Source organism: Streptomyces sp. NPDC026301 (assembly GCF_055567935.1).
In genome coordinates, this window is sequence record NZ_JBVHPN010000009.1 from 170553 (window position 1) to 283232 (window position 112680).

Here is a 112680-nt window from a genome sequence, read left to right on the forward strand (position 1 = left end):
TGCAGAGCAACAGGCCGGGCTTCCAGCTGATGTTCCGGAACGGCCTGTACGCGTTGCCCAGCATGTCCTGGAGCATGAAGCGGCCCACCCGCGTGCCCGCGTCCAGCGCCGTGAGGATGAACAGCGCCTCGAACATGATCGCGAAGTGGTACCAGAACGCCTTCATCCCGGCGCCGCCGACCACCTGCGAGAAGATCTCCGACACCCCGATGGCCAGTGTCGGCGCGCCGCCCGTGCGGGACAGCAGCGTCTGTTCCTCCACGGCCTTGGCCGCGGCGGCCAGTTGGTCGGGCGAGATCGAGTAACCGAGGTGCGCGACCGCTTGGGACGCGGACTGGACGGAGTCGCCGATGACGCCGGCCGGTGCGTTCATCGCGAAGTACAGCCCCGGGTCGATGATGGAGGCGGCCACCAGCGCCATCACCGCGACGAACGACTCCATGAGCATCGAGCCGTACCCGATCATCCGGATCTGGGTCTCCTTCTGCACCATCTTCGGCGTGGTGCCCGAGGAGATCAGCGCGTGGAAGCCCGACAGCGCGCCGCAGGCGATCGTGATGAACGCGAAGGGGAAGAGGGAGCCGGCGAAGACCGGGCCGTCGCCGCGGCTCGCGAAGTCCGTCACCGCGTCCATCTTCAGCGTCGGGAGCGCGATCACCACGCCCACCGCCAGCAGCCCGATCGTGCCGATCTTCATGAAGGTGGAGAGGTAGTCGCGCGGTGCGAGCAGGGTCCAGACGGGGAGCGCCGAGGCGATGAAGCCGTATGCCACCAGCCAGATGACCAGGGTCTTCGGCTGGAGCGTGAAGGCGTCGGCCCAGGAGGACTCCGCGACCCAGCGGCCGCCGACGAGGGCGAGGAGCAGCAGCGCGATGCCGATGAGGGAGACCTCGGTGATCCGGCCGGGCCGGAGGAAGCGCAGGTAGCCGCCCATGATGAGGGCGATGGGGATCGTCATGCCGATGGAGAACGTGCCCCAGGGGGACGCGGCCAGCGCGTTGACGATCACCAGGGCCAGTACGCCCAGCAGGATGATCATGATGGCGAAGGCGGCGAGCAGCGCGGCGGCCCCGCCGAACGGGCCGATCTCCTCGCGCGCCATCTGGCCCAGCGACTTCCCGTCCCGCCGGGTGGAGAAGAAGAGGACCACCATGTCCTGCACGGCGCCCGCGAACACCACCCCGGCGATGATCCAGATCGTGCCCGGGAGGTAGCCCATCTGCGCCGCGAGCACCGGGCCGACCAGGGGGCCCGCGCCCGCGATGGCCGCGAAGTGGTGGCCGAGCAGGACGCGGCGGTCGGTGGGGTGGAAGTCGATGCCGTTGTTCAGCCGCTCGGCGGGGGTGGCGCGGGTCTTGTCCACCCGCAGCACGCGCGTCGCGATGAAGCGCGAGTAGAAGCGGTAGGCGATGGCGTACGTGCCGAGGGCTGCGGCCACCATCCAGGCCGCCGACACCTGCTCGCCGCGGCCCAGTGCGAGCAGGGTCCAGCCGGTGGCGCCGATCAGCGCAACGGCTGTCCAGATGGCGATCGTTCGCGGTGATGTGGTGCGCACTGGCCGTCCTCCCGTCCGACGGTGACGGAAGGACCGTAGAGCAGGAATTGTGACGTGCGCTACACCCTGTGGATAACCCGGGTGACGGGGATGTGTGCTTCCGCTTCTCCCGCCCCGTACGACGGCTTTCGCCCGCCGCCCGTACGGCCGCGCCCGGCTCCGTGCCGCTAGTCGTTCGGCCGCTGCAGGCGCGCCACGAACTTGTACCGGTCGCCGCGGTACACCGAGCGCACCCACTCCACCGGTTCGCCCTGGGGGTCCAGGGAGTGCCGGGAGAGCATCAGCATCGGCAGGCCCACGTCCGTGCCCAGCAGCGTGGCCTCGCGCGGGGTGGCGAGGGACGTCTCGATGGTCTCCTCGGCCTCCGCCGGGCGGACGTCGTAGACCTCGGCGAGCGCGGTGTAGAGCGAGGTGTACTTGACCAGATTGCGGCGCAGGGCGGGGAAGCGCTTGGCCGACAGGTGCGTGGTCTCGATGGCCATCGGCTCGCCGCTGGCCAGCCGCAGCCGTTCGATGCGCAGCACCCGGCCGCCCGCCGCGATGTCCAGCAGCCCGGCCAGCCGGTCGTCGGCCGTGACGTATCCGATGTCCAGCAGCTGCGAGGTGGGTTCCAGGCCCTGGGCGCGCATGTCCTCGGTGTAGGAGGTCAGTTGCAGCGCCTGGGAGACCTTGGGCTTGGCGACGAAGGTGCCCTTGCCCTGGATGCGTTCCAGCCGTCCCTCGACGACCAGTTCCTGCAGGGCCTGCCGCACGGTCGTCCGTGAGGTGTCGAACTCCGAGGCCAGCGTGCGCTCGGGCGGTACGGGGGTGCCCGGCGGCAGCGTCTCGGTGATCTCCAGCAAATGCCGCTTGAGCCGGTAGTACTTGGGCACCCGCGCGGTGCGTGCGGTTCCGCTGCCGGACTCCGCGCCGGCCCCGTCGGTCTCCATGACCCGCCCTTCCGACTCCACTCGTGCTGTCGTCACCGGCTCCTCCATGCGTAGCGGCTCACATCGTGGCACGGGTGGGGTGCCGATGCTCCCTCGCAGGTCCGCGCCTGCCGGATGTCGGTCCGGTAACGGAGCCGACTGCGACTCTTATACACCTCTTGACACCCCTAAAGGTCTAGGCCAAGCTGCGGGCACTGGTCTAAACCATTAAAGACCACACCCAGCCATTAGGGGAGTGTGCTGTGAAGCGTGGGCTGATCGCGGCGACGGCAGTCGCGGGAATGCTGGTAAGTGTCGCGGCCTGCGGGTCCGGCACGTCGGCGGGGGCGGACGACAAGAGCCTCACCATATGGGTCATGGACGGCTCCACCCCGCCGGGCTGGACGAAGGACGTCACGGCCGCCTTCGAGAAGAAGACCGGCGCGAAGCTGAACATCGAGATCCAGAAGTGGAACGGTATTCAGCAGAAGATCACCACCGCGCTCTCCGAGGAGAACCCGCCGGACGTCATCGAGGTCGGCAACACCCAGACCTCCGCCTACGCCAAGACCTCCGGCCTGGCCGAACTGGACGACCTGAAGAAGGGGATCGGCGCCGACTGGACGCCGGCCCTGAACAAGTCGGCCGTCTACCAGGGCAAGCAGTACGCCGCCCCCTGGTTCGCCGCCAACCGCGTCGTCGTCTACAACAAGAAGATCTGGGCCGAGGCCGGCATCGAGGACACGCCGAAGACCCGCACCGAGTTCTTCAAGGACCTGGACCTGATCCGGAAGAAGACCGACGCCGAGCCGCTCTACATGCCCGGCCAGAACTGGTACTTCTTCGACGGCCTGACCATCGGCACCAAGGCCGACCTGGTCAAGAAGCAGGGCGGCAAGTGGGTCTCCAACCTCGCCGACCCCAAGGTCGCCAAGGCCATGGACATCTACAAGCAGTACCAGTCCTTCAGCAAGGCCCCGAAGGACAAGGACGAGGCCACCCCGCAGCAGGGCGAGGTCTTCGCCAAGGGGAAGACCGGCGCGTTCATCGGCATGGGCTGGGAGTCCGGGATCGCCATCAAGGCCAACCCGAAGATCGAGAAGGACATCGGCTACTTCACCATCCCCGGTGAGACCGCCGGCACGCCGGAAGGCGTCTTCCTCGGGGGCTCCAACCTCGCCGTCGCCGCCGGCAGCCAGAAGCAGGACCTGGCCAAGAAGTTCCTGAAGGTCGCGCTCTCCGACAAGTACGAGGGACAGCTCGCCCGGGAAGGCGGCGTCATCCCCAACAAGGAGTCGCTGCAGAGCGCCCTGAAGGGCAACCCCGCGGCCGAGGCGGCGGCGCCCGCCGTCGCCGGCGGCGGCACCACCCCGCTCATCCCGGAATGGGGCGCCGTGGAGAACCCGCCCAACCCGATCAGGACGTACATGACCGCCGTCCTGAACGGAAAGGACGCCGCGGACGCCGCCCAGCAGGTCGAGGGCGAATTCAACAAGCGGCTCAGCCAGCAGCAGTAGGCACCGGCTCCTGCCGGGGGACCGCTCCGTCCCCCGGCAGGAGCGTCGCCGGGGAGGGCGCGAGAAGAGATGGCAGCCATGTCAGTGCAGAGCAGACGGGCCGGGAAAACGCCCGGCACCGCCGGGAACGGGGGGACCGGCGGCCCGCCCCGGCCACCGCTGCGGCCACGCGCGCGGACGGCCGGCCGCGCGCCGTACCTCCTGCTGCTGCCCGCGCTCGCCGTCACCGCGGTCTTCCTCGGCTACCCCCTGATCACCAACGGCGCGCTGTCGTTCCAGAACCTCAACATGGGGCAGCTCATCCGGCACGCCACCGAATGGAACGGCACCGACAACTACCGGCAGATCCTCGGCAACGCGGAATTCTGGCGGGTCTCCCTCCGCTCTCTCCTCTTCACCGCTGCCAACGTCGCCCTCACGATGGGCATCGGCACCCTCATCGGCCTGCTCCTGGCCCGGCTCGGCCCCCGTATGCGGCTCACCCTCATGTTCGGGCTCGTCCTGGCCTGGGCCATGCCCGTCATCGCCGCCACCACCGTCTACCAGTGGCTCTTCGCCCAGCGCTTCGGCGTCGTCAACTGGGTACTGGACCGGCTCGGGTGGCACGACATGGCGGACTTCAACTGGACCGGCAGCCAGTTCTCCACCTTCTTCGTCATCACCGTCCTGGTCGTCTGGCAGTCCGTGCCCTTCGTCGCCGTCAACCTCTACGCCGCGACGACCACCATCCCCACGGAGCTCTACGAAGCGGCCGCCCTCGACGGCGCCGGCGTGTGGAAGAGCTTCACCTCGGTCACCCTGCCCTTCATCAGGCCGTTCCTCTACGCGACGACCTTCCTCGAAGTCATCTGGGTGTTCAAAGCCTTCACCCAGGTGTTCGCCATCAACGAGGGCGGCCCGGACCGGCTCACCGAGATCCTCCCCGTCTACGCCTTCATCGAGGGCATGGGCAACCAGCACTACGGCATGGGCGCGGCCATCTCGCTGCTGACCATCCTCATCCTGCTCGTACTGACCTCGTACTACCTCCGGATCGTGCTCCGGCAAGAGAAGGACGAGCGATGAAACGCACTCTCTTCGGCCGCGTCTGGCCCAACGCCACGGCCCTGGTCCTGACCGCCGGCTTCCTCTTCCCCGTCTACTGGATGTTCAGTACGGCGCTGAAGCCGACCGGCGACATCATCAGCGAGGACCCCGTGTGGTTCCCGCTCACCCCGACCCTCGAACACTTCCGCACCGCCGTCGGCGCCCCGCACTTCTGGCGATACGTCGGCAACTCCGTCACCGTCACGGTCCTCGCCGTGGGCATGTCGCTCGTGATCGCCATGCTCGCGTCCTTCGCGATCGCACGGATGCGCTTCAAGGGCCGCCGCGGCGTGATCGTCACCTTCATGATCGCCCAGATGGCGCCCTGGGAAGTGATGGTCATCGCGATCTACATGATCGTCCGGGACGGCTCCATGCTGAACAGCCTGCTGCCCCTCACGTTCTTCTACATGGTCATGGTGCTGCCCTTTACGATCCTCACCCTCCGCGGCTACATCGCGGCCGTCCCCAAGGAGCTGGAGGAATCCGCCATGGTCGACGGCTGCTCCCGCCCCCAGGCGTTCGTCAGGATCATCCTCCCGCTGCTCGCCCCCGGGCTGATGGCCACCTCGCTCTTCGGCTTCATCACCGCCTGGAACGAATTCCCCCTCGTCCTCATCCTCAACAAGCAGACCGAGGCCCAGACCCTGCCCCTGTGGCTCTCCGGCTTCCAGACCAACTTCGGCGACGACTGGGGCGCCACCATGGCCGCCGCCTCCCTCTTCGCCCTCCCCATCCTGATCCTCTTCCTCTTCCTGCAGCGCAAAGCGGTCGGCGGCCTCACCTCGGGCGCGGTGAAGGGATGACGCGGACGCCCGCCTGCCTCCGCGCCGGCGCCGCCGGTCTGCGGTCTGATGAAGGCCGCTCCCGGTCCCGTACCGCTCGGTGCGGCCCGCCCCGGTCCCGTACCGCCGTCCGCCCGCCCGCTCGTTCACGCGCCGTGAAGGGACACGCAGCTCCATGACGACGCTCGTACGCTCCGCCGACACCCTCACCCGCGACGCGCTGGCCGTACTCCAGCCGGGATTCACCGGGACCGAAGCGCCGGACTGGCTGCTGCGCCGGCTCGGCGAGGGCCTCACCTCCGTCGGCCTGTTCGGACGCAACGTCCACACCCCCGAACAGCTCGCCGCCCTCAACGCCCGCCTCCGCGCCGAGACCGACGGCCTCCTGATCGCCATCGACGAGGAAGGCGGCGACGTCACCCGCCTCGAAGTACGCGGCGGCTCCTCCTTCCCCGGCAACCTCGCCCTCGGCGCCGTCGACGACACCGGCCTCACCCGCGCCGTCGCCCGCGAGCTGGGCCGCCGCCTCGCCGACTGCGGCATCAACCTCAACTGGGCCCCCAGCGCCGACGTCAACTCCAACCCCGGCAACCCCGTCATCGGCGTACGCTCCTTCGGCTCCGACCCGCACCTGGTCGCCCGGCACACCGCCGCCTACGTCCAGGGCATGCAGTCCGCCGGCGTCGCCGCCTGCACCAAGCACTTCCCCGGCCACGGCGACACCGCCGTCGACTCCCACCACGACCTGCCGCGCATCGACGCAGGGCGCGACACCCTGCACGCCCGCGAACTCGTGCCCTTCAAGGCGGCCGTCGCGGCCGGCACCAAGGCCGTCATGAGCGCGCACATCCTCGTGCCCGCCCTCGACGGCGACCTGCCCGCCACGCTCAGCCCGGCCGCCCTGCACGGACTGCTGCGCGCGCCCGTCGCGGCGGGCGGCCTCGGCTTCGACGGCCTGATCGTCACCGACGCCGTGGAGATGCGGGCCATCGCCGCCACGTACGGCATCGAACGCGGCAGCGTGCTCGCCGTCGCCGCCGGTGCCGACGCCATCTGCGTCGGCGGCGGACTGGCCGACGAGGCGACCGTCCTCCGCCTCCGCGACGCGCTGGTGAGCGCCGTGCGCTCCGGCGCGCTCACCGAGGAGCGCCTGGCCGAGGCGGCAGGCCGGGTCCGCGCCCTGGCCCGCTGGACGCGCGACGCCGGGCGGTCCTCGGCACGCGCACACGGGGGAGCGGAAGACCCGGACGTGGGGCTCCGGGCGGCCCGGCGGGCCCTACGGGTGACGGCGGCCGAAGGCGCGTACGAGCCGTTGCGTACGCCCGCGTATGTCGCGGCCTTCACGCCCGTCGCCAACATCGCGGTCGGCGACGAGACGCCCTGGGGCGTCGCGGCCGAGCTGGAGCGGCTGCTGCCCTCCACCGCGACCGGCAGTTACGGCCCCGCCGACGCCGAGGAGGCCGGTACCTCCGCACTGATCGCGAAGGTGCTGCGGGCCGCGGCGGATCGCAAGATCGTCGCAGTAGTACGCGACGTTCACCGGCACCCCTGGATGGCCGACGCCCTCGCCGCTCTCATCGCCGCCCGGCCCAACACCGTCGTGGTCGAGATGGGAGTACCGCAGGCGCCGCCCACCGGAGCGCTGCACATCGCGACGCACGGGGCCGCCCGCGTCTGCGGCCTCGCGGCCGCGGAGGTGATCACGGGCGGCTGAGGCCGCGGCAAACGCACAGGTGCCGAGCCCCGCGGGGCTCGGCACCTGTGCGTTCCGTACGAGCAGCCCTACAGCCCCTGCCACTCCGGCTTGGCCGCGTACGTCGCGCGGAAGTAGTCCGCGAGCTTGAGCTTGGAGGCCGCCGCTTCGTCGACGACCACCGTCGCGTGCGGGTGCAACTGCAGCGCGGAGGCCGGTACCAGCGCGGCCACCGGACCCTCCACGGTCTGGGCCACCGCGTCCGCCTTGCCCTCGCCCGTGGCCAGCAGCACCAGGTGACGGGCCTCCAGAATGGTCCCGATGCCCTGGGTGATGACGTGGTGCGGCACCTCGTCGAGGCTGTCGAAGAACCGGGCGTTGTCCTCCCGGGTCCGCTGCGTCAGCGTCTTGATACGCGTACGGGAGGCGAGCGAGGAGCACGGCTCGTTGAAGCCGATGTGCCCGTCGGTGCCGATACCCAGCAGCTGGAGGTCCACGCCGCCGGCCTCGGCCAGGGCGCGGTCGTAGGCGTCACAGGCCGCCTGGAGGTCCTCGGCGGCGCCGTCCGGGCCCATGAAGGAGTCCGCGTCCAGGCCGAGCGGCGCGACGACCTCACGCAGCACCACGGAACGGTAGGACTCGGGGTGGCCCGCGGGCAGTCCCACGTACTCGTCGAGCTGGCAGATACGGGCCCGTGAGGCGTCCACGGCCCCCGCCGCGACCTTGTGCGCGAGCGCTTCGTAGATGGGGAGCGGGGTCGAGCCGGTGGCCACGCCGAGCAGCGCGTCGGGCTTGTGCCTCAGCAGGGCGGCCATGGCCTCGGCGATCAGCTCGCCGCCTTCCTTGGCATCCGGGACGATGACAACTTCCACGCTGGGCCTGCCGTTCTGGAGAGGGGGCAAGTGGTATAGACCACTCTAGCAGCGGCGTCGCGGCCCCGTGGCGCCCTTGGCGCACAGCCGCACACGCCACCGCGATTCCATGCTCCGCGCTCCCCGCCCGACGGGCTACCGCAGACCTCGGAACCCCGCTTCACCTGCACAAACGCCGACGGCCCCCGCTCCTCGGGGGAGCGGGGGCCGTCCGTATGAGCCTCTGTACGCGCGCCTGTATACGCGCCCGGAAACACCCGCGGGCCGCGGCGCCGGGACAGGACCCTCAACCTGTCCGGCACCGCAGCCCGGAGCTGACATCGGCCGGTGTGCGCCGTGAGGTGTGCGGTTCCTCGCGGCGCCCGGTCCGGCCGATCGGAGGCCGCGGCGCAGTCAGGGCAGAGAGCGCCTCGGTCCTCTATCCGTCCTCCTGTGCGGGGAGGGCGGAAGCCTTTTACCGATTCATTGTGGACTAGACCATGCTCATCAGTCCATGCCTGTGCACGGTCAACGGATACACCGTACGCCGGTAGGCTCGCATGCGTGCCCTCCATGAACGATCTCGTCCGCCAGCACACCGCTCTGAGCGACTCCGACCTCGAGTGGCTCCACCTGCTGGTCTCCGAATGGCAGCTGCTCTCCGACCTGTCCTTCGCCGACCTCGTCCTGTGGGTGCCCACCCTGGACGGCACCCGGTACGTGTCCGTCGCGCAGATGCGCCCGAACACCGGGCCGACGTCCTACCAGGACGACATGGTCGGCCACCTGGTGCCGCGCGGCCGCCGCCCCATGCTGGACACCGCGCTGGACGAGGGCCGCATCGTGCGCGAGGGCGACCCCGAGTGGCGCGAGGAAGTGCCCGTACGGGTGGAGTCCATCCCCGTACGCCGTGAGGGCCGGGTGCTGGGCGTGATCGCCCGGAACACCAACCTGCTCACCGTACGGACGCCCAGCCGGCTGGAGCTCACCTACCTGCAGAGCGCGTCCGACCTGGCGCAGATGATCGCTGCGGGATCGTTTCCGTTCCCCGGTCAGCAGGTCGACATGGACGCCTCGCCGCGGGCCGGTGACGGGCTCATCCGGCTCGACGCGGACGGCGTCGTCCAGTACGCCAGTCCGAACGCGCTCTCCGCGTACCACCGTCTGGGGCTGGCGGCCGACCTCGTGGGCCACCACCTCGGCCGGGCCACGGCCGAACTGGCGCCGGCGCGCGGTCCCGTGGACGAGGCCCTGGTGAAACTGGCCAGCGGCTGGGCGCCGCGCGAATTCGAGGTGGAGGGCGAGGAAGGCGTCATTCAACTGCGCGCCATCCCGCTCAAACCGAAGGGCACCCACATCGGTTCACTCGTACTGCTGCGCGACGTCACCGAATTGCGACGCCGAGAGCGCGAATTGATTACGAAGGACGCGACCATCCGGGAAATCCACCACCGGGTGAAGAACAACTTGCAGACAGTTGCCGCCCTCTTGCGGCTGCAGGCCCGCCGGATGGATTCGCCCCAGGGGCGCGAGGCGCTGAACGAGGCGGTCCGCAGGGTGGGTTCCATCGCGATCGTGCACGAGACGCTCTCCCAGAACCTGGACGAGCGCGTGGAGTTCGACGAGATCGCCGACAGAGTGCTGGCCATGGTGGCGGAGATCTCGCCCGGAAAGGTGGCCGGGCGGCGCAGCGGCCGCTTCGGAATCCTGGACGCCGAGGTCGCGACCCCGCTGTCCATGGTGCTCACCGAGGTCCTCCAGAACGCGCTGGAGCACGCCTTCGCACCGGGGGAGCAGGGCACGGTCGACGTGGGCGCGGTGCGCGGCGGCAGCAGTACGGAGCCACGCCTGCGGGTCACCGTCCAGGACGACGGCCGCGGGCTGCCCGAAGGGTTCGACCCGCAGCGCGCGGGCAACCTCGGGCTGCAGATCGTCCGGACGCTGGTCGAGGGCGAGATGAGCGGCACGTTCGACATGCTGCCGGCCCCCGGGCGCGGCACCCAGGTGGTGCTGGACATCCCGGTGCGGGCGGAGAAGCACTGAGAGGCTGCGGCCGACGACCCGGACCGCGGCGTCCGGGAAGCGGCCGCGGACAGCAGTAAGCCCCGGACCGAGGTACGGTCCGGGGCTCAAAGCTCACGTTGCTTAGCGCATCGGGGGTACTGCGCGCTGCGGCTCGGATGCCACGGGGCGGCTGGTTCAGGCGCTGGCGTTGCGCGCCCGGTTACGAGCTGCACGGCGCTTCATTGCGCGGCGCTCGTCCTCGCTCAGACCACCCCAGACGCCGGAGTCCTGGCCGGACTCGAGCGCCCACTGCAGGCACTGCTCCATGACGGGGCAGCGGCGGCAGACGGCCTTGGCTTCCTCGATCTGCAGCAGCGCAGGACCGGTGTTGCCGATGGGGAAGAAGAGCTCGGGGTCTTCCTCGCGGCAAACGGCGCGGTGACGCCAGTCCATGGCTGCTCCATCTCCTCGTATTACGGGAACGTTGCTTGTGAATGTGAACGCTTTCACGAATCCCTCCGCAAGGGAAGGGCCGAACGCCCGCAAGGGGCTGGTGCGGTCCTGGAAAAGAGGAGGGGGTTCGGGCTCTCAAGGGGGCCGAAGAGCGGCCGTCCCGATCGCCATGAAGAGACTCGCAAACCTCGGCGGCGGATACAACCCCTTCCGGAAACTTTTTTTTGATTCCTTGGTGTCGCCTAGGTCACAGCCGTACTTCTAGGGGGTGGAAGTCAGCCTAAACGTTCGACTGAAAGGACTTTCGGCCCTACTGCTCACACAATCACACGCAGTGCACGGCGTACGCCTGTGAACGTCACGCTGGAACGCAGTCCCAGGTGGTCACCGTCCATCTGGAAGGGCAGTGGAACCTGTGAATGCAAGGTGAAGTCCGTCTGATCATGAAGCGATACGGCGTGCTTTCCCTGCGGGCCGCGGTCCGGGGTTGACGCCAGCAGCTGGGTGGCGTACCGGGCGACCGCCGGGGTGGAGAGCCTGGTCAGCGCGAAGACGTCCAGGGCCGTGTCGAAGGACGCCTGCGGAGACGGGTAGACCGGACGATTGCCCAGGTAGGTCCAGGGCGCGGTGTTACAGATTATGGACAGGACGAGATCCTCGATCACCTCCGTCGTGCCTGGTTCGTCACCCGGGTGGGTCAGCGTGATCGTGCCGTGCCGGCGGTGCGGGTCGCCCATGAATTGGCGCATTACCTGCCGTACGTACAGCGCGTGGGTCGAACGCTTGCCGCGTTCGCGCTGTTGTTCGACTCGCCCCACGACCCCGGCATCGAAGCCGAATCCCGCGCAGAAGGTGAACCAGCGCTTCGGGATCATTTCGTCCTGGGTGTCCGGTGTGCCGGCGGCCAAACCCAGCCCGACGGTTCTTTCGCTGCCGTCGCGCAGCGCGTCCAGGAGGGCGCCGGTGGCCTCCACGGCGTCGTTCGGCAGGCCGAGCGCCCGCGCGAAGACGTTGGTGGAGCCGCCGGGGACCACGGCGAGGCGCGGCAGCGCCTCCGGGGCCGGGCCGTGCGTCAGCAGACCGTTGACGACCTCGTTGACCGTCCCGTCGCCGCCGAGGGCGACCACCAGCTCCGTCTCGCCGCTCTCCGCGGCCCGGCGGGCGAGGTCGCGCGCGTGACCGCGGTACTCGGTCTGCGCGACCTCCAGCTTCAGGTCGCTGGCCAGCGCGTGGGCCAGTACGTCACGGGTGCGCGCACTGGTGGTGGTGGCTGCAGGGTTGACCACGAGAAGTGCACGCATGGGGAGCAGGGTACCTACCTGTCGGTACGAGGGCCCAGCCCTGTCGGTACGAGGGCCCGGCCCCTGCCCGTCGGGTGGGCCGGGCTCCGGCGCTACCCTGCTGGGGTGAGCAGCAGCAAGCAGAAGCGGACCCCAGCCGCCCCCACGCCCGCCCCCGGACCCGTCGGGCCGCGGCCGCGCCGGCTGACCGCGGCGGCGGTGCTCACGGGACTCGAAGGGCTCGCGCTGGCAGCCCTGGGCGTCTACATGCTGGTCGAGGGGCTCACCGGCTCGCCGGACAGCCCCCAGCAGGCCGAGATGGGCGGGATCACCGTGATCGTGCTGGCGCTGCTGCCGCTGATCTCCGCGCGCGGGCTGTGGCTGCGGCGGCGCTGGAGCCGCGGGCCCTCGCTGATCACCCAGATCGTGGCGCTGCCGGTGGCCTGGACGCTGATCAACGGCGGCGGCGCGCTGCTCGCGGGCGGCGTGGTCCTCGGCGTCGTCGCGCTCGTCGTCCTCGGTCTGCTGGTCAATCCGACGGCCACCGAGGCGCTGGGCATCGGGCCGCGCGAGGACGCGTAGCCGACTCCACGGGGGACGCGTGGGCGGCGTGGGCGGCGGACGCTCGCCGTGCGCCGGGGCAGCCGCGCAGCCGTACGCCGGTACTCGCGCGGGCGCGCCGCAGGGCTGTACGCCGGACTGGGGGCTTGCAGGGAGCTTGTCGGAGCGCCGCACGCCGGGCTTGCGCGGGGCGTGTCGGAAGGCCGTACGCCGACGGGCGCGGGCGCACCCGGCCCGTGAGGCTCTCTGTGGAGCCGTACAGGACTGGCGGTGCGGCCCGCGCCCGTGTCACGCGGTGGTGGTCTGGAGTGCGGCTGATCCGGCGGTCTCCCGCCCCGCCGGGGGGTCCGCTACTCCTCGACCAGCAGCTTGTCGCGGAGCTGGGCCAGGGTGCGGGCCAGCAGCCGGGAGACGTGCATCTGGGAGATGCCGACCTCCTGGGCGATCTGCGACTGGGTCATGTTGCCGAAGAAGCGCAGCAGCAGGATCTTCTTCTCGCGCGGCGGCAGGTCCTCCAGCAGCGGTTTGAGGGATTCGCGGTACTCGACACCCTCCAGCGCCTCGTCCTCGGCGCCCAGGGTGTCGGCGACCGCAGGGGACTCGTCGTCGGTGTCCGGCACGTCCAGCGAGAGGGTGCTGTAGGCGTTCGCCGACTCCAGGCCCTCCAGCACCTCCTCCTCGGAGATGCGCAGGAACTCGGCCAGCTCGTGGACCGTGGGGGCACGGCCGTGCCGCTGGGAGAGCTCCGCGGTCGCCGTGGTCAGCGACAGCCGCAGCTCCTGCAGGCGGCGCGGCACGCGGACCGCCCAGCCCTTGTCACGGAAGTGCCGCTTGATCTCGCCGACCACGGTCGGGGTGGCGTACGTGGAGAACTCCACGCCGCGTTCCGGGTCGAACCGGTCCACCGACTTGATCAGGCCGATCGTGGCGACCTGGGTGAGGTCGTCCAGCGGCTCGCCGCGGTTGCGAAAGCGCCGGGCCAGATGCTCCACCAGGGGGAGGTGCATCCGGACCAGGGTGTTCCGCAGCTCCGCGCGCTCGTCGGAGCCCTCCGGGAGCTTGCGCAGCTCGTAGAACATCGCGCGGGCACCACTGCGGTCGTGCGGATCGTGCGCATCGTGAGGGTGATGCTGCGGATCCTGCTGCTGCCGCTGCTGCTCGCTGTGGTCCATGTGGTCCGCCCGCTCTGCCTGCTCCGCCGCGTTCAACCGGCCGCTGAGGTCGTCCGTGCCCATCGGGTGCGGCCGGGCCTGCTGCTCGGGGATGGCCAGTCTCGGCTCCATCCGCGCGCCGCGCTCCAGATCCTTCACAGGGCCCCCTCTTCGGTCATGACGGTCCGGGACCGGCGCCGCGCTCCTTGTACAGACTGATGCTGACCGTCTGGTCCTCGGCGACGGTGGAGTCGACCTTGCCGGCCAGTGCGGAGAGCACCGTCCAGGCGAAGGTGTCGCGCTCCGGGGCGCGTCCGTCGGTGGTGGGGGCCGATACGGTCACCTGCAGCGCGTCGTCGATCAGCCGGAAGACGCAGCTCAGCACACTGCCGGGGACGGCCTGCTGCAGGAGGATCGCGCACGCCTCGTCGACGGCGATGCGCAGATCCTCGATCTCGTCGAGGGTGAAGTCCAACCGGGCTGCCAGTCCGGCCGTGGCCGTACGCAGCACCGAAAGGTAGGCACCCGCAGCGGGCAGCCGGACTTCCACGAAGTCCTGATTCCCGGGCTCGCCTGCGATCTGGGACACCCTCACCTCCAAGGTGACACAAGCTGTTTGAGCTGATATTCATGCCGGACCTGATCCTCCCGGCGGAAGGAACGGCCACCCGGCACAGCGCATGCGCTGTGTGACGCTATCGCGATCTGCGGTGCAATGTCGCCCGGGATCGGCGTGGCTGCCGGCCTGGCACGACGGTGGGACTCGCAGTGTCCCGCAAACCCACGAGTGTCACTCATTGTAAGCCTACGGGTACGGACAGTGGCTAGGGGTCTGCACTGCCAAATCGGCGCTGGTTACGCTGCGTTGGCATCTGCAGTTGCCGCGAGCTCGTGCAGTGCCTCTCCAGTGAGCCGGAAGACGGTCCATTCGTCCATGGGCTGAGCACCGATCGACTTGTATATACCGATGGACGGTTCATTCCAATCCAGGACTGACCATTCAAAACGTCCGTATCCGCGGCGGACGCATATCTGCGCCAGTGCGGCGAGCAGTGACTTGCCGTGTCCGCCGCCGCGATGGGCGGGGCGGACGTACAGGTCTTCCAGATAGACACCGTGCGTGCCCGTCCACGTGGAGAAGTTGCGGAACCACAGGGCAAAGCCCACCGGGGTGCCGGACTCCTCGGCGATCAGCCCGAAGACGGCCGGGTGCGCGCCGAACAGGGCGTCGCGCAACTGCTCTTCGGTGGCCTTCGCCGACTCCAGGGCCCGTTCGTACTCCGCGAGCTCGCGGATCATGGCGTGAATCGCCGGGACGTCGGCGGGTGTCGCAGTGCGGATCATGCTGAGCAGGCTAGCGGGCGCCACTGACAACCGGCGTCGGGCGCCGTGCGGCCCGCGCGCCCCGGAGGGCGCTCACACCAGGGCCTTGTCGACGAAGCACCAGCGCCAGTCCTCGCCCGCCCCGAAGGAGCGCATCACCGGGTGTCCGGTCGCCTCGAAGTGTGCCGTGGCGTGCCGGTGCGGCGAGGAGTCGCAGCAGCCGACGTGGCCGCAGACCAGGCAGAGCCGCAGCTGCACAGGGTGGCTGCCGACGGCGAGGCACTCGGGACAGGTGTCGCTCAGTGCGGCCGGTTCGGGGCGCGGCAGTTCGAGAACGTGCGGGCACTCGCTCATGATTGCCAGATTAGCCGGAACGCGCGGGGACGGGTCGTGCCATGGATGTGATGCCACTGCTGTTGCTGGTCGCCGGGAGCGCGGCGGTCGCGGGACTGGCGCGGCGCACCCCGGTGCCCGCGCCCCTGCTGCTCGTCGCGGCCGGGCTCGGCGCGGGCTACCTGCCCGGTGTCCCCGACTACCCCCTCGACCCGCACATCGTGCTGCCCCTGCTGCTGCCGCCCCTGCTGCACACGGCCGCCCTGGACAGCTCGTACCTGGACCTGCGGGCCAACCTGCGCCCGGTGGCGCTGCTGTCGGTCGGCTACGTGCTCTTCGCGACGCTCGCCGTCGGGTATGCCGCGTACCTCGTCATCCCGGACCTGCCGCTGACCGCGGCCCTCGTGCTGGGCGCGGTGATCGCGCCCCCGGACGCCGTGGCGGCCACCGCCATCGCCCGCAGGCTGCGGCTGCCCGGCCGGATCACGACCATCCTGCAGGGCGAGTCGCTGGTCAACGACGCCACCGCCATCACCGCGTACAAGGTGGCGCTGGCCGCGGCCGTCGGGGAGGGCGCGACCTGGGCCGGCGGCCTGAAGGAGTTCGGCATCGCGGCGGTCGGCGGCATCGGGATCGGGCTGGTCCTCATGGGGCCGCTGCACTGGCTGCGCTGCAAGTTGCGGGACTCCGCGGTGCTGGAGAACACGCTGTCGCTGCTCATCCCGTTCCTGGCGTACTCGGTGGCCGAGCACGTCGGCGCCTCCGGGGTGCTCGCCGTCGTGGTGGTCGCGCTGTACCTGGGGCACCGCTCGTGGCAGGTGGGCTTCGAGACGCGGCTCCAGGAGGCCGCGGTGTGGACCATGGTCTCCTTCTTGCTGGAGTCCGCGGTCTTCGCGCTCATCGGGCTGCAGCTGCCGGTCGTGGTGCGCGGGCTGGGGGAGTTCAGCGCGGTGCAGGCGCTCACGTACGCGCTGCTGGTCTTCGGGGTGGTGGTGCTGGCGCGCTTCGTATGGGTGTTCCCCGCGACGTATCTGCCCCGGTGGCTGTCGGCCCGTATCCGGGAGCGGGAGTCCGACACGACCTGGACCGCGCCGGTGATCGTCGGCTGGGCCGGGATGCGCGGCGTGGTCTCGCTGGCGATCGCCTTCTCCGTCCCGCTGACGGTGCACAGCGGCGCGCCGTTCCCGGCGCGCAATCTGGTGCTCTTCCTGACCTTCACGACCGTCATCGGCACGCTCGTCGTCCAGGGGCTGACGCTGCCGCCGCTGATCCGCCTCCTGAAGCTGCCCCGTCCGGACCCGCAGGCCGAGACGCTGGCGGAGGCGCAGGCGCAGAACGACGCGTCGGACGCGGCGGAGCGCCGGCTGCGGGAACTCCTGGAGGACTCGCGCAACGCGCTGCCGGGGCCGCTGGAGGACCGGCTGCGGACCGTACTGGAGCGGCGCCGCAACGCCGTCTGGGAGCGGCTGGGGCCGCCGAACGCGGAGACCGGGGAGTCGGTGGAGGCGACCTACCTGCGGCTGGCCCGGGAGATGATCGGCGCGGAGCGCGCGGTCTTCGTGGAGCTGCGCGACGCGCGGCGGATCGACGACGAGATGCTGCGGACGCTGCTGCGCCGGCTGGACCTGGAGGAGGCGGCGGCGTACCGGGAGACGGTGAGCCCGGAGTAGGCGGTGCGCTTCGGGGCGGGCCGCAGCCCCTCGGGGCGACCGATGCGCGCCGCCCCCTGAGACGCGCCGCGTTTCAGGGCGAGCCGGTGATCACCGCGGCCACCGTGGTGCCCGGCGCGAACGCGCCCTCCTCGGTACGCGTCGTCAGGCCCAGCAGCATCTTCGCCACGTAGACCCGCTCCAGCGGCAGGCCGTGCCGCGCCTCGAAGTCCGCCGCGAAGGCGTCCAGGGCGGGCGTGCTGCGGGCGTACCCGCCGCAGTGGAACGCGGTCTCCAGCCGCCAGTCGCCGCGCCGTCCCCCGAAGGCCGCCTCCTGGAGGCGGAGCACGTCCGCTTCCAGGAAGTGGGCGGGCCCGGGGCCGCCCTTCAGTACGGGGAAGCCGAGGGCCCGCTGCCCCGGGGCGAGGCCCGCGGCCAGCCCCGCGAGGGTGCCGCCGGTCCCGCAGGCCACGGCCACGACGTCGGCGGCCCCGGCGAGCTCATGGCCCAGGGCGGCGCAGCCGCGGGCGGCGAGGGCGTTGCTGCCGCCCTCGGGGACCAGGCGGTACGGCCCGAAGCGGGCGCGCAGCGCGTCGAGCAGCCCGGGGTCGTCCTTGCGGCGGTAGCGGGCGCGGTCCAGGAAGTGCAGCCGCATGCCGTCGGCGGCGCAGCGGGCCAGTGAGGGGTTCAGCGGCCGGTCCGCCAGCTCCTCGCCCCGTACGACGCCTATCGTGGCCAGGCCCAGGAGGCGGCCGGCGGCGGCGGTGGCGCGCAGGTGGTTGGAGTACGCGCCGCCGAACGTGAGGAGCGTGCGGTCCCCGGCCGCCGCGGCGGCGCGGAGGTTGGGCTCCAGTTTCCGCCACTTGTTGCCCGGCAGGTCGGGGTGTATCAGGTCGTCCCGCTTGAGCAGCAGGCGTACGCCGCGGCGCGCGAACCGGTCGTCCTCGATCTCCTGTACCGGGGACGGCAGGCGCGGCCGCAGCGTCATCGGGTCGGGGACAGTGCTGGTCACGCCCCCATTGTCACCGCAGGCGCTTCCCGATGCGCTCGCGCAGCGTGTCCATCGTGAAGCCGCGCGGGTCGACCTTGCCCGGCTGCCACTCCAGGTGGCCGAGCACCGAGCGTTCGTTCCAGCCGTGCACTCGGCACAGCGCGGCGGCCGCCTTCTCGACGGCCTCCAGCTGCGCGTCGGGCCACGGGTCCTCGCCGTCGCCGAGGTTCTCGCACTCGAAGCCGTAGTAGACGCGGTTGCCGTCGGTGTCGGCCTCGTTGTCCGGCGGCAGCCGCTTCTCGGCGATCACCGCCTGCAGGACGTCGCCGTCGCCGAGCCCCGCGTGGTTCGCGCGGCCGTGGCCGACCAGATGGACCGTGCCGTCCTTGGTGATCACGCCGTGGCACAGCGGGCCCGGCAGGTCCGGGTGGCCGTCGTAGCAGATCCGTACGGTCTCCTCGGCGCCCGAGGTCACGGTGTGGTGGATCATCACGCCGTGCACCCCTCCCCAGGGGCCCTTGTGGTTGCGGTTGTGCGTGCGCCAGTTGCCGACCTCGACGACGCGCAGCCCTTCGTCCCGCAGCGCTTCGAGGAATCTGTCCGCTGACATGGGTGAGGCCATGAACGGCTCCCGTTCCGGTGACACGGCGGCCGCCGACCGCGCACCGCCTCGTAAGAGCCTGTGGCCCGACCCCGGCCGGATCGGTCACAGGCCCTGAAACGCTTGTACTGGAACGGAAGGCCCGAGGTCAGCAGTTCGCGGCCAATGCGAGCCGAAGCGGCCGCTTACGGGGCATACGCTGGACATATGTCCCTACCGGGACGGTTTCGCGCCCGGGATACGAGGGAACGCGGGCGTCGCTCTAGGCGCCGTGCAGGAAGCCGTCCCCGTGCGTGGCGATGTGCGCCTCCAGTGCTTGCAGCGCCGCCGCCGTCGACTCCGGGGAGCCGCTGCCGCGCCGCTCCGCGTAGTACGCCGCGCCCAGCCGCTTCAGCAGATCGGCGCCCGCGCGCTGCTGCTGCACCTCGTCCACCTTCTGCTTGCCCTGTGCCAGGCCGCGCTGCGCCTGCTCCTTGGCACGGTCCAGAAATCCCGCCATGTGCTGCCTCCGCGTCGGTCCGTCGGTCTCGCAGGCACCGCGCCCGTCCTGCTCCGGCCCGGTGCGTGCCGTACCCGATCAACGGCCGGGACGCGGCGGCGGTTCCCGTGCCAGGCTGGAGGTGTGTACCGGGAGCGGCCCTCCGTGCTGTCCGGCGCCGCCGTGTGGACCAAGACCCCGGAAACGGCGCCGCATCCTGTGCTGCCCGACGGCTGCACCGATCTGATCTGGTACGACGGCCGCCTTCTGGTCGCGGGCCCGGACACCCGCGCCCATCTGCCGCAGGCCCCCGAGCGGGCCCCGGAGGCGCCCGTCGTCGGCCTGCGCTTCGCTCCGGGGCAGGGTCCGGCCGTCTTCGGGGTGCCCGCTGATGAACTGCGTGACCTGCGCGTTCCCCTCGCCGACCTGTGGCCCGCCGACCGGGTGCGGCGGCTGACCGACGAACTGATCGACGCCGCCGCGCCCGGCCGCACCCTGGAGGCCGCGGCCGCCGCCCGGCTGCGTACGGGTGTCGCGCCCGACCCGGCACGCGGCCTGATCGCACGGGCCGCGGCCCGGGGCACGCCGGTGCGCGAGCTGGCCGACGCGGTCGGCGTGGGCGAGCGCCAGCTGCACCGCCGCTGCCTGGCCGCCTTCGGGTACGGCCCCAAGACCCTCGGCCGGGTGCTGCGTCTGGTGCGCGCCCTGGACCTGGCCCGCTCCGGGATGCCGTACGCACAGGTCGCCGCGGTCGCCGGGTACGCCGACCAGGCACACCTGGCGCGCGAGGTGAAGGCGCTGGCGGGAGCCCCGCTCGGGGTGGTCCTCGCGCCGGGATAGCGTGTCCGCCATGGACTACCAGGCCGTTCTCGAGGAGGTGGCGGACCGCGCGCGGCCGCTCGTGCGACAGGGGAAGGTCGCCGACTACATCCCCGCGCTGGAGTGCGTCTCGCCGGACCGCTTCGGGATCGCGCTCACCGACCTCAATGGGGAGACCTACGGCGTCGGGGACTGGGAGGTCCCGTTCTCCGTGCAGTCCATCTCCAAGGCGTTCTCCCTGGCCCTCGTGCTGGCCCAGGAGGACCAGAGCATCTGGGAGCGGGTGGGGCGCGAGCCGTCGGGCACGCCCTTCAACTCCCTGGTGCAGCTGGAGTGGGAGCAGGGCATCCCGCGCAATCCTTTCCTCAACTCCGGCGCGCTGGTCGTCACCGACCGGCTGCTGACCCTCACCGGCGATGCCAGCACGGCGCTGCTGGACTTCCTGCGCGAGGAGAGCGGCAATCCGGAGCTCTCCTTCGACCAGGCGGTGGCCGGTTCCGAGGCCGAGCACGGCAACCGGAACGCGGCGCTGGCCCACTTCATGGCGAGCTTCGGCAATCTGGAGAACCCCGTCCCCAGCGTCATCGAGCACTACTTCTGGCAGTGTTCGATCGAGATGAGCTGCCGGGACCTGGCCACGGCCGGCGGTTTCCTCGCTCGCCACGGGCTGCGCGCCGACGGCACCCGGCTGCTGCACGCCCGCGACGCCAAGCGGATGAACGCGGTGATGCTGACCTGCGGTACGTACGACGCGGCGGGGGAGTTCGCCTACCGGGTGGGGCTGCCCGCCAAGAGCGGGGTGGGCGGCGGCATCGTGGCGGTCGTCCCCGGGCGCTGCACGCTGTGCGTGTGGAGCCCGGGTCTGGACGCGCGCGGCAATTCGGTCGCCGGGGCGGCGGCGCTGGACCACTTCACGACGCTCACCGGGTGGTCGGTGTTCTGAGGGCGGGCCCTCAGGAGGGCAGCGGCGCGAAGAGGTCGACGCCGTGGCCGTCCGGGTCCAGGACGACGGCGTAACGCTGGCCCCAGAAGGCGTCCCACGGTTTCTTCGTGCCGCGGTACCCGGCGTCGACCAGCTCCGCATAGAGGGCGTCGACCGCCTCCGGGGACGCGCACTCGAAGGCGAGCTCGGGCGTGCCCCCGGAGGACGGCGTCCAGTCCGGGTCGATGGAGCGCAGCGTCTCGTGGGTGTCCCACATCAGCCGCAGCCCGCCGGGCAGCGCCGCGTCCGCGTGCGGTGCGGTGTCGGCCTCCGGTGGGATGTCCAGGCCGAGGCGCCGGTAGAAGGCGAGCGAGGCCGCCATGTCGGCGGCGGCCAGGCCGATCGCGGCGAACCGGGGCGCGGGAGCGGTGCGCGCCGCCGCGGTCCCGGAGGTGGTCTGTGCGCTGTTCCTGTCAGTCATGGCTCGAGCCTACGAAGGCGCGGCCCCGCCGGTCTTGAACGAATCGGACATCACCGGGTGCGGCGCTTCGGACGTCACCGGGTGCGGCGCTCGGGTGTCCCTACGGGCAGCGCACGACCTGGCCCGCGTACGAAAGGTTTCCGCCGAACCCGAAGAGGAGTACCGGCGCCCCAGAGGGGATCTCGCGCCGTTCGACCAGCTTCGAGAAGGCCAGCGGCACGGACGCCGCCGAGGTGTTGCCCGACTCCACGACGTCCCGGGCGATCACCGCGTTCACCGCCCCGATGCGCTCGGCGACCGGTTCGATGATCCGCAGGTTGGCCTGGTGCAGTACGACGCCGGCCAGCTCTTCCGGCCGGATGCCGGAGCGCTCGCACACCTGGCGCGCGATGGCCGGCAGCTGGGTGGTGGCCCAGCGGTACACGGTCTGGCCCTCCTGGGAGAAGCGGGCCGGCTCGCCCTCGATGCGTACCGCGTCGCCCATCTCCGGTACCGAGCCCCACAGCACCGGGCCGATCTCCGGTTCCGCCGCCGCGGTCACCACGGCCGCGCCCGCGCCGTCACCCACGAGGACGCAGGTCGAGCGGTCCGTCCAGTCGACCACGTCGGTGAACTTCTCCGCGCCGATCACCAGCGCGCTGCGTGCCGCGCCGGCCCGGATCGCGTGATCGGCGGTGGCCAGCGCATGGGTGAAACCCGCGCACACCACGTTGACGTCCATCGTGGCGGCCGCCGGAATGCCGAGCCGGGCGGCCACCCGGGCGGCCGTGTTCGGGCTGCGGTCCGTGGCCGTGCAGGTGGCGACGAGCACGAGGCCGATGTCGGCCGGGGCGAGGCCGCTCGTCGCGAGCGCCTTCGCGGCGGCGGCAGCGGCCATCGCGTCCACGGTCTCGTCGGGGGCGGCGACGCGCCGGGTACGGATGCCCACCCGGCTGCTGATCCAGGCGTCGTCGGTGTCGACGAGCTCGGCCAGGTCGTCGTTGGTGAGCACCTTGGCGGGCTGGTAGTGGCCCAGCGCCAGGACGCGCGACCCGGTCATCTCTCCCCCTGCGGTGAAAGTGGAATATCGACCTCCCCAGTGTTGGCCGTACTGTCCGGTACCGAGGTGCGTGACCCTCCAATCTTCGACGCGCTGTTCTGGAGGCTTCGGACCGTCACCCCGTGGTAGGCGATTCCGCTGAGAGCGAGGCGCGGGACGCCCGTACATCCGTGCGGGCAGAGTCGGCGGTATGAGATTGCTGATGCTGGGTGGCACGGAGTTCGTCGGGCGGGCCGTGACCGAGGCGGCCCTCGCACAGGGGTGGCAGGTCACGGTGTTCCACCGGGGCCGCCACGAGGCACCGCCGGGCGCGGCCGTGCTCCACGGGGACCGCACCGCCCCGGAGGGGCTCGCGGCGCTGCGCACGGGGGAGTGGGACGCGGTGGTGGACACCTGGTCCTGGGCGCCCTCGGCGGTACGGGACACGGCCCGGCTGCTGGCCGGCCGGGCGGGGCGCTACGTGTACGTGTCGAGCTGTTCGGTGTACGCGCACCCGAAGGCGGCGGGGCTGGGCGAGGAGGCCCCTCTCGTGGCGGGCGCGCCGGACGCGGGCGACGTACCGTACGCGGAGGCCAAGCGGGGCGGTGAGCTGGCGGTCGAGGAGTCCTTCGGCGCGGGCCGGTCGGTTCTCGCGCGGGCCGGGTTGATCATCGGTCCCTACGAGAACGTCGGGCGGCTGCCCTGGTGGCTGTCCCGGATCGCCCGCGGCGGCCCCGTACTGGCCCCGGGGCCGCACGGCCTCCCGATCCAGTACATCGACCCCCGCGACCTCGCCGCCTGGGTCCTGCACGCCGTCGAGGCGGGGCTGTCGGGCCCGTACAACATGATCAGCAGGAGCGGCCACGCCACGATGGGCGAGCTGCTGGAGGCGTGCGTCCGGGTCACGGGGTCGGCCGCCGAGCTGCGCTGGACCGCCCCGGAGGAGATCCTCGCGGCCGGGATCGAGCCGTGGACGGAGCTGCCGGTCTGGCTGCCGCCGGGTTCGAAGGACCACGACACGCTGCACCGTACGGGGGTGGAGAAGGCGTACGCCGCCGGGCTGCGCTGCCGTCCGGTGGCGGAGACCGTGGCGGACACCTGGGACTGGCTGGAGTCGATCGGCGGCCGGGCGCCGCAGCGGCCGGACCGCCCGCTGGTCCGGCTGTCCCCGGAGAAGGAGGCGGAGGTGCTGGGCGCGTCGGGCTCCTGAGCGCCGCGGGCCGTGCCGGAACGCTTCGGCACGGCCCGGAACGTCCCGGCACGGCCCGCGTCCGGCGGCCGCCCCGCTACAGCCAGCCGTTCCGCTTGAACCCGCGGTGGATCACCGCGCAGGCCGCCACGATCACGCCCATGACCAGCGGGTACCCGAACACCCAGTGCTTCTCCGGCATGTGCTCGAAGTTCATGCCGTACACGCCGCACACCATCGTCGGGACGGCCAGGATCGCGACCCAGGCGCTGATCCGGCGCATGTCCTCGTTCTGCGCGATGGTGACCTGCGCGAGGTGCGCCTGGAGTATCGAGTTCAGCAGCTCGTCGAAGGCGGTGATGCGCTCGGTGACCCGGGCCAGGTGGTCGGCGACGTCCCGGAAGTACGTGCGGATGCGCGGGTCCACCTGGGCCAGCGGCTGGGTGGAGAGCTGGTGCAGCGGCCGGTCCAGCGGGGCCACGGCCCGCTTCAGCTCCAGCAGTTCGCGCTTGAGCTGGTAGATGCGTCCGGCGTCGGCGTTCCGGCCGCCCTCGGCGAAGACCGCGCTCTCCACCTCGTCCATGTCGTCCTGGACGGCCGCCGTCGCCTCCAGGTAGTCGTCGACGACCAGGTCGGCGATGGCGTGCAGGACGGCGGACGGGCCGAGCGCGAGCTGTTCCGGGTTCGCCTCCAGCGCCTCGCGCAGCGGGCCGAGCGAGCCGTGCCCGCCGTGCCGGACGGTGATGACGAAGTCCTCGCCGGTGAACACCATGATCTCGCCGGTGTCCACGACCTCGCTGGTCGCCGTGAGCCGGTCGTGGTCGACGTAGCAGGCGGTCTTGAAGACGGTGAACAGGTTGGTGTCGTACTGCTCCAGCTTGGGGCGCTGGTGGGCGAGGACCGCGTCCTCCACGGCCAGCGGGTGCAGCCCGAACAGCTCCACGATCCCCGCGAACTCCGCCTCCGACGGCTCGTGCAGCCCGATCCACACGAACCCGTCGCCCGAGGCGCGTACCCGGTGCACCGCCTCCGCCACGGGGTGGTCGCCGGTCAGCCGCACCCCGTCCTCGTACACCGCGCAGTTGACGACCGCGGTGCCCAGCGGCGAGCGCGCCGGGTGGGCGAGGTCGACGCCGCGGCTGCGCTGTTCGGGCAGGCGTACGGCCCGGCGGAGGTGGCGGATCATCGACATGGGCGGCTCCGGGGCGGCTCCTACGGGCGGGCGCCGCCCAGTATGCCGATCACGGCGCTCGGGTTCACCCCTGGCCCGCGACGTGCCGGTCCCGTGCGGCGCCCAGGCCCGCGAGGACCTGCGGGACGAGCAGGACGAGCAGGACGACGACCGGGACCGTCCAGGTGCCGGAGGCGTCGTGCACGGCGCCCAGCACCGCCGGGCCGGCCGCGGCGAGGATGTACCCGAAGCACTGGGCCATGCTGGAGAGCTGCGCGGCGTGCCGGGTGTCGGGCGCGCGCCGCACGATGAAGAGCAGCGCGAGGCTGATCGCCGCGCCCTGGCCGAGGCCGAGCAGCGTCATCCACACGTACGCGCCGGCGGCCGGCGCGGCCAGCATCCCGGCCAGGCCCAGGGCGCACAGCACCGCGCCGAGCGCCGCCAGGTGTCCCGTCCGCAGCCTGCGCCCCGCGATCACCGGGGCGAGGAAGGAGCCCGCGATGCCCAGCAGCGAGGAGAAGGACAGCATCCAGCCCGCGTCGCCCGCGCTCATCCCCGCGCCGGTCAGCATGGTCGGCAGCCAGGCGGTGGCCGCGTAGTAACTCAGCGACTGCAGGCCCATGTAGCCGGTGACCTGCCAGGCCAGCGGGGACCGCCACAGGCCGCGCACCGGATGCGCCGCCTGCCGCGCCGCGCCCTCGGAGACCCGCGTACGGGAGCGGAGCTGCGGCAGCCAGACCAGCAGCGCGAGGAGTGCGAGCGAGCCCCAGCAGGCCAGCGTGGCCTGCCAGCCGAGTCCGGTGGCGGTGCGCAGCGGTACGGTGACGCCCGCCGCGAGCGCCGCGCCGCCGAACAGCGACATGGAGTACAGGCCGGTCATCAGCCCGGTGCGCTCGGGGAAGTCGCGCTTGATCAGGCCGGGGAGCAGCACGTTGGCCACCGCGATGCCGGCGCCGATGACGACCGTGCCGGCGAACAGCGCGGCCACCTGGTCGGCCAGTCGCAGCGCCGTACCGGCACAGATCAGCACCATCGTGCCGAGCAGCGACCGCTCCAGCCCGAAGCGGCGGCCGAGCCGCGGCGCCACGGGGGCGAGCAGCCCGAAGCAGAGCAGCGGGAGCGCGGTGAGCAGGCTGGTGGCGGCCGCCGACATGCCGCTGTCGGTGCGGATGGTGTCGGCCAGCGGGGAGACCGCGACCAGCGCCGGGCGGAGGTTGAGGGCCAGCAGGACCACACCGACGGCGAGGTAGAGGGTGCCGCGTACGGGGCCGGGCCCGGCCGCGGGTACCGGGGGCGCGTCCGAGGGCGTCCGGGCGGGTATACGGGCGTCCGGCCGTTCGTCGGTGCGCACGGGGGTGGCCTCCTGGGTCGGGTGTGGCATCAGTCCTGCTCCCGCAGCGCCGTCATGGCCTCGTTGAGGTGGGCCAGCGCGGCCTGCTCCGCGGCGTCCGGGTCGCCCGCCGCGATGGCGTGCACGATGGCGGCGTGCTCGCCGAACTGGTGGCGTACGGAGTCGGGCACCGGGGCGGCGATCACGGACCGGAGCGTGGCCCGCAGCGCGTCGGTGAGGTGCCCGTAGAGGTCGGCCAGGACGCTGTTGTGCGCGGCGGCGGCGACGGTGCGGTGGAAGGCGATGTCGGCCTCGATGAAGGCCGCGGTGTCGCCGGTGTGCCAGATGTCGTCGCGGTGGGCGAGGGCGGCGCGCAGCGCGACGAGGTCCTCGTCGGTGCGGCGCAGCGCGGCGTAGCGCGCCGCGTCCCGCTCCAGGCTCGCGCGGACCTCGTACGCCTCCAGGTCGCCGGAGCGGCGCAGCCTGCGCTGCACCGCGGCGCCGAAGTCGCTGCTGGCGCGCACGTAGGTGCCGTCGCCCTGGCGGGGCTCCAGCATGCCGGTGTGCACGAGGGCGCGGACCGCCTCGCGGACGGTGTTGCGGCCGACGTCGAGCTGCTCGACGAGCACCGGCTCGGCGGGGATCTTCGCGCCCACCGGCCACTCGCCGTCGGCGATGAGGCGTTCCATCTGGTCGATGACCAGGTCCACCAGGCTGGTGCGGATCGTGCTGCGCAGCGGCATGGGCCGGCGGTCCCCTCTCCGAGTGCGCGCGCCTCGTCCGACGCCGCGATTGCTTCAGTGGATTACTCCGGTGATGGGAACATCCCATGTTTGCGGGTGTCAAATGAGCCCGGGCTTCTCGGGGCCCGGGGCGCTGCACACTGAAACGCGCGGGGGAGTGCGGTGCGCCGTGCGCGGTGGGGGGAAAGCGCGCGCGGTGGGAGTCGCAGCTCCCACCGCGCGTCTCAGCGCGGAGCGCCGGCCGGCCGTCGGCCCGTGGTCATCGGCGGGCGGCCGACGGCCGACGGTTCGGGGAGGGTCAGGACGCCTTGCCGAAGTGGGCGCCGGTCAGGCCGTTCGCCCAGAGCTGGTCGACCTCGGCGCGCTCGTTGGCGTCCGGCTGGGAGTTGGTGCAGGACGGGCCGGGGCCGCCGCCGGACATCAGCTCGCTGCACGGGCCTTCGTAGTGGTCCGGCAGGCCGAGGACGTGGCCGGTCTCGTGCGCGGTCACGCGGGTGGAGTCGTACTCCTGGTTCTGCTGGTAGTCCAGGAAGATGTAGCCGTGACCGTGGCCGTCGGTGCTGGCGTAGGAGCCGCGCGAGTCGTTGCCCTCGCGGTAGGAGAAGTCCGCGCCGCCGCTGCCGGCCTGGAGCTTGACGTTGGAGACGGCACCGTTCCAGATCTGCGCGCTGCTGGATATCTGTTGGGCGAAGCTCGGCGCGCCGCTCGCGTCGTACGTCACCGTCACCGAAGCGGCGCCGGTCTTCTTCTGCTTGGCGAGCGCGGACTTCAGCACGGCCTCGAAGAACCGCTTGGTGTCGGCCTTCTCGGCGGCCGAGCCGACGTACCGGGCCGCCGTCACCTTGTTGTCCGTGGGGGCGGCCGAGGGGCTGGCCACCGCGGGGACGGTGGCGGCCAGGCTCGCTGCCAGGCCCAGACCGAGTGCGGCCGACAGCACCGTCTTGGGAGATCTCATGTGGGGGGCTCCTTAGTGTCCGGGGGACCCGGCCGAGGTGTGGGGCAACGGCCGGGACCCGCGGATGAACTGTGGTGCCGCTGAGTCTGAGGGAGACATCCGGGGGGCGCGGAGATTCCATGTGGCGATAGGACAGTCCAATAACCCCTGAGAAATGTGTGCTTCGCGGGGTTCAGGTGGCTGGTGCGACACGTAAGGACGTCGTTATGCTCCGCGCGTGGAGCTTGAGGTGAGGCACCTACGTGCGCTGTGCGCCATCGCCGACACCGGCAGCGTACGCAAGGCCGCCCGGCAACTGGGCATGACCCAGCCCTCCCTGACCACGCAGCTGCGGCGCATCGAGAACGCGCTGGGCGGCCAGCTCTTCATCCGCGAGCGCTCCGGCAGCCGGCCGACGCCGCTCGGCCACACCGTCCTGCACCGCGCCCGGCCGATAGTGGCGGAGATGGCCGCGCTGGTCGACGAGACCAGGTCGGCGGTGGTGCGCGAGCAGGGCGCACGGCTGCGCGTGGGCAGCACCGGCAGCCGCGCGGTGGCGGGCTGGCTGCGCCGGCTGCGGGCCCGGCTGCCCGAGACCGACACCACGATACGGATCGACCTGTCGGGCAACACCCTGCTGCAGATGGTCGCCGCCGGTCAGCTCGACGCGGCCTTCGTGCACGAGGTCGAGGGCTCGCCGCTGCGCGTCCCCGACGGGCTGGAAGAACGCGAACTCCTCGCCCGGGAGCCCCAGTTCATGGCGCTCCCGGCGACGCACCCGGCGGCCGGGCTGGAGGCCGTCACGCTCGCCGACCTCGCCGAGGACCAGTGGATGGTCGACCCGTCCGTGGACGGCGAGTGGGCCGGGCTGCGGCGGATCTTCACCGCGGCCGGGATGGACCCGCGCGTGGTGCACGGCGACTACCTCGCGGCGGCCGACCTGGTCGCGGCCGGCGAGGTCGTCACGCCCTGCCAGCCGACCTCCCGCCCCCGCCACGGCATGGTCGTCCGCCCGCTGCGCGGCGACCCGCTGGCCGTACGGCTGTTCCTGGCGTACCGCGGCGGCGGGCGTGACACCGAGTGGGTCGACGCGCTCTTCGACGACTTGCGGGCCGCGTACATGGAAGTGGCCTGGGCGAGCACCGCGTACCGCAAGTGGCTGGTCCGACACGAGAGCCTGCTGGCGGTGGGGTCCTAGCCGACCGCTGCTCGAGGGGACACGCTGCCTCCGCACGCCCTGACCGCGCCCGGGCGGGATCCGGAACGGCGCGGCGCGCTTGCCCCGTATGCCGTGCGGGGGGCGGGCGCCGCGAGGAGAATTCATGGCGGAGGCTCGTACGCGGCAGGGCAGCCGGAATTCTCCGAAGATTTTTCTCCTCCTCGTGTCGAGGACCGGCCGTCGGCTCCGACGTCTCCGGTGAGAGGCGCCCGGCCGGACGCCGACAGCTCCCGAGGAGTGAGTGACATGAAGTACATGCTGATGATCCAGGCGAGCCAGGCCCACTACGACGCCATGAACGGCAAGGACTCCGGCAAGGTGCGGTGGAGCGAGGGCGACCTCAAGGCGATGTTCCAGTTCATGGAGAACCTCAACAACGACCTCGCCGAGAACGGCGAGATGATCGACGGGCAGGGGCTGAGCGAGCCCGCGCAGGCTCGCGTCGTGTCCCCCGGCAAGGACGGCGTACCGGTCGTCGCCGACGGCCCCTACGGCGAGACCAAGGAAGTGCTCTGCGGCTACTGGCTCCTGGACTGCGCGTCCCTGGACCGCGCCACCGAGATCGCGAAGCGCATCCTGCAGTGTCCGGTCCCCGAGGGCGCCGAGAACGGCCCCGTCACCATCCGGTCCATCCCCGACAACCCGCCCTGCGACGTCTGAGGCGACCGGGGGCCGTGGGCGCACCGGAACGGACCGAGGACCTGCTGCGCGCGCTCGCGCCGCAGGTCCTCGGCGCGCTCGTGCGGCGGTACGGGCACTTCGACCTCGCCGAGGACGCCGTACAGGAAGCGCTGCTGGCCGCCGCGGTCCAGTGGCCCGGGGCCGGCCGCCCGGACAACCCGCGCGGCTGGCTGATCAAGGTCGGCGCGCGCCGGCTCACGGACCTGCTGCGCGGTGAGGAGGCGCGGCGGCGGCGCGAGGAGACCGCGTACGCGCTGACGCCGCGCGACGAGTTCCACGCCCCCGCGCCGGGGGAGAGCCGCGCTCCCAGCGAGGACGACACCCTCACCCTGCTCTTCCTGTGCTGCCACCCCGCGCTGACCCCGGCCGCCCAGACCGCGCTGACGCTGCGCGCCGTCGGCGGCCTGACCACCGCCGAGATCGCCCGCGCCTACCTGGTGCCGGAGCCGACCATGGCGCAGCGGATCAGCCGCGCCAAACAGCGGATCAAGGCGGCCGGCGGGCACTTCGCGCCGCCGGCCCCCGAGGAGCGCGACGCGCGGCTCGGCGCGGTCCTGCAGATCCTCTACCTGATCTTCAACGAGGGGTACACCGCGACCTCCGGCAGCCGGCTGCAGCGCGTCGAGCTGGCCCAGGAGGCCATCCGGCTGGCCCGGTCGCTGCGCGCGCTGCTCCCGGAGGACGGCGAGGTGGCCGGGCTGCTGGCCCTGATGCTGCTGACCGACGCCCGCCGCGCGGCGCGCACGGCGCCCGACGGGTCGCTCGTCCCGCTCGCCGAACAGGACCGCGGCGCCTGGGACCGGGCGGCGATCGCCGAGGGCGTAGCGCTGGTCAGCGACGCGCTCCGCCGCACGGCCCTCGGCCCGTACCAGCTCCAGGCCGCGATCGCCGCGGTGCACGACGAGGCGGAGCGGCCCGAGGACACCGACTGGCGCGAGATCCTCGGCCTGTACCGCCTGCTGGCCAGGATCGCGCCGAGCCCGGTGGTCACCCTCAACGAGGCGGTCGCGCTCGCCATGGTCAGCGGGCCCCGGGCCGGCCTGGACCTCCTCGCCACCGTCGCCGGTGACCCGCATCTCGCGGACCACCACCGCCTCGAAGCGGTCCGCGCGCACCTGCTGGAGCAGGCCGGGGAGAGCGCCGAGGCCCGCGCGGCATACGGTCGCGCCGCCGAACGCGCGCTCAGCGTCCCGGAGAAGCGCTATCTGCAGACCCGGGCGGCGCGGCTGCGCTGAGCGGCCGCCCCGGCCGCCCCGGCCGCTCCGGAATTCGGTCAGAGGCGGCGGATCCGGGCGGAAATGCCATGACCGACAAGCAGGTAAATCACGGCAGGCAGCCCGTAATTGAGGAGCACGCGAAGTCCTTCCGTGTCCATGGTGAAAATGTCCTGCGACCACCATGCGAGTCCGTCCGCGACGCTCTCCACGAAATCGACGAACACATTCGCCTGGTTGGCGCCGAGCAGGTAAAGCAGAATCCACAGGACGAGGAACGCCGCGGCAATGTCGGCGATCGTATGGATGATCAATGCGGTGCGTGCCGTGCCGGCGCCGTCGCGCGGGCGGCGGTACCGCTCCCGGCTCGGGCCGCCGTACCCCGGCTGCCCCTGGTCGTACGGCGCTGCCGGGCCGGGGTCGTACGGGGCCTGCCCGGCGTCGTAATGGCCCTGCGGGGCGTACGGACCGTTCACCGGCACGGAGTCGTGGGGGTTGCTCACGGGATTTTCCCATCCGGCGCCAAAACGCCTCGACGAAGATGAATGGAGCACGGCCGGTGGCACGCCGGGGCGTTTCCGTCCGCATTTCTGCCGGCGCTTTCCGCACCCGCATTCCTCTCTGCGCCGCAAAGCCCCCGCAGCGTTACCGCCCGGGTTGCCTTCGGCAGCGGGCGCGCAGCGGATAGGCTGGTGGAATCGCCCACTGGGGCATGGTCTGGAGCTGTTGGTGTGGCGGGTAGGGGAGAGCAGGTGACCGCCGATGGGTACGAGCGCAGGAATGGCGGCCGTGCTGCAGACCCTGCACCCGGTCACCGGCTCCGGGGGACTGATCGGCAGCGACCCCGAGGGCTGCGCCCGGGTGCTGGGCGTCGACGGCGTCGCGCTGTCACTGTTGACCAGCGACGGCACCTCCGAGCTGGTGTGGGCGTCGGAGGGCGACAGCCGCCGGCTGGAGGACCTGCAGTTCACACTGGGCGAGGGCCCCGGCGTCGATGCGGTGGGCCACGGCTCGCTGGTGGTGGAGCCGGACCTGGGCCGGCTGCCCGCCGGGCGCTGGCCCGTGCTGCTGCCGGAGCTGGCGGCGCTCGGCGTCGGCGCGGTCTTCTGCTTCCCGCTGCTGGTCGGCCGCGTCTGCATGGGGGTACTGACCCTCCAGCGGCGGGCGAGCGGGCCGCTGACCGACGCCAGTATGGACGACGCGCTGATCCTGACCGGCGCGCTGACCGCCGTGCTCCTGGACGGCGGGGCCGCGAGCGACGCGCTCATGGCCGTGGAGCGCCCGTCCGACCTCTATCGTGCGGCCGTCCACCAGGCGACCGGCATGATCAGCGTGCAGGCAGGAATACCGCTGTCCCAGGCGCTCCTCCGGCTGCGCGCGTACGCCTACCGGCACGGCCGGCCGATCCTGGAGGTCGCCGAGGACGTGGTCGCCAGGCGCCTGGACTTTCGCAATGATGGACCCGAGCCGGACCCGTCTGGCCGGAAGAGGGGATGATGGCGGTGGCTCCGCAGGAAAGGGTGCTGCAGGCGTTCGGCGAAGCGGTCGGCACGCTGATCGACGACTTCGACCTGATCGACGCGCTGCACCGGCTGTGCGCGCGGGGCGTCGAGTTCCTCGACGTGACCGCGGTCGGCATCATGCTCGCCGATCCGCACGGTGACCTGCAGGTGCTCGCGGCCTCCGACGAACGCACCGGACTGCTGGAGCTGTTCGCCGTGCAGGGCGAGGAGGGCCCCTGCGCCGAGAGCTACCGCACCGGCGAGGCCCTGGTGAACGCCTCCCTCGCCGCGCCCGCCGACACCGCCCGCTTCCCGGTGTTCGCCGAGCGGGCCCGGCAGGCGGGGTACGCCACCGCCCACGCGCTGCCGCTGCGGCTGCGGCAGCGGAGCATCGGCGCGATAGGCATGCTCCACGCGGGACCGCACACGCTGGACCCCTCGGGGGTACGGCTGGGCCGGACGCTCGCCGACGTGGCGACCATCGCCGTCCTCCAGCAGCACACCATCGAGCAGGGCAACGTCGAACGGGTCCAGGTGCAGGCGGCGCTCGTCAGCCGTACCGTCATCGAGCAGGCCCAGGGCGTGCTCGCGGAGCGCTGGGCGACCGGCGTCGACGAGGCGTTCGAGGCGCTGCGCGGCTATGCCCGCCGGAACCGTGAGCGGCTGGCCGACGTCGCTCGCCGGGTCATCGACGGCACGCTGGACGCCGCGGCACTCCGGTAGCCGCTGCTCCTCAGAGCCGGCTGGCCTCTTCTCCTCAGGAGCCGTACGGGCCGCGGCCCTCGTCGAAGGCGCCACCGCCGTGCGTTCCGCCGTGCAGCCGGTCCAGCGTCTCCTCCGCGATCTCGGGCAGCGGCTTCCCGGTGACGAACGCGTCGGCGCGCAGCCGGGCGAGCGCCTCGGCCACGGGCACGCCCGTCTCCTGGGAGAGCATCCCGGCCGCGCGGTGCGTACGGCCCCAGTGCGCGTCCATCATCGGCGTCGGGTTCCACGGCAGGGCCGTCGGGGCCGTCAGCAGCGCCACCGTCGCGGCGCGCGTGGCCCGCGCACACTCCCGTACGGTCTCCTCGTCCGGGTCCCACGGCTCGTGCCGCAGCAGGTCGACGGAGCCCACGGGGTGCTCCTCTGAGCCGTCGCTCATCGGGAAGGCGTACACCGAGCCGATCTTCCCGAGCGCGTGGCGCGCCGCGGCGCCGAAGATCGGCCACTGCGTCAGCCGGCCGTGCAGATCGGCCACGATCACCGCCTGCCCGGTCGCCGCCGCCGTCACGCACGGCCCCTCGTCCACCTCGAACTGGACCTCCTCCAGCCGCATCGCCGACTCGCCGCACGCGTGCAGGAGCTGGCGGTCGGGGGTATCGGTGAGCAGCGAGATCGTCGCGCCGTCCACCGGAAGGGCCACACACATGGCCTCGCACAGCCGCTCGGGGAGCCTGCGCGCGTCTCCCTCGGAGGCTGCGGCCAGCACCAGCTCCGCCGCGGCGGACGAATCCGTCATACGATCACTTGCCCGGGTAGGTGGTCCTCTCGAAAAGGCCTGCCTCAACGGGTAACCCTCCGGCCCCGACGGCAAACCACTCCCGTGCCGCGCGCCTACGGCCGAGCCGACACCTGCGGGTGACCACGGAACGCCACTCCGTCACCACGACCGGCCCCACCGCCGAACCCGCCGCGGCCAAAGGCGCGTTGGGGCGGGAGCGGCCGGACGGAAAAGACCGCACCCGGTCCGCCGTGGCCGCCGTATTCGGGCGGCCTGCGGACCGGGTGCGGTCGGATGGGCCAGGAGAACCGCGCAATCGCGGGGCAACGGGCCCGGCCCAGAGTCAGGCCTTCTTGGTCTCCCAGAAGATCTTGTCGATCTGGGCGATGTAGTCCAGCGCCTTCTGGCCGGTGGCGGGGTCGTTCGAACCCTTGGCGGCCGACAGGGCCTTGAGGGTGTCGTTGACCAGCTGGTGCAGCTCCGGGTACTTCTCGAAGTGCGGGGGCTTGAAGTAGTCGCTCCACAGCACCGAAACGTGGTGCTTGGCCAGCTCCGCGCGCTGCTCCTTGATGAGGACCGCGCGGGTGCGGAAGTCCGCATCCTCGTTGGCCTGGTACTTCTCCTGCACGGCCTTGACCGACTCGGCCTCGATGCGGGCCTGGGCAGGGTCGTAGACACCGCAGGGCAGGTCGCAGTGGGCGCTGACCTTCACCTTGGGGGCGAACAGGCGGGAAAGCATGTTCAGTCCTTCCTCGTGATCGTCTTCTCAGGTGCGAGATTACTCGGTACGGGAAGGCTTTTCTCGGGTGCCCCGGGGGTCTTAGGGCAAAAGTCCAGTGTCAGGCTGGGACTGGTGGAGGAACGGACCGGGAGGTGCCGGATGCCGGAGCAGGTGCATGAGCGCTGGCCCGATCAGGGGCAGGAGCAGGGCCGGGAGGGCAGGGGACCGCTCCGGACGATCGGTCTGGCGGAGGTGTACAACCCCTCGATGGTGCCCACTTTGCGGCCCGGGGACCAGTTGGTGGTCCGGTACGGCGCGGTAGTGCGGCCGGGCGACGTGATCGTCCTGAAACACCCCTTCCGGCAGGATCTGCTCATCGTCAAACGGGCGGTGGAGCGGCGCGACGGCGGCTGGTGGGTCCAGGGGGACAACCCCTTCGTGGAGAACGACAGCCGGGAGTTCGGCACGGTGCCCGACGAGCTGGTGGTCGCCCGCGCCTGGCTGCGGGTGCGGCCGCCGCGCGAGGTGCGGCGGTCGGTCGTCGGGGTGCTGTCCTGGGCGGCGTCGGCGGTCCGGCCGGTACGGAACGTCCGGCGTTAGCCGCCCGCGCCTTCCGGCTCCTCGGGGGCCTTCTCCGGCTCGGTGCGGGCGGCGGCGGCCGACTCCTGGCGCTTGCGGGCGCGGTAGGCCGCGACGTTGGCGCGGGTGGCGCAGCGGTCGGAGCAGTAGCGCCGGGAGCGGTTGGTGGAGGTGTCGAGGTAGACGTTGCGGCACGGCGCCGCCTGGCAGCTGCCGAGGCGGTCCACGCCCAGTTCGGTGAGGTGGACGGCCAGGCCCATGCAGGCGGTGGCCGTGTAGCCGGCGGTGGCGTTGGCGGCGTGGTCGGCGATGTGCAGGTGCCAGTCGGGGCGGCCGTCGGCGTCTCGCGTCTCGTGCCCGGAGATCTGCGGGCTGACCGGGTATTCCATGAGCAGGGCGTTGAGGAGGTCGACGGCGAGGGTCTCGTCCCCGGAACCGGCCGCCTCGAAGATCGCGCGCAGCCGGGCCCGTACGGCGCGCAGGCGGGTCACGTCGGCGTCCGTGGCGCGCCGGGCGGTGTGCTGGGCGGGGCCGAAGAGGGCGCGTACGGCCTCGACCGAGGTCAGGGTGTCGGTGCCGCGCTCCGGCTGCTCGCTGTTGACCAGCCGCACGGCATAGTCCGAGTAATAGGCCAGTTCCACTTGTAGTCCTTACCGGGCGCGGGCTAGTCTGCGTACTGAGCCCGTAATGGGCGTTGTCTGTTCGAGGGTATTACAGGCGAGAGGGGTTCCGGTGACCGAGGCCGTGGCACGGGCGGACTGGCGGGCGTGGCAGGACAGTTGGGACCGGCAGCAGGAGTGGTACCTGCCGGACCGCGAGGAGCGGTTCCGGGTGATGCTGGACATGGTCGAGGCGGTGGCGGGTCCCGAGCCGCGCGTCCTGGACCTCGCGTGCGGCACCGGCAGTATCACCGACCGGCTGCTGAAGCGGCTGCCGGGTGCGCTCAGCACGGGCGTCGATCTCGACCCGGCGCTGCTGGCCATCGCGGAGGGGTACTTCGCGGGCGAGCGGCGGGTGGAGTTCGTCCGGGCCGACCTGAAGGACCCGGCGTGGCCGGCGAAGCTGCCGTACGAGACGTACGACGCGGTACTGACCGCCACCGCGCTGCACTGGCTGCACAGCGACGAGCTGAGCGTGCTGTACGGGCAGCTGGCGGGCCTGGTCCGGGAGGGCGGCGTCTTCCTGAACGCCGACCACATGCCCGACCCGGCGACGCCCCGGCTGAACGCCGCCGACCGGGCGCAGCGGCACGCCCGCATGGACGCGGCCAAGGCGGCCGGCGCGGTGGACTGGAAGGAATGGTGGGCGCTCGCGGCCGCCGACCCGGTGCTGGCAGGCCCGACCGCCGAGCGGTTCGAGATCTACGGCGAGCACGCGGACGGCGACACCCCCTCGGCGGAGTGGCACGCACAGGCCCTCCGGAACGCCGGCTTCGCCGAGGCTCGCACGGTCTGGGCCTCGCCGTCGGACGCGATGGTGCTGGGGCTGAAGTAGGGACGAATGCGGGAGGGGGCGGTACCGGGCGTGCCCGCCCCTACCGCCCCCTCCCGCGTACCGCGTGCCTCAGAGGACCTTCGACAGGAAGGACTTGGTGCGTTCGTGCTGCGGCTTGGTCAGGACGTCGCGCGGGTGGCCGGACTCGACGACCACGCCGTCGTCCATGAAGACCAGCGAGTCGCCGACCTCCCGGGCGAAGCCCATCTCGTGGGTGACGACGACCATGGTCATGCCGTCGGCGGCCAGGTCCTTCATGACGTCCAGGACGTCGCCGACCAGCTCCGGGTCGAGGGCCGAGGTCGGCTCGTCGAAGAGCATCAGCTTGGGCTCCATGGCCAGCGCGCGGGCGATCGCCACGCGCTGCTGCTGGCCGCCGGAGAGCTGCGAGGGGTAGTTGCCGGCCTTGTCCTTCAGGCCCACCCGGTCCAGCAGCTTCAGCGCGCGCTCGCGGGCCGACGCCTTGGACTCGCGCTTGACCTGGACGGGCGCCTCCATGACGTTCTCCACCGCCGTCATGTGCGGGAAGAGGTTGAAGCGCTGGAAGACCATGCCGATGTCGCGGCGGCGGGCCGCGACCTCCCGGTCGCGCAGCTCGTGCAGCTTGCCGTTGTGCTCGCGGTAGCCGACCAGCTCGCCGTCGACCGAGAGCCGGCCGGCGTTGATCTTCTCCAGGTGGTTGATGCAGCGCAGGAAGGTCGACTTGCCGGAGCCGGACGGGCCGATCAGGCAGAAGACCTCCTTGGGCGCGACCTCCAGGTCGATGCCCTTGAGGACGTGCGCGGCGCCGAAGGACTTGTGGACGCCCTCGGCCTTGACCATGGGGACGGCCTTGTTGCTGGTCTTGTCCGTCATGCGGCACCTCCGGCGGAACGGTTGAAGCCGCCGGACAGCTTGGCCTTGGCGCGCTGCAGCGGGGTGAGCGGGAGCTGGCGGCTGGAGCCGCGGGCGTAGTGGCGCTCCAGGTAGTACTGACCGACGCTGAGCACGCTGGTGGCGACGAGGTACCAGACGGCGGCGAGGATCAGCATCTCCACGACGACGCCGGAGTCCCGGCCGACGTTCTGCGCGGACTGCAGCAGGTCGTAGTACTGGACCGCGATCACCAGCGAGGAGGTCTTGAGCATGTTGATGACCTCGTTGCCGGTCGGCGGCACGATCACGCGCATCGCCTGGGGCACGACGATCCGGCGCAGCGTCCTGCCGTGGCTCATGCCGAGCGCCTGCGCGGCCTCGGTCTGGCCCTCATCGACGGCGGTCAGGCCGGCGCGGCAGATCTCCGCCATGTACGCGGCCTCGTTCAGGCCGAGGCCGAGCAGCGCGCACAGGAACGGGGTCATGAAGTCCGACCACTCGTCCTTGTAGACCGGCATGATGTCGATGTACTGGAAGACGAGGCCCAGGTTGAACCACAGGAAGAGCTGGACGTAGACCGGCGTGCCGCGGAAGAACCAGATGTAGAACCACGCGACGGTCGAGGTCACCGGGTTCTTGGACTGGCGCATCACGGCGAGGATCACGCCGAGCACCACGCCGATCACCATGGAGAGCACGGTGATCAGGAGGGTGTTGCGCAGACCGCGCAGGATGTCCGAGTTGAAGAGGTAGTCGGGGATCGCGTTCCAGTTGACGTTGCCGGTCGCGAACGCCCGGACGAGGAGCGCGAGCACGGCGATGACCACCACGGCGGCGACCCAGCGGCCGTAGTGGCGCACGGGGACGGCCTTGATGGGCTCGGGCTGCGGCGGGGGAGCGTCCTGCGGCGGCCTGGCCGCCTTGTCGACGTCGACAGACACGGATGTTGCCTTTCGGGGTTCGGCGGAGTTCAGCGGGCGGGAAGGGCGGCGCGCGGCTACGAACCGGCGTTGAGCTTCACTTCCTTGACCCCGGCGTCCTTGACCTGCCACTTCTTGAGGACCTTGGCGTAGTCCCCGTTCTTGATCGTCGCCTCCAGGGCGGCCTTGAGGGCGTCGCGCAGCTTCGCCTGGCCCTTGGGGACGGCGATGCCGTACGGGGCCGCCTCGACCTGGTCGCCGACGACCTCGAAGTCCTTGCCGCCGCCGGAGGTCTTCACGGCGTACGCGGCGACCGGGTAGTCGCTGGAGACCGCGTCCACACCGGCGGTGCGCAGCCGGGTCTGGGCCTCGGAGTCGTTGTCGAACGCCTCGATGGAGATCGTCTCCTCGCCGTCCTTCTTGCACTTCTTCGCCTGGTCCTTGGCGTAGTCGTGCGAGACGGTGCCGCGCTGGACGGCGATGGACTTGCCGCACAGGTCGGCCCAGCCCGAGACGGTGTCGCTCTTGCCCTTCTGGACGTAGAGCGAGACGCCCGCGTTGAAGTAGTCGACGAAGTCGACGCCCTCGCCGATCTTCTTGCCGGTGGTGGAGTCCAGGCCCTCCTGGCGCTCCTTGGTGTCCGTCATCGCCGACATGGCGAGGTCGTACCGCTTGGACTTCAGGCCGCCCATGAGGGTGTCGAAGGTAGCGTTGTTGAAGTTGAGCTTGACGCCCAGCTGCTTGCTCATGGCGGCGGCGAGGTCGGGGTCGATGCCGACGATCGCCCCGTTCTTCCGGAACTCCACCGGCTTGTACGTCGCGTCCGAGCCGACCTGGAGGAAACCCTTGTCCTGCACGGCCTTGGGGAGCTTCTTGAAGAGCGGGGCGTGCACGTTGCGGGTCTTCGCGGCCTCGCGCTTGGCGATGGCGGCGTCCGTCTGGTCGCCGCAGCCGCTGAGCAGGAGGGCGGCCACGACCACTGTCGCTGCGCCGGCGGCCGTGCGTGACCTGCCGGAGGCCGGGCGACGGCGGGAACTTGCGGTCATGCGTTTCCTCCTGCTGCGGAACGGATGGAGCCGGTGGGGAACCGGGGGTGGGAGCCGGCGGGAAACCGGGGTGGAAACCGGCCGGCTGGGGGCCGGGCACACACCATCGGGCATCGCGACCTCGTTCGGTCACGGAATCTTGCCATCCGGACTCCGGTATTCGGACTGCCGAACAGGTCAAAATCGCATAACGGACGTGGCAAGGCTGGTCAGCGCCGGATGACGGGCTTGCCCGGACCGCCGCGGAGGCGGTACGGGCCCGAAGTCTCGGTATGTGGACGGAAGATGATCCACGCGTCCGGCTTTTCGAGCGGTTCGCGACTATTGTCGGAATTGAGAACGCGAGGGTAACCAATCTGACTCGTCGGCGGTCGCACCCGTCGGGTACAAAGGGTCGTTACACCCCTCATCCGGGGCTCAGGGCGCGTGTGCGGCGCGCCCGGCGTCCGTACCTCCCCCCGCGCGGCGGTCATCCGTCGCTCAGGGCGCGGACGCGGTGCCCGCCCACCCCTCAACCAGGGAGTGGCCACCCTCAACTGTTTTACGAATAAAGGGGTCAGACAAGTGGCAGCGGAGATCGTCAATCCTCGCAGCGACAGCAGCACGGACGGAGAACCGTTCGATCCGGCCTTCGCCCTCCACCGGGGCGGCAAGATGGCCGTCCAGGCGACGGTGCCGGTGCGCAACCGGGACGACCTGTCCCTCGCGTACACGCCCGGCGTCGCCAAGGTGTGCAGCGCCATTGCCGAGCAGCCCGAGCTCGTCCACGAGTACACCTGGAAGTCGCAGGTCGTCGCCGTGGTCACGGACGGCACCGCGGTGCTGGGCCTGGGCGACATCGGCCCGGAGGCGTCCCTCCCGGTGATGGAGGGCAAGGCCATCCTCTTCAAGCAGTTCGGCGGAGTCGACGCGGTGCCGATCGCGCTCGGCACCACGGACACCGACGAGATCATCGACACGGTCGTGCGGCTCGCGCCCTCCTTCGGAGGCGTGAACCTGGAGGACATCTCCGCGCCGCGCTGCTTCGAGATCGAGCGCCGGCTTCAGGAGAAGCTGGACATCCCGATCTTCCATGACGACCAGCACGGCACCGCCGTGGTCACGCTGGCCGCGCTGCGCAACGCAGCCAAGCTCACCGACCGCGCGCTGGGGCAGCTGCGCGCGGTCATCTCGGGCGCCGGTGCGGCGGGCGTCGCCATCGCCAAGATCCTCATCGAGGCGGGCATCGGGGATGTCGCGGTGTGCGACCGCAAGGGCATCGTCTCTGCGGACCGCGACGACCTGACGGACGTCAAGCGCGAGCTGGCCGGCTTCACGAACAAGGGCGGCCTCACCGGCTCCCTGGAATCGGCGCTGGAAGGTGCGGACGTCTTCATCGGCGTCTCCGGCGGCACGGTCCCGGAGGAGGCGGTGGCGAAGATGGCGAAGGACTCGCTGATCTTCGCGATGGCCAACCCGAACCCGGAGATCCACCCGGACGTGGCGCACAAGTACGCCGCGGTCGTGGCCACCGGGCGCAGCGACTACCCGAACCAGATCAACAACGTGCTCGCCTTCCCGGGCATCTTCGCGGGCGCCCTCCAGGTGCGGGCCTCGCGGATCACCGAGGGCATGAAGCTCGCGGCCGCCGAGGCGCTGGCCGCCGTCGTCGCCGACGAGCTGAGCGCGGACAAGGTCATCCCCTCGCCGTTCGACGACCGGGTCGCCCCGGCCGTGACGGCCGCGGTGGCCGCCGCCGCCCGTGCGGAGGGCGTCGCCCGCCGCTGACCTCGCACACCGCGCCGCCGCCGTACGACCGGATGCGTACGGTGGCGGCGCGGTGCGTTTGCGGCGGCCGCCGGGCTGCCCGGCCAGGCGCCGTTGGGGTACGCCCTCGTTGCCGGGCGCGGCCACGCCGTGGCTGAGCGCGCAGTTCCCCGCGCCCCCGAAGGGGCGCGTGTCACACCGCGTCGTGGTTCCGCTACCGCACTCCGCGGCGTACGTTCGGATCATGTTCGCTGCCTACGCCGCCCGAATCGACCGTGACGATCCGCTCAGCGGCCTGGAGTTGGGTGAGCGCCCGGCTCCCGAGGTCCGCCCCGGCTGGACGACCGTCAACGTCAAGGCCGCCTCCCTCAACCACCACGACCTCTGGTCGCTGCGCGGTGTGGGGCTCGGCGAAGAAGCCCTCCCGATGATCCTCGGCTGCGACGCGGCCGGCGTCGACGCGGACGGCAACGAGGTCGTCCTGCACTCCGTGATCGGCCAGACCGGCCACGGCGTCGGCCCGAAGGAGCCGCGCTCCATCCTCACCGAGCGCTACCAGGGCACCTTCGCCGAGCAGGTCGCGGTCCCCGCCTGGAACGTACTCCCCAAGCCGAAGGAGCTCAGCTTCGCGGAGGCCGCCTGTCTGCCGACCGCCTGGCTGACCGCGTACCGGATGCTCTTCACCAACGCGGGCGTGCGGCCCGGGGACTCGGTACTGGTCCAGGGCGCGGGCGGCGGCGTGGCCACCGCGGCGATCGTCCTCGGCGCGGCGGCGGGCCTGCGGGTCTTCGCCACCAGCCGGGACGAGGCCAAGCGCAAGCGTGCGCTGGACCTGGGCGCCGAGGGCGCGTTCGCAACCGGCGAGCGGCTGCCGCAGCGGGTCGACGCGGTGATCGAGACCGTCGGCGCCGCGACCTGGTCGCATTCGGTCAAGTCCCTCAAGCCCGGCGGCACGCTCGTGATCTCGGGCGCCACCAGCGGCTTCAACCCCGAGAAGACCGAGCTGAACCGCATCTTCTTCCTGGAGCTGAAGGTCGTCGGCTCGACGATGGGCAGCAAGGAGGAGCTGGCCGGGCTGCTCAGCTTCTGCGCGGCCAAGGGCGTCAAGCCGGTCATCGACTCCGAACTGCCGCTGGACCGGGCCCGCGAGGGCTTCGCGAAGATGGCGGAGGGCGACCTCTTCGGCAAGGTCGTGCTGACCGTCTGATGCACCGGGTGCAACTGCTGCCGGCCGCCGGACGCGCCGCCGCCCCCTGGAGCAACGGGGGCGGCGTGACCCGGGAGATCGCCGCCGGGCCGCCCGGCGCGGGCTGGGACGCCTTCGACTGGCGGGTCAGCCTGGCGGACGTGGACCGGGACGGCCCGTACTCCCCGCTGCCCGGCGTCCGGCGCGTCCTCACGATGGTGGCCGGGGGCGGCATGGAGCTGACCGTGGACGGTGAGCGGACCGCCGTCACCGAGCCGTTCCGGCCGCTGTCCTTCCCCGGCGGCGCCGCCACGGACTGCCGGCTCGCCGCAGGCCCCGTCGTCAACTTCAACGTGATGGTGCGCGAGGGGCGGTGCGCCGCCGAGGTGGCGATGGCCCGCGGCCGGCACACGGTGCGCCCGGCGCCGGGCCCGGACGGCGCGGTACTGGTCGCCGCGGTGGCCGGTGCGGTACTGCTGACGCCCGCGGGGAGCGGGGAGCCGGTGGCGCTCGGCCGGTACGACGCCGCGCTGCTGCCCGCCGGGGCCGGCGCGGACCTCGACGCGGGCCCGGACGGCGTCGCCGCCGTCGTCACGTTCACCGCCGGCGGCTGATTTCCGCGCTCCCGCGCCGCCCGTGGGCGAACATGTGTGCAGGAATGGCGGAGGGTACGGCCGGGGGCACCACCCGCTCGCCAGCGGGACTTCGGCACAGAGGCGGACATGTTCATACGGCGGCGACGCGCGCCCTTTTTTCTTTCCGGTTCCGGAACGGCGGTCACGACGACCGGCACGGCGGGCCGGCACCGCACCGTGCGCAGGGCGGCCGGGCTGGCCGCCGTGCTGGCGCTGACGCTCACCGCGTGCGGCGGCGCGGGCCCGGAGGGTGACGCGGACGTCACGCTCGACGTGGTGGTCGCCGACTACGGTCAGCGCACCGCCCGGTCCACGACCGACTACTGGAAGCGCCTCGTCGACACCTTCGAGAAGCAGCACCCGGACATCGCGGTGCACCTCGACCCGGTGCCGTACACCCGGCTGGACAAGACGGTCGCGGCCCGGGTCGCGGCCGGTGACGCGCCCGACATCGCGCAGTCCGGCGTCTTCGCCCCGTACGCGGCCAAGGGCCAGCTCTACAGCGCGGACGAGACGCTCTCCATCGGCACCCAGGCCGACTTCGTCCCCGCGCTGGCCAAGGCGGGCGAGATCAGCCACGTGCAGTACGGGATGCCGTTCAGCTCCAGTACGCCGCGCCTCTTCTACAACAAGAAGCTCTTCGCGCGGGCCGGCATCGAGGGCCCGCCGACCTCGTGGGCCGGGATCGAGCGCGCCGCCGCCGCGCTGAAGGCCGCCGGCGTGCGGACGCCGTACGCGCTCCAGACCGGCCCCGAGGCGGCCGAGGACGAGACGCTGAGCTGGCTGCTCGGCAACAACGGCGGCTACGTCGGCATGAGCGGCGGCTACACCCTGGACTCCGCCGAGAACACCGCGGCGCTGACCGCGGTGCGGGACGGCCTGGTCGCCCCGGGCCTGACCGGCCCGAAGGGCCCCGCCCTCAACCGCACCGAGGCCTACCGCGGCTTCGTCGCCGGCAAGGTCGGCATGCTCCTCGCCCACCCGGTGCTGATCCCGATGGCCGACCGGGCCCATGTCCCGTACGGCACCGCCCCGTTCCCCCGGCGCGCGGGCGACGCGGCGACGCCCGCCGGGCTCTCGGACTGGCTGGTGGCCTTCAAGCGGCACCAGCACGTCCGGCAGATCGGCACGTTCCTGGACTTCCTCTACCGCACCGACAACGCGGTGCACTACGCGGGCGGGCAGGGCACCCTGCCGGTGACCGTGCCGGCCGCGCAGAAGATGCGCGCGGACGCCGTGTACCGCCCGCTGTGGCCGTTCGTCGACCAGCTGCCGGAGGTCCAGTTCCAGCCGATGGGCAGGACGAGCTGGCCGCGGGTGCGGGCGGCGCTCCAGGAGAAGATCGCCGGCGCGGTCTCCCGGGACGGCGACCCCGCGGCCGTCCTGTCCGGCCTGCAGAACGAGGCGGACAATCGCGGAGCCGTTGTCAACGAGGGTTGACGCGAGGTGCGCGTCAACCTACGTTGACACCATGACCGAAGCAACGGAACTTGCCGAGCGGGCGGGCGACCGGGACCCGCGCATCGGACTGCGGGCCGTCGCCGCGCTGCGCCGGCTGCTGGAGCAGCTGGAAGCGGTACAGGTGCGCAGCGCCCGCGCCAAGGGCTGGTCGTGGCAGGAGATCGCCGACGAGCTGGGAGTCAGCCGGCAGGCGGTCCACAAGAAGCACGGGAGGCGCTGATGTTCGAGAAGTTCACGGTGAGTGCCCGGGAGGTCGTGCGGGGCGCGGTCGCCCGGACGGAGCGCACGGGCAGCGGCACGGTCGGCGAGGAGGAGCTGCTGCTGACGCTGCTGGACCGGGAGGGCACGGTCGCGGCCGGTGCGCTGGCGGCGCTCGGGGTGCCCGCGCGCCGGGCGGCGCTGGAAGAGGCGCTGGCGCAGGCGCGCCGCCGCGGCGGGCTCTCGCCGGCCGACACCGAGGCGCTGGCCGGGCTCGGCATCGACGTCGGGGAGATCGTCGCGCGGGTGGAGGCCGAGCACGGCGTCGGCGCGCTGGCGCACCCCCGTCAACAGGGCCGGTTCGGGCGGCGTCCCTTCAGCCGCGAGGCGAAGGGCGTACTGGAGCGGTCGCTGCGGATCGCGCTCGGCCGCGGCGAGAAGCACATCGGCGACGAGCACCTGTTGCTCGCGCTGACCACCGGCACCGGCGTCGCCACGGGCGTCCTGGCGGACCACGGCGTGACCCATGCCGAGGTCGAGCGGGTGCTCGCCGAGCGGGCTCGGGCGGCCTGAGGCGCGCGACCCGAAGGCGCCGGGTCAGTGCGGCACCCGGATGGTGCCGATGCCGAGGGTGGTGGTCTTGGGGAGGTGGCCGGACTCGAAGACGGCGGTCAGTAGCGGGGTGATCAGCTGGGCGAGGCGGTCGGCGCGGGCCCGGCCCAGCGCCCGCCACGGGCCGGCGGCCAGCTGGTCCGTCAGCCGCTCGACCGCCTCCCGGCCCTCGTGGGCGCGGTCGGTGGCGCGGCCGTCGGGCGCGATCCAGCCGCGCGCGGCCAGCCGGTCGTGCGCCTCGTGCCACTCCTGCGGGCTCCAGCCGCGGCTGCGGAAGTGCTCCTCCGGCGCCGCGCCCACCGCGGCGAACGAGACCAGCGACTCGCACGGGTCCAGGCCCGCGGTGAGCAGCGCGGCCAGGTGCCCGTCGCCGCGGTGCTCGCGCAGGACGGTCAGCGCCTGCCACAGCTCCAGGTGCGGCTCGGAAGGCCAGGGCAGGTCCAGATTGGCGGCGGCCAGCGGCCGGGCGGCCGGTATCGCGTTCTCCGCGGCCTGGCGGGCCAGCCGGGCCGCCTCCGCGACCTGTTCCTTGGTCAGCCGGTCGCCGATCAGCCTGCGCAGTACCCGGTCCATCGCGTGCAGCCGGGCCTCCAGCACCTTGGCGGGCGCGGCCGTCGACCAGATCAGCGGCACGTACTGCTCGACCATGCGCGGGCTGAAGCTGTAGTACGTGGCGGACACCAGCTCCGGGCCGGCGGCGCCCAACGGCGCGCTGCGCCAGGCGAAGTAGCTGGGCCAACGGGTCCCGACGTCGTATCCGAGCGCCGCCGCCTCTTCGAACGTCTCGGGGGCGAAGTAGAGGGTGGAGTGCAGTGGTTCGAGGTGGTGCCACAGCCGGCGGGCAACCGCGGGGTACTCCGACATCGCATACCTCATGGCCTTCAAGTCGCGTATGGATAAGAAGAATTCATGTCCAGCGTGAGCAAGGCCAGGGGTCGGCGGAACGCCGCGGCCGGTCCGGTGCGGACGGCGGCCCTGCGAAGGGCCGGGTGCCCCGATTACCTGGGGTGAACCCGGCCCTTCGAAAATAACCGTGGGTGACTACCGTGTGGGGCGTCGCAGCAGCGCGCCGATGTGCGCCGCGGCCGTCGCGAGGTGCTGCCGGGCCGCCGCCACCTGCGCCTCGTCCACGCCGTGGTCGCGGGCGGCGTCCCGGAGGTCGTCGCGGAACCGGTCCAGCAGCCGGTCCAGATCGCGGGCCGGCTCACCGGTGGCCGGTTCGTGCGCCCAGGCCGGCTCGGGGGGCGCGGACGCGGCCGAGTCGGTGGTTCCGGACGCCGCCGAGTCAGTAGTACCGGAGGGCGTCGGTCCGTCGGTCGTACCGGGCGGCGCCGTCAGGCCGTCCGTGAAGCGGCCGATCTCGCGCGAGACCTCGGAGAGCGCCTCGCGCACCGCGCCCGGCCAGTCGCCCGAGCGCACGTGGTCCTGGGCCCGCTCCTGGACCCGGCGGATGGCCTCCTGGATCTCCTCGTGCGCGGAGTCCTTGGCGTTCTTGGCCTGCTTGCGGGCGCGCTGCGCCTCCTGCTTGGCCCGCCGGCTCTCCTCCTTCGCCCGCCGGGCCTGCTCCTTCCACTCCTCCTTGGCGCGCCGGAACTCCTCCTTGGCCTGCCGCCACGCCTCGGGGTCGTCGGGGCCGCGGTCGAACGCCTCGGAGGGGCCGGGGAAGCCCGTGCCGCCCGGCTTGCCGTCGCGGCCGGCCTGCCGGCGGGTGGCCTGCGCGGCCTCGCGCATCTCCCGGCGCAGGGCGCGCGCCGAACCGCTGACGTCCTCGCGGATGTCGGTGGCCAGCGCCGCGACGGACTCGCGGATCTCCAGCTCCAGTTCGGCCAGCTCGCCGCCGCGGGCCGCCAGTTCGGCGCGGCCCGCCTCGGTGATGGAGTACACCTTGCGGCCGCCCTCGGTCGCGTGCGTGACCAGGCCCTCGTCGGAGAGCTTGGCGAGGCGCGGGTAGACGGTGCCGGCGGAGGGTGCGTACAGGCCCTGGAAGCGCTCCTCCAGCAGCCGGATGATCTCGTAACCGTGGCGGGGCGCCTCGTCCAGCAGCTTCAGCAGATACAGACGGAGGCGGCCGTGCGCGAAGACGGGGGGCATGGCTCTACAGCACCTTCTTGTCGGCGGGCGGATCGGCGGGCGGATCGGCGGGGGGACCGGCGGGCGCGCCGTCCTCCGGTCCCTCGGACGGCGGGCGGCGCAGCAGCGCGAGCGAGCCGGAGACGGTGGTGACCTTCAGGCGTCCGGTGCCCGCGCCGAGCCGCCCGGTGATGTTCTTCGCGCCCCACTGGCCGCCGACCCGCAGGTCCTCGAAGGCGTTGGCGACCGAGCCGCTGGTGGTGTTGGCCTCCACCTCGGCGTCGGCCGGGTCCGGCAGCCGGATGGCGACCTCGCCGGAGACCGTCGTCAGACGCACGTCCGTGCCCCGGGCCGCCGGGTCCAGGTCGATGACCATGTCCCCGCTGACGGACTCGGCGCGCACCGAGCCGCCGCCGCCCTCGATGACCGTGAGGTCGCCCGAGACGGAGTGGAAGCGCAGGTCGCCGCCGAGGGCCTGGGCCTCCAGCCGCCCGGAGACGGTCTCGGCGAGCACCGGACCGGTCAGCCGTACGAGGGTGCTGTCGCCCGAGACGCCGCGCAGCTCCGTACGCCCCGTGATGCCGGAGACGACCGCGCTCGCGCCGACCGTGCCCAGCTCCACCCGCGCCGCGGCCGGCACGGTCACCGAGACGACGGCGCTGCGCTGCCAGGACTTGCGCTCCAGGAACTTCAGGAAGCCCTTCCAGGGCAGGTCGTCGTAGCCGACCGTGAGCGTGCCGCCTTCATAGGAGACGATCAGCGGTGGGCCGTCGATCTCGGTGATCTCGACGCGGGTGCGGTCGGTCTCGGTGCTGCCGACGACGTTGACCGTGCCGCCGAAGACCCGTACGTGCAGGGTCTCGACGGGCGCTTCGACGTCGAGCGTGCGTGGTGCGGCCACCTCGGCAGGGCCGTCCGGCCACTCGTTCCGGGCTGACATTCCGGGCCTCCCCTGGGCAGACAGGCAACGCAACATATCGCGTTCTCGTAGAACACGATATATCGCGGTCCGGTGAAGTCAAGCTATTCGTCGTCGTCCTCGTCGTCCAGCCGCGCCAGCCAGGTCGCCAGCCGCTCCACCGGCACCTCGAAGTCCGGGTTGAGGTCGACGAACGTACGCAGCTGCTCGGCGACCCAGCCGAGGGTCACCTCCTCCTCGCCGCGCCGGCTCTCCAGCTCCTCGATACCTCGGTCGGTGAAATACACGTGAGTACTCCGCTAAGGGGGTAGGGGTTGAGAGCCTGGGTCCGGACCCCGGTCGGTTCCGGCGCAGGCTCTAAGGACATTCCAGGTCAGGATAGGCAGCCGGGGTCCGGGACCGCGCATCGGCTCCGGGCACGGACCGGCCTCCTGGCGCAGGTGTCAGCGGGGGGTGGCATGAGCGAGGACGCGACGCGTGTCGCACGGATCGAACTGCCGGACGGCACGCCCGTCTGGGCCCGGATATCCGGCGCCGAGGGGTTGATTCCGCGGCCGCGGAACGAGGCGTATGTGGACATCGGCCGCCGGGGCGGCTCCGGGGGAGAGGACGACTACGCCGACAGCGGGTTCTTCACCGACCGCGTCGTCGGGCGGCTGGAGAGCCTGGACGGGCTGGTGCACGGCGTCGCCCGGTCGCTGGCCGGTGCGCTGCGCGACCTGCGGCCCGACGAGGTCAGCGTGCAGTTCGGCATCGAGCTGAGCGGGAAGTCGGGGACCCTGGTCGGGCTGCTCGCGGACGGCGAGGCCAAGGCCGCCATCAATGTCACCCTCACCTGGCAGGGCGGCCCGCCCGCCGACCTCACGGAGGGCGGGACCGGGGGCGGCGCATGAACGGGGCGCACGATCCGGACGCGTACTTCTCCCGGCGCTTCGCCCCGCTCGTCAAGGCCGCCACCGTGCGCATCCACGCCGCCCGTGACGGGTATCCCCACGGTGGGTCGCCGGAGCCGCCGCTGTGGGGGAGCGGCTTCTTCGTCGCCCCCAACTGGGTGCTCACCTGCGCCCATGTCGCGCTGGAGGGCGAGGGGGGCGAAGTGGCGTTGAGCTTCGAAGGGGGCAGCGCGCGCGGCCGCGTCGAATGGGCCGAGCCCGCCGTGCGCACGGCCGGCCTGCTGCCGGCCCCCGACCTCGCCCTGATCCGCCTCCTCCAGCCCACCGCGCACCCCTGCTGCTGGCTCTCGCCGCGCACGTCGCGGGCGCACGGCGGCGAGCGGGTCGCGTACTTCGGGTACACCGAGATCGCCGGGACGGTCGGCGCGTTCGACGGACGGTGCACCGTGCGCGGCGAGTTCGGCGGCGACGGCCTGCTGCGCCTCGGCAACGAGGACGAGATGCCGGCGGGGCTCTCCGGCGGCCCGCTGGTCGACGTCGAGCGCGGCGAGGTGATCGGCGTACTGAAGGGGCGGCGCGGCGGCGCGCGCGACGGCGGGCTCGGCGTCGCGCTGGCACAGCTGCGCCGCATCGGCGTGCCCGGCGCCCCGATCGGGCGCGAGGAGGACGACCCGTACCACCGCGTGCTGCACGCGCACGACCGGTACCACGCCGACCGGCACGCCGACGTCAGCGAGGCCCGGGACACCTGGACCGAGGCGCAGAGCGGGCTGTCCGCCGCGGCCGCCACGGTCGCGGCCCTGACCCCCAAGCGCCGGGTGGTGCTGCACGGCCTGCTCGCCCAGCTGCCGCCGCCGGCCGGCACGCCCGCGCTGGTGGCCCTGGTCGACGAGCTGCTGCCGCGCCGCGGCGAGGGGCTGTCGCCCGCGCCCCGCGGCTGGCGCGAGGGCCTGGAGGTCTACCTCGACCGGCTGGAGCTGCGCGACGCGCACAGCGAGCTGGAGGCCGTGCTGCGGTACGCGGTGTACGCCGCGACCGCCGAGCATCCGTACCCGGCGGCGGCCGAGGCGGTGGAAGCGGTCTGGGACTGGGTGCGCGACCTGGCCATGACCGAGCTGCCGCCGCTGGCCAGGAACCGCCTGGGCGCCGAGTGGCACGCCCGGGTGCGCGCCCGCGCGGTCGGCCGGGGCCGGCGTTCCGGCGAGCACGCGGCCGCGGGCCCGCTGCCGTCCGTCCTGCTGGAGATCACCGAACGCGCCTGGGAGCAGGGCCGGTTCGACTGGTACCTCACCGCGAGCAGACCCTCCGGCGATCTGCCGCTGGGCGAGGGCCGGAGCGGCACGGCGCTGGCCGACCTGCCTGCCGAGCTGGCCGGGCCGCTGAGCGAGGCGTTCCGCCGGAGCGACGAGCCCGGCCGCCCCGCCGTTCTCGAAGTCGCCCTCAGACAGGCGCTGCTGGACCTGGACGTGGACACCTGGCGGATACCGCCGGGCAGCAGACCGATAGGGGAGCTGCGGCCGGTGGTGGTGCGCTGCGCGGACCGGCCGCCGGGCGCGGCGGACGGCACGGAGTACGGCACGGAGTACGGCGAGGAGGAGGGCACTGAGTCGGGGCCCGGGCCGCAGGAGCGCTGGGCGCGGCTGCACGAGGACGGCATGGAGCACTCCTGCGTCGACTGCGACGAGGGCCGCCCCGAGGAGGTGACGGCGGATCTGCTGCGGGAGTTGGGGCCGCGGTCCTTCCCCGTGCTGTGCCGGGTCCCGGAGGGCGACGGCGCGGCCGGGACGATCCGCCGGATCGTCGGCAGCGGCCACCCGGTGGCACTGTGGCGCAGGGAGCGCATGGACCCGGTGTGCGGGGAGTACCACCGCGGCATACTGCGCACGGTCAAGAGCGGCACGACCGCCCACCGGCTGCCCGCCGCCGTCCGTGAGCTGCGCGCGGGCATCGGCGCCGCGGAGCCGGAAGCGTACTGGTCACGCGGGATCACGCTGCTGTACGACGATCCCGGGCGGCCGTTGCCGGGTGCGGACGACGTGCTGGAGACGCCGTGAGGGGCACCCGGGTCAGGGTGTGCTCCCACCGGTTTCCGTGTGCTTCTACCGGGTCGCGGTCCGTCCCGATACGGTCGGAGCGTGGCCGGTGCGCTACCGCCGATGACCCACCACCGACGAGGAGTTCGCAGTGAGCGAACCGAACGAATGGCTCATCTACCGCGGCACGGGCGAGCCCCACGACGGCATCGCCGCGCTCCCCGACCCGCCACCCTGGCGGGACTTCGACGGCGGCCCGCTGGTCGCGCCGGGCCCGGCCACCGACAGCTCCTCCACCCGGCGGCTGGGCGAGCACGTCGCGGAGATGCACCGGCCCAGCGCCGAGGAGCTGGAGATCGTCAACGCCGCGCTGTACCTGCGCCGTCCGCTGCTGGTCACGGGCAATCCGGGGACGGGCAAGAGCACCCTCGCGCACGCCGTCGCCCATGAGCTCAAGCTCGGCAGGGTACTGCGCTGGCCGATCGTGAGCCGGACGACGCTGAACGACGGGCTGTACCGCTACGACGCGATCGCCCGCCTCCAGGACGTGCAGATCGCCGCGAGCAGCCGGGCGGCCGGCGGGCCCGGCGCGCAGGCCGCGGCCCCCGGCGGCATCGGCAGCTACATCCGCCTCGGGCCGCTGGGCACCGCCCTGCTGCCCACCGCGCAGCCGCGCGTCCTGCTCGTCGACGAGCTGGACAAGAGCGACATCGACCTGCCCAACGACCTGCTGAACGTCCTGGAGGAGGGCGAGTTCGCCATCCCGGAGCTGGAGCGGCTGGCGGAGCGGGAGCCCGAGGTGGAGGTGCTCACCGACGACGGGCAGAAGGTCCGCGTCCGCGACGGGCGGGTGCGCTGCCACGCCTTCCCGTTCGTCATCCTCACCAGCAACGGCGAGCGGGACTTCCCCGCGCCGCTGCTGCGCCGCTGCATCCACCTGGAGCTGGGCCAGCCCGACCACAAGCGGCTGGCCACGGTCGTCCGGGCGCACCTCGGCGAGGAGGCGGCTCGCGCGGGCGATGACCTGATCGCCCGCTTCCTGGAACGTTCCCGCAGCGAACTGCTCGCCGCCGACCAGCTGTTGAACGCCATCTACCTCACCCACCAGGCAGCCCCCACCACCCGCGACCGGCTCGCCGACCTGCTCATCCAGCGCCTCGACCGGCCGAGGTGAGCGCGTGATGCGGGACCGTGCAGGACGCCCCACCGCCCCGCAGAGCTGGGCCGACGTCGTCGCCGCCCTGCGCGGCGCGGGCCTGGACCCGGACGCCGGAGAGCTGGCCGACGCCCTGTGGCTGGCGCAGTGGTGCAGGCCGCGCGGGGCGGTGGCGGAGCAGGAGGACGGCGGCGGCACGGCGGAGGCCGAGGGCCGGGTGCCGGGAGCGCGGACGCCCGCGCTCCCGCGCACCGCCGCGCGCCAGGACGGCCCCGGCGCCGACCGGGAGCCGCCCGGCGGCAGGTCCGCCGGGCCGCCCGGCACCACCCACGTCGCGCTCTATCCGGCCGGCCAGGAGCTGCCCGGCGGCGGTGCGGGCGCGCCCGCAGGGCCGTACGGCACCGGCCTGCCCGTCGGCGTGCCCGCCGCGCCCGCCCTGCCCGACCTGCTCGCCCTCCAGCGCGCCCTGCGCCCCCTCCAGCGGTACCGCAGCGCGGCGCCCGCCGTGCAGCACGTCCTGGACGAGACGGCGACGGCGGAGCGCAGCGCGCGCTCGGGCGGGCTGGTGATGCCGGTGTTCCGGGCGGTGCCGCGGGCCGAGGCGTCGCTGCAACTGGTGATGGACGCGGCCTCCTCGATGTGCGTCTGGGACCGGCTGCTCCACGAACTCCAGCAGGTCTTCGCCCAGTTGGGCGCCTTCCGCGACGTACAGGTGCAGTTCCTGCACCAGGGTCCGGACGGCCGCCCCGCGGTCTCCCGCCGCTTCGAGGCGGCGCACGCGCCGTTACGCTCGGCCGACCAGCTCAGCGACCCCACGGGCCGCCGCGTCACCGTCCTGGTCAGCGACTGCGCGGGCCCCCTGTGGCGCAGCGGCCACGCCCACCGGCTGCTGCACCGGCTCGCCCGGCAGGGCCCGCTCGCCGTCCTCCAGCCGCTGCCGCAGCGCATGTGGTCCCGCACCCGGCTGCCCGTCTCCTACGGGACGCTGCGCCGCGGCGAGGGCCCCTCCTACGCCACGGCCCTGCACTTCACGGGCGACACCGCGCAGGCCGGCGGGGGCGCGCTGCCGGTCCCCGTACTGCCGCCCACCGCGGGCGCCCTCGCGGCCTGGGCCAGGCTGCTCTCCGGTACCGGCGCGGGCAAGGTGCCCGCCGCCGTCGGCTGGCTCCGCGCCGACCAGCCCCCGGCCCCCGCCGCGCGCCCCCGCGACCCGCTGCCCGCCGCCGAGGTCGTCGCCCGCTTCCGCCGCGCCGCCTCGCCCGGTGCGGCGCAGCTCGCCGTCTATCTGGCCGCGGCCCCGCTCTGCCTGCCGGTGATGCAGCTGGTGCAGCGCACGATGCTGCCCGGGACGGGGCCTGCCGAGCTGTCGGAGGTGCTGCTCGGCGGGCTGCTGACGCGCACGGACGGCGAGTCGACGGCCGGCGGCCCCTGGTACGAGTTCGTCAAGGGCGTGCAGGAGGTGCTGCTCGGACCGCTCGGCAGGGACGAGGCGCTGCTGGTGCTCAAGCACTGCTCCGCGTACGTGGAGCAACGGTTCGGCAAGGGCGGACCGAACTTCCCCGCGCTCGCCATCGCGCAGCTCACCGGCGACCGGGGCGCGGACGCCGCGGAGTCGGCGGCGCGGCTGCGCGCCCACCCGGAGGCCGACGGGCCCGGCCTACGGGCCCCGCAGCCGTTCGCCGAGGTCGCGGCGCACGTCCTGGAGCGGTTCGTCCCGCTGCGCAGCGTCTCCACCGACGGGCACGAGGGCCCCGGCGGCCCGGCGTCCTCCGAGGCGGTGCGCCGCTCCCAGGCGCTGGTGCGGCGGTTCGCCGCCGACGGCATGGTGCAGAACCTCCTCGACGCGGTACAGCTGCTGCGGCACGCCACCGAGCGCGAGCGGCACCGCGGCAACGACACCGCGCTGTGGAGCGAGCTGGCGGAGAACCTGCTGCGGCTGTGGGAGCTGCAGGGCGGCCGGGCGCTGCTGCGCGAGGCGCGCGAGGCGGCGCGCACAGCGGCGCAGTCCGGCGAGGCGCGCGCCCGCACAGCGCTCGGACGGGTGCTGCACACCGAGGCGGGGGAGCGGCGCGCGGCCGGCGACGGGCGCGGCGCGCTGGACCTGCTGCGCCGCGCCGACCGGGAGTTCACGGCCGTGTGCGCGACCGCCGGGCTGGAGCCGTGGCACGCCCTGGAGATCACCCTGGAGCGGGTCCGGGTCCTGGAGGAGCAGTGGCGGCTGGGCGGCGACAGCGGGCTGCTCCAGGAGACCGTCGGGATGCTGGAGGCGTTCGCGGACGCCTGGCCGTACGACGAGGCGCAGCCGCACGGCCTGCCGCTGGCGCACGGCCGGGCGCTGCTGCGGCTCTCCGGCACGGCCGCCGACCGGGAACAGGCCGCGGCGTACGCCGAGCAGGCCGCGGCCTCGCTCGCGCACGCGGCCGACGCGATGGCCGCCGAGGGCGCGCCACAGGACGCCCGGCTGTGGGCCCGGCTGGACCTGACCGACGCGCTGCTGATGCTCACCGGCACCGCGCTGGACCGGGCCGCGCGGCTGGTCGAGGAGATGGAGGAGGCCGCGCAGGGGCCGGACGAGCGGGCCGCCGTGGTGGTGCGCGCCGCCCGGCTCGCGGTGCGGCGCTTCGAAGCGGACGGCGACGTACGGCATCTGGCGGAGGCCGACCGGCGGTACGAAGCGGCCTGCCGCGCGGTGCCGCGCGACCGCGACGGCTACGGCGACCTGATCGAGGAGTGGGGCGACGCGCTGATGCGCCGGGCGCGCGAGCCCGGCGGCCGGGCCGTCATCCACCGCACGGTCCGCGTGCTGCGGGACTGCCGGATGGAGACCGCGGCCGGCGACCCGCGACTGGCGCGCCGGCTGCTCACCCTCGGCCGCGCCCTGATGCTGCGCAGGAGCGACGACGACCGGGTGGACCTGCGGGAGGCCGAGCACCTCTTCGGGCTCGCCGCGCAGTCCGCCCCCGACCCGCTGGTGCGCGCCGAGTGCTGGCTGGAGCTGGGCGGCACGCACCGGCTGGCGCACCGCCGCTCCGGCCTGGACGCGCAGCTCGAACAGGCGGCGGACGCCTACCGCCGGGCGGCCGACGCGGCACGCGCGGCCCAGGAGGGCGCGGCGGACCCGGACCCCGCCGTACGGCTGTGCGCCCGCGCGTACCACCTGCGCGGCGAGGCGTACGAGGACGCGCGGCGGCCGCGGGCCGCACGCGACGCCTACCGGCTGGCCCTGGAGGAATGGCGGCGGCTGCCCGACGAGGGCGGCCCGGCGGGCCAGGAGACCTCGCGCCGGCTCATGGACATCGGCGGGTGACAGGCGGCAGCCTGTAAGTGACGTACCAGCGGGGGCAGTTGGCGGAAAGGGGCAAGGCGATGAGCGCGAGCCGCAAGGACACGGGGGACGAGCGGACGGAGACGGCCGGGGCCGCGGTGCCGCCGGCCGGTGAGCTGCCCGAACTGCCGGACCTGCTCGCCCTGGATCTCGCGGAGCTGCGGACGGTGGACCACCCGGTGCTGTCGGAAGTACTGGAACGGATACGGACGCGCGTGGACGAACCCACGGAAATGCTGTGGGGATTCAACAGCGCCTTCTGAAGCGCCTCTTGAAGTGAACCGACGTGACCCGAACACTTTCGGTCGTTGGGGCCAACGGAACCGGACACGGCCGATCGCCACCGGTTTCGGCACGCCGCTCCGCAGGGATACTTCGCGCTGGACCGGCGACGGGGGCCGTCCCTGCGCGGGCCACGGCTTGGGGGGTGCGGACGTGGCGCAGCAGACCGTACGGGACACGGGCCCGTCGGCGGCGGACCGGCCGGACGTCCTCCCCTTCCGGCAGTTCATTCTCAAGGTGCACGGCCACTGCAACCTCGCCTGCCGCTACTGCTACCTCTACGAGGCCGCCGACGACGGCTGGCGGGACCGCCCTGCCACGATGAGCGACGCGGTCCTGGACCGCACGACCGCCCGCATCGCCGAGCACGCCGCGGCCCACGGCCTGCGGCACGCCGCGCTCGTCCTGCACGGCGGCGAACCGCTGCTGGCCGGCGCGGACCGGCTCGGCCGCGCCGTCGACATGCTGCGCGCCCGGCTCCCCGGCGACTGCGCCCTGCACCCCACCGTCCAGACCAACGGCACCCTGCTCACCCGCGCCCGGCTGCGCACCCTCGCGGACCACGGCATCCGGGTCGGCGTCAGCCTCGACGGCGGGCTGCCCGCGCACAACGCCGCGCGCGTGGACCACGCGGGGCGCCCGGCCTGGAGCCGCGCCGTCCGCGGCCTGCGGCTGCTCGCCGAGGAGCAGCCGGACGCCTACGCGGGCATCCTCGCCGTCGTCGACCCGCGCACGGACCCCCTGGAGACCTACGCCTCGCTGCGCGCGCTCCGCCCGCCCCGCCTGGACCTGCTGCTCCCGCACGGCAACTGGACCACTCCACCCCCGGGCCTGACACCGGGTGCCGACCGCACCGCTCCCTACGGCGACTGGCTCGCCGCCGTCTTCGACGCCTGGTGGGACGGCGGCCCCGGGCAGCCGCGGGTCCGGCTCTTCGAGGACTGCCTGGCCCTGCTGCTGGGCGCGCCGGCCGGCGGCGAGTCGCTGGGCCTGACCCCGTTCACCGCCGTCGTGGTGGAGACCGACGGCAGCATCGAGCAGGTCGACTCCCTGAAGTCTGCGTACGAGGGCGCTGCCGCCACCGGGCTGGACGTCTTCGGCCACTCCTTCGACGACGCCCTCGCGCACCCCGGCATCGCCGCCCGGCACGCGGGCGCCGCGGCCCTCGCCCCCGTGTGCCGCGCCTGCCCGCTGGTGCGGATCTGCGGCGGCGGCCAGTACGCGCACCGCTACCGGCACGGGAGCGGCTTCGCCAACCCCTCGGTGTACTGCGCCGACCTCCAGCGGCTGATCCGGCACGCCGCCGGGCGGCTGGCCCGTGCCACGCGGGGGCCCGCCCGATGAGCAGCCGGATACCCGCGGGCCTGCTGCGCGAGCTGGGCCGGTCCGAAGGCGGTGCGGAGGCGCTGCGGCTGCTGGTCGACGACCAGCGCGTACGGCGGCTGCTGGCGCTGCGCGCGCTGCTGGACGCCGTGGACTCCGCCCGCGCGCCGAGCGTGCCGCGGCCCGCGGCGGCCCGGGTGGCGGAGCACTGGGCGCTGCTGGAGGCCGCCGACCGCGCCGACCGGGACGCCACCCGCCGGGTGCTGTACTACCCGCTGCTCGGGCCCTGGGTGCGGCGCGCCCTGCACGGTCTCGCGGCCGCCGTCCCGCCGCCCGGCCTGCTCCCCGACCTCGAACACCTCGGGGCCGTCGCCGCGGCGGCCGCCGCCCGCGCCCGCCTGCCGTTCACCCTGAAACTGCGTGCCCCGGGCGGCGTACTGGCCCTGCCCACCCTCGGCGCGTACACCCTGCACGGGCGCGACGCCGGACGCGAGGGGCCGCCCGCCGAGGCCGAACTCCTTTTCGCAGGCGGCAGGTTGACGATCGGGCCGCCCGTGGGCCCGCCCGCCGTGCTGCTGCCGCGGGCCGACGGTGCCTGGGAGTCGGCCGACCCCGCATGGCGCCCGCTGCGCCCGCTCACCGGCGGCCCCCACCCCGTACTGCTGGACGACCTCGACCCCTTCCGCACGGCCGACAGCGGGCTGGAGCGGCACGGCCTCAGGCCCGCCGAGCCGCTCGGCGCCGCCGAACGGACCCGCTGGCAGGCGGCCTGGGCCGGGGCCTGGCCGCTGCTGGAGCGCGGCGGCCCGACCCGCGCCCTGGAGGCGGACGTCCTGCTGGACTGCGTCGTGCCGCTCGCGCCGCCCCCCAACGCCAGCCCGCACGCCTCGGGCCCCGCGCACTGCAGCGGCACCCGCCGCGAGGCGTTCGGCGCGGTCCTCAGCTCCACCCCGCAGACCCCCGCCTTCCTCGCCGCGACGCTCGTTCACGAGCTCCAGCACGCCAAGCTCGCCGCCCTCGCCGAGCTGACGCCGCTGCACCACGACGCCGGCACGGCCCGGCACTGGGCGCCCTGGCGGCCCGACCCGCGCCCCTTCGACGGGCTGCTCCAGGGCACGTACTCGCACCTCGCGCTCGCCGACTACTGGCAGCGCTTCGCGCTGACCGCCGGGACCGCGCTGGAGCGGCACACCGCGTGGGCCGAGCACTCCCGCTGCCGCGAACAGGTCGGCGCCGCGCTGCCCACGCTGCTCGGCTCGCGCGCCCTCACCCCGGCCGGCCGCGTCCTGGCCGGCGCGATGGCCGAGCGGCTCACTCGTTTGCGGGAACGCCCCCCGCCCGAGGGGTACTTGGCACGCGCGAGCGCCTACGTGGAGACGTCGCGGACGATGTGGCGACGACAGCACGCGCGATGACCGCCGACGACCGGTTCGCCGGTGTATGTTCCCCAGAAGGGCAGCTCTGACGGTCCTTGCCCGGCCGTCCGTTCGTACGCAAGACGAGGGAGTCGTTCGAATGCCCGCAGCGCGCAGGAGCACCGCACCCACCGGCCGGCCACCGGTCACGGTCAGTTTCGCCGGCTTCAACCGCGCGTGGGCCGCCTGGATCGGGGACCGGCTGGAACGGCACGGGATGCGGGTGGCCTTCCAGCGCTGGGACCCGCGGGCCGGCACCCCGCTGGAGGACGCGCTGAGCGACCTCGCGCTCGCCGAGGGCACCGTCCTGATCGTGCTCAGCGACTGGTACATCCAGCTCGGCCCGCGCAGCCACGAGGAGTGGAATGCCGCGCTGCGCACCGTCGTCGCCGACCGCCAGGACAAGTTCGCCGCGGTCTCCGTCACCACGAACGCGCTGCCCACCGCCACCGCCGTCTTCGGCGCCGCCGAACTGGCCGACGTCGGCGCCCGCGAGGCCGAGCGGCGGCTGCTGGCCCGGCTCGGCATCGAGCCCGACCCGCACGCCGAGCCGGAGGAGGACGGCGGCGGCCCCCGCTACCCCCAGGAGCAGCCGCGCGTCTGGGGCGGCGTGCCGCGCCGCAACACCCGCTTCACCGGCCGCGAGAACCTCCTCGCGGACGTCTACCACCGCCTCCAGCAGGCCGAGCGCGGCGCCGCCGTGTGCACGCTGTACGGCATGTCGGGCGTCGGCAAGACCCAGCTCGCCACCGAGTACGTCTACCGCTTCGGCTCCGAGTACGACGTGGTGTGGTGGGTCGCGGCGGGCGAGCGCACCCCGATGCGCCAGCGGCTGGCCGAGCTGGCCCCCGCGCTCGGCCTGAGCACCGGCCAGGAGTACGGCGAGCGGCTGCGCGCCGTCCGCGACGCGCTCCGGCGCGGCGAGCCGTCCTCCCGCTGGCTGCTCGTCCTGGACGGCGCCGACCAGCCCGAACACGTCGCCGACATGCTGCCCTCCGGCCCCGGCCACGTGCTCCTCACCTCGCAGAACCGCGAGTGGAGCGAGCACAACACCATGATGTTCGAGGTCCCGGTCTACACCCGCGAGGAGTCCATCGCCTTCGTCCGGCGCCGCGCCCCGCGCCTGGACCGCGCCGAGGCGGACCAGCTGGCCGAGGCGCTGGAGGACCTGCCGCTGCTGCTCGACCAGACGGCGGGCTGGCTCAGCGACTCCACGATGACCGTCGACGAGTACGTCGACCTGCTGGAGAGCGGCGCCGACGCCGAGGTCGTCCGGGTCGCCCACGACTTCCCGATGACCTACCAGACGTCCTGGTCGATACTGCAGAACCGGCTGGCCGAGGCGGTGCCCGCCTCCGTCGACCTGCTGCGGCTGTGCTCCTTCTTCGCGCCCGCCGCCATCCCCGTACGGCTGCTCCGCGACATCCCGCCCGGCGACCTGCCGGAGGAGCTGACGGGGCTGATGAACGACCCGCTGCTGTGGAACCAGGCCATCAGCAAGCTCCTGCAGTACTCCGTCGTGCGCATCGAGTCCCACGACGTCACCGCCGACGACGCGTCCCCCGGCGGCGAGATCCTCTACATGCACCGCATGGTCCACCAGACCGTGCGCGCGCTGATGCCGGACCGGCAGCAGGCGGAGTACAGCCGCGTCGCGCAGCGCGCGCTGGCCGCCGCCGACCCGCTGCGCCCCACCGACACCCGCCTGTGGCCCCGGTTCGCCGAGCTCGCCCAGCACCTCAAGGCCGCCAACGTCCTGGTGAGCCGGGACCCGGACGTGCAGAACCTGGTCCTGAACGTGCTGCGGTACATGTACCTCTCCGGTGAGTACCGCTCAGGCCTCAAGCTCGCCGAACGCGCCCTGGCCGCCTGGCGGGAGCTGCTCGGCGACACCCACCCGCGGATCTGGGACCTCAGCTACCACTACGCCAACCTGCTGCGGGCCACCGGCGACTACGCCGCCACCGAGGCGCTGGACCGCGTCGTCCTGGACCATCTGCGCGACACCCAGGGCCCGCGCGACCTGGACACGCTGCGCGCCGCCAACGGGCTCGCCGCCGACCTGCGCGGCCTCGCCCGCTTCGAGGAGGCCCTGGAGCTGTCCACCACCGTCCTGCAGGGCTACACCGACCTGGTCGGCGAGCAGGACTCGCGCACCCTGAACGCGCAGAACAACCTGGCCGTCTCGCTCCGCCTCCTCGGCCGCTACACCGAATCCCTGGCACTGCACCGCCGCACCCTGGAAGCCCGCCGCGAGCTGCTGCGCCCCCGCCACAACTGGTCGCTCTTCTCCGAGATCCACGTCGCCACCGACCTGCGCCTCCTCGGCCGCTACGCCGAGGCCACCTCGGTACAGGAGCACAGCGTGCGGGTGCACCGCCTCGTCATGGGCAACGACAACCCCCAGACGCTGCGCGCCGAGCACAACCTCGGGCTGTGCTACTACCGCACCGGCGACCGCGCCAAGGCCGGCCGCCTCCTCGGCCGGGCACTGGAACGCTCCGAGCGGGTGCTCGGCGAGACCGACCCGCTCACCCTCATGGTCGCCGTCAGCTACTCCTGCTTCGCCCGCGAGCACGGCAGCCTGGACCAGTCCCGGGAGATCGGCGAGCAGGTCGCCGAGCGGTACCTCTTCCAGCTGGGCGCGGCCCACCCGTACACGATCGGCGCCCAGGCCAACCACGCGCTCGTGCTGCGCGCCGCGGGCGAGCGGCAGCAGGCGCTGCTGCTGTCCGAGGAGTCGCTGGAGGGGATGCGCCGGGCGGTCGGCCCCGACCACCCCTGGACGCTGGGCTGCGCGCTGAACGCCGCGGCGGCCCGCAACTTCGCCGGCGACCCGGAGAGCGCCGCCGAACTGGGCCGGGACACCGTCGCCCGCGCCGCCGCCACCCTGGGCCTGCGCCACCCGCTGACCCTCTCCGGCCAGATCGCGCTCGCCGCGGACCTGCGTGGCCTGCGCAAACGCCAGGAGGCCGACAAGCTGGAGGAGGAGGCCCTGACCGGCCTGAGCACCGTACTGGGCCCCCAGCACGCCCACACCGTCTCCGCCCGCGCCCGTACCCGGCCCTACTGGGACTTCGAGCCGCAGATGACCTGATGCGGCGTCAGCTGCGGTCGGGCTCCCCGTACTAGGCCGGAATCCGCTCGCGGTCGCCGGGCGCGGTGGGATACGGAAGAACAGGGCCGTATCGACGGTCCCCCGGAGGAGAGCAGGACCGTATGGCGCAGCCGGCGGAGTCGACGTTCCCGCAGCGGCCGACGGACGCCGCGTCCGCGCGGGTGCCGCGGCCCGCCCGGCCGGTACGGCCCGGTCCGCCGCCCGGCCCGCGGGTCACCGTCAGCGTCGCCGGGGACGGCCGGGCCTGGGGCGACTGGATCGCCGACCGGCTCGAACGCCACGGGCTGCGCGCCCCGCTGCACCACTGGGACCCGCCCGCCGCGATGGAGCTGCGGGCCGCGCTCGCCGGGCTCACGCTCTCCGGCGGCCGGGTGCTGCTCGTCTTCAGCGCCGGCTACTTCCAGCCCGGCGTCCGCACGGGTCGGGAGTGGGACGCGGCCCTCGCCGCCGTCACCGCCGCCCACCCCGGCCGCTTCAGCGCCGTCTCCGTCACCGACCCCGGCAACCTCCCGCGGGGTGCCGCCGCGCTCGGCCCCGCCCAGCTGACCGAGGCCGGCGCGCACCACGCCGAGCGCCTCCTGCTGCGCCGCCTCGGCCTCCCGGACATCCCGGCGCCCGGCACCGGCGGCCCGCGCTTCCCGCTGGACGCGCCCGACGTCTGGGGCGGGGTGCCGCGCCGCAACCCGCGCTTCACCGGCCGCGCGTCCCTCCTCGCCCGTGTCCACCGCCGCCTGGCGGGCTCCGTACGGGGCGCGGCGGTCTGCACGCTGCTGGGCATGGCGGGCGTGGGCAAGACCCAGCTGGCCGCCGAGTACGTGCACCGCTTCGCCGCCGAGTACGACGTGGTGTGGTGGATCGCCGCCGGGGAAGGGGAGGAGGCGCGGCATCAACTGGCAGCTTTGGCGCCGGAGTTGGGGATCAGGTGCGGTGCCGGGTCCGGCGAGCGGCTGCGCGCGGTCATGGACGCACTGCGGCGCGGCGAGCCGTACCACCGCTGGCTGCTCGTCCTGGACGGCGCGGACGACCCCGAAGCGGTGGCCGGCCTGCTGCCCAGCGGGTCGGGCCACGTCCTGATCACCTCGCGGAACCGCTCCTGGGACACCTACAACACCCTGCTCCTGCCGGTCCCCGTCCTCGACCGCCCGGAGAGCGTCGCCTTCGTACGCCGCCGGGCCCCGCGCCTGGCCGCGGCCGACGCGGACCGGCTGGCCGCGGCCCTGGAGGACCTGCCGCTGCTGCTGGACCAGACGGCGGGCTGGCTGAACGACTCCGACATGAGCGTCGGGAGCTATCTGCGGCTGCTGGAGGGCGGCATCGGCGACGCCCGCACGGTCGTCGCCGAGGACTTCCCGATGACCTTCGCCGCGGCCTGGACGGCGCTGCTGGACCGCATCGCCGAGACCGCGCCGGACGCCGGGGAGCTGCTGCGGCTGTGCGCCTCCTTCGCGCCCGGCACCGTGCCGGTCACCCTCCTCGGCCGGATCCGCGGCGACTTCGCCCCGCTGACCGGCGACCCGCGACGGCTCCAGGACGCCCTGCGGCTGCTCGCCCGCTACTCCGTCGTGGACGCCACGGAGACCGCGGACGGCGCCGGGATCACCGGCGTCCACCTGCACCGCATGGTCCGCCTCCTGGTCCGCGAGGGCGTCCCGGCGCCGGAGCGGGAGCGGTACGCGCGCGCCGTGCGCGGCGCGCTCGCCGCCGCCGACCCCGGCCACCCCGACGAACCCGCCGACTGGCCCGCGTACGCCGCGCTGCTGCCGCACCTGCTGCCCTCCGGCGCGCTGGAGGCCGACCCCGCACAGACCGCGCGTCCGGTACTGAACTGCCTGCGCTACGCCTACCTCGCGGGCGTCCAGGACACCGGCCTGGCCCTCGTCCGGCGCGCGGACCGCACCTGGCGGCGGCTCCTGCCCGAGGACCACCCGCGCCGCCTGGACCTGCTGCACGAGCACACCAACCTGCTGCGCGCCGCCGGACAGTACGCGGCCTGCGAGGAACTGGACCGAGCCGCGCTGGAGCGGCTGCTCGGCCGGGGCTCCACCCCGGACGCCGACATCCTGCGCGCCGCCACCGGCCTCGCCGCCGACCTGCGTGGCCTCGCCCGCCTCCAGGAAGCCCTGGAACTCTCCCGGTACGTGCTCGACGGCAGCCGGCAGACCTTCGGCGCGGGCGACGCCCGTACCCTCGCCGCGCAGAACAACACCGCGGTCTCCCTGCGGCTGCTCGGCGCCTACGACGAGGCCCTGGAGCTGGACCTGCGTACCCTGCGGGCGCGCCGCCGGGTCCTGCCGCCCGGCCACCCCTGGACGCTCTACTCCGAGCTGCACTACGCCACCGACCTGCGGCTCACCGGCCGCGTCGAGGCGGCGCTGGAGCTCCAGGAGCGGACCGTGCGCAGCCACCACCGCGTCCTGGGCGCCGACCACCCCCAGTCGTTGCGCGCCGGACACGGCCTCGCGCTCTGCCGCCGGGCCGCCGGGCAGGGGGAGCGGGCCCGGCAGGGCATGGAGCGGCTGCTGGAGCGGGCGGTGCGGCTGCTCGGCCGCCGGAACCCGCTCACCCTGATGACCGCCGCCGGCTTCGGCTGCCTGGAGCGCGAGTCCGGCGACCCGGAGCGGGCCCTGGCCACGGCCGAGCTCACGTACACGGCCTACCGCGAGCTGCTCGGACCCGCCCACCCGTACACCGTCGGCAGCGACGCCAATCACGCGCTGGCGCTGCTCGCGGCCGGCGACCGCGCGGCGGCCCTGGGCTCCCTCGGCCGCGCGCTGCCCGCCATGGAGGCGGCGGTCGGCCCGAGCCACCCGTGGACGCTGGACCTGGCCCACAACACCCGCTCCACCGAGGCCGACCTGCCGCCGTACCAGCTCCGCGACTTCGAGCCGCTGACGATCTGAGGACAGCAGAAGGGCGGGGCCCCACCGGAGTGATCCGGTGGAGCCCCGCCCTTTCAGGTGTCGCGGCGCCGGTGGCTCAGGCGTCGAACGCCTCCGCGATGAGCTGGGCCTGCTCGGCCTGGTGGCGCTTGGCGGAGCCGACGGCCGGCGACGAGGAGTGCGGCCGCGAGATGCGGCGCAGACGCTCGCCGTGCGGGATGTCGGCGCCGACCGCCAGGTCCAGGTGGTCGATCAGGTTCAGGCCGAGGAACGGCCAGGCGCCCTGATTGGCGGGCTCCTCCTGGACCCACAGGAACTTGCCGGCGTTCGGGAACTTGGCGATCTCCGCCTGGAGCTCCTTGCCCGGCAGCGGGTACAGCCGCTCGATGCGGACGATCGCGACGTCGTTCGCACCGCGCTTCTGCCGCTCCGCCTCAAGGTCGTAGTAGACCTTGCCGGAGCAGAAGAGCACCTTGCGGACCGCGTTCGGGTCGACCGAACCGTCGCCGATCACCGGGCGGAAGCCGCCGGTGGTGAACTCCTCCGTCTTCGACGCCGCGGCCTTCAGACGCAGCATCGACTTCGGGGTGAAGACGACCAGCGGCTTGTGGTGCGGGTTGTGCACCTGCCAGCGCAGCAGGTGGAAGTAGTTGGAGGGGAGCGTCGGCATCGCGACGGTCATGTTGTTCTGCGCGCACAGCTGGAGGAAGCGCTCGATGCGGGCCGAGGAGTGGTCCGGGCCCTGGCCCTCGTAGCCGTGCGGCAGGAGCAGCGTGACGCCGGAGGTCTGGCCCCACTTCTGCTCGGCCGAGGAGATGAACTCGTCGACGACGGTCTGCGCGCCGTTGACGAAGTCACCGAACTGCGCCTCCCACATCACCAGGGACTCGGGACGGGCCAGCGAGTAGCCGTACTCGAAGCCCATCGCCGCGTACTCGGAGAGCAGCGAGTCGTACACGTTGAACCGCGCCTGGTCCTCGGAGAGGTACAGCAGCGGCGTGTAGTCGTTGCCGGTCTCGCGGTCGATGAGGACCGCGTGGCGCTGGCCGAAGGTGCCGCGGCGGGAGTCCTGGCCGGCGAGCCGGACCGGGGTGCCCTCCATCAGCAGCGAGCCGAAGGCCAGGGTCTCGCCCATGCCCCAGTCGATCGTGCCGTCCTCGACCATGGCCGCGCGGCGCTGCAGCTGGGGCAGCAGGCGCGGGTGGACGGTGACCCGGTCGGGGATGTTGACCTGGGACTCGGCGATCCGCTTGACGACCTCCTGGGAGACCGCGGTGTCCACGTGGACCGGGAACTCGGCCTGCGGCTGCGGGACCTCGGGCGCCATCGGCGTCGTGGTGGCCTCGCGGACCTCCGTGAAGACCTTCTCCAGCTGGCCCTGGAAGTCCTGCAGCGCCTGCTCGGCCTCCTCCAGCGTGATGTCGCCGCGACCGATGAGGGACTCGGTGTAGAGCTTGCGCACCGATCGCTTCTTGTCGATCAGGTCGTACATCAGCGGCTGCGTGAAGGCCGGGTTGTCCGACTCGTTGTGGCCGCGGCGGCGGTAGCAGATCAGGTCGATGACGACGTCCTTGTTGAACGCCTGGCGGAACTCGAAGGCGAGGCGCGCGACGCGCACCACGGCCTCCGGGTCGTCACCGTTCACGTGGAAGATCGGCGCCTCGATCATGCGGGCCACGTCCGTGGCGTACATGGAGGAGCGGGCCGACTCCGGCGCGGCGGTGAAGCCGACCTGGTTGTTGATGACGATGTGGACCGTGCCGCCGGTGCGGTAGCCCCGCAGCTGCGACATGTTCAGCGTCTCGGCGACCACACCCTGGCCCGCGAAGGCCGCGTCACCGTGCAGCTGGACGGGGAGGACCGTGAAGTCCGTGCCGCCCTTGCCGATGATGTCCTGCTTGGCGCGGGAGATGCCCTCGACGATCGGGTCGACCGCTTCGAGGTGCGAGGGGTTGGCGGCCAGCGAGACCTTGATCTGCTCGCCGTCGAGACCCGTGAAGGTGCCCTCGGCGCCCAGGTGGTACTTCACGTCGCCGGAGCCGTGCATCGACTTCGGGTCGAGGTTGCCCTCGAACTCGCGGAAGATCTGCGCGTAGGACTTGCCGACGATGTTGGCGAGGACGTTCAGCCGGCCGCGGTGGGCCATGCCGATGACGACCTCGTCCAGCCGCGACTCGGCCGCGGAGTCGATGACCGCGTCCAGCATCGGGATGACGGACTCGCCGCCCTCCAGCGAGAAGCGCTTCTGGCCGACGTACTTCGTCTGCAGGAAGGTCTCGAACGCCTCGGCGGAGTTCAGGCGGCGCAGGATGCGCAGCTGCTCCTCGCGCTCCGGCGGGGTGTGCGGGCGCTCCAGGCGGTCCTGCAGCCACTTGCGCTGCTTGGGGTCCTGGATGTGCATGTACTCGATGCCGGTGGTGCGGCAGTACGAGTCGCGCAGCACGCCGAGGATGTCGCGGAGCTTCATCATCGACTTGCCGGAGAAGCCGCCGACCGCGAACTCCCGCTCCAGGTCCCAGAGCGTGAGGCCGTGCTCGGTGATGTCCAGGTCGGGGTGCTTGCGCTGGCGGTACTCCAGCGGGTCGGTGTCGGCCATGACGTGGCCGCGCACCCGGTAGGCGTGGATCAGGTCGAAGACCCGGGCCGCCTTGGTGACGTCGTCGTCGTGGCTGACGTCGATGTCCTTCAGCCAGCGGACCGGCTCGTACGGAATCCGCAGCGACTTGAAGATGTCGTCGAAGAAGTCGTTCTCGCCGAGCAGCAGCTGGCTCATGATGCGCAGGAACTCGCCGGAGGCGGCGCCCTGGATCACACGGTGGTCGTATGTGCTGGTCAGCGTCATGACCTTGGAGACGCCCAGCTTGTTCAGGGTGTCCTGCGAGGTGCCCTGGAACTCCGCGGGGTACTCCATGGCGCCGACGCCGATGATGAGGCCCTGGCCGGGCATCAGGCGCGGCACGGAGTGCACGGTGCCGATGCCGCCGGGGTTCGTCAGCGACGCGGTGACGCCGGTGAAGTCCTCCATCGTCAGCTTGCCGACCCGGGCGCGGCGGACGATGTCCTCGTACGCCTGCCAGAACTCGAAGAAGGTCAGGGTCTCTGCCTTCTTGATGGCCGCGACGACGAGCTGGCGGTCACCGTTGGGCTTCACCAGGTCGATGGCGAGGCCGAGGTTGATGTGGTCCGGCTTGACCAGGGTGGGCTTGCCGTCCTTCTCGGTGAACGAGTAGTTCATCGAGGGCATCGCCTTGAGCGCCTGCACCATGGCGTACCCGATGAGGTGGGTGAAGGAGACCTTCCCACCGCGGGCGCGCTTGAGGTGGTTGTTCATGACGATGCGGTTGTCGAACAGCAGCTTCACGGGAACGGCGCGCACGGACGTGGCCGTGGGCAGCTCCAGCGAGGCGTTCATGTTCTTCGCCACGGCGGCGGAGGGGCCACGCAGGGTGACGTACTCCGGGCCTGCGGGCGCCTCGGCGGCGGGCTTGGCGTCCGCCTTCGGAGCGGCCTTGGCAGCGGGCTTCGCCTCGGCCTTGGCCGGTGCGGCCTTGGCAGGTGCGGGCTGAGCTGCGGCGGGCTTCGCGGCAGGTGCCGCGGGCTGCGCCGGGGCGGCGGCCGCGGGCGCGGCGGCCGGCTTGGCCGGTGGCGTCGCGGGTGCGGCCGGCTTGGCCTCGTCGGCAGGGGTGCCCGACGTCACCGGAGCGCCCGGCTTGTAGTCGGCGAAGAAGTCCCACCAGGCTCGGTCTACCGAGTTCGGGTCCTGGAGGTACTGCTGGTAGATCTCATCGACGAGCCACTCGTTCGCACCGAATCCGGCAGCAGGGCTCTTGCCCTGCCCGTCTTGGTCGGTCGAGGCACTCGAAGTGTTGGGGGACTGTGGCGACACGGCGGCAACCGCCCTCTTCCGCTTCCTAAAGGTGGTGGACAGCGGGAATAAAGGCTACGCCTCTGTCGACCGATGCTGCAGTCCGGGAGGGGTACTCGTCGCGCACGTCACATTTGGCGGGGGGTTTCGGGGCGCGACTTGGCGGGAAACATGCGTGGTTCGCTCGCACCTGGGTAGGCGGCATCGCCATCGCACCCCAGGCGGGGACGCGGGGAACACTCCGAATGGGTGGTTCCACCACCGACCCTACGTCACCGGGCGTCAAGGACGGGGCTGACCGGTCCCCGGAAGGGTGACGCGGATACGGCAGCCACGCGGGGATTCGGCCACCCCGATGCGCCCGCCGTGCAGATCCACCGCCCAGCGCGCGATCGCCAGGCCCAGTCCCGTACCGCCGTCGGTGCCCGGCCCGGACGCACCGGGGCCGCCGCGGTTGAACCGCTCGAAGACCCGGTGCCGCTCGGACGCCGGGATGCCGGGCCCCTCGTCCTGCACCTCCAGTACCAGGCTGCCGGGGCCCTCGCCGCGGCGTGCCCGTACGGTCACGCGGCCGTGCGGCGGGGAGTGCTTGATGCCGTTGTCGATCAGGTTGGCGACGACCTGGTGCAGCCGCTCGGCGTCCGCGTGCGCGGTCAGCTCCGGGGGCGAGACGTCCAGGTGGAGGTGGACGTCCGTACGGCTGTGGTGGGTGGAGCCGACGGCCAGGGTGGAGGCGCTGCGGCTCATGTTGGCCTCCTTCAGCACCCCGGAGAGGTACGGCCAGACCTCGAAGCGGCGGGCGTGCAGCGGGATGACCCCGTTGTCCAGCCGGGAGAGGTCCAGCAGGTGCTCGACCAGGCGGCCGAGCCGCTCGGTCTGGCTCAGCGCGGTGCGCATCGTCTCCGGGTCCGCCTCGGAGACGCCGTCGACGACGTTCTCCAGTACGGCGCGGAGCGCGGCGATCGGCGTGCGCAGCTCGTGCGAGACGTTGGCGACCAGCTCCTTGCGGTGGGTGTCCACCGCTTCCAGGTCGGCGGCCATCGTGTTGAAGGCGTCGGCCAGCTCGCCGAACTCGTCCCGGCGGCTGCCCTGCACCCGCCGGGTGTAGTCACCGGCGGCCATCGCCCGGGTCACGTCCGTCATCTCGTCCAGCGGGGCCGTCAGCCCCTGCGCGACGAACTGGGTGATCAGCAGCGAGGCGATGATCGAGAAGACCGTGATGACCCGCAGCTCCGTCGCCGAGTGGAACGCGACGAGGACCAGCAGGGTCGTGATGATCACCGAAACGGTGACCAGCGCGCCGAGCGCCGCCTTGACCGAACGGTACGGATCGAGCGGACGCATCGCCTCCCAGGCCCGCTGCCAGAGCGCGCGCGCCAGGGGAAGGGGCGACTTCATGCCGGCGGGGTCTCCAGCGCGTACCCGACGCCGTGGACCGTGCGGATCCGCTCGGCGCCGATCTTCCGGCGCAGCGCCTTGATGTGGCTGTCGACCGTGCGGGTGCCGGAGGCGTCCGCCCAGTCCCAGACCTCGGCGAGCAGCTGCTCGCGGGAGAGCACGGCGCGCGGCGTGTTGGCGAGGCAGACCAGCAGGTCGAACTCGGTGGGCGTGAGGTGCACGTCGGCGCCGCGCACCCGGACCCGCCGCTGCGCGTGGTCGATCTCCAGCTCGCCCAGGCGCAGGATGCCGCTGCGCGGCGTGTGCGCGGCGAGCGCGGCCCGCTCGACGCGGCGCAGCAGGACGTGCACCCGCGCCGCCAGCTCGCGCATGGAGAACGGTTTGGTCATGTAGTCGTCGGCGCCGACGCCGAGGCCGACCAGCATGTCCGTCTCGTCGTCCCGCGCGGTGAGCATCATCACCGGGACCGGCCGCTGGGCCTGCACCCGGCGGCACACCTCCAGGCCGTCGAAGCCGGGCAGCATGACGTCGAGGACGAGCAGATCGGGCTGCCACGCCTCGGCGGTGTCCACGGCCGACGGGCCGTCGATCGCGGTCTGCACCTGGAAGCCCTCGGCGCGCAGCCGGGCCGCGATGGCGTCCACGATCGTCGGGTCGTCCTCGACGACGAGCACCCGCCGCTGGGCGCCGGGCGTGGCCGCCGCCGCGGCGCCGTGGGTGGTCTGAGTCTGGTCCATCGCCCGCCCCTGAATTTCCCCGTGCGTGGTCGCGTACTGACTTGCTGTACTGACGTGCTGACTGGGTGTACTGACTGGTCGCATACTGCTGGGCAGCAGCGTAAAGGCACGATGTGACCCGCGGCTACGCGCGTTTCCCCGCGAGGTGGACCACGTCGGGGACGCCTCGGACAACGGGGATCTCTTCGGTGCGAACCTCGCTGAACCCGGCATTCCGGAGCGCGTCCTCGAAAGCGGGCGAGGGCTGCGCCGACCAGACGGCCAGCACGCCGCCCGGTGTCAGCCGGTCCCGGCAGGCCGCGAGCCCGGCGGGGGAGTACAGGCCGCCGTTGTCCTCGGTGACGGTCCAGTCGGGGCCGTTGTCGATGTCCAGGCAGAGCGCGTCGTACGTCTCGGTGCCCGCGCCCTCCCGTACGTACGCCACCAGATCGGCCTGGACGATCTCCGTCCGGGGGTCGGCCAGCGCCGGGCCCGACACCGTCCCCAGCGGCCCCGCTCGGTGCCAGTCGATGACCGCGCCCTCGCGCTCGACGACCGCGATCCGGCCCCAGCGCGGCTCGGCGGCGGCGCGCGCCAGCGAGAAGCCGACGCCCAGCCCGCCGATCAGTACGGACGGCCGCGCGCGGCCGGCGGGCAGCGCCGCGAGCGCGGCGTCGACGAGCAGCCGCTCCGACCGCCCGTCGGAGGTGTCCATCAGGAAGCACCCGTTGGCGATGATCTCGAAGTGCGGGCCCCGCCGCCGCAGCACCACCTCTCCGTACGGTCCGTCCCGGCGCTCCAGCGTGACGGGCGTCTCGTCGGTGGCGAAGGGGGCTGACATGGGTGCGAGGCCTCCGGAGTCGGGGGATGCCGGACGGTCCCCCACCCTATGAGCCCGTAGGCCATGCGCGCCCGGCCGTTTCGGGCCTCCCGCCCGCCTCCGCGTCTGATCGCTCACAGCGAACAAAGCCCTGGGAACATCCACCGACTCCCGAGCATTGAGTGGGTACAGCTCAACTTGCCTGCCGAAGGGGAGATCATGGCTTCGACGTCCACACCGCTCACCCTGCCCGTGCTGCCCCTGGACGACGAGGTCGTCCTGCCGGGCATGGTGGTGCCACTGGACCTGTCCGACCCGGACGTACGCGCCGCGGTGGAGGCCGCGCAGGCCGCCGCCTCACCCGGTAACAAGCCACGGGTGCTGCTCGTTCCACGTATCGACGGCAATTACGCCGGCGTCGGCACGCTCGGCAAGGTCGAGCAGGTCGGCCGGCTGTCCGACGGCGACCCGGGCGCGCTGATCCGCGGCCTGGGCCGCGTGCAGATCGGCTCCGGGACGACCGGGCCCGGCGCGGCCCTCTGGGTGGAGGGCACCACGGTCGAGGAGACCGTCCCGACTGCGCCTGATGGAAAGACGGGCCTCCCCGGCGCGGTCACCGAGCTCGTCAAGGAGTACAAGGCGCTCGCCACGAGCTGGCTGCGCAAGCGCGGCGCCTGGCAGGTCGTGGACCGCGTCCAGCAGATCGAGGACGTCGGCCAGCTCGCCGACAACTCCGGATACAGCCCCTTCCTGACCACCGAGCAGAAGGTCCGGCTGCTGGAGACCACCGACCCGGTCGCCCGCCTGAAGGACGCCACCGAAGCGCTCCGCGAGCACCTCGCCGAGCAGGACGTCGCCGAGTCCATCGCCAAGGACGTCCAGGAGGGCGTCGACAAGCAGCAGCGCGAGTTCCTGCTGCGGCGCCAGCTGGAGGCGGTCCGCAAGGAGCTGTCCGAGCTGAACGGCGAAGCGGACGACGAGAGCGACGACTACCGCGCCCGCGTCGAGGCCGCCGACCTGCCCGAGGACGTCCGCAAGGCGGCCCTGAAGGAGGTCGACAAGCTGGAGCGGTCCAGCGACCAGAGCCCCGAGGGCTCCTGGATCCGCACCTGGCTGGACACCGTCCTGGAGCTGCCGTGGACGGAGCGCACCGAGGACGCGTACGACATCAAGGGCGCCCGCGCCGTCCTGGACGCGGACCACGCGGGCCTGGACGACGTGAAGGAGCGGATCACCGAGTACCTGGCGGTGCGCAAGCGCCGCGCGGACCGTGGCCTCGGCCTGGTCGGCGGCCGCCGCGGCGGTGCCGTACTGGCCCTGACCGGCCCGCCCGGCGTCGGCAAGACCTCCCTGGGGGAGTCCGTCGCGCGTGCCATGGGCCGCAAGTTCGTCCGGGTCGCGCTCGGCGGCGTCCGGGACGAGGCGGAGATCCGCGGCCACCGGCGCACGTACGTCGGCGCGCTGCCCGGCCGCATCGTCCGCGCCATCAAGGAGGCCGGTTCCATGAACCCGGTCGTCCTGCTGGACGAGATCGACAAGGTCGGCTCCGACTTCCGCGGCGACCCCGCCGCGGCCCTCCTCGAAGTGCTCGACCCGGCGCAGAACCACACCTTCCGCGACCACTACCTGGAGGTCGAGCTCGACCTCTCCGACGTGGTCTTCCTCGCCACGGCCAACGTCCTGGAGGCGATCCCGGAGCCGCTCCTGGACCGCATGGACCTGGTCCGCCTCGACGGCTACACCGAGGACGAGAAGGTCACCATCGCCCGCGACCACCTGCTCCCGCGCCAGCTGGAGAAGGCGGGCCTGGAGCCCGGCGAGGTCGTGATCGAGGACGCCGCGCTGCGCAAGCTGGCCGGCGAGTACACCCGCGAGGCGGGCGTGCGGAATCTGGAGCGGGCCATCGCCCGGCTGCTCCGCAAGGTCGCGGCCAAGCACGAACTGGGCGAACAGGACCTGCCCTTCACCGTGGGCGTGGACGAGCTCCGCCCGCTCATCGGGCGGCCGCACCACGTCCCGGAGTCCGCGCAGGACCCGGAGGAGCGGCGCACGGCGGTGCCCGGCGTGGTCACCGGCCTGGCCGTGACCGGCGCGGGCGGCGACGTCCTGTACGTCGAGGCGTCGCTCGCCGACGCGGAGACCGGCGGCTCGGGCCTCCAGCTCACCGGCCAGCTCGGCGACGTGATGAAGGAGTCGGCGCACATCGCGCTCTCCTTCCTCCGCTCGCACGGCGCGGAGCTGGAGCTGCCCGTCGGCGACCTCAAGGAGCGCGGCGTGCACCTGCACGTCCCGGCGGGCGCGGTCCCCAAGGACGGCCCCAGCGCGGGCATCACCATGACCACGGCCCTGGCCTCGCTCCTCAGCGGCCGTCAGGTCCGGCCCGACGTGGCGATGACCGGCGAGGTCTCCCTCACCGGCCGGGTGCTGCCCATCGGCGGCGTCAAGCAGAAGCTCCTCGCGGCGCACCGGGCGGGGATCACCACAGTGATCATCCCCAAGCGCAACGAGGCGGACCTGGACGACGTCCCGGCCGAGGTCCTGGAAAAGCTGGACGTCCACCCCGTGTCGGACGTCCGCCAGGTCCTGGACCTGGCCCTGACCCCGGCCGCGACCTCGGTGGAGGTCCCGGTCGCCGCGTAACCCCCGCGCCCGAGGCCCGGAACTCCCGCAGGGCGGGGGCTCCGGGCCTCCCGATGTCCCCAGGGGCGGCGGTCACCCCTCCGCGAGAGCGCGGAGCTGGGCCACCGAGCCGTTGAAGACGTTCTGGTCGCCGGGGAAGCGGCCGCGGTCGGCGTACTGCCAGATGGTGTGGGCCGGCCAGCCGGACGGGAGGGGCTGGGGGGAGGCGGCGTAGCGGGCGATCCACAGGGGGTGCTTGATGCCGAAGGACGCGTTGTCGCCGGTGCACAGGCGCCACCAGTTGGTGGCGGTGTAGATCATCGGGTAGCGGCCGGTCCGGGCGTGCACCGTGGCGCTGAAGTCCCGGATCCAGGCGGTCATGGCCGCCCGGCTCAGGCCGTAGCAGGCCGCGCCGTACGGGTTGTACTCGATGTCCAGCGCGGGCGGCAGCGTCCGGCCGTCCGCCTTCCAGCCGCCGCCGTTGTCGACGAAGTAGTTGGCCTGCGTGGCGCCGGACGAGGTGTTCGGCAGCGCGAAGTGGTAGGCGCCGCGGATCATGCCGACGTTGTACGCACCGCCGTACTGCTGGCCGAACTTGGGGCTGCGGTAGCCCGCGCCCTCGGTGGCCTTGACGATGGCGAAGCGGGCGCCGGCGCGCCAGGCCGCGGGCCAGTCGACGTTGCCCTGGTGGCTGCTGACGTCCATGCCGGCCACCCCGGCGAGCGGCTGCGGCGCCGGGCCGGACGCGGTGCCGCCCTCGTGGGCGCGGAGCGTACCGCCGGCGTGGTCGAGTCCGTAGTGGTGGGCGGTGTCGGCGGAGGAGGGGGTGGGGGATGCGGATGCGGCGGAGGCGGGCACGGCCACCGCGAGGGCCGTGCAGAGCGTGGAGAGCAGCGTGATGCACCGGCGTATGCGCATAGGGGGGAGCCTCTTTCGAAGACGCGCAAGGGGGAGGGGAGACAGGGCGCCGTGCCGCGAGGGCCTGCGGGAGGGGCCGGCGCAGGTCCTCACGGCACGTAGGGGGAGCCCTGTCGGCCTCTTACCCGTTCGCGAGCGCCTGGAGACGGTCGTACGCGCCGTTGAAGAGGTTGTGGTCGCCCACGGTCGGCCCGGTGGACGTGTACTGCCAGATGGTGTGGAAGCCCCAGCCGGCCGGGAGTTCACCGACGGAGGAGCCGTACCGCGGGACCCACAGCGGGTTGACGCTGCCGAAGCCCGCGTAGTTGCCGGTGCACTGCTTCCACCAGCTGGTGGAGGTGTAGATCACCGCGTCCCGTCCGGTGCGCGCCTTGTACGTGGCGAACCAGTCCTTCATCCAGTTCACCAGGGCGGTTGCGCTCATGCCGTAGCAGGTGGCGCCGTAGGGGTTGTACTCCATGTCGAGCGCGCCGGGCAGCGTCTTGCCGTCCTTCGACCAGCCGCCTCCGTGGTCCACGAAGTAATTGGCCTGGGCCGCGCCGCTGGAGGTGTTGGGCGTGGCGAAGTGGTAGGCGCCGCGAATCATGCCGACGTTGTAGGACCCGTTGTACTGCTGAGCGAAATACGGGTTGATGTAGCTGGTGGATTCGGTCGCCTTGACGTAGGCGAACTTCACTCCGCTGTTCCACAGCGTCGACCATGCGACGTTGCCCTGATGGCCGCTGACGTCCACGCCTTCCACGGACGCCTGGACGGACGGCGCGACGGGTGCCCCCGTGCCGCCTTCGTGCTTGGCGACCTGCGAGCCGGCCCAGTCCTGGCCGGGGTGGGTGGGCTCCGGCGCGTCCTTGCCGGGGGTGCCGGCGGGCCCGGCGGCGGTCGCGGTGCCGGCGGTGCCGCAGAGCAGGGCGAGCAGGGTGAGGAGGGTTGCGGCCACTGTGGCGGTGGGGCGCCGGAGGTGGCGGGCCGGGCCGGATCTGTGCACGCGCATACGTGACTCCGTAGATCTCGGTGGGACCTGGGAGGGAGAGGGCTGACTTGGTGTGGTCATGCCATAAATGACGATACGCGCGTAGACCAGAGGCGGAAAGGGGGACCAGGTGATTCCGTTGGTCTAATCCTGCGAAATACTGGCTCAGCTGCGGAATCGGCCGCCGCTGAAAATTTCTTCCATCGTCCGGAAAACGGGAAAGGGCGCTGACGTGCACAACACCGGAACCGACGGGGCGGCGGCGAAGCGGCCCGGCGGCATCGACGACCTCTTTCTGTCGTTGGAGCACGAGTTGGCGGTATTCCTGCGCCGGGCCCGCGCCTCCTCCGGCGAAATGGCCCGCGAGGTGCACCCCGACCTGGAGCCGTCGGCGTACGGCCTGCTGCTCCGGCTCGCGGAGGCCGGCGAGCAGCGCGCCACCGCACTGGCCTGTTACTTCGGCGTCGGCAAGGCGACCATCAGCCGTCAGCTGCGGGCCCTGGACGACCTGGGGCTGGTGGCCCGCGAGAAGGACCCCGCCGACGGGCGCGCCGTCCTGGTCCGGCTCACGGACGAGGGGCTGGCCCGTTTCACCCGCGTACGCAGTGCCCGGCGTGACCGGTACGCCCGCCGGCTCGCCGCCTGGGACCGCGGGGAGATCGCCGAACTGGCGCGCCTGCTGCATCGGTTGAACGATGAACAAGAGCAGGAGCAGGAGCAGGACGAGGTACGGGAAGGCGAGCAGGGCGAGGCGCGGGAAGGCGGGCAGGAGCCGCGGGAGGCGGGCGAGGGCTGACGCCCGGAGCGGGCCCGCCGCCGCCCCGTCTCACAGCTCCGCGTACACCACCGCGGCGTCGTCGTGCAGCTTGCCGCGCGGGAAGTCCAGCCCGTCCGCGTCGGCGTTCTCGGCCGCCCGTACCCGGTCGATGAGCGCCTGCGGCCCCTCCTTGCGCACCACGCCCAGGCAGTCGGCCCACGAGCCCTCGCGGAACACCTCGACCCAGCGCCCGGCCCCGTCGCTCAGCGCGGTCAGCGAGCGGACCCGGTCGCGCGGCACGGTGCCCGTGACCGCGCGCGCCGCCACCGAAGGGTCGGCGGCCGCGGTGTGGAAACCGCCCTCGGTGTTGCGCAGCGCCTCGACCGCGGTGACGTACTCCCGGGCCGCGGCAGCCCGTTCGGCGGACCCCTCCGGCAGCGCCCGTACCGCGGCGCGCAGCTCGCCGACCGCGGCCGGCAGCTGTTCGAGGCGCTGGTCCAGTACCGCCTCGACCGTGCCGTCCGGCGCTTCGATGAGCAGCGCCGAGTCCGACAGCACGAGGTACTCCACGGCGTGCGGGGACCAGCGCGCGGCGATGGCCGTTGCCTGCGGAGTCCTCCTGTGAGAAAGGTCACAGGTGTCGCGATGGGTCGCGGCGGTGCGCCCGATGGCTTCGGAGAGGGCCTCGGTGAGCGTCATGTCGCGGAGCGAACCGGACAGTTCGAGCATCGCGCCCCCGAGGCGCGCGGTGAACCACGGCACGTCGTGGCGGCACCCGAAGTCCTCCGGCGGCGGCGTCACGCCGTCGAGCAGGACGAGGACACCGCCCTGACCGGCCGCGGGCAGCGCTACTGATGCGTAGTCCTCATTGGGGCGTTGAGGGTCGCCGGGCTCGGTGGCCAGTTCGATGCGCATGTGGGCAAGCATGCCGGAGCGGCCGGTGAAGGCGGGGGAAGGCGGAGGAAGGGCGTCCGGAATGCGGGGAATCGGGGGCGCGGCGCGCGAACGGCGCCGATTCCGGCCTCCTGACGGGCCGAAAGGACGCTCCGCAAAATGCGGGCGGGCATCCTGCCAGGCCCCGGACCGTTCTCCAAACCCGCCCGCCGATGGCCTACTGTTGCGCCTCACAGCGGAAGTTGATGGTCAACTTCCGATTGATGTTCACTCATTCAGGTGGCCGGGCAGGCGTTGTCGGGCCACCGCGCGGCGCCGGTGAAATGGTCGTATTCCGGATCTTGGGTGGGGCCATTCCCTCATCGCGACGCGCACAGCCGGACTGTCTGCCCGGCGGGGGCGTGAGGTGCTGCGAATGCGCCACAGATCCGCCTTCCGGGGAGAACGGCCGGGTCCGCAAGGCCACACACGGCGTGGGCAGGCGAGACAGGATTGCGAGCAGCGGTGCGGAAGAAGCGGCTTCGGGGTGACGTGGTGGAGCCGGCAAAACCGGCCGGCCCGGCCAGGTCCGGTACGGACGGTGAGCGTGCGGGCGGACGTCCCGCGCGCGTGCGCAACAGGCTCATGGGAGCCGTGGCGGTGGTCGCCGTCGCTGTCATGGCGGTCGGCACGCCCGTCATCTCCTCGGCGATGCAGGACGTGGACGGCTCCCAGGAGCTGGTCGACCTCGGCGAGCTGAACGCCCGCGCGGTGACCCTCGCGCACTCCCTCGCCGACGAGCGCGACGCCATGACGGTGTATGTCGCGGGAGGCCGGACGACGCGCGGCGGCGCCGGCGTCTCGGAGGCCCAGCGGGCCCGCGTGGACCGGCAGATCGAGGACCTGCGCGCCGAGGCGGCCGAGAGCTCCGCCGAGACCGCGGCGTTCGGCGACGCCGGCAAGCTGCTCACGTCGCTGCCCAAGGTCCGCCAGCAGGCGCTGACCGGCACGGGCGGTGCCCTGGACACCTTCAAGTCCTACACTGCCACCATTCAGGCGCTGGACGCCATTTCGGGCGACATCGCCCGCCGGGTGCCGCCCCGCGCCAGCGCGGCCGGCTCCCGCGCCCAGGACCTGCCGCTCCTCGGCCGCGCCACCGAACAGGCGTCCGCCACCCGCGCGCTGCTGCTCGCCGGCCTGGCGAGCGAGGGCCGGCAGACCGACCTGTCCGCCGCCGCCCAGCAGTCGCACGTACGCGAACTGACCTCGCTCGCCGACTTCGCGCAGACAGCCGGCGACGACGCCCGGGACAGCTACGACCGCACGGTCAACGGCACCGACGTCGACACCGCCGAGCGCTATCTCGACAAGCTCACCGACCAGCCCCGGCTCTACCCCCTGGACCTGCAGCTCGACCGGAAGCGCATCCAGTCCACCACCGCCACCCGCATCGGCCTGATGCGCAGCGTGGAGTCCTCGCTGAGCACCGCCGACGTCAAGGCGATGGCGAAGCTCCGGGACGAGGACGTCACCTCGCTGGAGATCCGCATCGGGCTGGTCGGGCTCTGCCTGCTGCTCGCCGTCGGCATCAGCATCTGGGCAGCGCGCACGATGACCCAGCCGCTGTCCGCGCTGCGCCGCGGGGCCGCGCGGGTCGCCAAGGACCCGGCGGACGAGCCGGCCATCGAGTACAAGGGCCGCAACGACGAGTACGCGCAGACCGTGCGGTCCGTCAACGCGCTGCACGCGCAGGTCGCCGAGCTGGCGCGGACGGCCGCCGAGGCGGAGGGTGAGCGCGCCCGGATGGCGAGCGGCCGCAAGCGGCTGGCCGCCGAGCGCGACGTGCTCCTGGAGGAGCGCGCCGACCTCACCGAGCGGCTGGCCGCGCTGCGCTCCGGCGTCAACAACCGGTTCGTCAGCCTGGCGATGCGCACGGTCGGCCTCGTCGAGCGCCAGCTCGGCGTGATCGAGAGCCTGGAGGAGCGCGAGCAGGACCCCGAGCGCCTGGAGACGCTGTACAAGCTCGACCACTTCGCCGCCCGGGTGCGCCGGAACAGCGAGAACCTCCTCGTCCTCTCCGGCTCCGAGCACAGCAACCACAACGCCGTGCCGGTGCCGCTGCTGGACGTGCTGCGCGCCTCGATCAGCGAGATCGAGCGGTACGAGCGGGTGCGCATCCAGTCGCTGCCGCCGCACTCCCAGGTCGCCGGCTTCGCCGCCGACGACGTCAGCCACCTCGTCTCCGAGCTGCTGGACAACGCCACGGCGTTCTCGCCGCCGGACGCCCACGTGGAGCTCTCCGGCTGGCTGCTGGAGAGCGGCGAGCTGATGCTCTCGGTCCAGGACCAGGGCATAGGGATGACCGCCGAGCGGATGGCGGAGCTGAACCAGCGGCTGTCGGACCCGGAGACCGCGACGTCCTCGGAGACGGTCGACGAGGCGCTCGGCCTCGGCCTGTACGTCGTCGTACGGCTCGCCGCGCGGCACGGCGTCCGCGTCCAGCTGCGCGACCAGCAGCAGGGCGGCGTCACCGCCGTCGTCGTGCTGCCGAAGTCCATCCTGCCGACCCGTCCGGCGCCGGCCGCGGCCGCACAGCCGGGCACGGTGCAGGCCGGGCCGTCCCTTCCGGGCTCGGTCGCCGAGGCCAACTCCAACGCGCTGCCGCCTCGCGGCCAGCGCGTCCTGCCGCAGGCGCAGCAGCATCAGCCGCAGCAGCGGGCGGCGGCGCCGGGACCGGTCGGCGACCCGCTGACCGACCCGCTGCCGGACCGGGTGCCGGACCCGCTCACGGATCCCCTGCCGGGCTCCCTGACCGGCCCGCCGCCCGGCCCGCTCGCCGACCCGCTGATCGCGGCGGCGGAGCGGACGATCGACGCGGCGGGCATCGGGACGCCCCCGGCCGCCCAGACCCCGGGCGTGCCGAGCACGGCCGCGCCGAGCCCGGGCGTGCCGGACTTCTCCGGTGACCCCGACGGCGGCCCCGAGACGGGTGCCGTACCGGCCGGCCGGTCGCCGTACGTCGCGGACGACGCCCCGGTGGCGCCGGCCCCGGTCGACGGCGGCAGCGCCGAGCACAGCCGGGCCGAGGACGCCGAGGAGGAGCCGCCCGCCCGGCGGCTCACCGACATGGGGCTGCCCAAGCGCACGCCCCGGATCGTGGAGCAGCGGCAGCCGAGCGCGCCGCGGCAGGGCGGCGGGGTGAACGCCGAGGCGCTGCGGCGCCGACTGGGCGGCTTCCAGAAGGGCGCGCAGGAAGGCCGGCGGGACGTGGAGGCCGAGATCGCGGAGCGCACGGCCGAACAGACCATCCCACAAACGGACACCGACGGAGCGGGGGCCCCGGAAGAGAGTCACGTTGTCGAGGAGGCACGCGATTGAAGGCGCAAGCGCCCACTGCTTACGGACTGAGTCATCAGGCACGGAATCTGCAGTGGCTGTTGTCCAATCTGGTCGACGAGGTGCCGGGCATCCGTTCGGTGGCCGTCGTGTCGTCGGACGGACTGCTGCTGCTGGCTTCCGACCCGCAGCTGTCGGAAGGGACCGCTGAGGCCGCGGCACAACGCGGCCCGCGGGGTTCCAGCGCCGACCTGGCCACCATCGTGTCCGGCGTCGGCAGCCTCACCAACGGCGCGGCGAAGCTGATGGACGGCGGCACGGTCAAGCAGACGATGATCGCCATGGACGAGGGCAGTCTGTTCGTCAGTTACATCAGCGACGGTTCGCTGCTCGGCGTGCATGCCACCCCCGACTGCGACATGAGCGTCATCGCCTACCACATGGCGCTCTTCGTCGGCCGGGCCGGCCATGTCCTCACCCCCGAACTCCGCAGTGAACTGCGCAAGTCGATGGAGAGCGTCCAGTGAGTACCGCACCCAAACTCCCCACGCGAGGCGGGGATCGCAAACCCGCCCGCGTGCGGCCGTATTCGCTCACCGGCGGCCGCACCCGCTTCGGCCACGTCCTGCTCGTCGAGACGTTCGTGGCCGCGCTGGAGGCGCCGGAGGAGCGCCGCGAGCTGACCTCGGGCGGCTGGGCCGACCGGGTCATGCCCGAGATGCGCGCCATCGTCGAACTGTGCCGCCGGATGCGGTCCGTCGCGGAGATCTCCGCGCTGCTCAAAATGCCGCTGGGCGTCGTCCGCGTCCTGCTCAGCGACCTCGCCGACCAGGGAAAGATCCGCGTCTACGGCTCCGGGCACGGCACCGGCCAGCCCGACCGCGCGCTGCTTGAGAGGGTGCTGAGTGGACTTCGCAGGCTCTGAGACGATGACGGCGAGCGCCGGGACGCCTGCCGCCGACGAAGGGCTGCAGAGCTGGCAGACGGACCGTACGCAGGCCCCCATCGCCACCAAGATCGTGGTGGCGGGCGGGTTCGGCGTCGGCAAGACGACCTTCGTCGGGTCGGTCTCCGAGATCACGCCGCTGCAGACCGAAGCGGTGATGACGCAGGCCAGCGAGGACACCGACGACCTGACGGCCACCCCGGAGAAGACCACGACCACGGTCGCGATGGACTTCGGCCGCATCACGCTCGACCAGGACCTGGTCCTGTACCTCTTCGGTACGCCCGGGCAGCAGCGGTTCTGGTTCATGTGGGACGACCTGGTCCGGGGTGCCATCGGCGCGATAGTGATGGCGGACACCCGGCGTCTGGAGGACTGCTTCCCCGCTCTCGACTACTTCGAGAGCTGCGGTCTTCCGTACGTCGTCGCCGTCAATCACTTCGAGGGGACCGCCGAATACGCGGCCGAGGATGTGCGCGAGGCCCTTTCCGTACCACTTGACGTGCCCGTGGTGATCATGGACGCACGCAAGCGGATCACGGTCGTGGAGTCCTTGCTCACTGTCGTCGCGCATGCCCTGGAGATGACCCCCGAATAGGCCCGCTCCGCTCGCGGGCCCCAGCAGAGAAGAGCACCACCATGCGGAAGATACTCATCATCGGAGCCGGTCAGTCCGGTCTCCAGTTGGCCCTTGGACTGCAGTCCAAGGGCTATGAGGTCACCCTCATGTCCAACCGCACGGCCGACGAGATCCGTTCAGGGCGGGTCATGTCGACGCAGTGCATGTTCCACACCGCCCTCCAGTACGAGCGCGACCTCCAGCTCAACTTCTGGGAGAGCCAGGCGCCGCGCATCGAGGGCCTGGGCGTCTCCGTGGCGGCCCCGGGCAGCTTCGAGTCGCCCGAGGGCTCCCAGCGCGCCATCGACTGGGTCGGCAAGCTGGACGCCTACGCCCAGTCCGTCGACCAGCGCGTGAAGATGGCCGGCTGGATGGAGACCTTCGCGCAGCGCGGCGGCCAGCTCGTCATCCACGGCGCCGCCGTCTCCGACCTCGACTTCTTCGCCTCCCGCTACGACCTGACGCTGGTCTCGGCGGGCAAGGGCGAGCTGGTGTCCATGTTCGGCCGGGACGCCACGCGTTCCCCGTACGACACCCCCCAGCGCGCGCTGGCCGTCGCGTACGTGCACGGCATGGGCCCCCGCCCCGAGCACCCCGAGTTCGACGCGGTCCGCTGCAACCTCGTCCCCGGCGTCGGCGAGCTCTTCGTCATGCCGACCTACACCACCTCGGGACGCGCCGACATCCTCTTCTGGGAGGGCATCCCCGGCGGCCCGCTGGACGCCTTCCAGGGCGTGAAGGACCCCAACGAGCACCTGGCGCTGACGCTGGAGCTGCTGGAGAAGTTCCTGCCCTGGGAGTACGCGCGCTGCACCAACGTCGAGCTGACCGACGCCAACGGCACGCTGGCCGGCCGGTACGCGCCGACCGTGCGCAACCCCATCGGCAAGCTGCCCTCGGGCGGCCTGGTGCTCGGCGTCGGCGACGTCGTCGTGGCCAACGACCCGATCACCGGCCAGGGCTCGAACTCCGCCTCCAAGTGCGCCAAGGCGTACCTGGACTCGATCATCGAGAACGGTGACAAGCCGTTCGACGCGGACTGGATGCAGGCCACCTTCGACCGGTACTGGGCCACCGCCCAGCACGTCACCAAGTGGACGAACGCGATGCTGGCGCCGCCGCCGGAGCACGTGCTGAACTACATCGGCGCGGCCGGCCAGCTGCAGCCCGCGGCCGATCGTTTCGCCAATGGCTTCAACGACCCGTCCGACTTCGAGAACTTCTTCTACGACCCGGACAAGGCGGGCGCGTACCTCGCGTCGCTGACCGCCTGAGGCGCGCTCGCGCGGTACGGAAGCGGGGTGGCTCCCTCGGGGGGAGCCGCCCCGCCGACCCGTCCGGGCCGCCGACTTTGCCGGATCAGTTGCCGGGCGCCGACGTGTCGCCGTATCCCGTGTCGGAGCCGTCCGTGGCGCCGTCCGGCAGCTCGGGCGGGGTGTAGTCCTTCAGCCCTGCCGCGTCCTCGTCCGGGCGGACGGCGCCCAGCAGCGGGTTGGCGGCGATCGGGGAGATCTTCACCTTGGCGCCGGGGCGCGGGGCCTGCACGACCATGCCGTCCCCGATGTACATCGCCACATGCGTCGCGCCGGGGAAGTAGATCACCAGGTCGCCGGGGCGCAGCGTGCGCAGGCTGACGTGCGGCAGCTGCTTCCACTGCTCCTGGCTCGTCCGCGGGATCGGCTTCCCCGCATGGGCCCACGCCTGCGAGGTGAGTCCCGAGCAGTCGAAGGAGTCCGGGCCCTCGGCGCCCCACACATACGGCTTGCCGACCTGCGTCAGCGCGTACGCCATGGCCCGCTCGCCGCCCTTGGACGGGGCCTGCGGGCCGCCGAGCGCGCCGGAGCCGAGGAAGTCCCGCTGGGCGTCCTGCATGTCGGCCCGCTCCAGCCGGCTCAGCTCCGCCAGCTGCTCCGGCGAGAGCGAGGAGAGCATCGCCTCGACCTCCCGCAGCCGGCCCTCGACCTTCGCCTTCTGCTTCTTCCGCCGGTCGGCCAGGGACTTCTTCTTGTCCAGCGCCTGCTTCGCCTCGGTCGCCAGCTCGTCCGCCTTCTTGGCGCTGCCGGCGAGCCGGGTGACCGTGTCCGCCTGGTGGCCGGCCGCCTCCTTGAGCAGATGGCCGCGGTCCAGCGCCTGCTCGGGGTCCTTGGAGAGCAGGAACTGCACGTACGGCGAGAGGCCGCCGGGCCCGGAGCCCGTGTACTGCTCGCGGGCCAGCCGTCCGGCGTCCGCGCGCCCCTGCGCCAGGTCCGAGCGGGCGGCCCGCAGCCGTCCGTCGAGCTTCTTGGACAGCTTGGCCTGCGCCTTGAGGTCCTCCTCCGTGGCGTTGTACGCCTCGGTGGCCGTCTCCGTCTGCTGGTAGAGCTTCTGCAGCCGGGTCAGCAGCTCGCTCACGGGGATGTCGGGCGGCGCGGCGGGCCTTGCCGTCCCGGACACAGTCGCGTACACGGGCGCAGCGGGCAGCGCCACGGCGGCGGCGCCCAGCAGCGCCACCGTCCCCACCGACCGTCGGAACCGTCCCCGCACCGCGCCACCTCCGCTCTGGACCGACCATCCGACTGGTTCGGATGGTGCCACGGGCCACGCCTTCCCGCCGGGGGAGCGAGCGAACCGGGGGACGGGCATCACCCGATCGGCGGCCGTCGTGCAGGCCGTCGAGTACCGGAAAAACGCCCGGCGCGCGGCGGGAGTTCCCTCAACGCTGACGATTCCACGGCCACTTGGGCCGCCCCGTACCGGGCCGCGCTTCGGCGTCGTAGGCGTACACCCAGCCGCGCGGCAGCCCCAGCCGGCCGGCCGGGCCGGGCTCGCGCCGGTAGACGTGCACCGTCTCCGGCGCGCCGGCCTCCCCGGGGACGGGGATCTCGTACCGGGCGGGCGGCCGGCCGGTCGCGCCGACCAGGACCGGGAGCACCCGCCCGTCCATCGGGCCGCCGACGAAGGGCGTGTTCTCGCTTCTCACGTGCTCTCGCTTCTCACCCGGCCAGTGTCACATCAGGGTCCGCCATCAGGGGCCACAGACCGGGATCAGAGCAGGTGGGCGGCGTCCGACAGGGCCGGGGCGAGCCGCCGCGCGAGGGTGCCGACCGGCCCGTCGGCGGTCTCCGTGGCCAGCGCGGCGGCCGCGGCCCGCGCGGTCTCCTCGTCCGTCGCCGAGGTCGCGACGATCAGCGCGACGAAGTGGTCCACGAGCCAGTCGCGCAGCTCGTCCAGCGGCACCTGCTTCCCCTCGTCGACCCAGATCAGCGAGGCCGCCTCGACGGCGGTGATCCACGTACGCACCATCATCCGCAGCCGCGGGCCCGGCTCCGGCGCGCCCAGGTGCCGCAGGATCTGTTCCGCAGCAGTGCGCCGCACCTCGTCGACGATGGCGTTCGTGCGCACCGTCTCCACGACGCTGCCGCCCTGCAGCAGCGCGCTGAATCCGGTGTCGTGCTGGTCGACGAAGGCGAGGTAGCGGTCCAGCGCGCGGGCCAGCCGCAGCGTGAGCGGTCCCGTCTCCGCCTCGGCGAAGCAGCCTTCGAGATTGTCGGCGGCGCTGCGCAGGGCGGCCTCGTACAACTGCTGCTTGCCGCCGGGGAAGTAGCGGTAGACCAGCGGCCGGGAGACCTGGGCCGCGGTCGCCACGTCGTCCAACGACACGTCCTCCGGCGCCCGTTGCGCGAAGAGGCCGAGGGCCGCGGTCAGCAGCTGGGCGCGCCGTTCCGCCACGTTCAGCCGCCGGTACGCGGGGCGGGGTACTGCTGGTGCGGTGCCGCTGCCGTTCATGGACAGCAGCGTAACTGCCCCAAGGTCCGGGCCGCCTGGGTGTCCAGGGCGGCGCGGAACCAGTCGTGGGCGGCGCCGAGGGTGGGTTCAGGGCCGGACAGCTCGGCGTGCAGCCGCCAGTAGCGGTCGATGTACGGGTCGGCGGCGAGCTGGTGGCTGAGCCGGTGGCGGAAGGCGGGGGTGTCGCGCAGACCGCGGGCGCGGGCGTGGGCGGCGACGAAGCAGTCCAGCGCTTCGCCCTCGTGCGGTGACCGCCGCGCCCGCAGCGCCGGCGCGGCGAGCGCGGCGGCCTCGGTGAGGCCGTCGTACAGCACGGCCAGGTCGTAGCCGTTCTCCGGCCGGTGCTGCGCGGGCTGGCAGTAGTCGGCGCCGGGGTGGGGGATGCCGGCGACGAGGGCGTGCAGCCGGGCGAAGGCCAGTACGTGGGCGGGCGTCGGGTCCGCGGGCGGCTGCGGCACCGACGCGTCGACGATCGCGGAGGCCAGCCGGGCCGGGAGCCGCGCGGGCAGCCAGGAGCGCCAGAAGCGGGCCGGCGCCGCCGTGCTCGGCGGGGCGGTCACGGAGCCGAGGAGGCGCAGCCGTTCGGCGCGCTCCCCGGGGGCGCAGTCGCGGAGGAGGTGGAGGGCGGCCTCCCGCCAGCGCAGGGCGGTCAGCCGCGTGCCGAGCTCCCGCAACTGCCCGGCGACGACGTCCTCCAGTACCTCCCCCAGCGCGTCCTCCCGCTCCAGGACCCGCCCCACGTCCGGGACCGGCAGGTCCAGGGTGCGCAGCGAGCGGATCAGGCGGAGCCGGTCGAGCGCCTCGGGCCCGTACCGGCGGTGGCCCCCGGCGCTGCGCGCCGCCTCGGGCAGCAGGCCGCGGTCCGAGTAGAAGCGGACGGTCTTGACGGTGACGCCCGCCTGCTCCGCGAGCTCGCCGATGCTCCACATGTGGTCGGACACCAAGGCTTGAACCTCCCTCAGGGGGAGCTCCTACGGTACCGGCGAGCGCGGCCGGCCGACGGGGCCGGGCGCGGGGGACCGAGGCGCGCGAGGAGACGTTGATGACGGCATTCGTCCTGGTGTCGGGCAGTTACACCGGTGGCTGGGTGTGGCGGGAGGTGGCCGCCCGGCTGCGCGATTCGGGTGCCGAGGTGTACCCGGTGACGCTCACCGGCATGGGGGACCGCCGCCACCTCGCGGGCCCGGACACGGACCTGGAGACGCACGTCGAGGATCTGGTGCGGCTGCTGGACCAGGTGGCGGCGCCGGAGGTCGTGCTCGTCGGCCACTGCTACGGCATCCACCCGGTGCTCGGCGCGGCCGGCCGGCGCCCGGAGCGGATCGCCCGGATCGTGTACTTGGACGCGGGGATGCCCCAGGACGGCGACCCGGCGCTCCAGTTGGTGCCGGACCAGGCGGTCCGCGACCGGCTGCTGGGCGAGGACGGGCCGGCCGAGGACTGGCGGGTGCCCCCGCCGGCGGCGGACGAGTGGCAGCGCTGGGGCAGCACCGCCGGCCTCTCCGAAGCCGCCCTGGCACGGCTGACGCGCCTCGCCGCACCACAGCCGCGCGGCACGCTCACCCAGCCGCTCCGGCTCCCGGAGACGGTCGCCGCGCTGCCCACGACCGGTGTCTTCTGCACCGCCAACGGGAACAGCATCGCCGTGGTCGAGCAGATCGTGGGACTCGGGGACCCGCGCCTCAAGGCGCTCGTCGATCCCCGGGTGACCTTCTTCGAACTCGGCACCGGGCACTGGCCGATGCTCTCCGCGCCCGACGAACTGGCCGAGGTCCTGCTGAAGGCCGCGGCGGGAGAAGGGCACCGGCTGGCCGCGACGCTGACCGAACAGCCCGCACACCTCCGGCCGTTCCTCGTGGACGTGCCGGAGCGGCGCCGCGAGCGCCTCGGACGGGTCGACCTGTACCTGCCGGACGACCTGCCCGCCCACCCGGCGGAGGCCGACCGCCCGCGCCCCGCGGTGGTGTTCGTGCACGGCGGCCCGGTGCCTCCCGGCATCGACCCGACGCCGCGCGACTGGCCCACCTTCGTCGGCTACGGAGGGTACGTCGCGGGCCTGGGCGCGATCGGCGTCACGCTCGATCACCGGCTGCACGCCCTCACCGATTACCCGCGTGCCGCCGAGGACCTCGCCGAGGCGATCGACGTGGTACGGGCCGATCCGCGTGTCGACGAAGACCGCATCGCGCTGTGGCACCTCTCCGCGGGCGGGCTGCTGACGGCGGACTGGCTCGCGGCGCCCCCGCCGTGGCTGCGGTGCGTGGCGGCCAGCTATCCGATCCTCGCGCCGCTGCCGAGCTGGGGGCTCGGCGCGTCACGGTTCCGCCCCGCGGCGGCGGTGCGCGGCGCGGGGCGGCTGCCGATCGTACTGACCAGGGTGGGGCGGGAGCACCCGGAGATCGCGGCGACGGTCGAGGAGTTCCTGACCGCCGCCGCGGACTGCGGGGCCGAGGTCGAGGTGGTCGACATCCCGCTGGGCCACCACGGGTTCGAGACCAGGGACCACACCGAGCAGGCGCGCGGGGCCGTGGACCGCGCGGTGCGGTCCGTACTGGCGCACCTGCGCGGCTGAGCGGCGCGGCCCGGCTCGCCTCACGCCAGCAGGCCGGAGCTCTTCCAGAGCTTGCGGCCCACGCCGCGCATGACGCCGATCTCGTCCAGGAAGTCGGTGAGCCGCTTGGCGCCGCTCTGCATGACCTCGCGGCGGTGGCCGCTGGCCTTCACCTGCGCGACGGCCTCCCGGCGGTCCAGGCCGACGTTCGTGTACACCTGCGGGTTGACGAAGGCCACGGAGAAGACGCGCGCTGCCTCGCCGGAGGAGATCCGGGTCAGCTCCTGCTCCCAGCGCGGCGCGCGGACCATCTGGCGGCGCAGCTCCTCGCGGGCGTACCGGACGTGCCGGGCCTCCTCCACGACGTGGATGCGGGTGACGCCGCGTACGAGGGTCTGCACCCGCTCGTCCGGGAAGGTCAGCCGCTGCATCCAGTCCAGGATCTCCTCGCCCAGCAGCGTGCAGGCGAAGGAACCGGGCGTGGTGGAGACGGTCTTGAGGACCCGCGCGAGGTTGTGGTTGAACCGGGAGACGGGGTACGTGGGGGCCCCGCCCGCCTGGATCATGCGCGCGAACATCTTGGAGTGCCGGCACTCGTCCGCTATCTCGGTCAGCGCGTACCGGACATGGGCGCTGGTGACGGACTTGTCGTAGATGTGCCGGACGAGGAGCTGCATGAGGATGATCTCGAACCAGATGCCCAGCGAGGCGAGCGACGCCGCCTCGTGCCGGGCCAGGTCCATCCGCTGCTCCTCCGACATCTTCTTCCACAGGGGCGTGTCGTAGAGCGAGACGAGCTCCGGCGGCCAGAACCACTTGCCGTCCTCGATCGGCGCGTCCCAGTCCAACTCGGTGTCCGGGTCGAAGGAGTGCTTGGCGGAGGATTCCAGCAGGCGCTCGGCGACCTGCTCACGGTCCTTGAGCAGTCCGAGCGCGTCCCGCAGGACCTCGGTCTCCGCCGTGCTGATGTCAGGAGCTGTCGTCATGGCTGTGGGTACCTCGCTCGTGGGGTTACCGGCGGTCACGTCTTATGAGACTGCGTGTCAGTAAGGGCGTCAATCCCCTGTGCACGACTTATTGACCCGCCGGTAAGGAGCGTGTGAGCCTGCCAACTACCGGACGCGCCGCAGCGTTCGGTGATTCGAGGAGGCTCCTCATGTCCACCCGCGAGCTCTACGTGTCCGACCCCGGCGACCCGCTGTGGCAGGTGCCGGCCACCGGTGCCGCCCGCTTCACCTGGGAGTACGACGACGGCCGCGACCGCCTCCTCGCCCTGTACAAGAAGGGCAAGGACAAGCAGTGGGACGCCGATCTGCGCATCGAATGGGGCCTGGAGGTCGACCCGTACGACCCGCTCGGCACCCCCGACGAGGCCATGTCCCTGTACGGCACGAAATATTGGGACCGGATGACGCCGAAGGAGCGCGGGGAGCTGCGGCAGCACTACGCGTCCTGGCAGTTCAGCCAGTTCCTGCACGGCGAGCAGGGCGCGATGGTCTGTGCGGCGCGGATCGTCGAATCCGCCCCCGACCTGGACGCGAAGTTCTACTCCGCGACCCAGACCATGGACGAGGCGCGGCACGCCGAGATCTACAGCCGCTTCCTCCAGCAAAAGATCGGAATGCTCTACCCGATCAACGACAATCTCCAGTCCCTCCTCGACGACACGCTCAAGGACTCTCGTTGGGACATGCCCTACCTCGGCATGCAGGTCCTCATCGAGGGCCTGGCCCTGGCGGCTTTCGGCATGATCCGCGACACGACGGACAAGCCGCTGCCCAAGCAGATCCTCGCGTACGTCATGCAGGACGAGGCCCGGCACGTCGCCTTCGGGCGGATGGCCCTGCGCGACTACTACAAGCAGCTCACCGAGGCGGAACTGCGCGAGCGCGAGGAGTTCGTCATCGAGGGCTGCTACCTCATGCGCGACCGGCTGCGCGGCCTGGAAGTACTGGAGAACTGGGGCATACCGAAGGCCGAGGCGGCGGAGTTCACCGAGCAGTCCGAATTCCTGCACCTCTTCCGGAAGCTGCTCTTCAGCCGCATCGTCCCGTGCGTGAAGGACATCGGCCTGTGGGGCAAGCGCCTCCAGCAGGCCTACCTCGACATGGGCGTCTTCGACCTCGGCGACTCCAACCTGGACCTGCTCATGGCCCAGGACGAGGAGCTGGCCGAGAAGCTGGACGCGGAACGCTTCGCGGCCGAGGAGGCGGCCCGCACCGCCGAGGTCACCGAGGCGATCACCCGCGGCGGCACGGGGGAGTGAGCCACGGGCCCGCGATCAGCGGCGGCCCGAGCGGGCCAGCCAGCGGCCCTCGTGGCGGCTGACCTCGATCGGGCGGCCGAAGCAGGCCGTCATGCCGGCGTCGGTCAGTACCTCCTCCACCGGGCCCTTCGCCTGGACGCGGCCGTCGCGCAGCAGGACTGCGTGGCCGATGGCCGGGGACAGCTCCTCCAGGTGATGGGTCACGGTGACCGTCGCCAGCTCCGGCCGGTTCAGGGCCAGTTCGTGCATGGTGTCGATCAGGTCCTCGCGGGACGGCAGGTCGAGCGCGTTGAACGGCTCGTCGAGCAGCAGCAGCGAGGGGTCGGCCATCAGCGCGCGGGCGATCAGGAGCCGGGCCCGCTGGCCGCCCGAGCACACCCCGTACGGCCGGTCCGCCAGCTCCTTGCAGTCCAGCTCGGTCAGCAGCGCGTGCGCGCGCTCGCGCGTGGCCTCGTCGTACTTCTTCCACAGCGGCTGGACGGTGCCGGTCGCGCCGGTGAGGACGACGGTGTGTCCGGGCAGGTCCACCGGTACCTTCTGCGCGCTGGAGACCAGGCCGATCGCGGCGCGTAGCTCCCGTACGTCGACCGTGCCGAGCCGGTGCCCGAGCACCTCCACGGTGCCGGTGGTGGGGAACATCAGCGCGCCGACGAGGCGGAGGATCGTGGTCTTCCCGGCGCCGTTCGCGCCGAGCAGCGCCCAGTGCTCCCCGCTGCGTACGGTCCAGTCGATGCCGTCGAGGATGGCCTGGCCGGTGGTGATGCGGCGGACGCTCGCCCCCGAAAGGGCAGCGATCACGCGCGCCTGGGTGTCGTCCGATGGGCTCATGCGCGGCAGGTTAGCTGCAATGGCCATGTTTGTGCGGGGCCGTCCGTGAGGCGGACAGGCCCGCGGCCGGTGGCGGGCCGCGGCCGGGGAGCGTGGCGGCCGGGTCCCTTCAGCCGGTGAGGCCGAGCAGTCCGCGCATCCGTGCGTACTTGACCGTCAGCCGCTCCCGGGTCGCCGCGTCCAGGACGGCCAGCCGGTCCGGGTCCGCGTTGTGCGCGAGATCGGCCTCCTTGACCAGCAGCGCGCCGGGCGTGGCCAGGATGCGCGCGGCGTACTCCTCCGGCGGCTCCCCGGCCCGCTTGGTCACGGCCAGCACCATGTCCTTCGTGGCCGGCGACAGCGCGGCCCCCGCCAGCCACTCACCCGACAGCGCGGCGTCCTCCACCGAGTCGTGCAGCCAGGCCGCCGCGATCTGCTCGTCGCTGCCGCCGCGCGCCCGCACCCCGGCCGCCACCGCGGCCAGATGCTCGGCGTACGGCCGCCCGGCCTTGTCGGTCTGCCCTTCGTGCGCCCGGCGCGCGAGCGCCTCCACCTCGGACAGCGTGAGCGATGCGGTGTTGCCGGTGTCAGTCATGGGGCCATTGTGCCGAGCCCTCGGCGTCACCGGTCCAGGGCCGCCTTCATCACCGCCCGGGCGATCGGGGCCGCGTTGCCGCCGCCGCTGATGTCGGCGCGGTCGGCCGCCGCGTCCTCGACGACGACGGCGACCGCGACCGCCGGCTGCTCCGCGCCGTCCGCCTGCGCCCAGGAGAGGAACCAGGCGTACGGCGTGCCGGAGTTGCCGACGCCGTGCTGGGCGGTGCCGGTCTTGCCGCCGACCGTCGCGCCGGGGATCGCCGCCTTCGTGCCGGTGCCGCGGGTGACCACGTCGGTCATCAGCTCCCGCAGCCGCTTCGCGGTGTCCTCGCTCATCGCCCGGTGCAGGCGGCGCGCGCGGGTCCGCGCGAGGGTGTCGCCGTGCGCGTCGGTCAGCCGGTCCACCAGGTACGGGCGCCGCAGATCACCGTGGTTGGCGACCGCGGACGCGACCATCGCCATCTGCAGCGGGGTGGCGGCCGTGTCGTACTGGCCGATCGAGGACAGCGCGAGCTGCGCGTCGTTCATGTCCGTGTCGAAGGTGCTCTCCACCACGCGGGACGGGATCGTGAGGCCGTCGTCGTTGAAGCCGAACTTCTCGGCGGTGTCCGCCATGCCGTCCAGGCCGACGTCCACGCCGAGGTGCGCGAAGACGGTGTTGCAGGAGACCTCGAACGCGCGCCGCAGGCTCGCGTTCTCGCAGCCGCCCGCCTCATTGGTGAGCTTGGTGGAGGTACCGGGCAGGGTGTACGGGCTCGGCGTGTTCGTGGCCGCGTCCGGATCGTCCACCACGCCGTGCTCCAGCGCGGCCGCCGCGGTGACGACCTTGAACGTCGAGCCGGGCGGATAGGTCTCCTTCAGCGCCCGGTTGAGCATCGGGCGGTCGGCGGACGCGTTGAGCCGGGTCCAGGTGTCGGTGGTGCCGGAGCCGCTGCCGGACAGCTGGCCCGGGTCGTACGAGGGCGTGCTGACCAGCGCGAGGACCTTCCCGGTCGCCGGTTCCACGGCGGCCACCGCGCCCTTCTTGCCGCCCAGGCCCTCGTACGCGGCCCGCTGCAGCGCCGGGTCGATGGTGGTGACGACGTCGCCGCCGGGCCGCTGTTCGCGGGTGAGCGCGGTCCACAGGGGGAGCGGGGCGAGCCGGGCGTCGGTGCCGGAGAGGAGGTCGTCCTCGGCGTTCTCCAGCAGGGTCGTGCCGTACACCTGCGAGGCGTAGCCGGTGACCGGCGCGTACAGCGGGCCCTGGGAGTACGTACGGGCGTACCGCAGCGAGCCGCCGCTGTCCCGGGAGCCGGTGACGGACCGGCCGCCGACGACGATGCTGCCGCGCGGCTGGTCGTAGCGCTTGAGGTCGGCGCGGCGGTTGGCCTGGTTGTGCGCGTACTCGTCCTCGTTGAGGAGCTGGACGCGGGCGGCGTTCAGGAGCAGCAGGACGAGCAGGAGCAGGCAGAAGGCCGAGGTGCGGCGGATGTGCCGGATCACCGGGAGCCACCCCCGTTCCGGCCGCCTCCACGGTGTCCGCCTCCGTGGTGTCCTCCGCCATCGCGTTGCCGTTCCTCCTCCGGTACCACGATCCGCTCGATCACCCCGGTGTCCGCGCGGGCCGGCCGGGGGCGTCGTGCCCGGTCGCTGATGCGGACCAGCAGCGCGACCATGATCCAGTTGGTGACGACGGAGGAGCCGCCCTGCGCGAGGAACGGCATCGCCATGCCGGTCAGCGGGATCAGCCCCATCACCCCGCCCGCGATCACGAACACCTGGATGGCGAGGAGCGAGGAGAGGCCGACCGCGAGCAGCCGGCCGAACGGCTCGCGGATGGCCAGGCCCGCGCGGTAACCGCGGGCGACCAGCAGCGTGTACAGCAGGAAGAGCGCGGTGAGCCCGGCGTACCCCAGCTCCTCGCCCGCCGTGGCCAGGATGAAGTCCGACTTCATGGCGAAGCCGATGAGGGCCGAGTGGCCCTGCCCGAGGCCGGTGCCGAGCAGGCCGCCCGCGCCGAAGGCGAAGAGCGACAGGGCCAGCTGGCTCGCGCCCTCGCCCCGCTGGATGCTCGCGAAGGGGTGCAGCCAGTCGGCGACCCGGCTGTGCACATGCGGTTCGAGGCTGCCGACGACGGCCGCGCCGACCGCGGCGAGCAGCAGCCCGACGGCGATCCAGCCGGTGCGCCCGGTGGCCGCGTACAGCAGGACGACGAAGACGCCGAAGAAGAGGAGCGAGGTGCCCAGGTCCCGCTCCAGGACCAGTACGGCCACGCTGACCAGCCAGATCGCGACGATCGGGCCGAGCACCCGGCCGGTGGGGAACTGCAGCCGCCACAGCCGGCGGCCGGTGTACGCCAGCGCGTGCCGGTTCGCCGCGAGGTAGGCCGCGAAGAAGACGCTGAGCAGGATCTTCGCGAACTCGCCGGGCTGGATGGAGAACCCCGCGAGGCGGATCCAGATCTTCGCGCCGTTGACCGCGGGGAAGAAGATCGGCACGATCATCAGGACGAGCGCGGCGGCCACGCTGAGGTACGCGTACCGCTGCAGCACCCGGTAGTCGCGCAGCAGCGCCACCACCCCGATGAACAGGGCCACGCCGAGCGCGGACCAGACGAGCTGGGTGGGCGCGGCCTGGTCCTTCGGGGTCTCCTGGTCGAGCCGGAAGATCAGGACCAGTCCGAGGCCGTTGAGCAGGACGGCGATGGGCAGCAGCAGCGGGTCGGCGTACGGCGCGCGGAAGCGGACGGCGAGGTGGCCGAGGAGCGCGAGCACGGCCAGCCCCGCGCCGTAGCGCGCGGCGCCGGCGGGTACGGTGCCGTGCTGGGCGAGGCCCACCTCGACGTATCCGTAGACGCTGATCAGGACCGCCCCGGCGAGCAGCAGCAGTTCGACGCCCCGGCGCCTGGGCAGCCGGAGGCCTGGAGGAGGGGCGTCAGCCGTCGCGGCCGTGGTCGCGGTCATGCCAGGCAAAGTAGCAAGAGGCCGGGCGTATGCCACCCAGGACGATCATGTTCCGGTCCCGTGCCGGTGGCTCACCGGTGGGCCGGGAGGTGCGACCGGAGGGATGTCCCAGACGTACCGGTCGTTTCATCTCGTTACCTGTTCGCTGCCAGGTCGCTTGGTCAGCACGGGTATCGGCCAGGCAGTATTGCGGGCATGACCAAAATCCGCTCGGGCGTCACCGCTTGGCTGGCCCGCAGATATCTCGCGCGGACTCAGAAAAAGGGCTTCGATCTGTCTCGTATGCCCTTCTTGCCCGAGTCCACCCTCATGCCGCTGCGTCGCCACGGCCTTGACCCGGTGGCCGACTTGTCGGCAGTACGGCAGCAGTCCCCGGTGAGCGTGCTTCCCGTGCCGCTCGCCTCCAAGGTGTGGTTGGTCACGGGATACGACGAGGTGAAGGAGGTGCTGGGCAAGGCCAAGGCGTTCAGTACCGATTACACCAACCTCGTCGGCAATGCCGGCGCCGACGCCGGGAAGAACCCCGGCGGTCTCGGATTCGCCGATCCGCCGGACCACACGCGGCTGCGCCGCCTGCTGACTCCGGAATTCACGATGCGCCGGCTCGGCCGGCTCACCCCGCGCATCCACGAGATCGTCGAGGAACGGCTGGCGGAAATGGAGCGCCTCGGGCGCTCCGGGGAGCCCGTCGACATCGTCCATTCCTTTGCCCTGCCCATTCCTTCCCTGGTGATCTGCGAACTGCTGGGCGTTCCGTACGAGGACCGTGCGGACTTCGAGCGGCTGAGCGCGGCCCGCTTCGACCTTTTCAGCGGTGCGAGCGCGTCGTTCGGTGCCATATCGGAATCGCTCGCCTATTTCCAGGAGATCGTCAAGAAGGAGCGCAAGGACCCCGGTGACGGCCTGCTCGGCCAGATCGTGCGGGACCACGGCGACACCGTCACCGACGACGAGCTGGCCGGCCTCGCCGACGGCGTGCTCACCGGCGGCTTCGAGACCACCGCGAGCATGCTCGCGCTCGGCGCCCTCGTCCTGCTCCGCGATCCCGACCACTTCGCGGCGCTGAAGGACGGCGACGACGCCACCGACCGCTACGTCGAGGAATTGCTGCGTTACCTCACCGTCGTCCAGGTCGCCTTTCCCCGGTTCGCCCGGGAGGACCTGGAAATCGGCGGCATGTCCATCTCCGAGGGCGATGTCGTACTGTGCTCGCTCAGCGGTGCCGACCGGGACGGAAAGCTCGGCCCGGACATGGAGCGCTTCGACCCGCAGCGCAACGTGCCCTCGCACCTCGCATTCGGTTACGGCATACACCGCTGCGTCGGCGCCGAGCTGGCCCGGATGGAACTCCGCGCCGCCTACCCGGCACTGGTCCGGCGCTTTCCGAACATGCGCCTGGCCGTCCCGGAGCAGGAACTGGCATTCCGCAAGCTGTCCATCGTGTACGGCGTGGAATCGCTGCCGGTGCGGCTGCACGGCTGAGACCACGGGCATCGGTAAGGATGCCCGCAGGGGGAATTGAAGGGGGAAGCGTCCGGCCCGACCGCGGCCGGCGCTGCCATCCGTGCGCGGCCAGCGGCCGTCCGGCCACAGCCATGGAATGTCACGGCGTGTGACATAGTTTTTCGTGGAAGCTGTCGGCCGACCAGGGAGTGACGGATGGCTGTCGAGTGGCGACCCGTACGGCAGTCCCGTACGCACGAACTCGTCCTCGAAAGCATCGAGGAGCGGGTGCTGGCCGGTGAGCTCAAGGCCGGTGACCGGCTGCCGCCCGAGCGCGAGCTCGCTCCGGTGCTCGGGGTCAGCCGCTCCGCGCTCCGCGAGGCGCTCCGCGTCCTGGAGACGATCGGCGTCCTGGTCGCCCAGGCGGGCCGCGGTCCCGACGCCGGCGCCCGCATCGTCCGGAATCCCGACGACGCGCTCGGCCGCCTCCTCCGCCTGCACTTCGCCCTCGGCAGTTACTGCCTGGAGGACGTACTGGAGGCCCGCGTCACCCTGGAACGCTCCAGCTTTCAGGCGGCGGCGGAGCACGCGGCGGCGGAGCACGCAGCGGCGGCCGGCCTCGACGAGGCGGCGGAGCTGGTCGCGCGGATGGGCGCGCCGGACGTGAGCGTGCCGGAGTTCAACGACCTGGACACCCGCTTCCACGTCCAGATCGCCCGCAGCTCCGGCAATGCGCTCACCTCCACCCTCACCTCGGCCGTCCGCGAATCCGTACGCCCGCTGATCCTGCGCGCCCTGGAGGCCGCCGAGGACTGGCCGGCCACCGCTGCCGCGCTCAACGCCGAGCACACCGAGCTGCTGCGCCTGGTGCGCGCGGGCGATGGCGCCGACGCCGCTGACCTGGTCGAACGGCACATCAGGGGGCTGCACGGCACGCTGGTGGAGGAGCGCCCGGGCGACTGAGGGCCCACCCTTCCACCCCCTCTCCGTTCCCCCGGCCCGCCTCAGCGCTAGTATGGTCCGACCTTTCATAGGTCGGCCCCAAGTCTGGAGACCCATGCGCATCGGACTCTTCGCCACCTGCCTGGGTGACACCCTCTTCCCCGACGCGGTACGCGCCACCGCCGTCCTGCTCGCCCGTCTGGGCCACGAGGTGGTCTTCCCGCCGGAGCAGACCTGCTGCGGCCAGATGCACGTCAACACCGGTTACCAACGCGAGCCCGTCCCCCTCGTCCGCGGCTTCGCCGAGCAGTTCGGCGACCCGTCGATCGAGGCGGTCGTCATGCCCTCAGGGTCCTGCGCCGGCTCCGTACGCCACCAGCACCGGATCGTCGCCGAGCGCTACGGCGACGCGGCCCTGCGCGCCGGAGTCGCTGCGGTACAGGGCAAGACGTACGAACTCTCCGAGTTCCTGGTCGACGTGCTGGGCGTCACCGATGTCGGGGCGTACTTCCCCCACCGGGTGACGTACCACCCCACCTGCCACTCCCTCCGGATGCTGCGGGTCGGCGAGAAGCCGCTGCGGCTGCTGCGCGCCGTCGAGGGCATCGACCTCGTCGAGCTGCCCGAGGCCGACGCCTGCTGCGGCTTCGGCGGTACCTTCGCGGTCAAGAACGCCGACACCTCCTCGGCGATGCTCGCCGACAAGATGCGGCACGTCACCGGCACCGGTGCGGAGGTCTGCACGGCCGGCGACTCCTCCTGCCTGATGCACATCGGCGGCGGGCTCTCCCGGATCAAGGCCGGTACCCGCACCCTGCACCTGGCCCAGATCCTCGCGTCCACGCGCACGTCGCCGTACGCGCTCCCGAGCACCCCGCTGGAGGCCACCCGATGAGCACCCCCACGTACCTGGGCATGCCGGCGCTGCCGCCCCGCTCCCCGTACGGCACCGGCAACCTCCGCGGCGACCGGAAGTTCCCCGCCGCGGCCCATGACGAGCTGCGCAACGACCAGCTGCGCCGCAACCTCGGCAAGGCCACCCACACCATCCGCGCCAAGCGGCTCGCCGTCACCGGCGAACTCCCCGACTGGGAAGCGCTGCGCGACGCCGGCTCCGCCCTCAAGACCGACACCATGAACCGCCTCCCCGAGCTCCTGGAGCAGCTGGAGGCGAAGGTCACCGAGGCCGGCGGCACCGTCCACTGGGCACGGGACGGCGCCGAGGCGAACGCCATCGTCACCCGCCTCGTCCAGCAGACCGGCAGCGAGGAGGTCATCAAGGTCAAGTCGATGGCCACCCAGGAGATCGGCCTCAACGAACACCTGGCGGACCAGGGCATCCGGGCGTACGAGACGGACCTCGCCGAACTGATCGTCCAGCTCGCCGACGACAAGCCCTCCCACATCCTCGTCCCGGCCATCCACCGCAACCGCGACGAGATCCGCGAGATCTTCCGCGCCGGAATCCCGGGCGTCGACCCCGAACTGGACTCCGTACCGGCCCACTTGGCGGCCGCGGCCCGCGCGTACCTCCGCGAGAAGTTCCTCACCACCCCCGTCGCCGTCTCCGGCGCCAACTTCGGCATCGCCGAGACCGGCACCCTCTCGGTCGTCGAGTCCGAGGGCAACGGCCGCATGTGCCTCACCCTCCCCGACACGCTCATCACCGTCATGGGCATCGAGAAGGTCCTCCCGCGCTACGCCGACCTGGAGGTCTTCCTCCAGCTCCTCCCGCGCTCCTCGACAGGCGAGCGGATGAACCCGTACACGTCCCTGTGGACGGGCGTGACGCCGGGCGATGGGCCCCAGAATTTTCATTTGGTCCTCTTGGACAACGGGCGCACCGCGGCGCTCGCCGACTCGACCGGCCGCCAGGCCCTGAACTGCATCCGCTGCTCGGCCTGCCTGAACGTGTGCCCGGTGTACGAGCGGGCCGGCGGCCACGCGTACGGCTCGACCTACCCCGGCCCCATCGGCGCGGTCCTCACCCCGCAGCTCGCGGGCATGGACGCCGCCAAGAACGACCCCAACAGCTCGCTCCCGTACGCCTCCACGCTCTGCGGCGCCTGCTACGACGCCTGCCCCGTGAAGATCGACATCCCGTCCCTCCTGGTCGAACTCCGCCACCAGCACACGGAGGCCGCGGGGCGGACACCCGAGAAGCTGGCCATGAAGGCGGCGGCCGCGGTGATGGGCCGTCCGGGGCTGTACAAGGCGGCCCAGCGGGCGTCGGCCGCCGGCCGCCTCCTCGGCGGCCGGGACGGAAAGATCTCCCACCTCCCCCCGCCCTTCAACGGCTGGAGCGCCACCCGCGACACCCCGGCCCCACCACGCCAGTCCTTCCGGGCGTGGCTGGCGTCGGAGGAGGGCGCGTCGACGCTGCGCGCGGCTTCGGAGGAGGGCGTGCGGCAGCGTACGGGAGAGGGCACGCCGACCGGTACGGAATCCCGCACACCGACCGGTACGGAATCCAACCCCCTTGGGGCAGACGGCGCCCCCACCGCAGATGGCAACCCCTCCGAGGAGGACCAGCGATGACCGCCACCGCCCGCGACACCGTCCTCGGCCGTATCCGGGACGCCCTGGCCCTCGCGCCCGCCCCCGAAGTGGAGATCCCCCGCGACTACCGCACCGGCCGCACCCTGCCCGACGCCGACCGCCTCGCCCTCCTCACCGACCGCCTGGTCGACTACAAGGCGGAGGTGCGCACGTGTACGGCCGCGGACACCGCCGAGACCATCGCCGCCGCCCTGGCCACCCACTCCGCCCGCCGCATCGGCGTACCGCCCGGCCTCGACCCGTCCTGGCTCACCGCGTACGACGGCGAGGTGCAGCCCGACTCCGCCGACATCCCCGCCCCCGAACTCGACACTCTGGACGGGGTGGTGACCGCCTCCGCCACCACCTGCGCCGAGACCGGCACGATCTTCCTCGACGCCGCCCCCGACCAGGGCCGCCGCGCCCTCACCCTGGTCCCCGACCTCCACGTCTGCGTAGTCGACCTGTCGACGGTGGAGGTCGGCATCCCCGAAACCGTCGCCCGCCTCACCCCGACCCGCCCCACCACCCTCATCAGCGGCCCCTCCGCCACCTCGGACATCGAACTGGAACGCGTGGAGGGCGTCCACGGGCCACGGACGCTGGTGGTGGTGATCCGGACGGACGTGTGAGCCGCGCACCGGTCCGCGCCGGATAGGATCGCCGCCCACGGAGGCGAGGGGGCGCAAGTGACGGGGGAGTGGTGGCGGCGCGGGCGCGCGAAGGCGTGGGTCGGAGCCGTCGTGATCCTGCTGGTCGCCGGCGGGTTGGGGACGTGGGCCACGGGCACCTGGCCGTTTCCGGGTGACCGGGACCGGTACTGCTGGGGTGCCTGGGAGGCGGGCAGCGGGCCCGAGTTCCTGGGGGACTCGGTGGTCGAGGACGGTGGCCGGCGGACGGCCCGCGAGACCGCGCCCACGCCGGAGCGGCCGCGTGGCAGCTGTACCGTCGCGCTCCGCTCCGACGACAGCTCGGGGGCCCGCAAGACCGAGATCACGGTCAGATACGGGCCGGCTCCCGAGGACGCAGCCCGGCGGATGGAGTGGATCGTCGAGTACCTCGGCGACCGCGCCGTACCGCTGCCCGACGGGCTCCCCGGCGCCACCGACGGCAGCCAGGCGCTGCTCGTCCTGCCGAAGCGGTGCGACACCCGTGACGGCCGGCCGACGGCGGTCACGCTCGACTCCGAGGCCAAGCTCACCTGGCGCAACGGGTCGGCCTCGGTCAACGCCGGCATCGCTGGTGCACGCTCGGCGGCCGAACTGGTCGTGGCGGCGGCCAACCGCGGTATGAAGACGGCCGGTTGCGCGCCCGCGCGCCCCCTGCGCATCACCTCGCCCGTGCTCACGCTGCCCGAGGCCAACGAGATCGTCTTCTCGCGCGCGTGCCGCATCCGGGGCATGGAGTTCGACGATGACGCCTCACAGAACATGAGCTACCAGGTCGGGGCGGTCACCCGGGGCCTTCAGTCCTGCTCGGTCGGGACCTGGGGCCGCGACGGCAGCCCCGTCCTCGACGCCCTGATGGTCGCCGAGCCGCGGCTGAACGCGCTGTTCGACGGCGCGGTGGGCGACGCGGCACCGGCGCGCGGCTGGCGCGGTACGGGCGTCCTCGCCCACTCCCACCAGGTCCTGCGGGCCGACTGCGCGGGCCGGTCCACCACCTTTCTGCTGCGCGCCGCCCCGTCCTTGGGCGAGGCCCCGGCCACCCGGTACTTCGCGGCCTTCGCCAACGCCGTGACACAGCGCCTGGGTTGCGCACCCGTCGCACCCATCGCACCCGCCACCGACGCCGCACCTGGGGGAACCGGCCGATGACCGCCGACAAGAACGAGCAGACGGAGAGCGGCGCTTCGGGCAACGGCGTCGGCGCCGTCGCCCGCGGTGGTGTGCTCGGTACCGGGCCCTTCGTGCCGCGGCAGCGCTGGTGGCACTGGCGTCGGCTGACGCGCGGCCGGCTGCGGCCCGCGGTGGCCGCCGCGCTCGCCGGAGTACTGCTCGGCGGTACGGCCGTGGCCTGGCAGACGGACACCGGCCCGTTCGCGGGCGGAAAACGGGCCTGCTGGTCCGCGCTCGACAGTGCCGACGCGGCGGCGCTGTTGCGCGGCAGCGAGGACATCGACAGCGCCGACACGCCCCTCGACGGCGATCCGATCGGATCAAGGGGCCCGTCGGGCCAGTGTGTCCTGCAGTCGCCCGATGGCAGCCGGGTCACCGCGCAGGTCCACGAGCTCGACACCCACTTCGGGGGTGCGGGCGACCAGTGGGCCGACGAATTCCTGTCCGCCCGGCTGTCCCCGTTGGGCGGCGGCCTGCTGGGCATGGCGTCGGACACCCGCGCCTGGCTGGCCGTACCGGACGGCTGTACCGGCAGGTCGCGCACCGGCGACGGGCCGCTGGTGATCGACGTGGCCACGGACTGGACCGTGTACGACGACGTGGTCGACGGTACGGAGCGCGACCGGCTCGCCCGTACGGTGGTCAAGCTCGTCAACCACTACATGGCGGGGGAGGGCTGCGGCGGGACCCTCGCCGACCCGGTGCCCCGGCTCCCGCGGCCGACTCGCTTCCTCGACGAGAAGGCCGACGCGTTCTGCGGTATCGAGGGGCTGCGGACGTCCGGGAAGGAGTGGGCCGCCGCGTACCGCCCGATGGTGACGCGGGGCTCGGGCCCGGTTCGCACCTGCGACCGGCACGTCTCCTTCGACCACCCCGGACTCCGGCTGATGACCGTCGAGGACCCCCGCCTCTCCGTCCTCTACCGGCGCCAGGCGATGCAGGACGGCCGGCAGATCGAGGTCGCCGACGAGGAGGACGGCCGCGGCTTCTACCGCCCCGGCTTCGGCCTCTTCCAGGCCTCCTGCCAGACCGGCGACGTCACCTTCCTGGTACGCGCCGACGAGGCGTCCCACGCCGACCTCGTCCGCACCCTCTTTCCGCGCTACGTGGCGAAGGAAGCGGCCCGACTGGGCTGCGGCCCGCTGCACATCAGCTTGCCGGAGGAGGGTCGGTCGTAGTCGTCAGGGGGCGGGGCGGGGCCTTTGCCGGGGCCGAAGATCGGGTCCTGAGCGTCACGCTCCTGTGTCAGCCGGACTCCCTGCGTTCGCCGCAGCCACCGCGCTCGCCGCGCCCGTCGCATCCGCCACGTCCACCGCATCCGCCACCTCCGCCCGCGAGGCCACCCCCAGTTTCCGCAGCACCTTCGCGACGTGCTGCTCCACCGTCCGGGGCGACAGGAACAGTACGTCGGCGATCTCCCGGTTGGTGTGTCCCAGGGCCACCAGCCGCGCCACCTCGCGCTCGCGGGGCGAGAGCGCGTCCCCGTAACCCCGTCGGCCGCGGCGCGACGGCGTCACCACCCCGTTCCCCCGCAGTACGCGGCGGCAGCGCGCGGCATCCCGAGTGGCACCCAACTCGGCGAAGGTGTCTGCGAGTTCGGCGATCGCTTCTGCCGCTTTCCGGTCCCCGGCCGACAGCCGGCAGCGGGCTGACGCCTCGGCGGCCCGCGCGGCCGCGTACGGGCGCGGCAGCGCGGCGTACCCGTTCCGCGCCCGGTCGAACGCCGCCGCGGCCTCCTCGTAACGGTCCGGTCCGCACGCCACCACGCCCCGGCACACCGCCAGCGCGGCGGCGGCCAGCGGCGCGTCGATCCCGGCCGCTTCCGTGCCGAACTCCTCGGTCAGTGCCGCCGCTTCGCCGCCGCGTCCGCTCCGTACCAGGGCGATCACCGCCATCGGGACCAGGTCGCCGCCCCACGCCCAGATGCCTTTGCGGCGGACCCGGGCCACCGCCCGGTCCGCTTCAGCACAGGCCGTCGCGGTCTCCCCGCGCGCGAGGTGTACGCGGACCATCGCCCCCGAGGCGGCGGCCAGGATCGGCGCCGGGGCGTTGGCGGGGTCGTCCAGGGCCGCGGCGCCCAGCTCCGCCGCGGCCTCCTCCCACTCGCCGCGGGCGACGGCGAGCCAGCCCAGTACGAGATGCGCGTCGGCGGAGATGCCGGAGACGCCCTGCACCACGTCCAGCACCTGCCGCGCGCGCCCGTCCAGCCCGCGCCACCGGCCGCCGTGCCACTCCAGCCGCAGCGCGGTGCCGTCGATGATGCCCTGCAGGAACGGTGCGCCGCACTCCGCCGCGAGCCGCGTGCCGGTCCGGCGGAAGTGCTCGGCGCGGTCGTGGTGGCCGAGCCAGGCGGCCGCCTCCGCGATGTTGCCGCACAGCCGCGCCACCTGGAGCCGCTCGGCCGCCTTCCGGCCCGCGCGCACCATCTCCTCGACGTCCGCCCACACCCCCGGCTCGCCCTTACTGGCCCGCAGCGCGAGGTGGTTGCCGCGTACGGCCATCCGCAGCGCCGGGTCCTGCTGCCCGGCGACCAGCTCCTCGGCCCGCGTGATCCACTCCAGGTGTACGGCGTACGGATGCTCGCCCCAGCTGGGCATCGCCAGCGCGGCCATGCCCCGGGCCGCCAGCGCGGGCCGCTCGCGCAGCTCCGCCACCGCCGTTTCCGTGTCCGCCCGGCCCTGTTCGTAGTTCCCGGCCTGGTTGTGCTGCAGCAGCCCGAGGTTGAGCCGGATCTCCCCGCGTACGGCGTCGGGCAGGCCGCGGTCCCGCACGATGCGCTCCAGCAGCCGGGCTGCCCGGCGGAAGGACAGCCCGATGACGGCGACCCGGCTCAGCTCGGTGGCGAGCCGCCCGCGCGCGGCGGCCCCCACCCGCTGATCGGACAACAGCCCTTCCAGAATCTCCACGGCGACCGCGGTGTCCCCCAACTCCCGGGCCGCCTCGGCGGCTGCCTCGCCGTACCGCAACCAGGCAGCCAGCTCACCGGCCTGCCGCGCGTGGTACGCCAACTGCACGAGCGGAGGCGACTCGACCCGAGCGAGCGCGCCCACGGCCCTCCCGTGCAACCGCCGCCGATCCACCCCGGCCAGCCCGCCGTACACAGCCTGCTGAGCCAACGTGTGCCGAAACCCGTACTGGCCGCCACCACAGTCGTACAGCACACCGGCTTGCAGCGCTTCCCGGATGCCGTCGGCGGTGTGGTCGGGGGTGGGGCTTGTGGTCGTGTCACGGATGCCGTCGCTGGTCTGGTTGGGGGCGCGGTTCACGGTCGTGTTACGGGTGCCGTCGCTGGTCTCGCCGGGGGCGCGGCCGGCCGACGTCTCACGGATACTGGCCGCTCCCGTCTCGCCGGTCTCGCCGGGGGCGCGGCCCGCCGTTGGCTCCCGGATGCCGCTCCCCGTCTCGCCGGGGGTGCGGCCGGCCGACGTCTCACGGATACCGGCCGCTCCCGTCTCGCCGGGGGCGCGGCCCGCCGTCGCCGCGATCAGCTCCTCCCCGGCCGGAACGCGCAGGACCGCGGCCGCATGCACCACAGCCGTCGCGTGCGGGGACAGCCCGCTCATCCGCTCTGCCATGGCGTCCCGCAGCAGCGCCGGTACCTCCAGCGCGTCCAGCGTCTCGCGCGCTGTATCGCGCGCCGTATCGGGCGCTGCACCGGGCGCCGTATCGCGCTCCGGACGCCCGCCCCGCTCGTGCCCCGCCCCCGCCCCCGCCCGGCCTTCGTGACCGTCCAGCTGCCGCACGACCTCCTCCAGTACCAACGGAATACCGGCGGTACATTCATGCAGCTCGGCCGCGAACGCCGCCGACACCGCACCCCCCGGCCTGATCGCGGCGGCCAGACTCCGCACGCCCTCCACGTCCAGCGGCCGCAACGTCAGCTGCACGGCCGTCGTACCGGGCGGCTGCCGGTACGCCCGCCCCAACGGCAGCGCACCACCCGGCAGATCCTCCCGCCGACAACTGAGGACCGTGGTCATCCCGTCCGGCGGATCATCCACCAGAAACCGCACCAGATCCCGCGTCCCGTCATCGGCCCAGTGCAGGTCCTCCACCACCACGACCACCGGCCCGAGCGCCGCCAGCAACGCCCGCACGGCCCGGAACAGCCGATGCCGCGCAGCCCGGTGGTCCGGCAACGGCTCCGGCGCGGGCGGCAGATACCCCACCAACTCCGGCAGATACGGCCGCAACGCCCCACACACCGGACTCAGCCGCCCACCGCCCTGCCCAAGCTGACCGATCTTCCCGTCCAGCCGCCGCAACAGGTCAAAAACAGGCCCATAAGGAAACGGTTCACGCAACGGATGACAGGTCCCGAGCAGCACCCGCCGCCCCCGCACCGAGGGATCACTGAGCGCTTCCCGGATCAACCGGGTCTTCCCGATCCCCGCCTCGCCCTCCACAAGCACGACGGACGGCGGCCGCCCCATCGCCTCCACCAGGGCCCGCAGCTCACCCCTGCGCCCAACAAAAACCGGCGCCCCCGACCGGAGAAAGGCGGACCGTGCCATCAGCAACTCCGACCCGAACACGAGACCCAGACCCTGCGAAGACCTCCCGTTACCCCGGGTCACCGCAGTTGCTGGCGAAACTACTCACCCACCCCTCCGGTGACAAGAGATCGCCCCACTGCGCGTACCACGCACCCCAACCGCCACTCGAAGCAGAACACCCCTGGTTACGTACCTGGGCAAGCGGATACGCATGCCCCCATGCAGACATTCCTGCCCTACCCGGACTTCGCGGCCTCCGCCGCGGTCCTCGACGCCCGCCGGCTCGGCAAGCAGCGCGTGGAGACCCTCCAGATCCTGCGCGGCCTCACCGTCCCCGGCTACGGCTGGCGCCACCACCCGGCGGTCCGCATGTGGACCGGCTACGAGGAGGCCCTTGTCCGCTACGGCCTGGAAATCTGCCGCGTATGGACCGACTCCGGCCGCCAGGACACCTGCGCCCTCACCCTCACCCAGGACTTCGCCGCCGCCTTCCCGGACACCCCACCCCGCGACTACGCGGCCCTGGCCGCCGCCGACGACCTCCCCAACTGGCTCGGCGACCCCGCCTTCCACCTGAGCCACCGGTCATCCCTCCTCGCGAAGGACCCCGACCACTACCGCCGCCACTTCCCCAACGACCCCGCAGGCCTGCCATACGTATGGCCAACATCGGACCGCCTTCCTTCCCCCTCCACAAACACCTGACCCCGCCCAAGCCGGCTGCGCCCCGGCGATGTCTTCGCGAATACCGGGCCGAACATCGGCCACTACTCCGCGGATGAGGCTATGCAGCGCAATCGGCAGCCATCCCATTGCTCTATGCGAGGCGGTAAGCCTCCCTCTTCAGGCGACGAGAAGATGAGTCGCTTGCCAAGCGAGCCCGCAATGAAGAACAACGCAAGCGGACCACCCGCCGGCCCCCTTGGCGCCGTGTCTCGCTACCTGCCCCCATCCCGCCACTGCCAGCAGCGCTGCGAGGCTCCACAGAATCCAAGAAACCACCTGCCAAGCCGCGGACAGATTGGCGAGAATCCCGATCACAGGCACGGGGGAGGAGCGCGAGCAAGGGAACGACCCACGTCGCGTCGCTGGCTTCGTCAGTGGAATTACCGACCTTGTCCGTCATCAAGTAGCTCTCCAATTGGGCGGGGCGCGGGACGGCAGACTGCCGCCGCGCGCCGACGATCATCTGTGCAAGCGCGTATGGCTCAGTGGTTGAAGTGCCACCAGATGTCGTAGAGGGGCAGGCCGGGAGTTACCGACTTGATGAGGTACTTGACGTACCAGGGACGACTGTCGACCCACTTCTTGAAGTCGTTTTACTTGCCTCCGACAGCCTTGGAGAAGCCACCGATCTTCTTCAAGGCCCCCAGGTCTTGCCCCAGTTGGGACCTTCAGAGCCTTCAGAGCCTTGGGGCTGTGGGCGGCGCCGTCGTGGCTGTCGGCGACCTTCTGCATCTCCGCGAGCTCTTCAGGCGTGAAGACGGACAGGAATGCCCGTACCTCGGGTTCGTCGCTCTCAAGGAAGACCTTGAATGAGCTCGGCAACTGAGCTTCCTGTGCAGCCACAGGCCGCACCTGCGGCGAAGTGGCAGCTGTGGCCGCCCAACGCTCACCAAGTGCGGGCCAGGCGGAGCCCTTCGAGCCTCGACCGCCGTCGTGTCCCAGCTGCTGACTCGGCCAACGAAAATGGCCGCGTCGGCGAGTCAGTAGCCGAGGTTGCCCGGCGGGTCGGTAATTCCCCCGAGGTGATCCATCGTGTCTACGAGGAGCGCATCTGTGGTGCCAGTCCGTCGGCAGCGTCTTCGCGGCTCACGCCACAGCCGGTGAAGAGCAGGCCGGCCGTGGCGCGAGTGTCCGATGGGGGTTGGCATTCTGGTGCAGGTCTATAGCAGCCCGCACCTAGCAATGACGAAGGGCCGGACCCAGTGAGACTGGGTCCGGCCCTTCGTTTGTGGCACTTGGGCTGGTCAGCGGGTTGGTCACGCTGGTCCAGGCGAAGTGCCCCCGGCAGGATTCGAACCTGCGCACACGGCTCCGGAGGCCGTTGCTCTATCCCCTGAGCTACGGGGGCGTGTCGGGCGCTGTGCGCTTGCGACGGGTAGAACACTACCAGCTCGGAGGGGGTGGTCATGAACGGGTTTCGGGAAGAGGCGGGAAGAGGTGGGGAGGGTGTGGTGGGGGGCTCGTAGCGCATTGGGGCGGGGTGGCCCGGGTGATCGGCGAAAGGTCCCTCGCACGGGGCGGAAGTGGGGAAAACCCGGACGCAGCAGGTGGCACGCGCTTAGTCTCAATATGTGCCTGGCTTGTCCGGCCGGGTCCTTGTTGTCGACGACAACAAGGTCATCCGGCAGTTGATCAGGGTCAATCTCGAGCTGGAGGGCTTCGAGGTCGTGACCGCGGCTGATGGTGCCGAGTGCCTCGACATCGTGCACGAGGTGTGCCCCGACGTCGTGACGCTGGACGTCATGATGCCGCGGCTCAATGGACTGCATACGGCCGAGAGGCTGCGTGCTGATCCGCGGACCAGGGAGCTCCCCATCGCCATCATCAGCGCGTGTACGCCGCTGGAGGTGGACAACGGGGAAGCGGTCGGGGTGGACGCGTTCCTCGCCAAGCCGTTCGAGCCGGTCGAGCTCATACGGACCGTGCGCCAGTTGTTGGGCGGGATCCGCGGCTCCGGGCCCGGAGGCGGACCGGCGGACGGGGCGGCCGATGCCGATCCGGATTCCGAGCCCGCCGTCCGGCCTACGGGGTGACACGGCCGGTACGGCGGGCAGTGCGAGTGGATGAGACGCGCGTGTGAGGCGTGGGCAAGGGGTGGGTGAGGGCGGGAGTCAGTACGGGGAGTGTCCGAGGTGCGAAACCCGTTCGCATACCCACCCCGGTTCTCCCATACGCTTGTCCTGTGACTCCCGCTGAGCTCTCCCGCACCGTCCTGCGCTCCGTGCGCGGGGCTGTCGAGGCGCGGGAGCTTCCGCTGGGCGAGTCCGACGTGCCGGTGACGGTCGACGTACGGGTGCCGCCGCGGCCGGGCTGCGGGGATTACGCCACGAATGTCGCGCTGCGGCTGGCCGGTGCCGCAGGGCTGCCGGCGCGTGAGGTGGCCGGGGTCGTACGGAAGCGGCTGGCTGCCGCGCCGGGTATCGCCGGGGTCGAGATCGCCGGGCCTGGATTTTTGAACATCACGTTGGGGGGCGGGGCGCCGGCCGCGGTTGTACGGGAAGTGTTGGAGGCCGGGGCCGCGTACGGACGCACCAGCGGACGCACCCCCCGACGCACAGCCGGATGCACCGCCGGACGCACAGCCGGTCCCGGGAATGTGCGTGGGAGCGGACGCACCGCTGATCTCGGGAGCAACCCTGCGGACGGACGCACCGCTGGCCCTGCGGACGGCCCCGCGGACGGACCTGGGGGCGGACCCACCGTCGGCCCCGCGGACGGGCCTGGGGGCGGACCCACCGTCGCCCCCGCGGACGGCCCCGCGGCGGACCCCCGTACCCCCATCGACCCCCGTACCCCCATCGACCTCCGCCCCGCCCCCGGCCCCCGTGCCGTCGTGGTCGCCGAGGCGTTGCGGGCGATCATGGAGGCGGTGGGGGAGGGGACCGCGCCCGAGGGGGAGGACGTGCGGCCCGTTCCCGTGAAGGACGCGGGGGGCCGGTATGCGACCGAGGAGGAGCTGGTCGCGCGGCTCGGGGTGGATGAGATGCGGTGGGTGTTGTTGTACCCCGCCGCGCACGATCATGTGCGGGTGCCGGAGCGGCCGGTGCAGCGGGAGGACAATCCGCGGTTCCTGGTGCAGTACGCGTACGCTCGTACGTGCGCAGTGTCGCGCAACGCCCGTGACCTGGGGGTCGACGGCCCGGCGGAGCTCGTCCGCGACGACCCGTCCCGTACAAGTCGGCCCCAAGACGTCCCCCACACCCCCCTCCACGCCGCACTTGCCGCCTACCCCGCGGTGCTCGAAGCCGCAGCTCGGTTGCGGGCGCCGGATCGGCTGGCGCGGCATTTGGAAGTGACCGCCGAGGCGTTCCTGCGTTTCCTTGCCATCTGTCCGCCGCTGCCCGCCGGAGAGCAGAAACCCATGGCCGTTCACCGCGCCCGGCTGGCCGTCGCCCAGGCCGCCGGTACGGTGCTCGCGAACGGCCTGACCCTGCTGGGCATCTCCGCACCTGAACATCTGTGAACTTCCGAGGGGATCTCCCACCGCCATGAGCCGTTCCGCGCACCCCGCAGGGCCCCGTCACGCCGACGTACTGCCCGAAGGCCACTACTCCGCACCGCCCGCCGACCTGAACGGCCTCGACCCCCGGGTCTGGTCCCGGACCGTGCGCCGGAACGCCGACGGTGTGGTCACCGTCGGCGGCATCTCCGTCGCCGAGCTCAAGGAAGAGTTCGGCACTCCTGCCTACTTCCTCGACGAGGACGACTTCCGGGCGCGGTGCCGGGCGTGGAAGGACGCCTTCGGGGAGGAGGCCGATGTCTTCTACGCCGGCAAGGCGTTCCTGTCGCGGGCGATCGTGCGGTGGCTGCATGAAGAGGGGCTGAACCTCGATGTCTGCTCCGGGGGAGAGCTGGCCACCGCGCTGGCGGCCGGGATGCCGGCCGAGCGGATCGCGCTGCATGGGAACAACAAGAGTGATCAGGAGATCCGGCGGGCCGTGGAGGCCGGGGTCGGGCGGATTGTGCTTGATTCCTTTCAGGAGATCGCTCGGGTTGCTCATATCGCTGACCAGCTCGGCAAGCGGCAGCCGGTGCAGATTCGGGTGACGGTGGGCGTGGAAGCCCATACGCACGAGTTCATCGCCACCGCGCACGAGGACCAGAAGTTCGGGATCGCGCTGGCCGACGGGCAGGCCGCCGAGGCGGTGCGCCGGGCGCTGAAGCTCGACGGGCTGGAGCTCATCGGCATCCACTCGCACATCGGGTCGCAGATCTTCGACATGGCCGGGTTCGAGGTGTCCGCGCGGCGCGTGGTGCAGCTGCTGGCCGACGTGCGCGAGGAGCACGGTGTCGAGCTGCCGGAGATCGACCTGGGGGGCGGGCTCGGCATCGCGTACACCCCGGACGACGACCCCCGTGAGCCGCACGAGATCGCCAAGGCGCTGGGGGAGATCGTGCGGCACGAGTGCCAGGCCGCCGGGCTCGCCGTACCGCGGCTGTCCGTCGAGCCGGGCCGCGCCATCGTGGGCCCGACCGCGTTCACGCTGTACGAGGTCGGCACGGTCAAGGAGCTGGAGGGCCTGCGGACCTACGTGAGCGTCGACGGCGGGATGTCGGACAATATCCGTACGGCGCTGTACGACGCGGAGTACAGCGTGGCGCTGGTCTCGCGGACTTCGGACGCCGCGCCGATGCTCTCGCGGGTGGTCGGCAAGCACTGCGAGAGCGGCGACATCGTCGTGCGGGACGCGTTCCTGCCGTCGGACGTCGCGCCGGGTGACCTGCTGGCGGTGCCCGCGACCGGTGCGTACTGCCGGTCGATGGCCAGCAACTACAACCACGCGCTGCGGCCGCCGGTCGTGGCGGTGCGCCAGGGCGAGGCCCGGGTGATCGTCCGGCGCGAGACGGAGGAAGATCTCCTGCGGCTCGATGTCGGATAAGTGAAATAGATGTCTCGGCATCTGGACGAGGGATAGGAATTCCCGTCCGGTGCATGAGACTGGTCCATTGCGAACACGGAAATGGCCGACGTGGCCATATCGAGGAAGAGCAGAGGTCGAATGATGCGTACGCGTCCGCTGAAGGTGGCGCTCCTGGGCTGTGGTGTGGTCGGCTCAGAGGTGACGCGCATCATGACGACGCACGCGGACGACCTCGCCGCGCGCATCGGCGCGCCCGTGGAGCTCGCGGGCATCGCGGTGCGC

General features: G+C 72.5%; 98 protein-coding genes, 1 tRNA gene and 1 pseudogene (2 of these 100 running past the window's edge). 53 read left to right on the forward strand and 47 right to left on the reverse strand.

Annotated elements, in window-relative coordinates:
• On the reverse strand, window positions 1-1555 hold the 5' portion of the coding sequence (locus tag ACZ4MH_RS17915; protein ID WP_351591977.1) for a carbon starvation CstA family protein. The gene continues 587 nt to the left of window position 1, outside the view; only the first 1555 of its 2142 coding nucleotides appear in the window; it begins with the start codon at window positions 1553-1555; the stop codon falls past the left edge of the window.
• A 167-nt stretch (window positions 1556-1722) separates the two neighbouring features.
• The gene (locus tag ACZ4MH_RS17920) at window positions 1723-2484 is read right to left on the reverse strand and encodes a GntR family transcriptional regulator (RefSeq protein ID WP_351592014.1); all 762 of its coding nucleotides are present in this window, start codon (window positions 2482-2484) and stop codon (window positions 1723-1725) included.
• 242 nt (window positions 2485-2726) lie between these two features.
• Here ACZ4MH_RS17920 and ACZ4MH_RS17925 point away from each other — a divergent pair, with 242 nt between their 5' ends.
• From ACZ4MH_RS17925 to ACZ4MH_RS17940, 4 genes are all read left to right on the forward strand, one after another.
• The gene (locus tag ACZ4MH_RS17925; RefSeq protein WP_351591974.1) at window positions 2727-3980 is read left to right on the forward strand and encodes an extracellular solute-binding protein; all 1254 of its coding nucleotides are present in this window, start codon (window positions 2727-2729) and stop codon (window positions 3978-3980) included.
• Window positions 3981-4058: 78 nt separating this feature from the next.
• Window positions 4059-5045, forward strand: a complete 987-nt coding sequence (locus ACZ4MH_RS17930; RefSeq protein ID WP_467754577.1) for a carbohydrate ABC transporter permease — start codon at window positions 4059-4061, stop codon at window positions 5043-5045.
• Window positions 5042-5872, forward strand: coding sequence for a carbohydrate ABC transporter permease (locus tag ACZ4MH_RS17935; RefSeq protein WP_351591968.1), 831 nt, complete (start codon window positions 5042-5044; stop codon window positions 5870-5872). The genes ACZ4MH_RS17930 and ACZ4MH_RS17935 overlap by 4 nt, the downstream gene beginning before the upstream one ends.
• A gap of 154 nt (window positions 5873-6026) precedes the next feature.
• On the forward strand, window positions 6027-7565 hold the full coding sequence (locus ACZ4MH_RS17940; protein ID WP_351591965.1) for a glycoside hydrolase family 3 protein: 1539 nt from the start codon (window positions 6027-6029) through the stop codon (window positions 7563-7565).
• A 68-nt stretch (window positions 7566-7633) separates the two neighbouring features.
• Here the strand turns inward: ACZ4MH_RS17940 and nagB are convergent, their stop codons facing one another.
• Window positions 7634-8416, reverse strand: a complete 783-nt coding sequence (gene nagB, locus ACZ4MH_RS17945) for a glucosamine-6-phosphate deaminase (RefSeq protein ID WP_351591962.1) — start codon at window positions 8414-8416, stop codon at window positions 7634-7636.
• A gap of 552 nt (window positions 8417-8968) precedes the next feature.
• Here nagB and ACZ4MH_RS17950 point away from each other — a divergent pair.
• Window positions 8969-10438 carry a sensor histidine kinase gene (locus ACZ4MH_RS17950; RefSeq protein WP_351592011.1) on the forward strand — a complete coding sequence of 490 codons (1470 nt, stop codon included), beginning with the start codon at window positions 8969-8971 and terminating at the stop codon, window positions 10436-10438.
• A gap of 156 nt (window positions 10439-10594) precedes the next feature.
• On the opposite strand, the gene ACZ4MH_RS17955 is transcribed toward ACZ4MH_RS17950, so the two are convergent.
• Window positions 10595-10852, reverse strand: coding sequence for a WhiB family transcriptional regulator (locus ACZ4MH_RS17955; protein WP_003983230.1), 258 nt, complete (start codon window positions 10850-10852; stop codon window positions 10595-10597).
• Between the two features lie 317 nt (window positions 10853-11169).
• A complete protein-coding gene (locus ACZ4MH_RS17960; RefSeq protein ID WP_351591959.1) occupies window positions 11170-12153 on the reverse strand; it encodes a diacylglycerol/lipid kinase family protein in 984 nt (327 codons plus the stop codon).
• A gap of 105 nt (window positions 12154-12258) precedes the next feature.
• Between ACZ4MH_RS17960 and ACZ4MH_RS17965 the strand changes: the two genes are divergently transcribed.
• Window positions 12259-12714: a hypothetical protein gene (locus ACZ4MH_RS17965; protein ID WP_351591956.1), complete on the forward strand. Its 456-nt coding sequence runs from the start codon at window positions 12259-12261 to the stop codon at window positions 12712-12714.
• 329 nt (window positions 12715-13043) lie between these two features.
• Here the strand turns inward: ACZ4MH_RS17965 and ACZ4MH_RS17970 are convergent, their stop codons facing one another.
• The 4 genes from ACZ4MH_RS17970 to ACZ4MH_RS17985 form a co-directional block, all read right to left on the reverse strand.
• A complete protein-coding gene (locus tag ACZ4MH_RS17970; RefSeq protein WP_351592008.1) occupies window positions 13044-13976 on the reverse strand; it encodes an RNA polymerase sigma factor SigF in 933 nt (310 codons plus the stop codon).
• Window positions 13977-14019: 43 nt separating this feature from the next.
• The gene (locus tag ACZ4MH_RS17975; RefSeq protein WP_030264314.1) at window positions 14020-14433 is read right to left on the reverse strand and encodes an ATP-binding protein; all 414 of its coding nucleotides are present in this window, start codon (window positions 14431-14433) and stop codon (window positions 14020-14022) included.
• Between the two features lie 266 nt (window positions 14434-14699).
• A complete protein-coding gene (locus ACZ4MH_RS17980; RefSeq protein ID WP_351591953.1) occupies window positions 14700-15188 on the reverse strand; it encodes a GNAT family N-acetyltransferase in 489 nt (162 codons plus the stop codon).
• A gap of 72 nt (window positions 15189-15260) precedes the next feature.
• Window positions 15261-15521, reverse strand: a complete 261-nt coding sequence (locus ACZ4MH_RS17985) for a UBP-type zinc finger domain-containing protein (protein ID WP_351591950.1) — start codon at window positions 15519-15521, stop codon at window positions 15261-15263.
• 41 nt (window positions 15522-15562) lie between these two features.
• Here ACZ4MH_RS17985 and ACZ4MH_RS17990 point away from each other — a divergent pair, with 41 nt between their 5' ends.
• Window positions 15563-17170: a Na+/H+ antiporter gene (locus ACZ4MH_RS17990; protein WP_351591948.1), complete on the forward strand. Its 1608-nt coding sequence runs from the start codon at window positions 15563-15565 to the stop codon at window positions 17168-17170.
• 73 nt (window positions 17171-17243) lie between these two features.
• On the opposite strand, the gene ACZ4MH_RS17995 is transcribed toward ACZ4MH_RS17990, so the two are convergent.
• The 3 genes from ACZ4MH_RS17995 to ACZ4MH_RS18005 form a co-directional block, all read right to left on the reverse strand.
• Window positions 17244-18137 (reverse strand): 1-aminocyclopropane-1-carboxylate deaminase/D-cysteine desulfhydrase, encoded by an 894-nt coding sequence (locus ACZ4MH_RS17995; RefSeq protein WP_351592005.1) that lies wholly within the window; start codon window positions 18135-18137, stop codon window positions 17244-17246.
• A 34-nt stretch (window positions 18138-18171) separates the two neighbouring features.
• Window positions 18172-18762, reverse strand: a complete 591-nt coding sequence (locus ACZ4MH_RS18000) for an N-acetylmuramoyl-L-alanine amidase (RefSeq protein WP_351591945.1) — start codon at window positions 18760-18762, stop codon at window positions 18172-18174.
• Between the two features lie 241 nt (window positions 18763-19003).
• Complete coding sequence (locus ACZ4MH_RS18005; protein WP_351591943.1) at window positions 19004-19240, reverse strand: hypothetical protein; 237 nt, start codon at window positions 19238-19240, stop codon at window positions 19004-19006.
• A gap of 123 nt (window positions 19241-19363) precedes the next feature.
• Here ACZ4MH_RS18005 and ACZ4MH_RS18010 point away from each other — a divergent pair, with 123 nt between their 5' ends.
• Window positions 19364-20059, forward strand: coding sequence for a helix-turn-helix transcriptional regulator (locus ACZ4MH_RS18010; protein ID WP_351591941.1), 696 nt, complete (start codon window positions 19364-19366; stop codon window positions 20057-20059).
• 10 nt (window positions 20060-20069) lie between these two features.
• Window positions 20070-20981, forward strand: a complete 912-nt coding sequence (locus tag ACZ4MH_RS18015) for a glutaminase (protein WP_351591938.1) — start codon at window positions 20070-20072, stop codon at window positions 20979-20981.
• Window positions 20982-20991: 10 nt separating this feature from the next.
• On the opposite strand, the gene ACZ4MH_RS18020 is transcribed toward ACZ4MH_RS18015, so the two are convergent.
• Entirely contained in the window at window positions 20992-21441 is a 450-nt protein-coding gene (locus ACZ4MH_RS18020; protein WP_351591935.1) for a VOC family protein, read from the reverse strand.
• Window positions 21442-21541: 100 nt separating this feature from the next.
• Window positions 21542-22480, reverse strand: a complete 939-nt coding sequence (locus tag ACZ4MH_RS18025) for a beta-ketoacyl-ACP synthase III (RefSeq protein WP_351591932.1) — start codon at window positions 22478-22480, stop codon at window positions 21542-21544.
• A 190-nt stretch (window positions 22481-22670) separates the two neighbouring features.
• Here ACZ4MH_RS18025 and ACZ4MH_RS18030 point away from each other — a divergent pair, with 190 nt between their 5' ends.
• On the forward strand, window positions 22671-23669 hold the full coding sequence (locus tag ACZ4MH_RS18030; protein ID WP_351591929.1) for an NAD-dependent epimerase/dehydratase family protein: 999 nt from the start codon (window positions 22671-22673) through the stop codon (window positions 23667-23669).
• Between the two features lie 76 nt (window positions 23670-23745).
• Here the strand turns inward: ACZ4MH_RS18030 and ACZ4MH_RS18035 are convergent, their stop codons facing one another.
• From ACZ4MH_RS18035 to snpA, 4 genes are all read right to left on the reverse strand, one after another.
• A complete protein-coding gene (locus ACZ4MH_RS18035) occupies window positions 23746-24834 on the reverse strand; it encodes a magnesium and cobalt transport protein CorA (RefSeq protein ID WP_351592002.1) in 1089 nt (362 codons plus the stop codon).
• A gap of 70 nt (window positions 24835-24904) precedes the next feature.
• Window positions 24905-26200: a CynX/NimT family MFS transporter gene (locus ACZ4MH_RS18040; protein WP_351591926.1), complete on the reverse strand. Its 1296-nt coding sequence runs from the start codon at window positions 26198-26200 to the stop codon at window positions 24905-24907.
• Entirely contained in the window at window positions 26200-26892 is a 693-nt protein-coding gene (locus tag ACZ4MH_RS18045) for a FadR/GntR family transcriptional regulator (protein ID WP_351591924.1), read from the reverse strand. Before ACZ4MH_RS18045 ends, ACZ4MH_RS18040 begins: the two co-directional genes overlap by 1 nt.
• Before the next feature lie 298 nt (window positions 26893-27190).
• Window positions 27191-27847, reverse strand: coding sequence for a snapalysin (snpA, locus tag ACZ4MH_RS18050; protein WP_351591922.1), 657 nt, complete (start codon window positions 27845-27847; stop codon window positions 27191-27193).
• A gap of 217 nt (window positions 27848-28064) precedes the next feature.
• Here snpA and ACZ4MH_RS18055 point away from each other — a divergent pair, with 217 nt between their 5' ends.
• The 3 genes from ACZ4MH_RS18055 to ACZ4MH_RS18065 all read left to right on the forward strand — a co-directional run bounded on the left by ACZ4MH_RS18055 (window position 28065) and on the right by ACZ4MH_RS18065 (window position 30961).
• Window positions 28065-29024 (forward strand): LysR family transcriptional regulator, encoded by a 960-nt coding sequence (locus ACZ4MH_RS18055; protein ID WP_467754561.1) that lies wholly within the window; start codon window positions 28065-28067, stop codon window positions 29022-29024.
• 267 nt (window positions 29025-29291) lie between these two features.
• Window positions 29292-29705 carry a YciI family protein gene (locus ACZ4MH_RS18060; protein WP_351591917.1) on the forward strand — a complete coding sequence of 138 codons (414 nt, stop codon included), beginning with the start codon at window positions 29292-29294 and terminating at the stop codon, window positions 29703-29705.
• A 14-nt stretch (window positions 29706-29719) separates the two neighbouring features.
• Window positions 29720-30961: an RNA polymerase sigma factor gene (locus ACZ4MH_RS18065; RefSeq protein ID WP_351591914.1), complete on the forward strand. Its 1242-nt coding sequence runs from the start codon at window positions 29720-29722 to the stop codon at window positions 30959-30961.
• A 38-nt stretch (window positions 30962-30999) separates the two neighbouring features.
• On the opposite strand, the gene ACZ4MH_RS18070 is transcribed toward ACZ4MH_RS18065, so the two are convergent.
• Window positions 31000-31416, reverse strand: a complete 417-nt coding sequence (locus ACZ4MH_RS18070; RefSeq protein ID WP_467754578.1) for a hypothetical protein — start codon at window positions 31414-31416, stop codon at window positions 31000-31002.
• A gap of 286 nt (window positions 31417-31702) precedes the next feature.
• Between ACZ4MH_RS18070 and ACZ4MH_RS18075 the strand changes: the two genes are divergently transcribed.
• Window positions 31703-32437 carry a GAF and ANTAR domain-containing protein gene (locus tag ACZ4MH_RS18075; protein WP_351591910.1) on the forward strand — a complete coding sequence of 245 codons (735 nt, stop codon included), beginning with the start codon at window positions 31703-31705 and terminating at the stop codon, window positions 32435-32437.
• On the forward strand, window positions 32437-33165 hold the full coding sequence (locus ACZ4MH_RS18080; RefSeq protein WP_351591908.1) for a GAF and ANTAR domain-containing protein: 729 nt from the start codon (window positions 32437-32439) through the stop codon (window positions 33163-33165). The genes ACZ4MH_RS18075 and ACZ4MH_RS18080 overlap by 1 nt, the downstream gene beginning before the upstream one ends.
• 34 nt (window positions 33166-33199) lie before the next feature.
• On the opposite strand, the gene ACZ4MH_RS18085 is transcribed toward ACZ4MH_RS18080, so the two are convergent.
• Entirely contained in the window at window positions 33200-33940 is a 741-nt protein-coding gene (locus ACZ4MH_RS18085; RefSeq protein ID WP_351591906.1) for a GAF and ANTAR domain-containing protein, read from the reverse strand.
• A gap of 325 nt (window positions 33941-34265) precedes the next feature.
• Complete coding sequence (gene sodN, locus ACZ4MH_RS18090) at window positions 34266-34661, reverse strand: superoxide dismutase, Ni (RefSeq protein WP_030085982.1); 396 nt, start codon at window positions 34659-34661, stop codon at window positions 34266-34268.
• Between the two features lie 141 nt (window positions 34662-34802).
• Here sodN and sodX point away from each other — a divergent pair, with 141 nt between their 5' ends.
• Window positions 34803-35243: a nickel-type superoxide dismutase maturation protease gene (gene sodX, locus ACZ4MH_RS18095; RefSeq protein ID WP_351591902.1), complete on the forward strand. Its 441-nt coding sequence runs from the start codon at window positions 34803-34805 to the stop codon at window positions 35241-35243.
• On the opposite strand, the gene ACZ4MH_RS18100 is transcribed toward sodX, so the two are convergent.
• A complete protein-coding gene (locus tag ACZ4MH_RS18100; RefSeq protein ID WP_351591899.1) occupies window positions 35240-35863 on the reverse strand; it encodes a CGNR zinc finger domain-containing protein in 624 nt (207 codons plus the stop codon). The genes sodX and ACZ4MH_RS18100 overlap by 4 nt on opposite strands.
• Before the next feature lie 46 nt (window positions 35864-35909).
• On the opposite strand from ACZ4MH_RS18100, the gene ACZ4MH_RS18105 reads away from it, so the two are divergent.
• Window positions 35910-36716 carry a class I SAM-dependent methyltransferase gene (locus ACZ4MH_RS18105; protein ID WP_467754562.1) on the forward strand — a complete coding sequence of 269 codons (807 nt, stop codon included), beginning with the start codon at window positions 35910-35912 and terminating at the stop codon, window positions 36714-36716.
• A 69-nt stretch (window positions 36717-36785) separates the two neighbouring features.
• Here the strand turns inward: ACZ4MH_RS18105 and ACZ4MH_RS18110 are convergent, their stop codons facing one another.
• The 3 genes from ACZ4MH_RS18110 to ACZ4MH_RS18120 are packed head-to-tail and all read right to left on the reverse strand — an operon-like array spanning window position 36786 to window position 39537.
• Window positions 36786-37538 (reverse strand): amino acid ABC transporter ATP-binding protein, encoded by a 753-nt coding sequence (locus tag ACZ4MH_RS18110; RefSeq protein WP_351591999.1) that lies wholly within the window; start codon window positions 37536-37538, stop codon window positions 36786-36788.
• Between the two features lie 29 nt (window positions 37539-37567).
• Window positions 37568-38512, reverse strand: a complete 945-nt coding sequence (locus tag ACZ4MH_RS18115) for an amino acid ABC transporter permease (protein ID WP_351591893.1) — start codon at window positions 38510-38512, stop codon at window positions 37568-37570.
• Between the two features lie 56 nt (window positions 38513-38568).
• On the reverse strand, window positions 38569-39537 hold the full coding sequence (locus tag ACZ4MH_RS18120; protein ID WP_351591890.1) for an ABC transporter substrate-binding protein: 969 nt from the start codon (window positions 39535-39537) through the stop codon (window positions 38569-38571).
• A gap of 564 nt (window positions 39538-40101) precedes the next feature.
• Between ACZ4MH_RS18120 and ACZ4MH_RS18125 the strand changes: the two genes are divergently transcribed.
• The 6 genes from ACZ4MH_RS18125 (at window position 40102) to ACZ4MH_RS18150 (ending at window position 45336) form a co-directional block, all read left to right on the forward strand.
• A complete protein-coding gene (locus tag ACZ4MH_RS18125; protein WP_351591887.1) occupies window positions 40102-41304 on the forward strand; it encodes an NAD(P)-dependent malic enzyme in 1203 nt (400 codons plus the stop codon).
• A gap of 223 nt (window positions 41305-41527) precedes the next feature.
• Window positions 41528-42490: a zinc-binding dehydrogenase gene (locus ACZ4MH_RS18130; RefSeq protein WP_351591884.1), complete on the forward strand. Its 963-nt coding sequence runs from the start codon at window positions 41528-41530 to the stop codon at window positions 42488-42490.
• Window positions 42490-43083: a HutD/Ves family protein gene (locus ACZ4MH_RS18135; RefSeq protein WP_467754563.1), complete on the forward strand. Its 594-nt coding sequence runs from the start codon at window positions 42490-42492 to the stop codon at window positions 43081-43083. The genes ACZ4MH_RS18130 and ACZ4MH_RS18135 overlap by 1 nt, the downstream gene beginning before the upstream one ends.
• Before the next feature lie 108 nt (window positions 43084-43191).
• Window positions 43192-44544, forward strand: a complete 1353-nt coding sequence (locus ACZ4MH_RS18140; protein ID WP_467754564.1) for an extracellular solute-binding protein — start codon at window positions 43192-43194, stop codon at window positions 44542-44544.
• Window positions 44545-44575: 31 nt separating this feature from the next.
• Window positions 44576-44785 carry a helix-turn-helix domain-containing protein gene (locus ACZ4MH_RS18145; protein WP_052867809.1) on the forward strand — a complete coding sequence of 70 codons (210 nt, stop codon included), beginning with the start codon at window positions 44576-44578 and terminating at the stop codon, window positions 44783-44785.
• Window positions 44785-45336, forward strand: coding sequence for a Clp protease N-terminal domain-containing protein (locus ACZ4MH_RS18150; RefSeq protein ID WP_351601038.1), 552 nt, complete (start codon window positions 44785-44787; stop codon window positions 45334-45336). Before ACZ4MH_RS18145 ends, ACZ4MH_RS18150 begins: the two co-directional genes overlap by 1 nt.
• A gap of 24 nt (window positions 45337-45360) precedes the next feature.
• Here the strand turns inward: ACZ4MH_RS18150 and ACZ4MH_RS18155 are convergent, their stop codons facing one another.
• From ACZ4MH_RS18155 to ACZ4MH_RS18170, 4 genes are all read right to left on the reverse strand, one after another.
• On the reverse strand, window positions 45361-46239 hold the full coding sequence (locus ACZ4MH_RS18155; RefSeq protein ID WP_351601041.1) for an SCO6745 family protein: 879 nt from the start codon (window positions 46237-46239) through the stop codon (window positions 45361-45363).
• A gap of 177 nt (window positions 46240-46416) precedes the next feature.
• Entirely contained in the window at window positions 46417-47466 is a 1050-nt protein-coding gene (locus tag ACZ4MH_RS18160; protein ID WP_351601044.1) for a PadR family transcriptional regulator, read from the reverse strand.
• A 4-nt stretch (window positions 47467-47470) separates the two neighbouring features.
• The gene (locus tag ACZ4MH_RS18165) at window positions 47471-48385 is read right to left on the reverse strand and encodes a DUF4097 family beta strand repeat-containing protein (protein ID WP_351601047.1); all 915 of its coding nucleotides are present in this window, start codon (window positions 48383-48385) and stop codon (window positions 47471-47473) included.
• A gap of 83 nt (window positions 48386-48468) precedes the next feature.
• The gene (locus ACZ4MH_RS18170; RefSeq protein WP_030258837.1) at window positions 48469-48651 is read right to left on the reverse strand and encodes a DUF6104 family protein; all 183 of its coding nucleotides are present in this window, start codon (window positions 48649-48651) and stop codon (window positions 48469-48471) included.
• 171 nt (window positions 48652-48822) lie between these two features.
• Between ACZ4MH_RS18170 and ACZ4MH_RS18175 the strand changes: the two are divergent.
• From ACZ4MH_RS18175 to fxsT (ACZ4MH_RS18215), 9 genes and pseudogenes are all read left to right on the forward strand, one after another.
• Window positions 48823-49224 (forward strand): annotated as a pseudogene (locus tag ACZ4MH_RS18175) (CU044_2847 family protein); the annotation flags it as partial.
• Between the two features lie 29 nt (window positions 49225-49253).
• A complete protein-coding gene (locus tag ACZ4MH_RS18180) occupies window positions 49254-51311 on the forward strand; it encodes a VMAP-C domain-containing protein (RefSeq protein WP_351601053.1) in 2058 nt (685 codons plus the stop codon).
• A 130-nt stretch (window positions 51312-51441) separates the two neighbouring features.
• Entirely contained in the window at window positions 51442-52464 is a 1023-nt protein-coding gene (locus tag ACZ4MH_RS18185; protein ID WP_351601055.1) for an AAA family ATPase, read from the forward strand.
• 7 nt (window positions 52465-52471) lie between these two features.
• Complete coding sequence (locus ACZ4MH_RS18190; protein ID WP_467754565.1) at window positions 52472-55753, forward strand: SAV_2336 N-terminal domain-related protein; 3282 nt, start codon at window positions 52472-52474, stop codon at window positions 55751-55753.
• A 59-nt stretch (window positions 55754-55812) separates the two neighbouring features.
• The gene (fxsA, locus tag ACZ4MH_RS18195) at window positions 55813-56034 is read left to right on the forward strand and encodes an FxSxx-COOH cyclophane-containing RiPP peptide (protein ID WP_351602175.1); all 222 of its coding nucleotides are present in this window, start codon (window positions 55813-55815) and stop codon (window positions 56032-56034) included.
• A gap of 172 nt (window positions 56035-56206) precedes the next feature.
• Window positions 56207-57397: an FxsB family cyclophane-forming radical SAM/SPASM peptide maturase gene (locus ACZ4MH_RS18200; RefSeq protein ID WP_351602178.1), complete on the forward strand. Its 1191-nt coding sequence runs from the start codon at window positions 56207-56209 to the stop codon at window positions 57395-57397.
• Window positions 57394-58791: an aKG-HExxH-type peptide beta-hydroxylase gene (locus ACZ4MH_RS18205; RefSeq protein ID WP_467754566.1), complete on the forward strand. Its 1398-nt coding sequence runs from the start codon at window positions 57394-57396 to the stop codon at window positions 58789-58791. Before ACZ4MH_RS18200 ends, ACZ4MH_RS18205 begins: the two co-directional genes overlap by 4 nt.
• A gap of 100 nt (window positions 58792-58891) precedes the next feature.
• The gene (fxsT, locus tag ACZ4MH_RS18210; RefSeq protein WP_351601740.1) at window positions 58892-61888 is read left to right on the forward strand and encodes an FxSxx-COOH system tetratricopeptide repeat protein; all 2997 of its coding nucleotides are present in this window, start codon (window positions 58892-58894) and stop codon (window positions 61886-61888) included.
• Window positions 61889-62010: 122 nt separating this feature from the next.
• Window positions 62011-64809: an FxSxx-COOH system tetratricopeptide repeat protein gene (gene fxsT / locus ACZ4MH_RS18215; protein WP_467754567.1), complete on the forward strand. Its 2799-nt coding sequence runs from the start codon at window positions 62011-62013 to the stop codon at window positions 64807-64809.
• A gap of 76 nt (window positions 64810-64885) precedes the next feature.
• Here fxsT (ACZ4MH_RS18215) and ACZ4MH_RS18220 read toward each other — a convergent pair whose 3' ends face one another.
• From ACZ4MH_RS18220 to ACZ4MH_RS18235, 4 genes are all read right to left on the reverse strand, one after another.
• Window positions 64886-68674 carry a multifunctional oxoglutarate decarboxylase/oxoglutarate dehydrogenase thiamine pyrophosphate-binding subunit/dihydrolipoyllysine-residue succinyltransferase subunit gene (locus ACZ4MH_RS18220; protein ID WP_467754568.1) on the reverse strand — a complete coding sequence of 1263 codons (3789 nt, stop codon included), beginning with the start codon at window positions 68672-68674 and terminating at the stop codon, window positions 64886-64888.
• A gap of 261 nt (window positions 68675-68935) precedes the next feature.
• Complete coding sequence (locus ACZ4MH_RS18225) at window positions 68936-70051, reverse strand: HAMP domain-containing sensor histidine kinase (protein ID WP_351599575.1); 1116 nt, start codon at window positions 70049-70051, stop codon at window positions 68936-68938.
• Complete coding sequence (locus tag ACZ4MH_RS18230; RefSeq protein ID WP_351599574.1) at window positions 70048-70788, reverse strand: response regulator transcription factor; 741 nt, start codon at window positions 70786-70788, stop codon at window positions 70048-70050. Before ACZ4MH_RS18230 ends, ACZ4MH_RS18225 begins: the two co-directional genes overlap by 4 nt.
• 124 nt (window positions 70789-70912) lie before the next feature.
• Window positions 70913-71608 (reverse strand): spermidine synthase family protein, encoded by a 696-nt coding sequence (locus ACZ4MH_RS18235; protein WP_351599573.1) that lies wholly within the window; start codon window positions 71606-71608, stop codon window positions 70913-70915.
• 198 nt (window positions 71609-71806) lie between these two features.
• On the opposite strand from ACZ4MH_RS18235, the gene lon reads away from it, so the two are divergent.
• Window positions 71807-74227: an endopeptidase La gene (gene lon / locus ACZ4MH_RS18240; protein ID WP_351599572.1), complete on the forward strand. Its 2421-nt coding sequence runs from the start codon at window positions 71807-71809 to the stop codon at window positions 74225-74227.
• 72 nt (window positions 74228-74299) lie between these two features.
• On the opposite strand, the gene ACZ4MH_RS18245 is transcribed toward lon, so the two are convergent.
• Both ACZ4MH_RS18245 and ACZ4MH_RS18250 read right to left on the reverse strand, forming a co-directional pair.
• The gene (locus ACZ4MH_RS18245; RefSeq protein ID WP_351599571.1) at window positions 74300-75124 is read right to left on the reverse strand and encodes a lysozyme; all 825 of its coding nucleotides are present in this window, start codon (window positions 75122-75124) and stop codon (window positions 74300-74302) included.
• Window positions 75125-75245: 121 nt separating this feature from the next.
• The gene (locus ACZ4MH_RS18250) at window positions 75246-76115 is read right to left on the reverse strand and encodes a lysozyme (RefSeq protein WP_351599570.1); all 870 of its coding nucleotides are present in this window, start codon (window positions 76113-76115) and stop codon (window positions 75246-75248) included.
• Window positions 76116-76326: 211 nt separating this feature from the next.
• Here ACZ4MH_RS18250 and ACZ4MH_RS18255 point away from each other — a divergent pair, with 211 nt between their 5' ends.
• Window positions 76327-76890 carry a MarR family winged helix-turn-helix transcriptional regulator gene (locus tag ACZ4MH_RS18255; protein ID WP_351599569.1) on the forward strand — a complete coding sequence of 188 codons (564 nt, stop codon included), beginning with the start codon at window positions 76327-76329 and terminating at the stop codon, window positions 76888-76890.
• A gap of 30 nt (window positions 76891-76920) precedes the next feature.
• Here the strand turns inward: ACZ4MH_RS18255 and ACZ4MH_RS18260 are convergent, their stop codons facing one another.
• A complete protein-coding gene (locus ACZ4MH_RS18260) occupies window positions 76921-77766 on the reverse strand; it encodes a hypothetical protein (RefSeq protein ID WP_351599568.1) in 846 nt (281 codons plus the stop codon).
• Window positions 77767-78354: 588 nt separating this feature from the next.
• On the opposite strand from ACZ4MH_RS18260, the gene ACZ4MH_RS18265 reads away from it, so the two are divergent.
• Genes ACZ4MH_RS18265 through ACZ4MH_RS18285 form a run of 5 tightly spaced genes read left to right on the forward strand, consistent with a single transcriptional unit; the run spans window position 78355 to window position 83899 of the window.
• The gene (locus ACZ4MH_RS18265; protein WP_351599567.1) at window positions 78355-81102 is read left to right on the forward strand and encodes a nitrate- and nitrite sensing domain-containing protein; all 2748 of its coding nucleotides are present in this window, start codon (window positions 78355-78357) and stop codon (window positions 81100-81102) included.
• Window positions 81099-81587 (forward strand): roadblock/LC7 domain-containing protein, encoded by a 489-nt coding sequence (locus tag ACZ4MH_RS18270; protein WP_351599566.1) that lies wholly within the window; start codon window positions 81099-81101, stop codon window positions 81585-81587. The genes ACZ4MH_RS18265 and ACZ4MH_RS18270 overlap by 4 nt, the downstream gene beginning before the upstream one ends.
• Window positions 81584-81985 (forward strand): DUF742 domain-containing protein, encoded by a 402-nt coding sequence (locus ACZ4MH_RS18275; RefSeq protein ID WP_351599565.1) that lies wholly within the window; start codon window positions 81584-81586, stop codon window positions 81983-81985. Before ACZ4MH_RS18270 ends, ACZ4MH_RS18275 begins: the two co-directional genes overlap by 4 nt.
• Before the next feature lie 4 nt (window positions 81986-81989).
• Complete coding sequence (locus ACZ4MH_RS18280) at window positions 81990-82604, forward strand: GTP-binding protein (protein ID WP_351599564.1); 615 nt, start codon at window positions 81990-81992, stop codon at window positions 82602-82604.
• 41 nt (window positions 82605-82645) lie between these two features.
• Entirely contained in the window at window positions 82646-83899 is a 1254-nt protein-coding gene (locus ACZ4MH_RS18285; protein ID WP_351599563.1) for a styrene monooxygenase/indole monooxygenase family protein, read from the forward strand.
• An 85-nt stretch (window positions 83900-83984) separates the two neighbouring features.
• Here the strand turns inward: ACZ4MH_RS18285 and ACZ4MH_RS18290 are convergent, their stop codons facing one another.
• The 4 genes from ACZ4MH_RS18290 to ACZ4MH_RS18305 form a co-directional block, all read right to left on the reverse strand.
• The gene (locus tag ACZ4MH_RS18290) at window positions 83985-85148 is read right to left on the reverse strand and encodes a C40 family peptidase (RefSeq protein WP_351599562.1); all 1164 of its coding nucleotides are present in this window, start codon (window positions 85146-85148) and stop codon (window positions 83985-83987) included.
• 169 nt (window positions 85149-85317) lie between these two features.
• Window positions 85318-85584: a hypothetical protein gene (locus ACZ4MH_RS18295; RefSeq protein ID WP_351599561.1), complete on the reverse strand. Its 267-nt coding sequence runs from the start codon at window positions 85582-85584 to the stop codon at window positions 85318-85320.
• 65 nt (window positions 85585-85649) lie between these two features.
• Window positions 85650-86390: a TetR/AcrR family transcriptional regulator gene (locus ACZ4MH_RS18300; protein ID WP_351599560.1), complete on the reverse strand. Its 741-nt coding sequence runs from the start codon at window positions 86388-86390 to the stop codon at window positions 85650-85652.
• Window positions 86387-87319 carry a helix-turn-helix domain-containing protein gene (locus ACZ4MH_RS18305; RefSeq protein ID WP_467754579.1) on the reverse strand — a complete coding sequence of 311 codons (933 nt, stop codon included), beginning with the start codon at window positions 87317-87319 and terminating at the stop codon, window positions 86387-86389. The genes ACZ4MH_RS18300 and ACZ4MH_RS18305 overlap by 4 nt, the downstream gene beginning before the upstream one ends.
• A gap of 113 nt (window positions 87320-87432) precedes the next feature.
• Between ACZ4MH_RS18305 and ACZ4MH_RS18310 the strand changes: the two genes are divergently transcribed.
• On the forward strand, window positions 87433-88962 hold the full coding sequence (locus ACZ4MH_RS18310; RefSeq protein ID WP_351599757.1) for an alpha/beta fold hydrolase: 1530 nt from the start codon (window positions 87433-87435) through the stop codon (window positions 88960-88962).
• Between the two features lie 20 nt (window positions 88963-88982).
• On the opposite strand, the gene ACZ4MH_RS18315 is transcribed toward ACZ4MH_RS18310, so the two are convergent.
• Window positions 88983-89927 carry an AurF N-oxygenase family protein gene (locus ACZ4MH_RS18315; protein WP_351599758.1) on the reverse strand — a complete coding sequence of 315 codons (945 nt, stop codon included), beginning with the start codon at window positions 89925-89927 and terminating at the stop codon, window positions 88983-88985.
• A 170-nt stretch (window positions 89928-90097) separates the two neighbouring features.
• Between ACZ4MH_RS18315 and ACZ4MH_RS18320 the strand changes: the two genes are divergently transcribed.
• Complete coding sequence (locus ACZ4MH_RS18320) at window positions 90098-91207, forward strand: ferritin-like domain-containing protein (protein ID WP_351599759.1); 1110 nt, start codon at window positions 90098-90100, stop codon at window positions 91205-91207.
• 15 nt (window positions 91208-91222) lie between these two features.
• Here the strand turns inward: ACZ4MH_RS18320 and ACZ4MH_RS18325 are convergent, their stop codons facing one another.
• The 4 genes from ACZ4MH_RS18325 to ACZ4MH_RS18340 all read right to left on the reverse strand — a co-directional run bounded on the left by ACZ4MH_RS18325 (window position 91223) and on the right by ACZ4MH_RS18340 (window position 95553).
• A complete protein-coding gene (locus ACZ4MH_RS18325) occupies window positions 91223-92035 on the reverse strand; it encodes an ABC transporter ATP-binding protein (protein WP_351599760.1) in 813 nt (270 codons plus the stop codon).
• 109 nt (window positions 92036-92144) lie between these two features.
• Window positions 92145-92609: an HD domain-containing protein gene (locus ACZ4MH_RS18330; RefSeq protein ID WP_351599761.1), complete on the reverse strand. Its 465-nt coding sequence runs from the start codon at window positions 92607-92609 to the stop codon at window positions 92145-92147.
• Between the two features lie 26 nt (window positions 92610-92635).
• Window positions 92636-94093: a peptidoglycan D,D-transpeptidase FtsI family protein gene (locus ACZ4MH_RS18335; protein ID WP_351599762.1), complete on the reverse strand. Its 1458-nt coding sequence runs from the start codon at window positions 94091-94093 to the stop codon at window positions 92636-92638.
• Window positions 94090-95553 carry an FtsW/RodA/SpoVE family cell cycle protein gene (locus ACZ4MH_RS18340; protein ID WP_351599763.1) on the reverse strand — a complete coding sequence of 488 codons (1464 nt, stop codon included), beginning with the start codon at window positions 95551-95553 and terminating at the stop codon, window positions 94090-94092. The genes ACZ4MH_RS18335 and ACZ4MH_RS18340 overlap by 4 nt, the downstream gene beginning before the upstream one ends.
• A 195-nt stretch (window positions 95554-95748) precedes the next feature.
• Here ACZ4MH_RS18340 and ACZ4MH_RS18345 point away from each other — a divergent pair, with 195 nt between their 5' ends.
• The 7 genes from ACZ4MH_RS18345 (at window position 95749) to ACZ4MH_RS18375 (ending at window position 103492) form a co-directional block, all read left to right on the forward strand.
• Window positions 95749-97035, forward strand: a complete 1287-nt coding sequence (locus tag ACZ4MH_RS18345; protein ID WP_351599764.1) for a cytochrome P450 — start codon at window positions 95749-95751, stop codon at window positions 97033-97035.
• A gap of 177 nt (window positions 97036-97212) precedes the next feature.
• A complete protein-coding gene (locus tag ACZ4MH_RS18350) occupies window positions 97213-97959 on the forward strand; it encodes a FadR/GntR family transcriptional regulator (protein WP_351599765.1) in 747 nt (248 codons plus the stop codon).
• Window positions 97960-98053: 94 nt separating this feature from the next.
• Window positions 98054-98833: a (Fe-S)-binding protein gene (locus tag ACZ4MH_RS18355; protein ID WP_351599766.1), complete on the forward strand. Its 780-nt coding sequence runs from the start codon at window positions 98054-98056 to the stop codon at window positions 98831-98833.
• Window positions 98830-100476, forward strand: a complete 1647-nt coding sequence (locus tag ACZ4MH_RS18360; RefSeq protein WP_351599767.1) for a lactate utilization protein B — start codon at window positions 98830-98832, stop codon at window positions 100474-100476. Before ACZ4MH_RS18355 ends, ACZ4MH_RS18360 begins: the two co-directional genes overlap by 4 nt.
• Window positions 100473-101108, forward strand: coding sequence for a LutC/YkgG family protein (locus ACZ4MH_RS18365; protein ID WP_351599768.1), 636 nt, complete (start codon window positions 100473-100475; stop codon window positions 101106-101108). Before ACZ4MH_RS18360 ends, ACZ4MH_RS18365 begins: the two co-directional genes overlap by 4 nt.
• Window positions 101109-101165: 57 nt before the next feature.
• Entirely contained in the window at window positions 101166-102293 is a 1128-nt protein-coding gene (locus tag ACZ4MH_RS18370) for a hypothetical protein (protein WP_351599769.1), read from the forward strand.
• A complete protein-coding gene (locus ACZ4MH_RS18375; protein ID WP_351599770.1) occupies window positions 102290-103492 on the forward strand; it encodes a hypothetical protein in 1203 nt (400 codons plus the stop codon). The genes ACZ4MH_RS18370 and ACZ4MH_RS18375 overlap by 4 nt, the downstream gene beginning before the upstream one ends.
• A 54-nt stretch (window positions 103493-103546) precedes the next feature.
• Here the strand turns inward: ACZ4MH_RS18375 and ACZ4MH_RS18380 are convergent, their stop codons facing one another.
• Window positions 103547-106828: an ATP-binding protein gene (locus ACZ4MH_RS18380; protein ID WP_467754569.1), complete on the reverse strand. Its 3282-nt coding sequence runs from the start codon at window positions 106826-106828 to the stop codon at window positions 103547-103549.
• Between the two features lie 201 nt (window positions 106829-107029).
• Between ACZ4MH_RS18380 and ACZ4MH_RS18385 the strand changes: the two genes are divergently transcribed.
• A complete protein-coding gene (locus tag ACZ4MH_RS18385; protein ID WP_351598201.1) occupies window positions 107030-107515 on the forward strand; it encodes an MSMEG_6728 family protein in 486 nt (161 codons plus the stop codon).
• 1297 nt (window positions 107516-108812) lie between these two features.
• On the opposite strand, the gene ACZ4MH_RS18390 is transcribed toward ACZ4MH_RS18385, so the two are convergent.
• A tRNA-Arg gene (locus ACZ4MH_RS18390) sits at window positions 108813-108884 on the reverse strand.
• Between the two features lie 223 nt (window positions 108885-109107).
• Between ACZ4MH_RS18390 and ACZ4MH_RS18395 the strand changes: the two genes are divergently transcribed.
• From ACZ4MH_RS18395 to ACZ4MH_RS18410, 4 genes are all read left to right on the forward strand, one after another.
• On the forward strand, window positions 109108-109569 hold the full coding sequence (locus tag ACZ4MH_RS18395; protein ID WP_351598203.1) for a response regulator: 462 nt from the start codon (window positions 109108-109110) through the stop codon (window positions 109567-109569).
• A 236-nt stretch (window positions 109570-109805) separates the two neighbouring features.
• Window positions 109806-110999: an ArgS-related anticodon-binding protein NrtL gene (gene nrtL, locus ACZ4MH_RS18400; RefSeq protein WP_351598249.1), complete on the forward strand. Its 1194-nt coding sequence runs from the start codon at window positions 109806-109808 to the stop codon at window positions 110997-110999.
• Between the two features lie 25 nt (window positions 111000-111024).
• Entirely contained in the window at window positions 111025-112416 is a 1392-nt protein-coding gene (gene lysA, locus ACZ4MH_RS18405) for a diaminopimelate decarboxylase (RefSeq protein ID WP_351598206.1), read from the forward strand.
• A 120-nt stretch (window positions 112417-112536) separates the two neighbouring features.
• On the forward strand, window positions 112537-112680 hold the beginning of the coding sequence (locus ACZ4MH_RS18410; RefSeq protein ID WP_351598209.1) for a homoserine dehydrogenase. Its footprint extends 1149 nt past the window's final position; the window shows 144 of its 1293 coding nt (coding positions 1-144); the start codon lies at window positions 112537-112539; its stop codon lies beyond the right edge, outside the window.

Bases quoted from the DNA above. Each gene is read 5' to 3' on its own strand.
- ACZ4MH_RS17920 (WP_351592014.1), bottom strand. From the start codon at position 2,484: ATGGAGACCGACGGGGCCGGCGCGGAGTCCGGCAGCGGAACCGCACGC.
- ACZ4MH_RS17930 (WP_467754577.1), top strand. From the start codon at position 4,059: ATGTCAGTGCAGAGCAGACGGGCCGGGAAAACGCCCGGCACCGCCGGG.
- ACZ4MH_RS17935 (WP_351591968.1), top strand. From the start codon at position 5,042: ATGAAACGCACTCTCTTCGGCCGCGTCTGGCCCAACGCCACGGCCCTG.
- ACZ4MH_RS17940 (WP_351591965.1), top strand. From the start codon at position 6,027: ATGACGACGCTCGTACGCTCCGCCGACACCCTCACCCGCGACGCGCTG.
- ACZ4MH_RS17950 (WP_351592011.1), top strand. From the start codon at position 8,969: ATGAACGATCTCGTCCGCCAGCACACCGCTCTGAGCGACTCCGACCTC.
- ACZ4MH_RS17955 (WP_003983230.1), bottom strand. From the start codon at position 10,852: ATGGACTGGCGTCACCGCGCCGTTTGCCGCGAGGAAGACCCCGAGCTC.
- ACZ4MH_RS17960 (WP_351591959.1), bottom strand. From the start codon at position 12,153: ATGCGTGCACTTCTCGTGGTCAACCCTGCAGCCACCACCACCAGTGCG.
- ACZ4MH_RS17970 (WP_351592008.1), bottom strand. From the start codon at position 13,976: ATGGAGCCGAGACTGGCCATCCCCGAGCAGCAGGCCCGGCCGCACCCG.
- ACZ4MH_RS17980 (WP_351591953.1), bottom strand. From the start codon at position 15,188: ATGATCCGCACTGCGACACCCGCCGACGTCCCGGCGATTCACGCCATG.
- ACZ4MH_RS17985 (WP_351591950.1), bottom strand. From the start codon at position 15,521: ATGAGCGAGTGCCCGCACGTTCTCGAACTGCCGCGCCCCGAACCGGCC.
- ACZ4MH_RS17990 (WP_351591948.1), top strand. From the start codon at position 15,563: ATGGATGTGATGCCACTGCTGTTGCTGGTCGCCGGGAGCGCGGCGGTC.
- ACZ4MH_RS17995 (WP_351592005.1), bottom strand. From the start codon at position 18,137: ATGACGCTGCGGCCGCGCCTGCCGTCCCCGGTACAGGAGATCGAGGAC.
- ACZ4MH_RS18000 (WP_351591945.1), bottom strand. From the start codon at position 18,762: ATGGCCTCACCCATGTCAGCGGACAGATTCCTCGAAGCGCTGCGGGAC.
- ACZ4MH_RS18005 (WP_351591943.1), bottom strand. From the start codon at position 19,240: ATGGCGGGATTTCTGGACCGTGCCAAGGAGCAGGCGCAGCGCGGCCTG.
- ACZ4MH_RS18015 (WP_351591938.1), top strand. From the start codon at position 20,070: ATGGACTACCAGGCCGTTCTCGAGGAGGTGGCGGACCGCGCGCGGCCG.
- ACZ4MH_RS18020 (WP_351591935.1), bottom strand. From the start codon at position 21,441: ATGACTGACAGGAACAGCGCACAGACCACCTCCGGGACCGCGGCGGCG.
- ACZ4MH_RS18025 (WP_351591932.1), bottom strand. From the start codon at position 22,480: ATGACCGGGTCGCGCGTCCTGGCGCTGGGCCACTACCAGCCCGCCAAG.
- ACZ4MH_RS18030 (WP_351591929.1), top strand. From the start codon at position 22,671: ATGAGATTGCTGATGCTGGGTGGCACGGAGTTCGTCGGGCGGGCCGTG.
- ACZ4MH_RS18035 (WP_351592002.1), bottom strand. From the start codon at position 24,834: ATGATCCGCCACCTCCGCCGGGCCGTACGCCTGCCCGAACAGCGCAGC.
- ACZ4MH_RS18040 (WP_351591926.1), bottom strand. From the start codon at position 26,200: ATGCCACACCCGACCCAGGAGGCCACCCCCGTGCGCACCGACGAACGG.
- ACZ4MH_RS18045 (WP_351591924.1), bottom strand. From the start codon at position 26,892: ATGCCGCTGCGCAGCACGATCCGCACCAGCCTGGTGGACCTGGTCATC.
- snpA (WP_351591922.1), bottom strand. From the start codon at position 27,847: ATGAGATCTCCCAAGACGGTGCTGTCGGCCGCACTCGGTCTGGGCCTG.
- ACZ4MH_RS18060 (WP_351591917.1), top strand. From the start codon at position 29,292: ATGAAGTACATGCTGATGATCCAGGCGAGCCAGGCCCACTACGACGCC.
- ACZ4MH_RS18075 (WP_351591910.1), top strand. From the start codon at position 31,703: ATGGGTACGAGCGCAGGAATGGCGGCCGTGCTGCAGACCCTGCACCCG.
- ACZ4MH_RS18080 (WP_351591908.1), top strand. From the start codon at position 32,437: ATGGCGGTGGCTCCGCAGGAAAGGGTGCTGCAGGCGTTCGGCGAAGCG.
- ACZ4MH_RS18085 (WP_351591906.1), bottom strand. From the start codon at position 33,940: ATGACGGATTCGTCCGCCGCGGCGGAGCTGGTGCTGGCCGCAGCCTCC.
- sodN (WP_030085982.1), bottom strand. From the start codon at position 34,661: ATGCTTTCCCGCCTGTTCGCCCCCAAGGTGAAGGTCAGCGCCCACTGC.
- sodX (WP_351591902.1), top strand. From the start codon at position 34,803: ATGCCGGAGCAGGTGCATGAGCGCTGGCCCGATCAGGGGCAGGAGCAG.
- ACZ4MH_RS18105 (WP_467754562.1), top strand. From the start codon at position 35,910: ATGGGCGTTGTCTGTTCGAGGGTATTACAGGCGAGAGGGGTTCCGGTG.
- ACZ4MH_RS18110 (WP_351591999.1), bottom strand. From the start codon at position 37,538: ATGGTCAAGGCCGAGGGCGTCCACAAGTCCTTCGGCGCCGCGCACGTC.
- ACZ4MH_RS18120 (WP_351591890.1), bottom strand. From the start codon at position 39,537: ATGACCGCAAGTTCCCGCCGTCGCCCGGCCTCCGGCAGGTCACGCACG.
- ACZ4MH_RS18130 (WP_351591884.1), top strand. From the start codon at position 41,528: ATGTTCGCTGCCTACGCCGCCCGAATCGACCGTGACGATCCGCTCAGC.
- ACZ4MH_RS18135 (WP_467754563.1), top strand. From the start codon at position 42,490: ATGCACCGGGTGCAACTGCTGCCGGCCGCCGGACGCGCCGCCGCCCCC.
- ACZ4MH_RS18140 (WP_467754564.1), top strand. From the start codon at position 43,192: ATGTTCATACGGCGGCGACGCGCGCCCTTTTTTCTTTCCGGTTCCGGA.
- ACZ4MH_RS18145 (WP_052867809.1), top strand. From the start codon at position 44,576: ATGACCGAAGCAACGGAACTTGCCGAGCGGGCGGGCGACCGGGACCCG.
- ACZ4MH_RS18150 (WP_351601038.1), top strand. From the start codon at position 44,785: ATGTTCGAGAAGTTCACGGTGAGTGCCCGGGAGGTCGTGCGGGGCGCG.
- ACZ4MH_RS18155 (WP_351601041.1), bottom strand. From the start codon at position 46,239: ATGTCGGAGTACCCCGCGGTTGCCCGCCGGCTGTGGCACCACCTCGAA.
- ACZ4MH_RS18160 (WP_351601044.1), bottom strand. From the start codon at position 47,466: ATGCCCCCCGTCTTCGCGCACGGCCGCCTCCGTCTGTATCTGCTGAAG.
- ACZ4MH_RS18165 (WP_351601047.1), bottom strand. From the start codon at position 48,385: ATGTCAGCCCGGAACGAGTGGCCGGACGGCCCTGCCGAGGTGGCCGCA.
- ACZ4MH_RS18180 (WP_351601053.1), top strand. From the start codon at position 49,254: ATGAACGGGGCGCACGATCCGGACGCGTACTTCTCCCGGCGCTTCGCC.
- ACZ4MH_RS18190 (WP_467754565.1), top strand. From the start codon at position 52,472: ATGCGGGACCGTGCAGGACGCCCCACCGCCCCGCAGAGCTGGGCCGAC.
- fxsA (WP_351602175.1), top strand. From the start codon at position 55,813: ATGAGCGCGAGCCGCAAGGACACGGGGGACGAGCGGACGGAGACGGCC.
- ACZ4MH_RS18205 (WP_467754566.1), top strand. From the start codon at position 57,394: ATGAGCAGCCGGATACCCGCGGGCCTGCTGCGCGAGCTGGGCCGGTCC.
- fxsT (WP_351601740.1), top strand. From the start codon at position 58,892: ATGCCCGCAGCGCGCAGGAGCACCGCACCCACCGGCCGGCCACCGGTC.
- fxsT (WP_467754567.1), top strand. From the start codon at position 62,011: ATGGCGCAGCCGGCGGAGTCGACGTTCCCGCAGCGGCCGACGGACGCC.
- ACZ4MH_RS18225 (WP_351599575.1), bottom strand. From the start codon at position 70,051: ATGAAGTCGCCCCTTCCCCTGGCGCGCGCGCTCTGGCAGCGGGCCTGG.
- ACZ4MH_RS18230 (WP_351599574.1), bottom strand. From the start codon at position 70,788: ATGGACCAGACTCAGACCACCCACGGCGCCGCGGCGGCGGCCACGCCC.
- ACZ4MH_RS18235 (WP_351599573.1), bottom strand. From the start codon at position 71,608: ATGTCAGCCCCCTTCGCCACCGACGAGACGCCCGTCACGCTGGAGCGC.
- lon (WP_351599572.1), top strand. From the start codon at position 71,807: ATGGCTTCGACGTCCACACCGCTCACCCTGCCCGTGCTGCCCCTGGAC.
- ACZ4MH_RS18245 (WP_351599571.1), bottom strand. From the start codon at position 75,124: ATGCGCATACGCCGGTGCATCACGCTGCTCTCCACGCTCTGCACGGCC.
- ACZ4MH_RS18250 (WP_351599570.1), bottom strand. From the start codon at position 76,115: ATGCGCGTGCACAGATCCGGCCCGGCCCGCCACCTCCGGCGCCCCACC.
- ACZ4MH_RS18260 (WP_351599568.1), bottom strand. From the start codon at position 77,766: ATGCGCATCGAACTGGCCACCGAGCCCGGCGACCCTCAACGCCCCAAT.
- ACZ4MH_RS18280 (WP_351599564.1), top strand. From the start codon at position 81,990: ATGACGGCGAGCGCCGGGACGCCTGCCGCCGACGAAGGGCTGCAGAGC.
- ACZ4MH_RS18285 (WP_351599563.1), top strand. From the start codon at position 82,646: ATGCGGAAGATACTCATCATCGGAGCCGGTCAGTCCGGTCTCCAGTTG.
- ACZ4MH_RS18300 (WP_351599560.1), bottom strand. From the start codon at position 86,390: ATGAACGGCAGCGGCACCGCACCAGCAGTACCCCGCCCCGCGTACCGG.
- ACZ4MH_RS18305 (WP_467754579.1), bottom strand. From the start codon at position 87,319: ATGTGGAGCATCGGCGAGCTCGCGGAGCAGGCGGGCGTCACCGTCAAG.
- ACZ4MH_RS18310 (WP_351599757.1), top strand. From the start codon at position 87,433: ATGACGGCATTCGTCCTGGTGTCGGGCAGTTACACCGGTGGCTGGGTG.
- ACZ4MH_RS18315 (WP_351599758.1), bottom strand. From the start codon at position 89,927: ATGACGACAGCTCCTGACATCAGCACGGCGGAGACCGAGGTCCTGCGG.
- ACZ4MH_RS18320 (WP_351599759.1), top strand. From the start codon at position 90,098: ATGTCCACCCGCGAGCTCTACGTGTCCGACCCCGGCGACCCGCTGTGG.
- ACZ4MH_RS18325 (WP_351599760.1), bottom strand. From the start codon at position 92,035: ATGAGCCCATCGGACGACACCCAGGCGCGCGTGATCGCTGCCCTTTCG.
- ACZ4MH_RS18330 (WP_351599761.1), bottom strand. From the start codon at position 92,609: ATGACTGACACCGGCAACACCGCATCGCTCACGCTGTCCGAGGTGGAG.
- ACZ4MH_RS18340 (WP_351599763.1), bottom strand. From the start codon at position 95,553: ATGACCGCGACCACGGCCGCGACGGCTGACGCCCCTCCTCCAGGCCTC.
- ACZ4MH_RS18345 (WP_351599764.1), top strand. From the start codon at position 95,749: ATGACCAAAATCCGCTCGGGCGTCACCGCTTGGCTGGCCCGCAGATAT.
- ACZ4MH_RS18350 (WP_351599765.1), top strand. From the start codon at position 97,213: ATGGCTGTCGAGTGGCGACCCGTACGGCAGTCCCGTACGCACGAACTC.
- ACZ4MH_RS18355 (WP_351599766.1), top strand. From the start codon at position 98,054: ATGCGCATCGGACTCTTCGCCACCTGCCTGGGTGACACCCTCTTCCCC.
- ACZ4MH_RS18360 (WP_351599767.1), top strand. From the start codon at position 98,830: ATGAGCACCCCCACGTACCTGGGCATGCCGGCGCTGCCGCCCCGCTCC.
- ACZ4MH_RS18365 (WP_351599768.1), top strand. From the start codon at position 100,473: ATGACCGCCACCGCCCGCGACACCGTCCTCGGCCGTATCCGGGACGCC.
- ACZ4MH_RS18375 (WP_351599770.1), top strand. From the start codon at position 102,290: ATGACCGCCGACAAGAACGAGCAGACGGAGAGCGGCGCTTCGGGCAAC.
- ACZ4MH_RS18380 (WP_467754569.1), bottom strand. From the start codon at position 106,828: ATGGCACGGTCCGCCTTTCTCCGGTCGGGGGCGCCGGTTTTTGTTGGG.
- ACZ4MH_RS18385 (WP_351598201.1), top strand. From the start codon at position 107,030: ATGCAGACATTCCTGCCCTACCCGGACTTCGCGGCCTCCGCCGCGGTC.
- lysA (WP_351598206.1), top strand. From the start codon at position 111,025: ATGAGCCGTTCCGCGCACCCCGCAGGGCCCCGTCACGCCGACGTACTG.